This window comes from Leptotrichia sp. oral taxon 417, assembly GCF_013394865.1.
Classification (GTDB): Bacteria; Fusobacteriota; Fusobacteriia; order Fusobacteriales; family Leptotrichiaceae; genus Leptotrichia; species Leptotrichia wadei_A.
In genome coordinates this window covers 2,076,175-2,191,517 of the sequence record NZ_JABXYV010000001.1, presented here as the reverse complement: position 1 = coordinate 2,191,517, position 115,343 = coordinate 2,076,175, and the positions used below count along the sequence as shown (strand labels likewise).

Annotated in this window: 111 protein-coding genes, 8 tRNA genes and 2 pseudogenes (2 of these 121 only partly in view); 111 read left to right on the top strand and 10 right to left on the bottom strand. The window is 28.6% G+C overall.

What is annotated here, in order from left to right; translation table 11 throughout:
- The 4 genes from HW276_RS10095 to HW276_RS10080 form a co-directional block, all read right to left on the bottom strand.
- Nucleotides 1–639, bottom strand: the 5' portion of a protein-coding gene (locus HW276_RS10095) for a MarR family transcriptional regulator (RefSeq protein WP_147004314.1). The gene continues 24 nt to the left of window position 1, outside the view; the window shows 639 of its 663 coding nt (coding positions 1–639); the start codon lies at nucleotides 637–639; the stop codon falls past the left edge of the window.
- A gap of 40 nt (nucleotides 640–679) precedes the next feature.
- Complete coding sequence (rpe, locus tag HW276_RS10090; protein WP_147004313.1) at nucleotides 680–1,312, bottom strand: ribulose-phosphate 3-epimerase; 633 nt, start codon at nucleotides 1,310–1,312, stop codon at nucleotides 680–682.
- Nucleotides 1,313–1,359: 47 nt separating this feature from the next.
- The gene (gene rsgA, locus HW276_RS10085) at nucleotides 1,360–2,235 is read right to left on the bottom strand and encodes a ribosome small subunit-dependent GTPase A (protein WP_370464650.1); all 876 of its coding nucleotides are present in this window, start codon (nucleotides 2,233–2,235) and stop codon (nucleotides 1,360–1,362) included.
- Between the two features lie 221 nt (nucleotides 2,236–2,456).
- A complete protein-coding gene (locus tag HW276_RS10080) occupies nucleotides 2,457–3,425 on the bottom strand; it encodes a PASTA domain-containing protein (protein WP_178938341.1) in 969 nt (322 codons plus the stop codon).
- 202 nt (nucleotides 3,426–3,627) lie between these two features.
- Here HW276_RS10080 and HW276_RS10075 point away from each other — a divergent pair, with 202 nt between their 5' ends.
- The 5 genes from HW276_RS10075 to HW276_RS10055 all read left to right on the top strand — a co-directional run bounded on the left by HW276_RS10075 (nucleotide 3,628) and on the right by HW276_RS10055 (nucleotide 8,661).
- Nucleotides 3,628–4,764: an SIMPL domain-containing protein gene (locus HW276_RS10075; RefSeq protein ID WP_178938340.1), complete on the top strand. Its 1,137-nt coding sequence runs from the start codon at nucleotides 3,628–3,630 to the stop codon at nucleotides 4,762–4,764.
- Between the two features lie 108 nt (nucleotides 4,765–4,872).
- Nucleotides 4,873–5,928 carry an SIMPL domain-containing protein gene (locus HW276_RS10070; RefSeq protein WP_178938339.1) on the top strand — a complete coding sequence of 352 codons (1,056 nt, stop codon included), beginning with the start codon at nucleotides 4,873–4,875 and terminating at the stop codon, nucleotides 5,926–5,928.
- A gap of 381 nt (nucleotides 5,929–6,309) precedes the next feature.
- Nucleotides 6,310–6,474, top strand: a complete 165-nt coding sequence (locus HW276_RS10065) for a PTS transporter subunit EIIB (RefSeq protein ID WP_178938338.1) — start codon at nucleotides 6,310–6,312, stop codon at nucleotides 6,472–6,474.
- Nucleotides 6,475–6,488: 14 nt separating this feature from the next.
- The gene (locus HW276_RS10060) at nucleotides 6,489–6,929 is read left to right on the top strand and encodes a PTS transporter subunit EIIC (RefSeq protein ID WP_218975009.1); all 441 of its coding nucleotides are present in this window, start codon (nucleotides 6,489–6,491) and stop codon (nucleotides 6,927–6,929) included.
- Nucleotides 6,930–7,062: 133 nt separating this feature from the next.
- On the top strand, nucleotides 7,063–8,661 hold the full coding sequence (locus HW276_RS10055) for a prolyl oligopeptidase family serine peptidase (RefSeq protein ID WP_178938337.1): 1,599 nt from the start codon (nucleotides 7,063–7,065) through the stop codon (nucleotides 8,659–8,661).
- A 282-nt stretch (nucleotides 8,662–8,943) separates the two neighbouring features.
- Here HW276_RS10055 and HW276_RS10050 read toward each other — a convergent pair whose 3' ends face one another.
- The gene (locus HW276_RS10050; RefSeq protein WP_178938336.1) at nucleotides 8,944–10,284 is read right to left on the bottom strand and encodes a CCA tRNA nucleotidyltransferase; all 1,341 of its coding nucleotides are present in this window, start codon (nucleotides 10,282–10,284) and stop codon (nucleotides 8,944–8,946) included.
- 496 nt (nucleotides 10,285–10,780) lie between these two features.
- On the opposite strand from HW276_RS10050, the gene HW276_RS10045 reads away from it, so the two are divergent.
- Nucleotides 10,781–12,034 carry a Glu/Leu/Phe/Val dehydrogenase gene (locus HW276_RS10045; protein WP_178938335.1) on the top strand — a complete coding sequence of 418 codons (1,254 nt, stop codon included), beginning with the start codon at nucleotides 10,781–10,783 and terminating at the stop codon, nucleotides 12,032–12,034.
- Between the two features lie 237 nt (nucleotides 12,035–12,271).
- Here HW276_RS10045 and HW276_RS10040 read toward each other — a convergent pair whose 3' ends face one another.
- The gene (locus tag HW276_RS10040) at nucleotides 12,272–12,568 is read right to left on the bottom strand and encodes a YciI family protein (protein WP_147004304.1); all 297 of its coding nucleotides are present in this window, start codon (nucleotides 12,566–12,568) and stop codon (nucleotides 12,272–12,274) included.
- Between the two features lie 224 nt (nucleotides 12,569–12,792).
- On the opposite strand from HW276_RS10040, the gene HW276_RS10035 reads away from it, so the two are divergent.
- The 9 genes from HW276_RS10035 (at nucleotide 12,793) to HW276_RS09995 (ending at nucleotide 16,310) form a co-directional block, all read left to right on the top strand.
- Nucleotides 12,793–15,273 carry an AMP-binding protein gene (locus HW276_RS10035; RefSeq protein ID WP_178938334.1) on the top strand — a complete coding sequence of 827 codons (2,481 nt, stop codon included), beginning with the start codon at nucleotides 12,793–12,795 and terminating at the stop codon, nucleotides 15,271–15,273.
- 275 nt (nucleotides 15,274–15,548) lie between these two features.
- Nucleotides 15,549–15,636: transfer RNA gene (locus HW276_RS10030), tRNA-Leu, on the top strand.
- 12 nt (nucleotides 15,637–15,648) lie between these two features.
- Nucleotides 15,649–15,724, top strand: a tRNA-Gly gene (locus HW276_RS10025).
- Nucleotides 15,725–15,730: 6 nt separating this feature from the next.
- A tRNA-Lys gene (locus tag HW276_RS10020) sits at nucleotides 15,731–15,806 on the top strand.
- A 15-nt stretch (nucleotides 15,807–15,821) separates the two neighbouring features.
- Nucleotides 15,822–15,898, top strand: a tRNA-Arg gene (locus tag HW276_RS10015).
- Between the two features lie 3 nt (nucleotides 15,899–15,901).
- Nucleotides 15,902–15,978, top strand: a tRNA-Ile gene (locus HW276_RS10010).
- Between the two features lie 12 nt (nucleotides 15,979–15,990).
- A tRNA-Glu gene (locus HW276_RS10005) sits at nucleotides 15,991–16,065 on the top strand.
- A gap of 78 nt (nucleotides 16,066–16,143) precedes the next feature.
- Nucleotides 16,144–16,230 (top strand) — tRNA-Ser (locus tag HW276_RS10000).
- 4 nt (nucleotides 16,231–16,234) lie between these two features.
- A tRNA-Phe gene (locus HW276_RS09995) sits at nucleotides 16,235–16,310 on the top strand.
- Between the two features lie 171 nt (nucleotides 16,311–16,481).
- Here HW276_RS09995 and HW276_RS09990 read toward each other — a convergent pair.
- Genes HW276_RS09990 through HW276_RS09980 form a run of 3 tightly spaced genes read right to left on the bottom strand, consistent with a single transcriptional unit; the run spans nucleotide 16,482 to nucleotide 18,291 of the window.
- A complete protein-coding gene (locus HW276_RS09990; protein ID WP_021747062.1) occupies nucleotides 16,482–17,501 on the bottom strand; it encodes a site-specific integrase in 1,020 nt (339 codons plus the stop codon).
- A gap of 2 nt (nucleotides 17,502–17,503) precedes the next feature.
- On the bottom strand, nucleotides 17,504–17,878 hold the full coding sequence (locus HW276_RS09985; RefSeq protein ID WP_021747061.1) for a hypothetical protein: 375 nt from the start codon (nucleotides 17,876–17,878) through the stop codon (nucleotides 17,504–17,506).
- Between the two features lie 50 nt (nucleotides 17,879–17,928).
- Nucleotides 17,929–18,291 (bottom strand): helix-turn-helix domain-containing protein, encoded by a 363-nt coding sequence (locus tag HW276_RS09980; protein WP_021747060.1) that lies wholly within the window; start codon nucleotides 18,289–18,291, stop codon nucleotides 17,929–17,931.
- Nucleotides 18,292–18,533: 242 nt separating this feature from the next.
- On the opposite strand from HW276_RS09980, the gene HW276_RS09975 reads away from it, so the two are divergent.
- The 87 genes and pseudogenes from HW276_RS09975 to HW276_RS09555 all read left to right on the top strand — a co-directional run bounded on the left by HW276_RS09975 (nucleotide 18,534) and on the right by HW276_RS09555 (nucleotide 108,945).
- A complete protein-coding gene (locus HW276_RS09975) occupies nucleotides 18,534–18,746 on the top strand; it encodes a hypothetical protein (RefSeq protein WP_026749676.1) in 213 nt (70 codons plus the stop codon).
- 159 nt (nucleotides 18,747–18,905) lie between these two features.
- Entirely contained in the window at nucleotides 18,906–19,628 is a 723-nt protein-coding gene (locus HW276_RS09970) for a hypothetical protein (protein WP_155826002.1), read from the top strand.
- Nucleotides 19,618–20,328: an ATP-binding protein gene (locus tag HW276_RS09965; protein ID WP_021747057.1), complete on the top strand. Its 711-nt coding sequence runs from the start codon at nucleotides 19,618–19,620 to the stop codon at nucleotides 20,326–20,328. Before HW276_RS09970 ends, HW276_RS09965 begins: the two co-directional genes overlap by 11 nt.
- Nucleotides 20,325–20,564 carry a hypothetical protein gene (locus HW276_RS09960; RefSeq protein ID WP_021747056.1) on the top strand — a complete coding sequence of 80 codons (240 nt, stop codon included), beginning with the start codon at nucleotides 20,325–20,327 and terminating at the stop codon, nucleotides 20,562–20,564. The genes HW276_RS09965 and HW276_RS09960 overlap by 4 nt, the downstream gene beginning before the upstream one ends.
- A gap of 36 nt (nucleotides 20,565–20,600) precedes the next feature.
- Entirely contained in the window at nucleotides 20,601–21,389 is a 789-nt protein-coding gene (locus tag HW276_RS09955) for a ParA family protein (protein ID WP_021747055.1), read from the top strand.
- Between the two features lie 114 nt (nucleotides 21,390–21,503).
- Nucleotides 21,504–22,112 carry a hypothetical protein gene (locus HW276_RS09950; protein WP_036060405.1) on the top strand — a complete coding sequence of 203 codons (609 nt, stop codon included), beginning with the start codon at nucleotides 21,504–21,506 and terminating at the stop codon, nucleotides 22,110–22,112.
- A gap of 204 nt (nucleotides 22,113–22,316) precedes the next feature.
- Nucleotides 22,317–22,550 (top strand): hypothetical protein, encoded by a 234-nt coding sequence (locus HW276_RS09945; protein ID WP_178938333.1) that lies wholly within the window; start codon nucleotides 22,317–22,319, stop codon nucleotides 22,548–22,550.
- A 58-nt stretch (nucleotides 22,551–22,608) separates the two neighbouring features.
- The gene (locus HW276_RS09940) at nucleotides 22,609–23,127 is read left to right on the top strand and encodes a hypothetical protein (RefSeq protein WP_021747052.1); all 519 of its coding nucleotides are present in this window, start codon (nucleotides 22,609–22,611) and stop codon (nucleotides 23,125–23,127) included.
- 113 nt (nucleotides 23,128–23,240) lie between these two features.
- The gene (locus HW276_RS09935) at nucleotides 23,241–23,645 is read left to right on the top strand and encodes a hypothetical protein (protein WP_021747051.1); all 405 of its coding nucleotides are present in this window, start codon (nucleotides 23,241–23,243) and stop codon (nucleotides 23,643–23,645) included.
- Nucleotides 23,646–23,647: 2 nt separating this feature from the next.
- The gene (locus tag HW276_RS09930) at nucleotides 23,648–25,513 is read left to right on the top strand and encodes a MobA/MobL family protein (RefSeq protein WP_021747050.1); all 1,866 of its coding nucleotides are present in this window, start codon (nucleotides 23,648–23,650) and stop codon (nucleotides 25,511–25,513) included.
- 688 nt (nucleotides 25,514–26,201) lie between these two features.
- Entirely contained in the window at nucleotides 26,202–26,567 is a 366-nt protein-coding gene (locus HW276_RS09925; RefSeq protein WP_021747049.1) for a hypothetical protein, read from the top strand.
- 2 nt (nucleotides 26,568–26,569) lie between these two features.
- Nucleotides 26,570–27,277, top strand: a complete 708-nt coding sequence (locus HW276_RS09920) for a type IV secretion system protein (protein ID WP_021747048.1) — start codon at nucleotides 26,570–26,572, stop codon at nucleotides 27,275–27,277.
- Nucleotides 27,278–27,294: 17 nt separating this feature from the next.
- Nucleotides 27,295–28,119, top strand: coding sequence for a TrbG/VirB9 family P-type conjugative transfer protein (locus HW276_RS09915; protein WP_178938332.1), 825 nt, complete (start codon nucleotides 27,295–27,297; stop codon nucleotides 28,117–28,119).
- A gap of 17 nt (nucleotides 28,120–28,136) precedes the next feature.
- On the top strand, nucleotides 28,137–29,468 hold the full coding sequence (locus HW276_RS09910) for a TrbI/VirB10 family protein (protein WP_178938331.1): 1,332 nt from the start codon (nucleotides 28,137–28,139) through the stop codon (nucleotides 29,466–29,468).
- Between the two features lie 2 nt (nucleotides 29,469–29,470).
- Nucleotides 29,471–31,501 (top strand): type IV secretory system conjugative DNA transfer family protein, encoded by a 2,031-nt coding sequence (locus tag HW276_RS09905; protein ID WP_178938330.1) that lies wholly within the window; start codon nucleotides 29,471–29,473, stop codon nucleotides 31,499–31,501.
- A gap of 8 nt (nucleotides 31,502–31,509) precedes the next feature.
- Complete coding sequence (locus HW276_RS09900; RefSeq protein WP_021747044.1) at nucleotides 31,510–31,809, top strand: hypothetical protein; 300 nt, start codon at nucleotides 31,510–31,512, stop codon at nucleotides 31,807–31,809.
- The gene (locus HW276_RS09895; RefSeq protein ID WP_021747043.1) at nucleotides 31,806–32,795 is read left to right on the top strand and encodes an ATPase, T2SS/T4P/T4SS family; all 990 of its coding nucleotides are present in this window, start codon (nucleotides 31,806–31,808) and stop codon (nucleotides 32,793–32,795) included. The genes HW276_RS09900 and HW276_RS09895 overlap by 4 nt, the downstream gene beginning before the upstream one ends.
- Entirely contained in the window at nucleotides 32,795–33,034 is a 240-nt protein-coding gene (locus HW276_RS09890) for a VirB3 family type IV secretion system protein (protein WP_021747042.1), read from the top strand. The genes HW276_RS09895 and HW276_RS09890 overlap by 1 nt, the downstream gene beginning before the upstream one ends.
- A 19-nt stretch (nucleotides 33,035–33,053) precedes the next feature.
- The gene (locus HW276_RS09885) at nucleotides 33,054–35,537 is read left to right on the top strand and encodes a type IV secretion/conjugal transfer ATPase VirB4 family (RefSeq protein WP_021747041.1); all 2,484 of its coding nucleotides are present in this window, start codon (nucleotides 33,054–33,056) and stop codon (nucleotides 35,535–35,537) included.
- 1 nt (nucleotide 35,538) lies between these two features.
- Entirely contained in the window at nucleotides 35,539–36,270 is a 732-nt protein-coding gene (locus HW276_RS09880; RefSeq protein WP_021747040.1) for a hypothetical protein, read from the top strand.
- Nucleotides 36,271–36,283: 13 nt separating this feature from the next.
- Nucleotides 36,284–37,753 carry a type IV secretion system protein gene (locus HW276_RS09875; RefSeq protein ID WP_021747039.1) on the top strand — a complete coding sequence of 490 codons (1,470 nt, stop codon included), beginning with the start codon at nucleotides 36,284–36,286 and terminating at the stop codon, nucleotides 37,751–37,753.
- A 119-nt stretch (nucleotides 37,754–37,872) separates the two neighbouring features.
- Nucleotides 37,873–38,055, top strand: coding sequence for a hypothetical protein (locus HW276_RS09870; RefSeq protein WP_021747038.1), 183 nt, complete (start codon nucleotides 37,873–37,875; stop codon nucleotides 38,053–38,055).
- Nucleotides 38,048–38,623 (top strand): hypothetical protein, encoded by a 576-nt coding sequence (locus tag HW276_RS09865; RefSeq protein WP_021747037.1) that lies wholly within the window; start codon nucleotides 38,048–38,050, stop codon nucleotides 38,621–38,623. The genes HW276_RS09870 and HW276_RS09865 overlap by 8 nt, the downstream gene beginning before the upstream one ends.
- Before the next feature lie 143 nt (nucleotides 38,624–38,766).
- Nucleotides 38,767–39,090 (top strand): annotated as a pseudogene (locus HW276_RS09860) (Panacea domain-containing protein); the annotation flags it as partial.
- On the top strand, nucleotides 39,083–39,319 hold the full coding sequence (locus HW276_RS09855) for a hypothetical protein (protein WP_021747035.1): 237 nt from the start codon (nucleotides 39,083–39,085) through the stop codon (nucleotides 39,317–39,319). The pseudogene HW276_RS09860 and the gene HW276_RS09855, both read left to right, overlap by 8 nt.
- A 164-nt stretch (nucleotides 39,320–39,483) precedes the next feature.
- A complete protein-coding gene (locus HW276_RS09850; RefSeq protein WP_021747034.1) occupies nucleotides 39,484–40,389 on the top strand; it encodes a type IV secretion system protein in 906 nt (301 codons plus the stop codon).
- A gap of 16 nt (nucleotides 40,390–40,405) precedes the next feature.
- Nucleotides 40,406–40,897 carry a S26 family signal peptidase gene (locus HW276_RS09845; RefSeq protein ID WP_155825999.1) on the top strand — a complete coding sequence of 164 codons (492 nt, stop codon included), beginning with the start codon at nucleotides 40,406–40,408 and terminating at the stop codon, nucleotides 40,895–40,897.
- On the top strand, nucleotides 40,881–41,273 hold the full coding sequence (traD, locus tag HW276_RS09840; protein WP_021747032.1) for a conjugal transfer protein TraD: 393 nt from the start codon (nucleotides 40,881–40,883) through the stop codon (nucleotides 41,271–41,273). The genes HW276_RS09845 and traD overlap by 17 nt, the downstream gene beginning before the upstream one ends.
- A complete protein-coding gene (locus tag HW276_RS09835; RefSeq protein ID WP_021747031.1) occupies nucleotides 41,260–41,931 on the top strand; it encodes a hypothetical protein in 672 nt (223 codons plus the stop codon). The genes traD and HW276_RS09835 overlap by 14 nt, the downstream gene beginning before the upstream one ends.
- A gap of 42 nt (nucleotides 41,932–41,973) precedes the next feature.
- Complete coding sequence (locus tag HW276_RS09830) at nucleotides 41,974–43,029, top strand: DUF4116 domain-containing protein (RefSeq protein ID WP_021747030.1); 1,056 nt, start codon at nucleotides 41,974–41,976, stop codon at nucleotides 43,027–43,029.
- A gap of 19 nt (nucleotides 43,030–43,048) precedes the next feature.
- Entirely contained in the window at nucleotides 43,049–43,756 is a 708-nt protein-coding gene (locus HW276_RS09825) for a transglycosylase SLT domain-containing protein (protein ID WP_051297259.1), read from the top strand.
- Nucleotides 43,757–43,887: 131 nt separating this feature from the next.
- Nucleotides 43,888–44,421, top strand: coding sequence for a C40 family peptidase (locus HW276_RS09820; RefSeq protein WP_021747028.1), 534 nt, complete (start codon nucleotides 43,888–43,890; stop codon nucleotides 44,419–44,421).
- Between the two features lie 17 nt (nucleotides 44,422–44,438).
- Nucleotides 44,439–44,861: a hypothetical protein gene (locus HW276_RS09815; protein ID WP_036060396.1), complete on the top strand. Its 423-nt coding sequence runs from the start codon at nucleotides 44,439–44,441 to the stop codon at nucleotides 44,859–44,861.
- 18 nt (nucleotides 44,862–44,879) lie between these two features.
- On the top strand, nucleotides 44,880–46,952 hold the full coding sequence (locus HW276_RS09810; protein ID WP_021747026.1) for a DNA topoisomerase: 2,073 nt from the start codon (nucleotides 44,880–44,882) through the stop codon (nucleotides 46,950–46,952).
- Nucleotides 46,953–47,723: 771 nt separating this feature from the next.
- The gene (locus tag HW276_RS11980; protein WP_370464638.1) at nucleotides 47,724–48,203 is read left to right on the top strand and encodes a TnpV protein; all 480 of its coding nucleotides are present in this window, start codon (nucleotides 47,724–47,726) and stop codon (nucleotides 48,201–48,203) included.
- 158 nt (nucleotides 48,204–48,361) lie between these two features.
- A pseudogene (locus HW276_RS09805) lies at nucleotides 48,362–53,392 on the top strand (helicase-related protein); the annotation flags it as partial.
- Between the two features lie 284 nt (nucleotides 53,393–53,676).
- The gene (locus HW276_RS09800; RefSeq protein WP_021747024.1) at nucleotides 53,677–55,845 is read left to right on the top strand and encodes a hypothetical protein; all 2,169 of its coding nucleotides are present in this window, start codon (nucleotides 53,677–53,679) and stop codon (nucleotides 55,843–55,845) included.
- Nucleotides 55,846–56,042: 197 nt separating this feature from the next.
- On the top strand, nucleotides 56,043–56,483 hold the full coding sequence (locus tag HW276_RS09795; protein WP_021747023.1) for a hypothetical protein: 441 nt from the start codon (nucleotides 56,043–56,045) through the stop codon (nucleotides 56,481–56,483).
- 276 nt (nucleotides 56,484–56,759) lie between these two features.
- Nucleotides 56,760–57,542, top strand: a complete 783-nt coding sequence (locus HW276_RS09790; protein ID WP_178938328.1) for a hypothetical protein — start codon at nucleotides 56,760–56,762, stop codon at nucleotides 57,540–57,542.
- A 25-nt stretch (nucleotides 57,543–57,567) separates the two neighbouring features.
- Nucleotides 57,568–57,999 (top strand): DnaJ domain-containing protein, encoded by a 432-nt coding sequence (locus HW276_RS09785; protein ID WP_178938327.1) that lies wholly within the window; start codon nucleotides 57,568–57,570, stop codon nucleotides 57,997–57,999.
- Nucleotides 58,000–58,020: 21 nt separating this feature from the next.
- Nucleotides 58,021–58,836, top strand: a complete 816-nt coding sequence (locus HW276_RS09780) for an FHA domain-containing protein (RefSeq protein WP_178938326.1) — start codon at nucleotides 58,021–58,023, stop codon at nucleotides 58,834–58,836.
- 58 nt (nucleotides 58,837–58,894) lie between these two features.
- Complete coding sequence (locus HW276_RS09775) at nucleotides 58,895–60,169, top strand: hypothetical protein (protein ID WP_178938325.1); 1,275 nt, start codon at nucleotides 58,895–58,897, stop codon at nucleotides 60,167–60,169.
- A complete protein-coding gene (locus tag HW276_RS09770; RefSeq protein WP_178938324.1) occupies nucleotides 60,123–61,040 on the top strand; it encodes a hypothetical protein in 918 nt (305 codons plus the stop codon). The genes HW276_RS09775 and HW276_RS09770 overlap by 47 nt, the downstream gene beginning before the upstream one ends.
- A gap of 63 nt (nucleotides 61,041–61,103) precedes the next feature.
- Nucleotides 61,104–61,232, top strand: a complete 129-nt coding sequence (locus tag HW276_RS11885) for a hypothetical protein (protein WP_255460440.1) — start codon at nucleotides 61,104–61,106, stop codon at nucleotides 61,230–61,232.
- A gap of 178 nt (nucleotides 61,233–61,410) precedes the next feature.
- Entirely contained in the window at nucleotides 61,411–62,691 is a 1,281-nt protein-coding gene (locus HW276_RS09765; RefSeq protein ID WP_178938323.1) for a hypothetical protein, read from the top strand.
- Nucleotides 62,681–63,397, top strand: coding sequence for a hypothetical protein (locus HW276_RS09760; RefSeq protein WP_178938322.1), 717 nt, complete (start codon nucleotides 62,681–62,683; stop codon nucleotides 63,395–63,397). The genes HW276_RS09765 and HW276_RS09760 overlap by 11 nt, the downstream gene beginning before the upstream one ends.
- Nucleotides 63,398–63,404: 7 nt before the next feature.
- Entirely contained in the window at nucleotides 63,405–65,006 is a 1,602-nt protein-coding gene (locus HW276_RS09755; protein ID WP_178938321.1) for a hypothetical protein, read from the top strand.
- Nucleotides 64,990–65,805 (top strand): toxin-antitoxin system YwqK family antitoxin, encoded by an 816-nt coding sequence (locus tag HW276_RS09750; RefSeq protein WP_146995868.1) that lies wholly within the window; start codon nucleotides 64,990–64,992, stop codon nucleotides 65,803–65,805. The genes HW276_RS09755 and HW276_RS09750 overlap by 17 nt, the downstream gene beginning before the upstream one ends.
- 14 nt (nucleotides 65,806–65,819) lie before the next feature.
- Nucleotides 65,820–66,074 (top strand): hypothetical protein, encoded by a 255-nt coding sequence (locus HW276_RS09745; protein WP_178938320.1) that lies wholly within the window; start codon nucleotides 65,820–65,822, stop codon nucleotides 66,072–66,074.
- Nucleotides 66,067–66,867, top strand: coding sequence for a toxin-antitoxin system YwqK family antitoxin (locus HW276_RS09740; RefSeq protein ID WP_178938319.1), 801 nt, complete (start codon nucleotides 66,067–66,069; stop codon nucleotides 66,865–66,867). The genes HW276_RS09745 and HW276_RS09740 overlap by 8 nt, the downstream gene beginning before the upstream one ends.
- Before the next feature lie 13 nt (nucleotides 66,868–66,880).
- On the top strand, nucleotides 66,881–67,132 hold the full coding sequence (locus tag HW276_RS09735) for a hypothetical protein (protein WP_178938318.1): 252 nt from the start codon (nucleotides 66,881–66,883) through the stop codon (nucleotides 67,130–67,132).
- Complete coding sequence (locus HW276_RS09730) at nucleotides 67,113–67,931, top strand: hypothetical protein (RefSeq protein WP_146995872.1); 819 nt, start codon at nucleotides 67,113–67,115, stop codon at nucleotides 67,929–67,931. Before HW276_RS09735 ends, HW276_RS09730 begins: the two co-directional genes overlap by 20 nt.
- Nucleotides 67,932–67,946: 15 nt before the next feature.
- Nucleotides 67,947–68,918, top strand: a complete 972-nt coding sequence (locus HW276_RS09725) for a toxin-antitoxin system YwqK family antitoxin (RefSeq protein ID WP_178938317.1) — start codon at nucleotides 67,947–67,949, stop codon at nucleotides 68,916–68,918.
- 25 nt (nucleotides 68,919–68,943) lie between these two features.
- Complete coding sequence (locus HW276_RS09720) at nucleotides 68,944–70,710, top strand: hypothetical protein (RefSeq protein WP_178938316.1); 1,767 nt, start codon at nucleotides 68,944–68,946, stop codon at nucleotides 70,708–70,710.
- A gap of 130 nt (nucleotides 70,711–70,840) precedes the next feature.
- The gene (locus tag HW276_RS09715) at nucleotides 70,841–72,121 is read left to right on the top strand and encodes a hypothetical protein (RefSeq protein ID WP_178938315.1); all 1,281 of its coding nucleotides are present in this window, start codon (nucleotides 70,841–70,843) and stop codon (nucleotides 72,119–72,121) included.
- Entirely contained in the window at nucleotides 72,111–72,827 is a 717-nt protein-coding gene (locus tag HW276_RS09710) for a hypothetical protein (RefSeq protein ID WP_178938314.1), read from the top strand. Before HW276_RS09715 ends, HW276_RS09710 begins: the two co-directional genes overlap by 11 nt.
- A 14-nt stretch (nucleotides 72,828–72,841) precedes the next feature.
- Entirely contained in the window at nucleotides 72,842–74,281 is a 1,440-nt protein-coding gene (locus tag HW276_RS09705) for a hypothetical protein (RefSeq protein ID WP_178938313.1), read from the top strand.
- The gene (locus HW276_RS09700) at nucleotides 74,268–75,182 is read left to right on the top strand and encodes a hypothetical protein (RefSeq protein ID WP_178938312.1); all 915 of its coding nucleotides are present in this window, start codon (nucleotides 74,268–74,270) and stop codon (nucleotides 75,180–75,182) included. Before HW276_RS09705 ends, HW276_RS09700 begins: the two co-directional genes overlap by 14 nt.
- A gap of 121 nt (nucleotides 75,183–75,303) precedes the next feature.
- A complete protein-coding gene (locus tag HW276_RS09695; protein WP_178938311.1) occupies nucleotides 75,304–76,740 on the top strand; it encodes a hypothetical protein in 1,437 nt (478 codons plus the stop codon).
- Nucleotides 76,733–77,698 (top strand): toxin-antitoxin system YwqK family antitoxin, encoded by a 966-nt coding sequence (locus tag HW276_RS09690; protein WP_178938310.1) that lies wholly within the window; start codon nucleotides 76,733–76,735, stop codon nucleotides 77,696–77,698. Before HW276_RS09695 ends, HW276_RS09690 begins: the two co-directional genes overlap by 8 nt.
- A 15-nt stretch (nucleotides 77,699–77,713) precedes the next feature.
- Nucleotides 77,714–78,040: a hypothetical protein gene (locus HW276_RS09685; RefSeq protein ID WP_178938309.1), complete on the top strand. Its 327-nt coding sequence runs from the start codon at nucleotides 77,714–77,716 to the stop codon at nucleotides 78,038–78,040.
- A complete protein-coding gene (locus HW276_RS09680; protein ID WP_178938308.1) occupies nucleotides 78,030–78,983 on the top strand; it encodes a toxin-antitoxin system YwqK family antitoxin in 954 nt (317 codons plus the stop codon). Before HW276_RS09685 ends, HW276_RS09680 begins: the two co-directional genes overlap by 11 nt.
- 83 nt (nucleotides 78,984–79,066) lie before the next feature.
- The gene (locus HW276_RS09675; RefSeq protein ID WP_178938307.1) at nucleotides 79,067–81,247 is read left to right on the top strand and encodes a hypothetical protein; all 2,181 of its coding nucleotides are present in this window, start codon (nucleotides 79,067–79,069) and stop codon (nucleotides 81,245–81,247) included.
- Nucleotides 81,248–81,266: 19 nt separating this feature from the next.
- Complete coding sequence (locus HW276_RS09670; protein WP_021746683.1) at nucleotides 81,267–81,593, top strand: PAAR-like protein; 327 nt, start codon at nucleotides 81,267–81,269, stop codon at nucleotides 81,591–81,593.
- Between the two features lie 127 nt (nucleotides 81,594–81,720).
- A complete protein-coding gene (locus tag HW276_RS09665) occupies nucleotides 81,721–83,154 on the top strand; it encodes a hypothetical protein (RefSeq protein WP_178938306.1) in 1,434 nt (477 codons plus the stop codon).
- On the top strand, nucleotides 83,141–84,055 hold the full coding sequence (locus tag HW276_RS09660) for a hypothetical protein (RefSeq protein WP_178938305.1): 915 nt from the start codon (nucleotides 83,141–83,143) through the stop codon (nucleotides 84,053–84,055). Before HW276_RS09665 ends, HW276_RS09660 begins: the two co-directional genes overlap by 14 nt.
- A gap of 52 nt (nucleotides 84,056–84,107) precedes the next feature.
- Entirely contained in the window at nucleotides 84,108–85,607 is a 1,500-nt protein-coding gene (locus HW276_RS09655) for a hypothetical protein (protein ID WP_178938304.1), read from the top strand.
- Nucleotides 85,597–86,556, top strand: a complete 960-nt coding sequence (locus HW276_RS09650; RefSeq protein ID WP_178938303.1) for a toxin-antitoxin system YwqK family antitoxin — start codon at nucleotides 85,597–85,599, stop codon at nucleotides 86,554–86,556. The genes HW276_RS09655 and HW276_RS09650 overlap by 11 nt, the downstream gene beginning before the upstream one ends.
- A gap of 242 nt (nucleotides 86,557–86,798) precedes the next feature.
- Nucleotides 86,799–87,338, top strand: coding sequence for an FHA domain-containing protein (locus tag HW276_RS09645; RefSeq protein ID WP_021746695.1), 540 nt, complete (start codon nucleotides 86,799–86,801; stop codon nucleotides 87,336–87,338).
- Between the two features lie 74 nt (nucleotides 87,339–87,412).
- On the top strand, nucleotides 87,413–89,809 hold the full coding sequence (locus tag HW276_RS09640; RefSeq protein WP_021746694.1) for a PP2C family serine/threonine-protein phosphatase: 2,397 nt from the start codon (nucleotides 87,413–87,415) through the stop codon (nucleotides 89,807–89,809).
- Between the two features lie 71 nt (nucleotides 89,810–89,880).
- Nucleotides 89,881–91,134, top strand: a complete 1,254-nt coding sequence (locus HW276_RS09635) for a PP2C family serine/threonine-protein phosphatase (protein ID WP_036060182.1) — start codon at nucleotides 89,881–89,883, stop codon at nucleotides 91,132–91,134.
- A 12-nt stretch (nucleotides 91,135–91,146) separates the two neighbouring features.
- Nucleotides 91,147–91,974: a serine/threonine-protein kinase gene (locus tag HW276_RS09630; protein WP_021746692.1), complete on the top strand. Its 828-nt coding sequence runs from the start codon at nucleotides 91,147–91,149 to the stop codon at nucleotides 91,972–91,974.
- A gap of 129 nt (nucleotides 91,975–92,103) precedes the next feature.
- Nucleotides 92,104–94,719: a molecular chaperone gene (locus HW276_RS09625; protein WP_178938302.1), complete on the top strand. Its 2,616-nt coding sequence runs from the start codon at nucleotides 92,104–92,106 to the stop codon at nucleotides 94,717–94,719.
- Nucleotides 94,719–95,918, top strand: a complete 1,200-nt coding sequence (locus HW276_RS09620; protein WP_021746690.1) for an efflux RND transporter periplasmic adaptor subunit — start codon at nucleotides 94,719–94,721, stop codon at nucleotides 95,916–95,918. Before HW276_RS09625 ends, HW276_RS09620 begins: the two co-directional genes overlap by 1 nt.
- A 78-nt stretch (nucleotides 95,919–95,996) precedes the next feature.
- Nucleotides 95,997–96,812: a hypothetical protein gene (locus HW276_RS09615; protein WP_021746689.1), complete on the top strand. Its 816-nt coding sequence runs from the start codon at nucleotides 95,997–95,999 to the stop codon at nucleotides 96,810–96,812.
- Between the two features lie 407 nt (nucleotides 96,813–97,219).
- On the top strand, nucleotides 97,220–98,500 hold the full coding sequence (locus HW276_RS09610; RefSeq protein ID WP_178938301.1) for a hypothetical protein: 1,281 nt from the start codon (nucleotides 97,220–97,222) through the stop codon (nucleotides 98,498–98,500).
- A complete protein-coding gene (locus tag HW276_RS09605; protein ID WP_036060180.1) occupies nucleotides 98,490–99,206 on the top strand; it encodes a hypothetical protein in 717 nt (238 codons plus the stop codon). Before HW276_RS09610 ends, HW276_RS09605 begins: the two co-directional genes overlap by 11 nt.
- 41 nt (nucleotides 99,207–99,247) lie before the next feature.
- Nucleotides 99,248–101,104 (top strand): hypothetical protein, encoded by a 1,857-nt coding sequence (locus tag HW276_RS09600; protein WP_178938300.1) that lies wholly within the window; start codon nucleotides 99,248–99,250, stop codon nucleotides 101,102–101,104.
- 4 nt (nucleotides 101,105–101,108) lie between these two features.
- Complete coding sequence (locus tag HW276_RS09595; RefSeq protein ID WP_178938299.1) at nucleotides 101,109–102,641, top strand: hypothetical protein; 1,533 nt, start codon at nucleotides 101,109–101,111, stop codon at nucleotides 102,639–102,641.
- Nucleotides 102,628–103,506 (top strand): hypothetical protein, encoded by an 879-nt coding sequence (locus HW276_RS09590; RefSeq protein ID WP_178938298.1) that lies wholly within the window; start codon nucleotides 102,628–102,630, stop codon nucleotides 103,504–103,506. Before HW276_RS09595 ends, HW276_RS09590 begins: the two co-directional genes overlap by 14 nt.
- A gap of 54 nt (nucleotides 103,507–103,560) precedes the next feature.
- Nucleotides 103,561–103,878, top strand: coding sequence for a hypothetical protein (locus HW276_RS09585; protein WP_178938297.1), 318 nt, complete (start codon nucleotides 103,561–103,563; stop codon nucleotides 103,876–103,878).
- Entirely contained in the window at nucleotides 103,865–104,812 is a 948-nt protein-coding gene (locus HW276_RS09580; protein WP_178938296.1) for a toxin-antitoxin system YwqK family antitoxin, read from the top strand. The genes HW276_RS09585 and HW276_RS09580 overlap by 14 nt, the downstream gene beginning before the upstream one ends.
- A 55-nt stretch (nucleotides 104,813–104,867) precedes the next feature.
- Nucleotides 104,868–105,188: a hypothetical protein gene (locus HW276_RS09575; RefSeq protein ID WP_178938295.1), complete on the top strand. Its 321-nt coding sequence runs from the start codon at nucleotides 104,868–104,870 to the stop codon at nucleotides 105,186–105,188.
- On the top strand, nucleotides 105,169–106,131 hold the full coding sequence (locus HW276_RS09570) for a toxin-antitoxin system YwqK family antitoxin (RefSeq protein ID WP_178938294.1): 963 nt from the start codon (nucleotides 105,169–105,171) through the stop codon (nucleotides 106,129–106,131). Before HW276_RS09575 ends, HW276_RS09570 begins: the two co-directional genes overlap by 20 nt.
- Before the next feature lie 55 nt (nucleotides 106,132–106,186).
- Complete coding sequence (locus HW276_RS09565) at nucleotides 106,187–106,471, top strand: hypothetical protein (RefSeq protein WP_178938293.1); 285 nt, start codon at nucleotides 106,187–106,189, stop codon at nucleotides 106,469–106,471.
- Complete coding sequence (locus HW276_RS09560) at nucleotides 106,452–107,414, top strand: toxin-antitoxin system YwqK family antitoxin (RefSeq protein ID WP_178938292.1); 963 nt, start codon at nucleotides 106,452–106,454, stop codon at nucleotides 107,412–107,414. Before HW276_RS09565 ends, HW276_RS09560 begins: the two co-directional genes overlap by 20 nt.
- 64 nt (nucleotides 107,415–107,478) lie before the next feature.
- Complete coding sequence (locus HW276_RS09555; RefSeq protein ID WP_021747218.1) at nucleotides 107,479–108,945, top strand: SIR2 family protein; 1,467 nt, start codon at nucleotides 107,479–107,481, stop codon at nucleotides 108,943–108,945.
- Between the two features lie 244 nt (nucleotides 108,946–109,189).
- Here the strand turns inward: HW276_RS09555 and HW276_RS09550 are convergent, their stop codons facing one another.
- Nucleotides 109,190–109,693, bottom strand: coding sequence for a TIR domain-containing protein (locus HW276_RS09550; protein ID WP_021747219.1), 504 nt, complete (start codon nucleotides 109,691–109,693; stop codon nucleotides 109,190–109,192).
- 758 nt (nucleotides 109,694–110,451) lie between these two features.
- On the opposite strand from HW276_RS09550, the gene HW276_RS09545 reads away from it, so the two are divergent.
- The 9 genes from HW276_RS09545 to HW276_RS09505 all read left to right on the top strand — a co-directional run.
- Nucleotides 110,452–110,703, top strand: a complete 252-nt coding sequence (locus tag HW276_RS09545) for a hypothetical protein (protein ID WP_178938291.1) — start codon at nucleotides 110,452–110,454, stop codon at nucleotides 110,701–110,703.
- Complete coding sequence (locus HW276_RS09540; protein WP_178938290.1) at nucleotides 110,666–110,830, top strand: hypothetical protein; 165 nt, start codon at nucleotides 110,666–110,668, stop codon at nucleotides 110,828–110,830. The genes HW276_RS09545 and HW276_RS09540 overlap by 38 nt, the downstream gene beginning before the upstream one ends.
- 119 nt (nucleotides 110,831–110,949) lie before the next feature.
- Nucleotides 110,950–111,135: a hypothetical protein gene (locus HW276_RS09535; RefSeq protein ID WP_146964583.1), complete on the top strand. Its 186-nt coding sequence runs from the start codon at nucleotides 110,950–110,952 to the stop codon at nucleotides 111,133–111,135.
- Nucleotides 111,135–111,335, top strand: a complete 201-nt coding sequence (locus HW276_RS09530) for a hypothetical protein (RefSeq protein ID WP_060918586.1) — start codon at nucleotides 111,135–111,137, stop codon at nucleotides 111,333–111,335. The genes HW276_RS09535 and HW276_RS09530 overlap by 1 nt, the downstream gene beginning before the upstream one ends.
- A gap of 23 nt (nucleotides 111,336–111,358) precedes the next feature.
- Entirely contained in the window at nucleotides 111,359–111,805 is a 447-nt protein-coding gene (locus tag HW276_RS09525; protein ID WP_178938289.1) for a hypothetical protein, read from the top strand.
- A 206-nt stretch (nucleotides 111,806–112,011) separates the two neighbouring features.
- A complete protein-coding gene (locus HW276_RS09520; RefSeq protein WP_178938288.1) occupies nucleotides 112,012–113,667 on the top strand; it encodes an AAA family ATPase in 1,656 nt (551 codons plus the stop codon).
- A 90-nt stretch (nucleotides 113,668–113,757) separates the two neighbouring features.
- A complete protein-coding gene (locus HW276_RS09515; protein ID WP_218975008.1) occupies nucleotides 113,758–114,132 on the top strand; it encodes a hypothetical protein in 375 nt (124 codons plus the stop codon).
- Between the two features lie 68 nt (nucleotides 114,133–114,200).
- Nucleotides 114,201–114,983, top strand: coding sequence for a hypothetical protein (locus HW276_RS09510; protein WP_178938287.1), 783 nt, complete (start codon nucleotides 114,201–114,203; stop codon nucleotides 114,981–114,983).
- Between the two features lie 34 nt (nucleotides 114,984–115,017).
- Nucleotides 115,018–115,343: the beginning of a hypothetical protein gene (locus tag HW276_RS09505; protein WP_178938286.1), read on the top strand. It continues 568 nt past the right edge of the window; the window shows 326 of its 894 coding nt (coding positions 1–326); its start codon is at nucleotides 115,018–115,020; the stop codon falls past the right edge of the window.

The window sequence follows — 115,343 nt, the reverse complement described above, 5'->3', positions numbered from 1 at the left end:
GATATTTTCAGCATCCTCAACATTTAGTACCTTTTCATCTCCATCAACAATCATGTTTATTAAATATTTATCAATATTTAAAATTTTGATTAGCGATTTTATTACAACGCCTTTTTCGTTCAAATATTTTCTAATGGCTGTGCTTCCCTTGATTGAAGATACTTGAACTAAATCGCCCTTTTCAAAATTCAAGATTGATTCAGGCTGGATGTCCTTTTTGACTTTATTAAGATTTCTCATAATTGTTTCAAAAACTTCAACAAATGTATCTAATTTTTCCTTTGGAATATCCTCTGTTATTTTTTCTAAGATAGTCGAATGGAAATTACCATGATAATTTAAGGCAACCTCTCCCTTTTGAGTCAGTTTAACAAAAACTTTACGTCTGTCAGTATTCGACCGAGAACGTTCTAGAAATTGCTTTTCAGTTAATTTGTTTACAGCAACAGAAGCTGTTCCCATTGTAATGCCCAATTTATCAGAAAGTTCATTCATTGTAATTTCATTTTCTCCAATTGCTTCAATGATATGCAGTTCCGATGTTGTCAAGCACTTTATTACCTGATTTAAGTTAATTTCTTCAATTTTATAGTATGTTTTATAAAAGTTGTCTAATAGATTTTCAATTTTCTCATACATTTTGATTTTCCCCTTTCTTAATTTTTTGTGTTTTTTTTCTTTATTTTAAAGATTCAATTTTTTCCTTGTAATTTCCGCTAAAAATATATGAACCTGCAACTAAAATATTTGCTCCAGCTTCCTTCACAAGTTTTGCAGTTTCATTGTTTATTCCGCCATCCACTTCAATGTCAATATTTTTATCAATTTCTCGCAAGTCCTTTATTTTCTGAACCATTTCAGGAATAAATTTTTGACCGCCAAAGCCAGGATTTACAGTCATAATTAGCACCATGTCAATATTTTTTAATTCATATTTTAAAATATCTAGCGGAGTAGAAGGATTTAGTGCAACTCCTACTTTTTTCCCAAAAGATTTTATCAGCTGAATTGTTCTGTTCAGATGTTTTACAGCTTCAGCATGAACTGTGATAATATCAGAAAACTGTGCAAAATCTTTTATCAAATAATCAGGCTCATTTACCATTAAATGAACATCAAATACAAGATTGCTATGCTTTCTTAAAGATGAAATAACAGGAGCTCCATAACTGATATTCGGCACAAAGTTCCCATCCATAACATCCAAATGCAGATATTCTGCTCCAAATTTTTCCACTTCTGCGATTTCTTCCCTTAATTTACTGAAATCCGCAGCAAGCAGAGAAGGCGATATTATAACCTTTTTATCCATAAAAATCAACTCTTTTCTTTAGTAATATTTATTCAAATGAAAATTATTTAAGTATACTTTAAAAATTTTATATTTTCTAGCGAATACAGGTAAAAATCGTATCGTTCCCTTGAAATATTTCCATTTTCCACATTTTCCTTTATTGCGCAATTTGGCTCATTTACGTGAATACAGTCACGGAATTTACAGTTAGGAATAAATTCCAGAAATTCTGGAAATAATTTTTCCAATTCCTTTTTATTTTCCAGTTTTGGAAAGTCCAGTGTTGAAAATCCAGGCGTATCTATTAGATAAGAGTGGGGAGCTGTCATAAAAAATCGGCTCTCTATCGTTGTGTGCCGTCCTTTTCCAGTTTTTCCGCTGACATCATTTGTAGTTAATATTTCTTCTCCAATTAAAGTGTTAATAAGCGTTGATTTTCCAGCTCCAGATGGTCCTGAAACTACGACGGATTTTTCATTTATGTATTGCTTTAATTCTGAAAGTCCAGTTTTTGTTTCGGTAGAAATTGGAAAAATGGAAATTGCCTCTTTAAAAATTTTTTTGAATTTATTAAAAAAATCTTCCAGCTCTTCTTGTGAAGCCAAGTCAATTTTAGATAAGATTAGCACAACTGGAATATTTTGAGAATTTGCATTCAAAAGCATTTTCTGAAAATTTGTAAAATCAAAGTCTGGACTTTTTATTGCAAATAAAATACCAATAAAATCAATATTTGCAATAAGCGGGCGATATAAAAAGTTTTTCCTTTTCTCAATTTTTTCAATAACTTTTTCTTTTTCATCAAATTCTACCATATCACCGATTATACAATTCATTTTGTTATTTTTCACTTTTAGCGTTCCACGTAATTTACATTCATAAATATTTTCTTCACTTAAATTTTTGGAATTTTCATCTAGAACATAGTAAAATCCCTTTATTTTTCTAATAACTTTTCCTTTTATAAAAATATTTGGGAGAAATTTTAAAATCTGCAGTTTATAGAATAACTATATAGTAACAAGGGGCCTTGACCCCTTGATAATTAAATTACATAGTTATTGAACCAAGTTTAATAAAGCCTTAAAATAACTCCCGTCTCCTTTCTTTATTTTTCTATATTTAATTTATAACTTAGATAGCAAATCTAATTTTTATATTTCTACTCATCATCGTCTCCACCGCCAGTATTTGGTTCATTGGAATTTCCACCGCTATTTGAATTATTAGTCGGAGAAGCAGGTGTTGTATTACCATTACTTTGCTGCTTGTCATTTTGTTGAGGATTATTGTCTATTTGATTTATTGTATCATCAATAGTTTTTTCAATTTCTTTTTCATTTATATTATCTCGAGAACGATTAATAATTTCTTCATTTGATCTAGCACGTTTTTTTGCACTCGCTCCATTATTTATTACAACAGATACTTTCTGTCCACGCTGTATTTTCGTTCCAGCTGCAGGATTTGTAGAAATAATTGTATTTACCGGCAATGTTGGATCATTTGTTTGAGATATGGAGCTAATTTCAAGTCCAATTTGCTTTAACACTTCTCTTGCATCATTTAAATCAAGTCCTGTTATATTTGGCATAACTGATGGATCTATCATTTGCTGTGAAGAAACAAGTATTGATATTTTCTGGTTAATTTCCAGTTTTGTACCTGGTTTTGGATAAACTCCCAAAATAGTGTTGTATTTTTGGTTAGATGGATAATAATCAATTGTTTCAATTTGAATATTTAACCCTTTTAGCCGAGATCTTGCCTCAAGCAGTTCCAATCCAATAATATTAGGGACTTTTACATCTTCCCCATTATTAACCCAGATTCTTACAACTCTGTTTACTTTTACTTCCTTTCCAGATCGTGGATCCTGATTATACACCGTATCTAGCGGCACCTTTTCTGTTTTGGAATTAATAACCTTGACTTTTAATCCAGCTTCCTTCAAGTATTTTATCGCTTCTTTCTTGTCAAGCCCCGTAACATCAGGAATAACAGTAAGTCTAGTGTTAAAAAAATGACGTTCAAAAACATCTTTTCCAAATATTGCTAGTGTAACTAGACAAATCACTACAATAACAGTTTTAAAAGTTTTAGCATAGCTAAATTTATATTGTGTGGCCATTTTTCACCTCGTTATTTTTATTTATAATTCTTTATTTTATATAATACCATAAATATTGAAAAAATGATATATATTATTTTTTCTAAAAAATCTTAAAATAAAAATAAAATTTCTCATTTACTTTTAACTTTATCGTGTTATACTTAATTTAGAAAATAAAAATTTGGAAAATAAATAATCAAGTGAAATTATGGAGGGAAAAATGAAAAAAGTAGCAATTGCGCTATTTTCTCTGTTAAGTGTATTTTCATTTGGAGCGAATGAAAATCTTGTGAGAAAAATTAGTGTTACGGGAAATGCAGAAAGGGAAATTATGCCAGATTTAGCAAAAATTGATTTCAAAGTTGAAGTGAAGGGGAAAAACTTAAATCAGGCAACAAATGAGGTAAATAAAAAAGTTGAGAAATTTAAGAATGATTTGAAAGCTAGAAGAATATCACTGGAAAATCTGGAAACAACTGCATTTTATAATAGAAAAGGGACGGAATATGAAGATGATGAGGATATTTTGGATGTAAAGACAGTTCCAGGCAAGAATGTGAAAAAAGCTGAGAAAAAGCCGACTTCCTATGATGTGAAAATGGAGATGCTTGTGAAAAATACAGATTTTAACAAGATTTCAGCATTAATTGACTTGGAAGATGGAGATAATTTACAAAGTATTCAGAAAAATTTTGATGAAAATACGTTTGCATTTAATATAAATGAAAATGGAACAACAGTTGACCAGGCTTTAAATAAAGTATTTAACAAACTTAATACTTCCAGAAGAAAGCTAATTTCAGCTGGAATCCCTGAAAGTGATATTATTTTGAGTGATTATGCAATAAGAGAAAACTATACAGAAAATAAAGGCACAAAAAAAGATGTTTACTATGTTACAGATGAATTTGTGCTTACAACAAAAAATATAAAGGAACTTAATACAATAATTTCAATTGCCGATGACAACGGAATAAACATAAACGGCTCAATTAATTTTGACTTGTCAGATAAAGACAGAATTGAGTCAGAAATGTATAAAGATGCTTATAATCAGACAAAACAGAAAGCAGAAAGCATCTTACGTTCGAGCAAGATGAAACTGGGAGAACCTATTATTGTGAGTGAAGATGTGGAATTTCAGCAAAAGATGATTGACAGGATTGATCAGGATTGGAATGTGGCTTACGATGCAGCACCAACGGCAGAACTTGAATATTCAAATGCTAAAGTTATAACTCAGGCAGTGGAAGTGCCTGTACCTATAGCAATGAGAGCTGGTAAATCTAGAGTTGATTATACTCCAAAACCGTTAAAATTGACACAGAATATATCGGTTATGTATGAGATGAAATAATTTAAAGTAAAAATAAAAATGTACAGTTTTATATGTGAATAATTATAAAGCCAGTAAATATAATATTTTAATTTTTGTAAAGATTGAAATTGAGAAAGGAATTTTAAAATGAAAAGAATAATAGCATTACTTATGATAGTTTTTTCAGTATTATCATTTTCAGATAGTGAAATTACTGGAAAAAGAATACAGGTTAGAGGTGTTTCAAAAAAAGAAATCGCACCAAATTCAGCAAAAATTACTCTTACGATTCGGACAGAAAATGAAAGTTTAGATAAGGCGAGTGCTGAAAATTCGCAAATTTTGGAAAGATACAAAAGATTGCTTGCTCAGACTGGGACAAAGTACAGCAAGATTAATTCAACAGGATATTCCACTTATGAATCTTATAATTGGGATACTGTAATTGAAAATAAGGGGAAAAAAGAATATCAGACTAAACTTTCCGTAGAAATTGATAGAATCTCGCTTGATACATTGAAAAACTTTATGAATGTACTTGCAAATGAAAAAATTTATTCTCTAAATCGAAGTAAGAACGGTACATACATTTTTACCATTGAATCACAAAATGCAACAAATAAGCAGGCATATCAAAATGCAATGGCAAAATTTAACGATATTCAGCAAAAATTAGGAAGAGCTGGAATTCCTGCAAATACAGTAAAAATTTCAGGTTATGACAACAAGGAAATCAGCCTTGAAAAACGGACAAGCAAGAGAAAAGATATTCAAGTAGTTTCACACGACATTGAAGTTGAAACAAGAGATCTGAAAAACCTTGGGAATATAATAAGTGTGGCAAATGCTCTTGGTATTGGAACAAATGGAAGCATTGAATATGATATTGACAATAAACAGCAATTGGAAAATGAACTTTATGAAAATGCCTACAAGGAAGCCTTGAAGAAAGCACAAGTTATTTTGGGAAAAACAGACTTAAACTTAAAAAACCCAGTTACAATAACTGATAAATCAAATGGAGTAATTCATCCTTACAGGGATTATAACTATAGTTATAACATGAGTGCCGATTATGATGAAGAAGATTTAAAAAAGTCAGACAGAGAACTTTTAGATGAATCATCAAGAAGAAACATTGTAATTTCTCCAAAAAAATTAAATATTTCAAAAACTGTTTATATTGAATTTGAAATGAACTAAAAATTTAACTCTCTTTAAGAACTGCTTTATTTTATAATATTGCAGTTTTTTATTTACCAAAAAATTCTTAATAAATTTGGAAATAATATAACTTTTTGGTATAAAGAAGTTAATAGACCTGTTCGACAACCTAAATTTTTTATTTCCACAAGGGGTCAAAACCCCTTGTTTCAGAATATTCGTTTTATTAAATTTTAGAAGTTTCCGAACAAGTCTAATAGTTATATTATAAATATAAATATAAAATTAATATTTATTAATTTTAAAATTAAAGTTATAGTTTTTTCTAAAATAGTGTTGACTTTGTGTAAAAATAAGTTATAATAAATAACGTTATAAAAAAATATTTTATTATAATTTATATTATGGGAGGAATCTTTTGTGAGCAAGTATCATAATGATGCCGTTAAGTTGCTGGAACTTATCGGTGGAAAAGAAAATGTTGTGGCAGTTACTCACTGTGCAACTAGAATGAGATTTTCCCTTGCAGATGAAGGAAAAGCAAGTCCAAAAGAAATTGGGCAGCACTACATCACACATTTATAGCAGTTGATTTACAATTGGCGGCAGCTTCAGGCGGAACATTTATTTGGCCATTGATTGCTTTGTCAAATATGGCTCAGTCAGGTGCAGTTTTTGCAACATACTTTATTTATAAACAGGATAAAAAACAAGAATCAGTTTCATTATCTTCAACTGTATCAGCTTGTTTTGGAATTACAGAACCAGCATTATTCGGAGCAAACTTGAAATATATGTACCCATTCTATGCGGCAATAACAGCTTCAGCATTAGCAGCAGTTATTTCTACAGGATTTAATGTATTGGCAAATGGAATTGGAGTTGGAGGAATCGCATTAGCATTCTTATCAATTAAATTTGAAGGTGCTCATCAATTAGGATTCTGGCTGGCTTCTATAGTTGCTTTTGGATTGGCATTTGTATTAACATTTGTATTCTCAAAGAATCCAAAATTAAATAAAGGAAGTTTAACAAAATAAAAATATAGTTTAAGTTTTGCAGTATATCATTGATGTAGAACTTAGAAATAATAAATTTGGCGGGAGTTTTGGCTCCTGCTTTTTTTTAAAATTTTATTGTACAATAATTTATTAAAAGAAGGAGAATTTAATTATGAGAAAAAAATTAATGATTGCATTGTTTTCTGTATTAGCGATAGGGATAATTGGAAATAGTTCAACATGTGAAAGTAAGAGAAAAGTAAATATAAAGAAAGTTGATAATAGGAAGGTTAGTGAAAAGGCTGTGAAATTAGAAAATTATAACGGAATAAAAAAAATCAGTATTTTTGTAAAAGGTTTTGAGAGTGGGCCTACTGTGAGTAAAATTATTATGAAAATGGATGATTATCGAATTACAGGGTTTGATAAAAATGACTGGAAAGTTAAGACGAATGGAGTTGAGAGAAAGGTAACTAATGTGTATGTTTCGGATAATAAAGGAGAAAAAGCCTTTGATACTGGGATTGTTACGCTTGAATTGGAAAATGTATTTAATCAGAAAACTTTGAAATATGAAGGTTCTCCATTTTCTTATAACATGAAGAAATTTTTTAATGAATGGGCGAAAGAATATGTTGTAGAAATTGATGGAAAAGTTACTGTTGATGGGAAAAATTATGCAGTTAATAAAAAGGAGGATGTGATTAATAATCGAGTTTCGACTGATACGGAATTGTTTAATTATAGAAATTCTTTTAGTGGAAATTACAAAAATCCGATTACGAAAAAAGTGGAAAATTTGAAATTGGAAGTGGCGGCTTATGAGCCAGAAATTTTGAAAAAAGGAGATAAAAAACCGCTAATTATTTGGCTTCATGGACAAGGTGAAGGTGGAACAGATCCTGATATTGATATTTTGGGTACAGAAACTTCGGCACTTGCGAAAGAAAAAATTCAAAAATATTTTACTACGAAAGGAACTGATACAAAAGGAGCTTTTGTATTGGCTGTTCAATCGCCTACTTATTGGATGGACGAAGGCGATGGGACAAATGGTAACGGAAGCGGAATTTCACGATATACGCAAATTTTGATGGATACAATTAAAGAATATGTGAAGCATAATCCATCTGTTGATACAGAAAGAATTTATCTTGCTGGAGATTCAAATGGTGGATATATGACAGTAAACATGATAATCACTTATCCAGACTATTTTGCAGCAGCTGTACCAATTTGTGAGGCATATGCTTACCATGAATATGCTAGAAATGCAGATGGAACTTACAAAGCAAAAGATATTGAAGTTTCTGCAGGTGGAGAAAATAGTGCATCTTCAAAATTCGAGGAAACTAAAAAATTATGGGTAACAAAAGAAAAAATTCAAAAAATGAAAAAAACACCAGTTTGGTTTATTGCAGCGGCAGATGATGGAATTGTTACACCGCAGAAATTCTCGCTTCCAACATATAGAGATTTATTGAAGGCTGGAGCTGACAATGCTTGGTATTCATATTATGAAAATGTGACTGGAACAGATGAACCAAACTCTAGATTTCCAGGACATTTCTCATGGATATATTTTTTGAATAATCAAGTAGAAGGTGTACAAAATCGAGATAAAATAAAAAATTCTAAAGATGAGACAACTTTTGGGTTTGAACCGAGTAATGCTGGAAAAGGTGGAAGTGAAAAGGCTCAGTTGAAAGGGAAAACGTTCGAAAATGTGTTTGAGTGGATGAATTTTCAGAAGAAAGTTAAAAGAAAATAATTTGAATTGTATAAAATAAAAATAGGGAGTGTTTAAAAGTTTGTATAGTTATGTGGATAAATATGCCAATTTAAAGGACTATTACTATGATTATACAAAAAATTTACACTCTCAAATTTTTATTTCAAAGATAATAAAAGTGTGTACAGAATTTTATGTAAATGGATAGATGAAGCTAGTAAATTCAGTACTTTGCTATTTTATTTACGCAAAAATTTTTACACTTTAAATTTCTACACTTTCTAGAATGATAAAGAAATCCCTCGATATTTTTCTAAAAAACTAATTTTTAAGAATATATTCCTTAACTTTTTCAATCAATTCTTCTTTAGAATTTTCAATATTCCCTTCTAAAAGTTCATTTAATAAATATTTTTTCACTTTCTGAATTTCTTTATTATAAATTCCAAGTTTCATTAAGTCGTAACCGTTGATATTTAAAGAATTTATCGTAGGAACTTTCATGTTTTCCACAATATGATAAAAAGTTTTCCACAAATTATCATTTCTGTCATTTTCGTGACCTTTTCCACCATCATCAGAAATTGCTAAATCAATTAATCTTTTAGTATTTAATTCACCGTAGTTGCTAATCAATGTTTTTATTGTTTTTTCACTTTGGCTATTATGTAATTTCATATGATTTTTTACAATTGTGTAGACATCATCTCTTATGTTGTTTGATTGACCAAGTCTAGACATAATTCGTTTTGCAATGGAAGCGCCAATAATTTCATGCTTGTAAAAATGAAAATATCCAGTTTTTTCATCAACGGTTTTTGCTTCAGGTTTTCCAATATCGTGAAGAAGTGCACTCCAACGTGTTGTTAATTCAGGACTCACGCCATCAAGTACATTCATGCTATGTTCCCAAAGTGTAAATTTGTGATACGGATTATTCTGATCAAAATCATAAATCACTTTTAACTCAGGTAAAACATAATCGAGAACCTTTAATTCTTTCATTTTTTCAAAACTTTTAACAGCATATTTTCCAACAATTAATTTATTTAATTCATTTGTAATTCGTTCTTGAGAAATTTTTTCTAACACATGAATATTTTCTTTTATCGCAATTTCTGTATTTTTCTCGAAATCAAATCCCAATTGACTCATAAATCTAAAAGCTCTCATCAGTCGAAGTCCATCTTCTTGCAACCGTTTTTTCGGTTTCCCAACAAATCGAATAATCTTATTTTTAATATCTTCTTGTCCGTTAAAAATATCAATAAGTCCATCCTTTTCATTAAATGCCATCGCATTAAATGTAAAATCCCTTCGCAATAAATCATCTTCAATATCGTTCACAAACTCAACAGAATCTGGTCTTCTCCCATCACTCCCAATATCTGTTCTAAATTTTGCAATCTCAAAATTTTCATCTTCATAATGAATTATCAAAATTCCAAAAGCTTTTCCAACTTCCTTTGTCGGATAATCAGAAAATATTTTTTTAATATCATTATATCCCATATTTGTTGCAATGTCGATATCTTTTGGAGTTTTACCTAAAAGAATATCTCGTAAACAGCCTCCAACAAAATACCCTTTATTCCCATTCGAATTTAATTTTTCTAAAATTTTTGTTGCTTTCTCATCAAAAGTATAATTTTCTAATTTCATTTTTCACCTCAATTTTTAAAAACTTTTTTATATTATACTATTTTTTGTGAAAAAAATCATAAAATTTTCCAATGATAAAATTGTTTATTTGCAAATAAAAGATGAAATTGAAGAATTTTTTTATTACAATGACAGAGAAAATTGAAAATTAAATATCAATTTATCGAAAAAATCTAATAAAATATGATAATAGATAATTTGTTTGATGATAAGACTGTTAAGAAATTTATTAGTTTTTAGATATTTGAAAATGTGTTTGAGTGGATGAATTTTCAGAAAAAAAACAGAAAAAAATAAATTTTTTTTAAAGATTTAAATTGGTAAGAATATGCGATAAAAATTGAATTTTTGGGATTTTTCACATGTAAAAAATAAGAAATGTGAGTGAAAAAATGCTTGCAAATTTATGTGGAATTGTAGTATTATATACAAGTAGAGAAGATCTTCGGCGGGAAAGTTGAAAATCAAATAGACTAGAAAAAGAGAGGTAGAAAAGATGGCAAAAGAAACATTGAATCCATTTGAAATTGCGCAAAAGCAAATTAAATCAGCTTGTGATAAATTAAATGCAGATCCAGCTGTTTATGAAATTTTGAAAAATCCTATGAGAGTGTTGGAAGTGTCGTTCCCAGTAAAATTAGACAATGGAACAGTTAAGACATTTATAGGATATAGATCACAGCATAACAATGCGGTAGGACCCTTTAAAGGTGGACTTAGATTCCATCCAGGCGTAACAAGAGATGAAGTAAAAGCTCTATCAACTTGGATGACATTTAAATGTTCAGTTGCAGGAATCCCTTACGGTGGTGGAAAAGGTGGAATGGCAATTGATCCTAAAGAATATTCTAAAGATGAATTAGAAAGAATTTCTAAAGGATTTGCAAAAGCAATTTCTCCAATTATCGGAGAAAAAGTTGACATCCCAGCTCCAGATGTTAATACAAATGGACAAATTATGTCTTGGATGGTTGATGCTTATGAAGAAGTTGCGGGAAAATCAACAAAAGGTGTATTTACAGGAAAACCTTTAGAATTTGGAGGATCTCTTGCAAGAACAGAAGCAACTGGTTACGGAGTTAATTTGACAGCTAAAAAAGCTTTAGCAAAATTAAACATTGATGTAAAAGGTGCAACTTATGCTGTACAAGGATTTGGAAATGTTGGATTCTATACAGCTTATTATGCACACAAAGATGGTGCAAAAATTGTAGCTTTCTCAAATTCACATGTTGCAATTTATAATGAAAATGGAATTGACATGGAAGCTGTAATCAAAGATTTTGAAGCAAATGGACGTATTACAGAAAACAAAGGATATGGAAAAGATATTACAAATGCTGAATTATTAGAATTGGAAGTTGATGTTTTAGCGCCTTGTGCATTAGAAAATCAAATTACTTCTGAAAATGCTGACAGAGTTAAAGCAAAAGTAGTTGCAGAAGGAGCAAATGGACCAACAACTCCTGAAGCTGATGAAATTTTATTCAAAAAAGGAATCGTAGTTGTTCCTGATATCTTAGCAAATTCAGGTGGAGTTGTAGTTTCATACTTTGAATGGGTACAAAACTTGCAAAGTTACTATTGGCCATTTGATGAAGTTCAACAAAAAGAAGCTGCATTATTGTCAGGAGCATTTGAAGATGTATGGGCTTTAGCAGATGAATATAAAGTAGATTTAAGAAATGCCGCTTATATGAAGAGTATTGAAAGAATTTCAAAAGCAATGAAATTAAGAGGATGGTATTAATTTTTTAAGTTTTTGATAGTTTGATAGTAAGTTAAATATGAAATAAAGAACCTGTTTCTATTTTTGTTAATTATAGAGCAGGTTCTTTTTTATTGAATTAATATACTTGAAAATAATTTAAATTATGTTCTTGAACTATCTAAATTAATAATTATTTCACTTAGAATTTGTTTATTCAAATTATTTATATTAAGTCACCGGATTAAGTTAGATAATTCTAAAAATACTTTTTATTATTTATTTAGAATATTTTTCAAATTCCTTATCAAGCAATGCAGGTGTAAATTCAGTTATCACAGTTTCAATTAGATTATTTTTATAATAAGGGTCTTCCTTTAATATTTCTTCAAGTTCTTCCCTTGTTACGTTATATGCCAAGATAAGTCCTCCTGTTGGCGGATTTTGACGTCCTCCTGCGATAAATTTTCCAGCATCAATATTTTTTTGAATAAATGCAAAGTGATCTTGTCTAAATTTTCCCACTTCATCTAATGGCTTTGTATAAGTTGTAGCTACAATAAAAATTTGTTTCATAATCTTAATTTTCCTTTCTAAAATTGTCTTTTATATTTTACAATATATTTTAGAATAATCAATAAAAATATTTCGTTTGTTAGTAAAACTATAATGAATTTATTTATCATAATTAGTTTTATAAACAAATATTTAAATAATCAAAATAATCTAAAATTGAATTTTATCTGTGATTATGATATACTTAATTGAATTTTGAAAAATGTAAAAAAAGGAGGAAAATTATGTTTTTAGAAAGAACAGAAAGATTGGCGTTAGTTGATTTTGAGAATAAACATATTAATTATATTGACTTGATAAATAATATAAAATATTTTTCTGAATATATAGTTGATTTAGGAAGTGAAAAATTTGGGCTGATTGTTATGGAAAATCGTCCAGAATGGATTTACAGTTTTTTTTCCGTATGGGATAAAAGATCTGCTGGAATTGCCATTGATGCCAATAGTAATCCAAATGAAATTTTATATGTGCTGGAAGATTCACATCCAAATGTGGTTTTTTGTTCAGATGAAACAGAAAAAAATGTTTTGGAAGCAGTTGACAAATATAGCTTAAAAAGCAGCATAAAATTAGTAAATGTGGATAAAATTACTATTGAGCTGGAAAAAATGGATGTTATAAAAAATATGCAATTTGAGCTGGATAATCCGACTGGAGATGAAACAGCCGCTATGCTTTATACTTCAGGAACAACAGGGAATCCAAAAGGAGTAATGCTGTCGTTTAATAATTTAAATACTGAAATGGAAGGGCTTTATGAAAAGGGAATATTTGATTATAGAGATCAGATTTTAGCAATATTGCCGTTTCATCATGTTTTACCTTTAACTGCAAGCGTGCTTTTGATGATGAAATATCAGACATCAGTCGTATTTGCGAAAAAAATCGCTAGTAAGGAAATATTTGAAGCACTTGAAAAAAATAGGGTAACTGCCATAATTGGAGTGCCTAGAGTATTTAAACTGTTCTATGATGGGATAAAGCAGCAAATTGATGCAAAATTTATTACAAGATTTATTTATAAAATGATGAGCAATGTAAAATCATTGAAAATAAAAAGAAAAGTTTTTGCGAAAGTTCATAAAAAGTTTGGAGGTCACCTTGATTTTATCGTCGTTGGTGGAGCGAAAATGGATCCTGAAATTTCAAAATTTTACGAAACATTGGGATTTTATGCTTTGGAAGGTTATGGACTTACTGAAACTTCTCCAGTTATTGCTGTAAATTCAAAAAAAGAGAGAAAAATTGGAACTGTTGGGAAAAAGTTATATAATGTAGATATAAAAATTGTAGATGAAGAATTATGGGTTAAGGGACCAATTGTTATGAAGGGATATTACAATAAACCTGAAAAGACAGCAGAAGTGATTACTGAAGATGGATGGTTCAAAACAGGAGATTTAGCGACAATTGATGAAGAAGGATTTGTTACAATTCGTGGAAGAAAAAATACGATGATTGTCTTGTCAAATGGTAAGAATATTGATCCAGAAACGCTTGAAAATAGAGTAATTGCAAAAAGTAATGGCTTAATTAAGGAAATTGGAATTTTTAATCATCAGAATAAACTGGCTGCAATAATTGTTCCAGAATTGCTGGAATTTAGAAAACGTGGAATTACAAATACAAAGGCTTATATTAGAAATATTGTAGAAGATTATAATTTGAAGGCACATAATTATGAGAAGGTTCTTGATTATAAGTTATTTGAGGAAGAGTTGCCAAAAACTCGGGTTGGAAAAATACGTAGATTCATGTTGCCTGATTTATATGAAAAAAATGAAATTGTAAAAAAAGAAAAAACACCTGAGCCAACAGATGAAGCATATAAAATATTAAAGGAATATGTCAAGAAAAACAAAGGAATTGAGCCGCAGCCAGAAGAAAATCTGGAACTTGAAATTGGAATGGATTCCCTTGATATTGTAGAATTTTTTGCATTTATTGAAAATAGTTTTGGAATTCAGCTGGATGAAGAAAAATTTGCTGAAATGCCGAATTTAAAATTATTATCTGAATATATTAACCAAAAAGCTACAAAATTTGAAGATAATGATGTAGACTGGAAGCAAATTATCAGTGAAACGAAGCCTATACAAGACAATAAAAAGCGTTGGGTGACAAGATTCTTAAAAGCATTACAGCCAGTCGTTGACTTGTATTTTAGAGTGAGAAAAATTGACAAGAAAAAATTAACAAATGATCCACAAATTTTTGTATCAAATCACCAAAGTTTTGTAGATCCATTAATTTTAGGTTCATTATTTCCTGGAAAAATTGTTTTTAATACATTATTTTTAGCAATTGACTGGTATTTTAAAAAAGGTATAATGAAACTGCTTGTTTCAAATGGAAATGTTGTATTAATTGATATTAATAAAAATGTCAGAAAAAGTGTGGAAGAAATTGTAGGATATTTAAAAAGCGGAAAAAGTATTGTAATTTTTCCAGAAGGTGCGAGAACAAAAGATGGAAAAGTTGCCCAATTTAAAAAAGTATTTGCTATTATAGCAAAGGAATTAAATATTGATATTCAATGTATTGGTATAAAAGGAGCATTTGAGGCATATTCGAGATATATGAAATTTCCAAAGCCTAAAAAGATTGAGGTAGCAGTGCTGGAAAAATTTAAGCCAGAAGGAACTTATGATGAAATAGCTCAAAAGGCAGAAAAAATTATAAGGGAATATGTTGAAAAATAAAGGAAAAAGCTAAATATTTATAGTGACTTTTTTAAATTTATGTTATTATTATTTTACATAGTAAGAATGATCCTTTCTAATTTTGTAAGAGATTTTAGTATATCATTTTTACTATGTTTTTTTAATATATTTTTTTGTTGCATTTGATTATACAATACACTTTTAAAAAAATGTAAAAAAATCGAAAAAAAGTGTTGACAATATAATTTAGATATGATATACTAATTGAGTAGTTGTGAGTAAGTAAAAGAAATGCTAAAAATAAGGTTACCAATGCCTTGGTGGCGAAATCGGTAGACGCACAGGACTTAAAATCCTGTGGGAATTTATCCCGTGCCGGTTCAAGTCCGGCCCGAGGCACCACAATCATATTATGCGGGAGTAGCTCAGTTGGTAGAGCGTCAGCCTTCCAAGCTGAATGTCGCGAGTTCGACCCTCGTCTCCCGCTCCAAAATATGAGCCATTAGCTCAGTCGGTAGAGCACTTGACTTTTAATCAAGGTGTCACTGGTTCGATCCCAGTATGGCTCACCATCTAAATAACCATATGTGCCTGTAGCTCAGTTGGATAGAGCAACGGCCTTCTAAGCCGTGGGCCAGGAGTTCGAATCTCTTCAGGCACGCCATATGGATCCATAGCTCAGCTGGTTAGAGCACTCGGCTCATAACCGAGCGGTCGCTGGTTCAAGTCCAGCTGGATCCACCATTTGAGTTTTATGCGGCCTTCGTCTAGTGGTTAGGACTCCAGGTTTTCATCCTGGCAACAGGGGTTCGATCCCCCTAGGCCGTACCATTTATTCTTTTAGGACCATAATTTAAAATTGTGGTATTTTTTTTGGAAAGTATAATGTTAATATTTTAATAGAGTTGTGGGTGGATGTCCGAACGGCTAAGGGACCGGTCTTGAAAACCGGCGAAATCGCAAGATGTCTGGGTTCGAATCCCAGTTCACCCGCCATTATGCCCAGATAGCTCAGTCGGTAGAGCAAGGGACTGAAAATCCCTGTGTCCGTGGTTCGATTCCGCGTCTGGGCACCATTAGAATAGTTAAAAATGTGATATATAGTGCAAATCAGTGTTTATGCTGAATTGCACTTTTTTCTTTTATTTATAGTACTTTGCAGTTTTATCCTGTCTTAATCTGTTTCTATTTATTTCAATACATTAAAAATTTATTGGCAACTTACTGGCAACTTATTGGCAACTATTTTAATAGACTAATTTATTTATAACATCTCTTAATTCTTTGATAGTCCAATGAGTGTATACACCATCTGTAATGTCTTTTTCCTTATGTCCAACAATTTTTTTTATTTTTGAAGCTGATTCATTTTTTAAACGTCGCATTTTAGTTATGAATGTATGTCTAATTGAATGTAAATTACCTGAAGTATTGTATTCTGAAAGAATTTTATCAAATTGATACTTTAAAGAATCATATTGTTCTTTAAACAAATACTTGTCGTCATTCATAAATTTTTTTATAATAGGAAAAATTAAATGATGAATAGGAATTTGCCTATTCATTCCGGCTTCGGTTTTTGATCCTGTTACAAAGTATCGCTCTTTTAAGTTAATATTTTTATTTTCTATTCTAAGTAGATCTGCACTTCTCATTCCAGAATAGAATAACATCAAAATCATAGCACTATACCTATCTTTAGTATTTTCATATCTTTTCCATAAAAGTCTTACAAAATTATCTTCAAACACTACTCTTTCAACAGTTTTGGTAATTTGTGATGAAGATTCTAAATATAGTGGGATATTTTCTGATACAATTTTATTCTTTATTGCATCTACATATATTGATTTTAAAACTGTAAGAGCTGCTTTTCCTTTATTTTTAGCATACTTATCAAGTCTTGTCTGATAATCTTTATAATCAAGAAATATAAATTTACATTCTAGTATATCTTCAAATATACTTTTGAAATCAGTAGAATATCTGTAAAATGTTTCTTCTGTTTTTATATTTTTAACGTGATTTGATTCAGTCCAGTGATTAAATAAATCAATTAATTTTAAATCGGCATAATCAACATTTAAATTTCTTGAATTAAATTCAAAAAGTATTTTTTTGGCTTCTTTTAAGGTTTCAGCACTTCCTATAATAGGTCTTTTATATTTCCCTTCTTCTGTTAAATAAGCAGCTGCTCGTACAATATATGGCTTTCTTGATTTCCCTTTCTTCTTAAAAATACTTCCTGTTCCGTTAGGATTTCTCATTGTTAAACACCTGCCTTGCTTGAAAGTGCTTTTACTAATAAAGAAATACTTTTAGATTTAAATTTTTTATTTTCAATGATGTTCCACACTTGAAGATGATAAATTAAATTATTTTTGTTTAATTTAAATTCAAAGAAAGTATTTTTTCCGTAACTTTGATTACCATAAATTAGAATATAAAAATTGAGCCATTTCAATTCTTCAAAATTTAAATTTTGATACAGAATAACATAAATTTTTTGATCGTGAAAAATAATTCTAGCTTCTCTTTTTTCATTTGTATTGAAATCATTTATAATTTCAACTTTATCATGCATAACTTTAAACACCTCTTTTCTGCCAGTGTTTTCAGTTACTTTTTTAAAATTTCTTTCCATAAGAAATCCTCCTTGTATAATATATTTATACAGAGTAGAATTTCTTAAAATTATTCAATATTTTTTATGATAAATTTATAGTATTTTTTTAAAAATTTTTTTATTTCTTCACTATCTATTGATAGGGACTCTAATAATTGTTTATTTACAAGCATTATTGCATTAATATCTTCAATGTTATGTATATTTTCATTATGAGATTTTATATTTTTATCATTATCTAAAAGAAAATAATTGGGATCTTTTTTATAAATTTTAGATAATAGTAGTATTTTGTCTGAAGGAATATTCTTTATCTTTCCTGTTTCATAGTCGTGTAAAGTAATTCTATGTAAACCAGTTAATTCAGATAGTTCATTCAAGGTATATCCCTGTTTCTCTCTTTCGAATTTTAATTTTTCATGTAGTTTCATTTGTCCTCCCGACTAAAAATTATATTAGATTAGTATATTTTTATATAGAAGCTAATAAATACAAATAAATTATAACATATTTATCAGTAATAACAAAAAAGAAATAGTATTTTATTTCAAAAAAAAATTTAAAACTTATTTTATTAAATAAATATGTTGAAAACTTACGAAAATGTGATATAATTGAATTAAGTAAAAATAAATTGTAATAAATTTAAATTAATCAAGAAAGGATGATAAAAATGAAAAAAAAAGGGAAATCTTTATATACTGTAACAGGGATTTCTAAACAAATAAATTTAAGTTACTGGAAATTTGTAGCATTAGCAAGAAGAGGAGATTTAGATTTTGTTAAAGCGGAAAAAATAAATGGTATTTGGAAATATTATTTTGATCCATTAAAAACAGCTAAATATCTTAATGAATACAAAGAAGTAACTAAAGGAAGAGTATAATAAATTTTGATATGTTTCAATTTATTGAGAAATAAAATTGAAAATTATTTAAAGAATTAAAGGAATTTAAAAGAGGAAGGTGGATAAGTGGCTGTATTTAAGGTAAATAAAAATAATAATTATACGGTAATTTCAAACACTCACTTGAAAGAAAGAAAGATGACATTAAAAGCAAAAGGATTATTGACACTAATGTTAAGTTTACCTCCTGATTGGGATTATTCTATAGAAGGTTTAATTTCTATTTGTGTTGAAGGAGAGCGAGCTATAAATAGCACTTTAAATGAATTAAAAGAATTTGGATATTTAAGAATAGAAAAATTACCACCTCGAAAAGGAAAAAATCAATTTGAGTATATTTATAATATTTATGAAAAACCTTTGAAAAAAGAAGAACGCCAATTAAAAAATGTAGAGGTACAAAATGTAGGTCTACAAAATGTAAAACTACAAAGTGAAGCCGTACAAAATCAAGGACAATTAAATACTAATACATTAAGTACTAAAGAATTAAATACTAAGTTATTAAATACTTATTCTCTCTTTATGGAAAAATGGAATGAATTAGCAAAAGAATGTGAATTAAGTTTAATTAAATCTTTTACAGAGAACAGAAGGAAAAAATTATTTGAACTACTTGAGAAATTTACTCAGGAGGAAATCTTAGAAACTATGTTTAAAATAAAAAATATAAATTTTTTACTTGGAAGAACTGATAAATCAAACTGGAAAATATCATTTGATGATTTTCTGAATGAGGAAAAGTTTATAAAAATATTGGAAGGAGCTTATTATGATGAAGTTAAGTCAACTGGCAGAAAACAAGATAAAAAAATTGCAAAACCAAAATCAGCAGGAACCAAAAAAGAGTATGGATTCTGATGATAGGTTAAAGGAGGCGATACAAGCAGGTAGACAACTTAGGCAACAGGAATTACGGAAAAAAATTGAATATTTTCTTAATATTTCAAGTTTGCCGGTTCGATGGAAAGAATACGTTTTTGAAAATTCTGAAATATTATCTGAAAAAGAAAAAATAATTAAACAGAAACTTGAATATTATTGTGAGCATTTTAAAGAAGCTCAAAAGAATGGGTTAGGATTGTATTTATGTGGAGAGATAGGTACAGGAAAAAGTTTTTACAGCCTGTGTGTGTTTAATGAAATGCTAAAAAATGATTATAAAGTCTATAGAACTACTTTAAATGGAATTTATCAGAGAATCCAGTCAACTTTTAGTAATTTTAATAATTTAACTGAAGAACAGGTTTTTAAGGATTTACTTCAAGCAGATTTGATAATACTAGATGACTTGGGAAAGGAAAATATATCAGAAACTTGGGGAAAGTCAAAGTTATATACAATATTTAATTTTTTCTATGAAAAAGAAAAATGTATTATTGTATCAACAAATTTAGGAAAAGAAGAAATTGCTGATTTTATGGATACACAAGGAAATGATGCACTACTGGACAGATTTCGTGAGAGACTGGATACTTTGGAGTTTGTATGGGAAAGCAGAAGGAAGGAAATAGGAAAGAAATTATTTGAAGAATTTTGGAAAGTGAGGAAAGTAAAATGAGTGCAAATGTTGATTTAGAAAAAGTTGCGGCTTTAATAGGGGAATCAATAGATTTTGTAAGGGTAAATTTACAAGAAGGAACACTTTTAATTGATGGTGAGCCAATAGGTTATGCGGTTAAAAAAAAGGAAACTCAGAAAAATTTCTTTTATATAGTTGATCCAATTAGATTTGTTAAATATATAAAAGAATTAAGAAAATCACTTGTAGAATTAGAAGAAATGGAAATAAAATGAATTTATAATAATAAAAAAAATTCAGGAGGAAATAAAATGAAAATAATTAGTGTGATTAATCCAAAAGGTGGAGCTGGGAAAACAGTAACAGGGATAAATATTGCTTATGCTTTAAAAAATAAAGGGAAAACAGTTTTATTAATTGATACAGATCCAAGAGGGGCGATAGCTTCATATCTTGATGTAAGAAATGATAATACAATTTTTGAAGCATTAAAGGAGTGCTATGATAGTTTAGGAATGGTAAACAAGGAGAAGTATATAAACGAAAAAAATGGAGCGGATATAATAATTAGTAATATTTATTTCAATCAGATTGATGAATTTTTCAAAAGAGAAGGAGATGAAAGTGGGCAGGAGCAACTGAAAATATTTAAGGATTTTTTTGAAAACTTTAGTGAATATGATTTTATAGTAATTGATACAGAAGGTACTGTGAATAACACAATAAGAGGTATTTTAAATGTAACAGACTATGTTTTTGCGCCTTCAAAAGCTTCATTTATAGATACGAATGGACTTAGGGATTTACTTGAAATGATGGAAATTGCAAAAATGGATAATCCCAAAATTAAACTTTATAAAATATTTTTTGTGCAAGTGAAGGAAAATACAAAAGTGTTTAAAAAAGCACATATGGCAATGAAAAAGATTTTAAAAGAAAAGTATTCGGATATTTATGTGAGAGAAGATGCAAATATCTCAAATTCGATGGAAGAACATAGGGATATATTTAGTTTTAAGAAGAGTAGCAATGCAGCAATAGATTATAAAAATTTAGTAAATGAATTTTTGTATAATGAAGTTTGTATAAATAAAAAATAGGAAGGATTTTCTCGCATTTGGGGAAACCAATAGAACAATAATAATTTAATAACTGTGTAAAAATTGAATCACAGTTATTTGAATTGTTTATAATTTTTTTTGGCAGGAGATATTATGGATAGACAGGAACTGTTAAATATTAATAAAAATCGAAAAATAGAAGTTGAAAGTTATCATAGTAGTTTTGATTTTGATAAATATGAGATAACTGATGAAAATGTTATAAAGGAAGTAACTCAGACTGAGGAAGATATACAGCAGATTGGAAAGTTTATGGCAAAAAAAGCTCTTGAGATGGGAAGAAAACTGAAAAGAATTCAGCAAATTTTATCAAGTCATGGAACAGGAACATTTGTAGCCTGGTTTAATTCGTTAGGGCTTGATAAGAATATGGTTTATCGTGAAATTAACAGATGGGAACAGTTTGAAAAATACAGAAATCCTGCAATTGCAGAAGCAAGTGTTAGGACATTGGAATATATAAAGAAAAACAATGATAAACTCGAAGAAGCGGAGATTGTGGAAATTCTTGAAGATCCACTTGAAGCAGCTAAAAAGATTAAGGAAATAGAAAAAAAAGGCAAGGAAGAAATAGAAATTAATTTTGATGAAAAAATACAGAAATTAAGTAAAAAAATTGAGAAAGCATATAAAAATATTGAAAAATGGGAGATGGAAATAAAAAAATTGAAAAGTAGGAATGATGATTTTGAAGAAGATTGATAAAAATAAGATAAATTCAATAAAAATTAAGGATAAAAGTATGGTTGTTAATTACTAGGGATGTTATTTTGATGAATATAAATTAATTTGAAATGGTTTTTCTCATGTGTGAGAAAATCAAAATTATTTTAAGAAAGGAAACGAGATAGGAAATTGAAATATTTTGTTAAAGTATTAATGATTTTAGGGATATTCATAATTGTTATGAGTATAATAAAATTTCAGGAAAATAATTTAAAAAATAAAGCAAAAGAGAATAAAGATATTCAAGAGAAACAACAACAGGAAATTTTAGATATTTGTAGAATAAATAAAGTTATGAAGATATATAGTCAAAATGACGGCGAAAGTTTTTATGTTGTTCTTGAGAATAAAAATATTTATAAAGTTGATGAAGATATGCTGGGAAATTATACAATTGGAGAATATTGTAAATAAATTAATAATTTTTCTCACGTGTGAAAAAATTTAAAATTACATATAAGGATGATGATATATGAACATAATAAATAATACATTAAATAATAAAACTCAAATTGAAGTTGATGATAGAATAATAGATGTAAATGATATTGAAAAAATTGAAAGAAATCCGTTTTCGTTTAAAATATTTAAGTTAAATATAAAATTAATTACAGGAGAAGTCATTCAGGAAAAATATAAATCACTTAGTGAAATGCACAAAAGTTATGAGAAATTGATAATGGAAGCTGGATTTGACTTTTCTGGGAAATTAAGAGAAGAAAGAGTAAAATATACAAACGGAAATATATATTTAAGAAATTTGATAATTACTTCTAGCGAGTTAATAGGGATAAGGCGAATTGAAGAGTTAAGGAAAGGATTAAAATCAATGATGTATCGAGGAGCAAAAGGAATGTATGATACTAAAATAGAACTATTTTTGAAAGGTGGGAATGTTATTACTTTAGAAGCGGAAAATGAAAAGTACGGTGAATATGATTTTGAGCAATTAAAAAAAATTGTTGAATCAAAAAAATGTATAGCAGAATAAAATAAGAACTAAACTAATCGTAATATATATTATGGTTAGTTTTTGTAATTATGAGAAGATTAAAATACTAAAAAGAAAGTTTAAATATTTAAAAAATAATTTGGGAGGGATATATGAAAATATATGATATAAGATTATTAAGAACAACGACGGGAAAGGAGCATATATGTTTTTTTTACAAGACTTTACCTAAAAAAAGGATAAATGAAACAATAGATATTTTTAAGAGAAATGTAGGATTAATAGTAAACAATCAAATAAATGATATAAAAATAAAGGAATATATAAGCGAGGAAACATTTGTAAAAATTATGAAAATGATAAAAGTAAGTGATAATAAAATGGGAAAATACAATATGAAGTTGTATAGAAATGATAAAATATGGATGTATAAAATTGAAAATATTTCAGATGTTGATATAAACTTTAAAGATTGTGATATTTTATTAGACAGAAGTTTTTTCATAAATAATAAATATATAAAATATGTGATTATAAAAAATAATACGGGGGTATAATTGTGGCGATATTTCATCTTAGAATGAAGAAAAGCAAAAGAGGAAGTAAATATATTCCGCCTACTGTACATTCGGATTACATAAACAGAGAGAAAAAATATGATAAAAAAAAGGATTTACTTTTTAAAGAAGTAAGGAATCTTCCTGAAGAGTTTAATGACATCAAAGACTTTTGGGAATGTGCAGAAACTTATGAGAGAAAAAATTCTAATCTGTACAGGGAACTTGAAATTTCATTGCCGAGAGAGTTTACTCCCAAAGAAAATAAAAAGATAGTGGATAATTTTTGTGAAAATCTTTTTGGAAAAGAATATGTGTATAACTATGCAATGCACAATCCAAAAAGTTTTGATGGGGATATGCAACCACATGTGCATATAATGTTTTTTGAAAGGAAAATTGATGATATTAAAAGAGATAAGAATAAGTATTTTAAGAGATATAATTCTAAAAATGTAGAAAAAGGCGGTTGGAGAAAAGATGAAAAATGGAATGAGAGAAGTACGTTAAAAAATATAAGGAAAGAATGGGAAACGTTTTTAAATTTTGAACTTGAAAAAAAAGGAATAGAGAAAGTAAGTGCAAAATCGTTAAAGGATCAGAAAAGGGATGCAGAAAATAATAATGACTATAAGAAAGTTTATGAGTTAAACCGTGAACCAGTAAATATTGATGGCAAGATTTTGTATAGAAAAGAAAGTGAGTTAAGTGATAAGGAAAAAGTTAAGAAGAGAATATTTAATAAAAGCAGAATTTTAAAAGCTGGAACAGATTTAATGAAAAAATTACTTGAAAAATTGAAAAAATTGGAAAGGGAATATGAAAGTTTAAAAAGAGATAAAATAGAAGATTTAGAAAATTTGGAAAAATTGAGAAGGTTAGAAAAAAGTGTCAGGGATATAAAAAAGAAGATGTCAAAAGATAAAATTGAAAATACTGTATATAACTTGATGACAGATAAAAAGTACTATAAATTTCTGAATGAGAACAAAAAAATTGACAAGGAACTAAAAAACACAAAAGAGAAAAACAGGATAAAATATTTAAAAATTATAAAAGAAAAGAATTTAAAAAATTTAGAAAGTTTAAGAAATGAAATTCAAAATGACTGGAAAAAGAAGTATATTTTTGATAAACGAGTTGAAAATATTAGGGAAAAATATTTAAGAAAAATTGCAAATTTTGAAAATGAAAAGGACATGATATATGAAAATTTAAAAGAGAAAAACATTAAATACAATGATGAAAAAAATGGATTGTATAATATAAATCATTTGCAATTTATTTATGAAAAAGATGGACTGAAAGAGATAAATAAAATTGAAAAAGAACTAAAAAAATTAGTGAAAGAGTTAGATAATAATGAAGAAATAGTCAGTCAGGAAACTTTGATAAAAGATAAATATTCAAGTTATGAATTTTCAAAATTGGAGAAAAATATTGCGGAGAGTAAAATTAAAATAGAAGGATTGCAAAAAGAACTTAACAAAAATTTGGATGTAAGTGAGCAAAAATATTACTTGGGCTGGTTAAAAAGAGAAGTAAAAATAAAGGAGGATTGTGAGGCAAGAAAAGAAAATATTGAAATAAAAATCCAAAAAAAATTACAGGATGAACTTCTAAAAAATGGCAATTTCAAAGTTCAGGAAAGGGAAAAAGTTAAAAAAATTATCAAGAATATAGAAGCCATAAAAGTGTTGGATAAGAAAAAAAGATTGTCTGAAAAACGACAAGTAAGTATAAAAAAATGGAACAGGAAAAAGAAAAGTAAAAGTTTAAATGGTGCAAATTATGATAAAAATTTAGGAGGTATAAGTGGTGATTTTAGGATAGAAGATATGGAAGTTTTGGATGAGTTGGAAAGGTAAAAAGTTTTAATGAGAGTAAATATAAATAAATTTAAGGGCAGTAAAAAGCTGTCCTTTTTTGTAAAAATAAGTTTTTGAAGGTATAAATATTATTAATTTCTTAGAAATTAAACACGAACGAAGTGAGTTTTTGAGTGTAAACGAAAGCCATTTTTTCACAATTTTTTGTGGGGAAAAAATCACGGTAAGTTTCTAAAAATTTTTAAATTTGAGAAACTTGTAAGCGTGCTTTCCAAAATTTAGAAAAATTTGGGAAAGTTTATGTGGAAAAAAATTTTTAAAAGGGCTTGACTTTTTGAAAAAATTGAGGTAACATTAATGCAAGAATAAAATAGCGTAAAAAATGAGAGCCCAGTTTTAGGAGGTGCATAGGCAGGATACAGAACTTTTCCTTAAACTCATTTTAAAAGAAGAATAAAACAAAGTAGCGTAAAATTAAATATAGAGAGCCTAAATGCAGAATTATTGGAAAAAACATTTCTGAGATTTTGTACAGGCTCTTTTTTTGTTCAAAAGCGAGGTGAAAATATGAAATTAGATTTAAATATTAGGAGTCCTTAACCAGAATATTGTGATAAAAAACAAATATATAAAATTAAATATAGGAGCCTGAGTGCAGAATTATCGGAAAAAATATTTCTGAAATTTTGTACAGGCTCTTTTTTTGTATAAAAGGGGATGATAAATAATGAAAAAAATAAAAGTTAAGAATGTATTGTTAAATAAAAAATTTCAATTACTGTGTCTAATAATTTTGTTTTTGGTAACAACTGTGATAAGTCAGGCAACTACAAGTGGAAATGCGGGGATATTTGCAACGCTTGTAACTTTTCTGACAAATATGAATAATGGACTGAAAATAGTCTTTTCACTTGGGGCTATTGGGTGCATAGGATTTGGAGTATTCAAAATGTTGACTGATCCAAACATGACAGCAATAATAACTCTGTTAATAGGGGTGGCTTTGGCACTTGCACTTATTTTTGGTTCAGAAGATATAGTAAAAGGACTTGGTGGAACTATGATTGATACAGCTCTTTTGGAAGGAGTATAGACTTGGATTTGAAAAGAATAAGCAGGAAAAGGGATATTTTTAAATTAAGGACTGATGTCAAAAGAGAAAAGACAAGTTTTGAAAAAAGGGCTGAAACTTTGTTTGAACTTGCGGAAACAAATGCAAAGTTAAAAAAGGGATTAGGAACAAGCATAGTTGTTATTCTTGTCTTATGTTTAGTACTGGCATATTTCGCTATAAGAACAAATATAAAGGTATTTCTTGTTCAGGTTGACAAAACAACAGGAGCTCCAATGGAAGTGAATGTATTGACAAAATCCAATGTGAAAGTTGGGGAGAAGGAAACAAAATATTTTATATCAAAATTCATTTTGGATGTAAGAACTCTTCCAAAAGACACAGCATATTATGATAATAAGTTAAAGGAAAATGCTTTTTTCTTAACACAAAATTCGCAAAAAAAATTGGATGCGATGATTCAGGAAACAGGAACAATACAAATGCTTGCAGATAAAATTACAACGAATGTAAATATAGTTTCAGCTAACAAACTTACAAATACTTCAAATACTTATCAAGTCAGATGGAAGGAAAAACAGTTTTCTGAAACAGGGATGGAAATACAGGATGCGAGCTATCTTGGAGTATTTACTGTGGAATATGTGAATGAAAAAAATGAGGAACTGGTGGCTAAAAATCCATTGGGAATAATAATAAAGGATTTTACAATTTCGAGGGAAAATAATTAGAAAAATGAGGGAGATGTATGATAAAGAACAAGTTAAAAAAATTTAATAGAAAAATATTATCAGTGCTGTTTTTGATAATAATGTCGGTTAATATTTTTGCAAATGATGGAAATGTAAAAGAGAATATTACGGTAGATGTGGTAAAAAATAGTCAGAAAATATTTGATGATGATGGAATATTAAGTGGAAAAAAGGATGCAATAAAAAAGACAGCCGTTATATTTAATTATGCGGAAAACAGCATATATGAAGTTTATTCCAAGCCAGACTATTTAACGACTTTAAGGCTTGCTCCAAATGAAAAAGTGGTATTTAAGGCTGGCGGAGATACAGAACGTTGGATGATTGAAGAGGCGACAGGTGGGAAAGAGAACAGAACATATATATACATAAAGCCGCTTGAAGAAGATATAAAGACTAACATAAATATAGTTACAGACAAGCACAGTTACTTTATTAATATTGAATCCACAAATGGAGAATACAATCCTTTAGTTGAATGGCAATATCCAAATGAGAGAAAAATATTAATGGACGAATATGAGGCTCATACGGAAAGTATTGGCACAACAGACTTAATGAAACTGAATTACAGATATTCGTGGAACAAGAACTCAAAACTTTCTCCAGTTCAAGTATTTGACAACGGAGAAAAGACATTCATAGTATTAAAGTCAAATTTGCAGGAAATGCCAGCTTTTTATGTAAAAGGGTTGGATAATCAACTATCTTTAGTTAATACAAAAATTGAAGGACGTAATGTTATGATTGACAATGTTGTAAAAGAAATATATATGACACTTGGAAAAAATACATTGAAGATATATAACCAGAAAAAATAGAAAAGGGGGTGTCTTGATTGGTAAATAAGAATGACTATTTTGAAACTTCTGAAGATGATTTTGCAGAACATAAGGAAGAAGAAATATCTCTTGAGGATGAGGAGATAGGAACGATAAAAAATTCAAAGATAAAAATAGAAGAATTTTTTGATAAGAAAAAAGTTGCTATCCTAGTCTGCATAATTTCGGCTTTAATTTTTGCAAGCATATATTTTGCAAATCAGGCTAAAAAAAATGAAAAGCCAAAGGAACAGGGGAAAAAGGAGTCAATGTCAACTGGAACGGGACTGGATATAAAGGATGCGGTGAATGCTCAGAATCAAAATACTCAAACTCCTGAAGGTGTAACGCAGGATGGAGTGGCAAATATAAATACGACGACTGATGGAACTGGAACGCCTAACCTATCACAGTATGATTCTCAGTTAGGTTCAGAATACAATAATGACAATCTTGATTCAAATTATGGTTCAAGTTCATCATCGTTTTCAGATATTTCAGAAGATAAAAATTCTAATAATTCGACAGTTTCAGAAGAAAAAAGCAAGGAATGGAGAAAGTCTGCAATAGGATTTGATAAAGGAGTTTCAACACAAACTCCGCAAACGCCAGAACAGTATCAGGAACAGCAGCAAGTTCCTCAGAATGTGCAACAACAAAATGAAAATGATACAGATCAGAATAAACAAAAGTCAAAGTCCTTATTCCTGAAACAAAAACAGGACAACTTCTATTCGACTAATTTAAAAAATCCTGCAATAGGGAAATATGAGTTAAAGACAGGGAGTTTTATTCCAGCTGTTCTTGTAACGGCAATCAACTCTGATTTGCCGGGAGATGTGATTGCTCAGGTTAGAGAAAATGTCTATGACTACCGTACTGGAAAGTATATTTTAATCCCTATGGGTACAAAAATAGTTGGAAAATATGATAGCAGTATAACGTATGGACAGAACAGAGTTTTATTGATATGGCAAAGACTGGTTTTTCCAAATGGCTCAACACTTGTGCTTGATAATATGCAGGGAGTGGATTTGCTGGGGAATGCTGGCTTAAAAGGAAAAACCAACAACCATTTTTGGAAACTTATGAGAAGTGTGTTGTTGTCTTCTGCCATAAATATGGCTTCAGGCTCGCTTGAAAGTTTTAATGTAAATATTGAAGCTAGAAGCAGGTCAAGAGTGAATATTGGTACAGGTGCTTCAGATGCGGCACAGAATATTAGAAGCATTGGGGAAAGAATGGTTGAAAAGGATTTGAATAGACAGCCTACAATTGAGATAAAAAGAGGTAAAAAATTTAATATCTTTGTAAGCAAGGATATAATTTTATCTCCATATAGGAAATAATTATGGACAAGAAATATAAGCCGCTTAGAAATACGAAGCCTATAAAATGGATTTTTGCAATAATAATGTTTATTTCAGTAAATATAACAGGTTTAATGATAGTATCAACAAACTATATGGAAGAACTGGAAAAAGTTAATAATTATACTACTTTTGCCAAAATACGAAGATTAATAAAACCTGTAATTATTGGGAAAAAGAATCAGTATATATACTTTCCGTCTGAAAACTGGGAAATAGTAATGGAAAAAACTCCTAGATTAACTTCGCAGTTTCAATTAGGTATGTGCTTTATATTTGCTGGATCGTTAATTATTTTAACAATGCCGTACTGGAAAAAAAGGAAACTGAAATCACACGGAGATGCTGAATTTGGAACGTATGATGATTTGAAGAAAAATAAGAAAAAGCCTTCGGATGTGAACTTTCTAAGCGGAGATGAAAACGGTTTTGTTATAGGGTATGTAAGGACACTGACTGGGAAGTTAAAACTGCTTTATGATACATCAATGATACATATTGCCCTGTTCTTGCCAACAAGAGGAGGAAAAGGTGTGGGATATATTATTCCAAGCCTTATAGCAGGACTAAAAAGAATATCAACCTTTATTTCTGATATAAAGAAGGAAAATTACGAACTTACAAGCTGGTACAGAGCAAAAATATTGAAGCATAAAATATTAAAATTTGAGCCAATGAGTGAACTTTCAAACAGCTATAACTTTTTATCAGAAGTAAGATATGGAACAAATTATGAAATTGAAGATTGCAGAATAATTGGAACAATGATTGTTGGGGAAGATGAGAGCAAGGATCCGTTTTGGGGAGATAGTGCAAAAGATACAATTTCCACTTTAACTGGCTATGTTCATTACAGGGAAGTAAGCAGCCGTTCTGAAAAAGATCCCGATATAACAGATGTTAGAGTTTCATTAAATGATGTAATATCAATGATTACTAACACTGAAAATTCTTTATATAGAATGTTTGCAAAATATCTTGGAAAGCCTATGGAAGAAGGGGAAGATGATACTCCAAAGGATTTTATTTTGAAGAAAAAAACAATTGAAAGGCTTAGAAAAATATATACTGATGAGGAATCAATTAAAGCATTAAACAAAGGATTGCACCCCTTTATTGCAAAACAGTTTGGATATTTATTGCAAAATACAGGAGAAAATACATTTAAGTCTATAACTTCAACAGCAAAGACTAAATTACAGGTATTTGAGATTCCTTCGGTTGTAAAAAATATAGGAAAATCTGATTTTAGGGCATTAGACTTGGTTAATGGCGATAATCCTGTGGATTTATATTTTGTAATAAAACCGAAAGATATAGACTTGCTAGCTCCGTTAGTACGGATAATGTATATTCAACTGACAAATTTATTAATGGAAAGTTTAAGCAAGAAAAATTTTAACATAACGTTTGTAATGGATGAACTAAATGCTTATGGTAAGATGAAGGCTCTTGTAAAAGGGCTTGGGTACTATGCAGGATTTGGAATAAAGATGATTGGGATATTTCAGGGACTTGATCAGTTAAATTCGACATATGATAAACAGGGGAAAGAGGTGCTAAATGGATGCCAGATTCAGATATTTGGTAGACCGAACGATGAGGCTGCACCTGACTATATTTCAAAGACGCTTGGCAAGGAAACAATTAGGGTAAAAAGTAGAAATATTGGGCTAAAAGGGGGAGGGAACGTTTCAGAGCAGGGAAAGGATTTATTAAGTCCTTCAGAAACAAGACTGCTGCCTGACAGAAAGGCAGTTGTAATTACGGGATACAAAAAACCTTTATTATTAGATAAACTCTATTACTACGAATATCCTGATCTGTTAAAAAGAACACAGCACCAGCCAGTATTCTTTAAGGATGGATATGTAATATTTGAAGGAATGAAGGGAATGTATGAATACAAACATACATTTAAAATGAAAGAGGAAGATTTTTATGATGATATAAAATATGAAAAAATTATTGAAAAGGCAAGAAAAAAGTATAAATCAGAAAAAATAGGATAGGGGGATATATGGAAAATATTGAAGAAACAATTAATGGTTCAGATGAAATAATAAAGAAAAAGAGAAAAACTAGAGAAAAAAATTATACTGAAAGAATAAAAAGAAATAAAGAAAAAGTTGCCAAACTGGAGAAAATAAGGGATGATTCCCAAAAGGAAATTGAAAAGGTTGAACAGGAAAATGCAGATATTTTAAGAGAGATTTTAGAAAAATCTGGTGTAGAAAATAAACTTTTAAAAATCATAATTGAAAGTCCAAGCAATGATGAAATTACTAAAAAAATGAAGGAACTGGCAGAAGTATTATGACGGAAAGTGAAAAATATGAACTTCAGAAGCAGTCACAAATAGACTTTGTAAATGAAAGGCTGTCAGCACTGAAGGAATATATGGAAGATGATGATATTACTGAAATAATGTTAAATCCTGATGGATATGTATGGGTGGAATCATATGAAAAGGGAATGTACAAGACAAGTACATATCTGAATGAGATGGAAGGATACAAAATTATTCAGGTGCTTGCTTCATATAACTCAAAGATAATTTCTGAAAAAAATCCAAGACTTTCTGGAAATTTGCCAAATTCTGACAGATTTCAGGGAGCCGCAAAAGGAATTACTAAAGGTATTCCAGTATTTACAATAAGAAAAAGGCCTAAGAAAATATTTACACTTGATGACTATTTAGCAATGGGTTCAATTACAGAATTTCAGAAAAATTTTCTTACAGAAGCTATTTTGAACAAAAAGAATATAGTTGTATCAGGTGGAACTGGTACAGGAAAGACAACATTTACTAATGCTCTTGTTGATTATTTAAAGCAAGTTGACATAATTAGAAATACGGTTGAAAGGATATATATTATTGAGGAAGTTGAGGAAATTATCTGCGACAAGGAAAATGTGTTAAGAGTGTTTGTAACTGAAGATGTTTCTGCACTGGAATTATCAAAGGACGCACTTAGACATAGGCCAGATAGAATTATTCAGGGAGAGCTTAGATATGGAGAAGAAGCTGAGGAGATACTTAAAAACTGGAATACTGGGCATAGTGGAGGATTTACAACAGTCCATTCAGATGGTGCAGAAGAAACTTTGGAAAGACTGGAAGAGCTGCTAATGGAAGTTGACAGGAATCCAAGGCAGCCACTTATAGGGCGTTCTGTAGATGTAATTGTAAATATCATAAGAACGACTGAAAATGGTAAAACTGTAAGAAAAGTGAACAAGATAATTAAAGTAAACGGCTTTAACAAAAAGACAAAGGAATATGAAATTGAGGAGGTAGGATAATGAAATTAAAAGTGTATAAATCTTTATTGGACATAAAGATGATAATGGGACTGCCATATAAGGTTTTTATATCATTGGTATTATTTACAGGAATTATATTTTTAATATTCAGGCACTGGGTAATTTTTATACCAGCAGGAGCAATATATATTTTATGTGCAGTTATGTCAGTAAAGGATCCGATGACGCTGGAACTGATAATAGAGCATTACAAAACTGAAAGATATTTAAATCCGTAGAAAATGGAAAGGGGAAAAAATGGGAAAAACGCTTGATAACTACAAGAATTCATTTATTTATTATATCCCTTGGGATTTCCTTCTCAATGACTTTATTCTTGTTAATAAAAATATGGGGTTTCAGGTAACTTTGAAAGTTAGAAATCACGACTTGGATTTTTTTACTGAGGAAGAAGTGAACTTAAAAATATTGCAGTATAACAATGCAATAAAGAAACTGCCTGACAATTTTATTGTTCATTATGAAGTTCAGAGAAAGAAGTCAAGAGGATATATTGAAACAGAGATTAACGATAACTTTATTCCGACAGTTCTTATGGAAAAAGAAAGAAAAGATTTATTTTCAAAAGGAGAATATTTTAAATGTGATTACTATATAACATTGACATATTTAATAACAGAAGATGCTGAAAATAAGATAAATTCATTGCTGGCAAGTAAAAAGGAAGATGACTCAGAAGAAAAGATGGCGGAGGAAGCGGAAAGGGAATTAAAAATATTTAGGCAAAAAGTAGTTTCATTTATTGCATTATTAAAATATGCCACAACGAGCATTGAAGTTTTGCAGGGAGATGAACTTATGGCATATATGTATTCCACAGTGAATGCTGAATTTCCTGAAAAGAAGAAAATGCCTACATCTCCTCTATATCCAATTGATCAATATTTGTCAAACTCAAGTTTTGAAAATGGAAAAGACACGAAAATACAAAGACTGACAAAGGCAAAGCATTTAAGGACAATCTCAGTTAATCTGTTTCCTGATGAGATAGAGTCAAGAGTTCTGAAAAAACTTGAAAGCCTGGACTTTGAATTTAGAATGTCGGCAAGATACATTATACTTTCGCAAAATGAATCAAAAAAGATGTTAAAAAACTTCTTTATTTTTCATCAGGGAAAGCAGAAGAACTTTGGGCAGTATATAACGGAGGCTATAACTAAAAAGCCTTCATTTAACATTGATGAGCTGGAACTGGCAAAAACAGAAGAGGCAAAAATGGCTTTAAATGAATTTAAAGAAGGCGGGATGAGTTATGGCTATTACACATTTACCGTAGTACTTGCTGATGAAGATATAAAAAGGCTTGAGGACAATGCACTTAAAATAGTAACAATATTTGATGAACAGGACTTTACTTGTTCGATTGACAAGTACAATATTTTTCCTTCGTATTTAGGGGCTATTCCAGGAAATGTGAAGGCGAATATAAGAAAATATCCAATAAATTCAATGCTTTTAAGCTGTCTTTTCCCTACTTCATCACTATATCGTGGTGAGGAAGTAAATGAATTTTTTAGGGATAAGAAAAATATTACAGGTGTTCCGCTTATGATGGCTAAAACAGATTTGAACGATATATTTTACTTTAACCTTCATATAAAGGATGCGGCACATACGCTTATAGCAGGTCCAACAAGGTCAGGAAAATCAGTATTATTGGGAATGCTGGTAGCTGAACTTAAAAAATATCCTAATGCACAGGTATTCTTTTTTGATAAAGGTGGCTCAATACGTGTTTTAACTGCCTGTATGGGTGGAAAATTTTATGACTTGGGAAAAGGTGGAGATAATGATTTGGCATTTCAACCACTTGCGAATATTCATATCGAAACAGAAAGAGCATTTGCAAGCAACTGGATAATTTCTCTTCTTCAGCAGGAAAATGTAATTGTAACGCCTGATATGAAAAGCACAATCTGGGAAACGCTTACTACTCTTTCAAATGATCCGCCTAACAGGAGAACAATGACAAATTTTGCATTTACAGTTATGAACAAGGAAATTCAGCAAGCGCTTGAGCCATACACAAATATAGGTTCATATGGAAAATATTTCGATAATAATGAGGATAATTTTTCAGACTCAAACTGGCAGGTATTTGAAATGGGAAGAATAATAGAAGATCCAAAAGCGACAGCTCCCATATTAAGCTATCTGTTTCATAGAATAGAAGTGGAAAAATTAACCAAAGATTATCTGACTGCAATCGTAGTTGATGAGGCTTGGTTTGCAATGGAAAACGAAAGTTTCAGGCTTAAATTCAATGACTGGCTTAGAACCCTTGCAAAACTGAATGCCTTTATAATCTTTGCAACACAGTCGCTTAATGAAATTGCAAAATCTGAAATAACACCTGCAATAGTTGATGGATGCAAGACAAAAATACTTCTTCCCTCTCCGCAGGCAAAGAATTACTGGAAAGAACTTTATTCAAAATTTGGCTTAAATACAATAGAAATTGAAAAAGTTGCACGAGGGGAAATGCAGAAACAATATTTTTATAAAAGTGATCTCGGATCAAGGGAATTTGAAATGGATTTAGGGAAAATTGAACTGGCTTATGTAGGTTCTGCAAGTTCAACTGATCAGATAAAAATACAGGAAATATGTGCAGAAACAAATGATTTAAAGGAAATTAACTTAAAATGGCTAGAATACAAATTAGGTAAAAATAGTCAGGAATTTAGAAGATGCAAGGAAATTATACAGGGAGGTAACTAAAATGAAAAAAATAATATTCTTTTTAATGGTAACAATAGTTATATCAGTAAATTCGTTTTCAGGAATACTTGGAGGTGGCGGTGGGGTTTCTGATTACTGGCAAATGAAGACATATTTTGAAAGTGTGGCAATCAATGCACAGACACTAAAAAGTCTGAATGCACAGTTAAAGGAGATCGAAAGACAGATTGAACTTTCAAAGAAACTGCCTGAAGCCTATCTAAAAAAATATATAAGCCAATATGATGACACGATAAAGACATTAGTTAGAATAACAAATACCACAAAATCAACATTAAGAGATGCAAAAAAAGCCGAATTATGGTTTAAAGATGTCTATGCTGATGCTAATAACAGACAATATATGGCTCTTCTTGACAGATTTACAAACACGCTTGACAGTCTTTCAAGGGACGCAATGAAGTCAGGCTCTATGAATGAAGTGGCCATGAAAAAAACATCGGATAATGCAAAGATGCTTATAAGAAAAACTCACGAAGCCAAAAATCCACAACAAGTATTGGAAGTGCTATCACAATGGAGTGCCAACCTGTCAGTACAGATGAATGCAATAGCCGATATGATTTCAACTACAAATAGACTTGACGCATTAAAGGCGGCTGAAGAAGTGCAGGCAAGAAGGGAAGCTCAAAAAAGAAGTGAATATACAAAAAACAGTTTAAACAATCATATAAAGGCAATGGAAAATGAAGTGAAGAAACATAAGAAATAAGGAGGAGAAATAATTGGCGGCGGCAAATTTTCAATTTGATACGGCACTGATTGAACCAATAATCAGTATGCTTGATACAGGAATGACAACTTTAATGGTTGTAATATTGACACTTGCCTCATCATTTGCTGTGCTGGACTTATCATTTACAGCCTTCTTTAACTGGTCGGAGAACATAGGCAATACACTTGTCGAAACTATAAAAAAACTTGTAAGATATGCACTTACTTTTGGGCTTATAAAAATGTACAAGGAACTGCTGGATATGGCATATAAACTATTTTCCGATATAGGAAATTTATTTGGAGAAGGGCTGGGAAGTCCGTTAAAAGTGCAGAGTATTTGGGATAAGTTATGGGAGGAATTAAGCAAGTTTTTAAGTATAGGCTTAAAGTTTCAAGATTTTTGGGCTATCTTATACTTTGTTTTATTTATTATTGGATTCGTATTTTTAGTGTTTATAATATCAACAATAACAATAGCGATAATACAGTTCCATGTAGTTGGAAAATTGGCAATAATATATCTTGCTTGTCTACCGCTTGACGCTTTGAGCGATATAGGTAGAAAAACTTTAGGAGCAATAGTTGGTTCAGGTACTCAGCTGATGGTTGCGGTTGCACTTTCATCTATGGGAATAAAAATATTAAAATCTTATCCTATTCCTGAAAACATAGGGGCAGAAAATAACGAGCCTCATACGATAATTATGTGGCTCGCAGTATTCATAGCAATTTCATTTTTAATAAAGAACTATCAGAGCATAGCTTCCCTAATTTTATATGGACAAGGCGGATTAAATGGCTCACAGTTTGGTAATTTTACTGGAAATGTTGTTAGTGCAGGAGGCTCGGCTGTAGGAGGAGTTACATCTTTACTTGGAAGTGCGGCAGTTGGTGGACTAGGTGCTGCAGTTGGTGCAGTTGTTGGCGGAGTGTCTACTGGAGGAGCAGGAGCAATAGCAGGTATGAAGACAGGAGCAAAGATAGGCTCTAAAATAGGAAAATATCCTGGAAATCTGACTGCTTCGGCTGCTGAAAATGCAGGAAAAGCAATAAAAGTAATGACAATGGACTTTGATCCGATTGCTTCAGGCAGAAAAGTAAAAAATATGGCCAGCGATGGAATTAAAAAATTTATGGGCAATAAAAAAGATGATAAGAAAGATACCGAAGAAAATAAATCACAAGAAACAGAAAATACAAACAGTAAAAATCAAAATTCTCAAAATGTAAATAAAGGAAATGAAGAAAATAAATCAGGAAATGCGGATAGAACAGCTGATACAAAAGAGGCTGAAGAAAAAATAAGAAGTGATAACAGCAAGAATGCCTCAAATAAGGATTCTCAAAAACAGACAAACGAAGGAAATAAAGACACGCAAAAACATTCAGAAAATACAAAAACAAAAGAAACTAAGAATAGTAATAATGAGACTTTTGCAGAATCTGAAATGAGGAGAGAAAAGAACAGCAAGGAATAAAATATGTAAGGACAATGACAATAGAATATTAATCTAGTCTTAAAAAATTCAGATTGAAAAAACTATTAAATGTGATATAATATTATTGTAAAAATAGAAATTTAAAAGAGGTGATAAGAATGGCAACTTCAAGTTTTTTCAAGAATTTAGAATTAAGTAAAGAAGCAGCTGAAGAATTAATAAAAATGACAGAAGAGGGTTTTACTGTAAATAAAGTACCTAATTTAGAAATTAATATAATTAGTAATCCTGAAGAAATTAAAAAGTTTTTTGAAGAAGGAGATAATAAAAATAATGAATAAAAATTTAGTTTCCTTGAGAAATTTGATGAATAATTTATCCAAAGAAAAATTAAACAAAATATTGGAGAAATTTAAAAGTATAAAAGAAAATGATATAGAAAATTTTTTACATAATAAATCTTCTCATTTTGAAAAATCAACAATATCAAGTACATATTTAATATTTGGTGAAAACAAGGAAATTTTAGGATATTTTACAATAGCAAACAGAAGTTTAGTTATCTCAAAAGAAAATTTTGGTATTTTATCTAAAACGCAACAAAAAAAATTAGGAAATAGTGCTGCAATATTAAAAAATGGTGATTTGATGACAAGTAGTTTTTTGTTAGGTCAACTAGGTAAAAATTATTCAGACGATATAGAAAACTTAATAACAGGCAGAGAACTTCTTACATTTGCATATGATCTTTTTTTGAAAATAAAAGAATTGATAAATGTAAAATATATATGGCTTGAATGCCAAAATGAACCAAAACTTATTTCATTTTATCAAAATTTTGGATTTAAAATGCTAGAAAGTTTAACTTCTGAAGAAGGCTTAAAAGTTATGATAATGGAATTAAAATAAATTGATACTATAGTATAAATGAGGTGAAAAAAATGTATGATGTAAAAGATATTGCCAACTGGTTTTTAATTTATAATTCGTATATGGAAACTAATCAAGGTGCGGATGGAATGAGTAATTTAAAATTTTAAAAATTACTCTATTATGCTCAATCAGCGTATCTTGCATTAAAAAATGCTCCATTATTTTCAAATAATATTGTAGCGTGGAATCATGGGTCAGTAGTTGAGGAAATATATCAAAAGTATAAAAAGTGTAGTTCAGATGATATAAAAGAATTTGATAAAGTGGATATTGATAAGGAAACAGAGAAAATATTGACGGAAGTATATAATGTATTTGGAGAATATTCTGCGTGTGGATTGAGAAATTTAACTCACACAGAAAAACCGTATGTAGAAACTAAAATAAATAATGTTATCCCACAGGATTTAATGAAAGAGAGCTTTAAAGAAAATTATGTCTAAAAAAATTAAAAAGTTAAAGAATAATAACTTTAAAAATATTTCAGAGGTAAAATTATTATCTTATCCTGTTTTTTGTTTCAAATATTTGACTAAAAACAAAAACTATAATTTTAACAGGTTTAAAAATTCTAAAGAATCAAACGAAGCCAAAGGAATAGTTTTGGATAAGTTAATGGATATTCAGTTAAAAAGTTGGTTGGATTTACATCAGCAAATGTTTTTCATATAATAGGATTTGATTTTGACTTTACTGCATATAATCACGGGAAATAATAATAAATGTAAAAATTAGATAAAAAATTAAATAAGTTACCTTAATTCTAAGGTATGAAAGACTAGATTAAAATTCTAGTCTTTTTTTGTGCTTTTTTAGAAAGGAGAATTAAAAGAAATATGAAAAAAATTGTAATTATCTTTTTTTTTGTTTTTAGTTTTATAACAATTTCTGCTGGAAACAATGTTTCATCCACAAAATCATCATTATTAGTAGATTGGGACAATATTCAAAATGAATTTGTACAAATGATAAATAGTGGGATAGAAAAGATGATACCTGGATTATTAGTTCTGTTAAGTGTACTCACAGTTCTTGAAATAATGTGGGTTTTATATGGCTATGTAGTAAAAAATGTGTTGGAAAATTTATGGATGTCCTTGTTAAGAATAATGATAAGATTTTCAATACTGGCATACGTTATACCTAATGCAATTTCTTTAATTGATATGGGATATGGAATATTTTCTGGAATTGGCTCATATTTTATGGGAAACAGCGGAGGAACTGTAACTTTAAACAGTATATGGGCAATAGCTGGAAGGGAAACAGGAAAAATTTTAAAAATTATTAATGAATCAAACTTTAATTTTTTTAATATTATTACTGATTCGAAGCTATTTTTTGAAGAACTTGGGAAAATGCTGCTGTTAATAGGGGTTATTATTCTTGTGTATTATTTTGTAGTAAGAATAATATTTGAAATGATGATGGCAGTATTGCAGTTTAGAATGGCTTTGGGCTTATCTTGGGTATTTTTGCCTTTTGATGTAAATTCGATTACAAAAAGAGATTTAGGAAATAAAGCATTGACAACGCTATTTCTCACAGGAAGTAAAATAGTTGTAATAATGGCACTGGGAGGAATAGTATTTAAAAACTTGGATATGGCAGGATTTGGGGAAGTCACTTTTAAGGAATTGAAATATGAAACTATATTTTTATTTATCACAGTAGGAATGGTAATGGCTTTTGTAATGAATGAGGCAGACAAGATAACAACGACACTTGCCAGAGGAAATTAAAAAGTGGGAGGAAATTGTGGATATACGAACTAGAAGATTTAATTTGATAATGCTTTCTACATCAATATTTCTTGCCATAATATTTACAGGACTGCATATATTGTCGAAAATTTATGTAATAAATGTAACACCATCAATTCCTTTGGGAATATATAAACTGGAAAAATTTGATGGAGTATTGAAAAAGGGAGATTTAGTTGTTTATGAGGTAGATGATAAATATAAAAATTTGACAAGTATAAAAAGGACAATGTTTAAATCGGTAAAGCCTGTTGCTGCATTTTATGAGGATAAAGTTGAAATAAAAGATAATCGGATATATGTAAATGGTGAAGATTACGGAGAAATATTTTCCAAAGTATCATCTAATTTCAATGGAAAAATGAAGGAAGATGAAGTTTTAACATTATCTAAAGTCAGGGGGACATTTGATGGAAGATATTATGGTGCAATAAAGAAGTCAAAAATAGAGAAAAAAGCAAGGTTGATATATGAGCTTAGAATATGAAGATAAGATGATTAAACTAAAATCTAATGAAAAAAAGAAAATTGAAATACATAAGAAAATAGTCAAGACAGATGAAAGAATAAGGGAAATCAGAAGAGAAATAGCAAATGATACAAGAAGGCTAAATACATCGGAAAAAAATGAGAAATGGAAGCAAAGGACAAGAAAACTGATTGAAATGGGAGTTCTTCTTGAAATTGCAGATATTTTAAATGAAGATAAGGCAACATTACTGGGATATTTTATGAAGTTTCAGTTTTTAAGCAGGGATGAAATTAAGGATTGTAAAATTATGGGCGGTGAAGAGTTTCAGATGAGAGAAGAAAAGAAGCAAATGTTAAAACGAAGATTGGAGAAAAAAGATGAGTTTAGATAATTTGAAAGAAATGATGAAAAATGAAGGGTTTTCTCCTATAGAAAATGAAGATTTTGAAGAAATAAAGCAAAAAGAAACTAACAAAGTAATGGAACTTCAAGGCGATGAATTAAAAGAAAGGGTGAAATTAGAAAAATTAGAAATAAAAGCTGAACTTGCTGAGGAACTTGAACAGTTCATACACGATGAGAAAAGAAAATATAATCAGGAAAAAAGAAGAATTGAGAGTGAGTATGATGAAAAAATTTACCAGTTAGAACAACAGCAAAAAAAAAATTATCGAGATAGGAGAGAAAAACTATATGAAACAGAAGACTTTTTAAAAATCAGAGAAAATGAAATTGAAGCGGAAATGCAGAAATTGGATGAAAAGATAACTGAAGGGAAAAATGAATTAAAAAAGTTGAATGAAGAAATAGATAAAAAATTGGGATTTAAAGAATATCTAAGTGAAAACGACTTTATATACAGAAATAAGTTGGAAGCTGTATTGATACTGAGAAAATTGAAAAATAAAAGAATAAAGATACTGGGCAAAATAGAATATGACACTGTTTTTAAAAATATTATTGGAGGAGTGAATGAACTGATAAAAATGAATAATTTGATAATAGATTACAAAAAATTTGTAAAAGGGCAGGAAACAAAAAAGAAATAAAATTTTAATTAATAAGGAAGGGCTAGAATAATGTTGCTGAATATGTTTCAAAAAAATGAGAAAAAAGATTATTTAAAAAGGATAGGAGTAAAATTTTCTAAAGATGAAAAACAGGAAATAAAGAAAATGATAAAATCAAATTTGACTCTTGAACAGTTTAAATTATGTATAACACCTGTACTTAATGAGGAGGTATTACAAAAAAGAGCTGAAAATAACTTGGATGATAGTAAATGGGAAAAACTTATGATGAAAAAGCTGGACGTAAATCAGATGAAGGAAATTAGGAAAGGATTTGAAAGAGGATTATCTGAAGAGGATGTTGAGCTGTATGTAAAAAGTGGATATGACAGCAAAACAATGGAAAAAATTAGAAATATGCTTGAAAAAGATAAAGATAATGAGTATCTTCGAGAATATTTGATGTTAAAGGATAAAAAGGAAATAAGATCCATTACTAATGAAAAATTGGAAAAATATATTGAGGAAAGTAAAATGAATGAGCTTAGAAATAAGGCTGATAAAATGGAAAAATGGTATGAAGCTTCAATATATGCAGGTAAAAATACATTTAAATATTACTCTTCAGAAAAAATAAGAGATGATGAAAAATATGTTACGAAAAAAGTCAAAGAAAATGCAAAAAATCTTGAATATGCAAGTGAAAGGCTTAAAAATAACAGGGATTTAGTTTTAGAAGCAGTAAAACAGGATGGACGGGCTTTACAATTTGCAAGCGAGGAATTAAAAAATGATAAGGAAGTTGTGATAGAATCTGTAAAAAATTACCCTAATTCCTATCAATATGCAAGTTCTGAAATGCAAAAGGATGGAGATGTCGTAACGGAAGTTTTAAAGAGAAATGAAGATGCTTTAAGTTATGGAGATGAAAATATTAAGCAAGAAATAGAGGAGATTAAGGAAAAATACAAGGACAGTGATTTTGATGGGCTGACAGATAGAGAAGAAAAATTTGTGTATGAGACAAAGCCTTATTCAAAAGATACTGATTTAGATAAAAAGAATGATTATGAAGAAATAAAGATAAATTATACAAATCCGAAAATAAAAAGTAAGGATATCGAATTTGAAAGATAGTAAAGGAGATGATCAATAAATGAAAAAGTGCATATTGTTTCTTATGATAATTTCAAGAATTTCCTTTTCTGGCGGAGAAATAAGTTTTCAGAAACAGAAGGAAAAAGTTGAACAGGAAAGAATTGAAAAATTGAAAATTCAAACAGATAGTGGTATTGATAAAAGTAAAGAATTAAAGGATTTGCCTAAAGAAGATACAAGCAATATTCAGTCACAAAGCAACAGATTATTTTATGATGATAAATCTGTAAAAAAAGTTAATAATGTTTCTCATGCTCAAAAAAATATTGGAAACAGAAAACTTGTTGAATATATTAAAACACAGAATAGTAGACTAAATGAAAATGAAATACAAAATATACTTGGCTATGTTTTCAAGTACAGCAAAGAGTATAACTTTAATCCATATTTAGTTTTAGCAGTTATGAATACTGAAAGCCATTTTAATCATTCAACGGTATCAAGTGCTGGAGCAAGAGGGCTTATGCAGTTGATGCCTTTTAACTTTAGGGAATTTGGAGTGGATAACAGCATATCGGGAAATATAAAGGGTGGTTTGCTGCATTTAAAAAGGGATTATGAAAAAACTAAAAGTGTTTCAAAAATGCTGGTCTGTTATAACGCAGGGTGTGGAAGATTAGCAAATAACGCTTGGAAAGGGATAAAGGAAACAAGGGAATATATTCCAAAAGTAATTCAGAAATACAATAAAATAATAAACTTGTAATTATATTTTCTCACACGTGAGAAAATTAAAATTAGGTCAGTGGATTTTTTTCATTACCAAAGTTTTGATAAAAAACACTGAGCAGTAAAAAAGAATATGAATTATGAAACAAGATTTAGAGGAGTGAAAAAATGTTTAATAATACTACAAAGATTTTAATAGGAATATCAGTTATTTCTTCGCTATCTTTTTCAAAGGGAGAAATTAATTTTCAAAAACAATTAATAAATGAAGATAGTAAAAAGATAGAAATAATTGAAAATAGCATAACTAAGAGTAATAAGGATAGAGAAGAAAAAATAAGATATAGGATTGTGGAATTTGCAAAAACTCAGATTGGAAAGCCTTATGTGTATGGTGCAACTGGAAGTAGCAGTTTTGACTGTTCCAGCTTTGTACAGTATGTGTTCAAAAAAACATTGGGAATTATAATTCCTCGTGTTTCGGCAGAACAGTCAGTATTTAAGCCAAAATTGCATAATAATATTAAGAAGGGGGACTTGCTATTTTTTGAAACTTTAGAAAAAGGCAGAATTTCACATGTGGGAATGTATATTGGGAATAGACAGTTTATACACGCTAGTTCAAAAAGTAAAAGAGTAATTGTTTCAGACTTTACTGGATTTTATCAGGATAAGTTTAGATGGGCAGTGTCGGTTATATAAATGTAGGAGGAAATAGTATGGAAAGTAAGGTAATTCAACAATTTTTAGGAAAGATTGATGGTGTAAAATTTGATAAGGAAAATGTATATTATTCATCAGAACATATTTTATCAAAAGTAGAAGAAAAATTTGGAAATGTATATAACAAAGAATTTGTAAAAGAATTGAGAGATACAATTAATACTTTAAATTTAAAATATGACGAGTTTAGTTTTGATACTTTGGAACATGATTTTAGTGATTGTATAGAGGAAGCTGATGAATTTAAAAATATAGAATTTATGTATTATGGAGATGATTGGAAAATTGAAATATTAAATGAAGGGATAAAGAATAATGAGTATTTAAAAACTGAAAAAGATAAAAATGTAAGTGAAAACCAAAAGCAAAGTTTTTCTAAAAGTTTTTGGAATGCTGATATCAAAGATTTAGAGAGATAAAAATAAAAGGGAGAAAATATGAAAAAATTAATAATAGCAGAAAAGCCAAGTCTTGCACGTAATATTGCAAGTGCATTGAATGTCAGGGTTAATAAAGAAGGGTATATGGAAAATGAAAAGTATATTGTTTCTTGGGCTTTTGGGCATTTGTTTAAATTAAGGGATATTGATGGATATGTTGGAGAAAAGAGGAAATGGAGTGAAGTTAAACTTCCATTTTTTCCTGAAAAGTTTGAATTTGATTTGAAAAATGATTTGGGAATAAAGAAACAGTATAAGATATTAAAAAACCTTATTAACAGCAAGGAAGTTGATGAGATAGTAAATGCAGGAGATGCAGACAGGGAAGGGCAAATTATAGTGGATATTATTATCAATGCTATAAAAACTGATAAGAAGATAAAAAGATTGTGGCTTCCCGAACAAACTGAAGAAACGATAAGAAAAGCTATAAATAATCTTAAAGATAATTTCAGATATAAAAATTTATATAATGAAGGGCTTGCAAGGACATATATGGACTGGCTTATGGGAATCAATCTTACAAGATATATTTCGTTAAAGGCAAACATTCTTTTTCCAGTTGGACGAGTTCTTATCCCGGTTATAAAATATATTTATGATAGAGATTTGACAATTAAAAATTTTATTCCTGAAAAATATTTTACTGTTGAGAGCGAAACTATGTGTAATGGAACTTTATTAAAACTTGTCTGCGATAAAAAATATAGCCTTTTAGAACTTGAAAAAGCTAAAAGTTATTCGTATGAGTTAAATAGAAATAAAGGGATTGTGAAGGATATAACTGAAAAGGAAATTATTCTTAATCCTCCAAAACTTTTTTCACTTTCAAAATTACAAAGCAAATTGTCGAAAGAAAATAAAATAAGTTTTGCAAAATCTCTTGAAATTATACAAAAGCTCTATGAAAAGGGATTTATTACATATCCTAGAACAAATACAGAATATCTTGCTGAAGAGGAAAAAGACAAGGTGAAAGAACTTATAAAACTATATAGTGATTATGAACTGGAGTTTAAGGACAACAAAAAAATATTTGACAGCAGTAAGATTGAGAGCCATAGTGCAGTAATGCCAACTTTGAAAATTCCTGATATGAATAGTTTGAATTTGGAAGAAAAAATAATTTTTGAAACAATAAGAAATAGATTTATTTCTAACTTTTTGAAGGAGCAAACTATAGTTAATCAAACTGAAATAGAGATTGCTGTGAGAAATGAAATATTTAATTTAAAAGGAAAATCAGTAAAACAGAAAGGATTTTTAAAACATGAAAATCAGAAGATTGATAATAAGTTGCCGTATTTTGAAATTAGCCAGGAAATTGATATTGATTTTAAAGTTGTTGATAAATTAACAGTTTCTCCTAAAAAAGTTACTGAGGAAAATTTAAGTAATTATTTAAAAAATCCTTTTAGAAAAGAGAAAAAACAAGAAGATGAGGATGATACACAGGAATATAGAGAAATAATGAAAGGAGTAGAGATTGGTACGGAGGCAACTAGAACAGGGATAATTGAAAATGCTAAGAAATATGGATATATTACTTCTGAGAAGCAGAATTTTAGTATAACTGAAAAGGGGATAAGATTAATTGAGCTATTAGATTTACTACATATTAATCTTTATGCGGAAAAAACTGTTGAATTTTCTATGCTTCAGAAAGATATTTGCAATAACAGAAAAAATATAAGTGATATTATTGAGAAAACTAAAAGTGAGTTGCAAAATATAATAAATCAAGATGTAGAAGTTGAAAAATTTGAAAAAGAAATGGAAGTTATTGGAAAATGTCCTAAGTGTAACAGCAATATTTATGAGAACAGTAAAAGTTACTATTGCAGTAATTATAAGAATGGATGTAAGACATCTCTTTGGAAAGAAGCAAGTTATTTTGGACAGAAAATAAAGGTAAATAAGGATAATGCAAAAAAATTATTAAGTGGAGAACAGGTTGTGTTTAAGATAAAAAGTAAAAGTGGAAAGGAGTATAATGCACATTTTGGAATAGAGATAAATGGGGATTATTTGAACTTGCAAAGAAAGGATTTTATAAAAATAGAAAAATGATAATTAAAATTTGAAATTGCAAAATTTTATATTAGGGGGAAAAAATGGGATATAAAATTCAAAATGTATTGGAAAGTGCACATAAAAAAGTAAATGAAAATTTTAGTGAATATATTAACTATCTTCACGTTATGGGAAACAACTATAAATATTCTGCAATGGAACAATTAAATATATTTTTTATTCGTCCTGAAGCTGTGGCTTGTGCAGAATATGACTTTTGGAAAGAAAACTTTAACAGAGTTGTAGAAAGAAATCAGAAGGGAATACCTGTATATAGTATAAGGAATGGAAAAAAGAATGTCAGGTATATTTTTGATGTTACACAGACAGTATCTTTAGATAAGAAAAACGATGAAAAACCTAAATTATGGGAATTTAATAATAGAACTCATAAAGATGTCTTTGAAAGAATGACAGGAAAATCAGATTTTGAAGAAGCACAAATGGAGCTTATAAACCAGACAATGCTTGAAAACAGCAAATTAGACACTTTTAACTACAAAGATGCAGAAGTTCTTGAAAGTTTTATCAAAAAATCTGTTTTAATAGCACTTGATCAGAGAATGGGAATTAATAAAAAGGATATATTTAATGAAAAGGAAAAAGAGATTTATTCCTTGTTTTCAGATTTTAGAACTATGGAATTAATATCTTCAGAAATATCCAAGATAGCCAAAAAAGTTTTAATTAAAGTAAGTAAAGAAATTCAAAAAATAAATGATGAAACAGTTTTAGAGCAAAATAGCAAAATTGGATATGAGATAGAAAATGAAAAAAATGAGGAGGAATTGGAACATGCTGAAAAAGATGATAAACGGGAAAGAATATCTGATAGAGAATGGGATATATACTCCAGTGGTGAAGGAAACGTCTTACGAACAGGCGGGAGGGAATTACAAAATGATACTGATGGACAAGAAGTTTCAAGTGTTAATTCCGAATTTAGAGGAAGAGAAAATAGACTTGAGCAGACTCAATTCTTGGGGACGGGCGAGAATGAAATATCTGGAACAAGAGAAAGCGGAATTTTTGAAAAATCTTCTAATGAAAGGCGAAGTTATGAAGCATCTATTTTCAATTCAGACAGAAGTGGAGAAATTTTGGGAGATAGAAAAACCCAAAATGATGAAAGTTATGGGATTAACCGAAGAATTAAAAGAAAAAGATCAAATAGAATGGGTAGGACTTATGAACAGCCTACTCTCTTCTCTCAGGGAAATAACTTACAATCAGATAATTTACAAATAGAAAATAATAATATAATTACTCAAAAGAATATTGACGATGTATTAAAATCATATAGTGGAGTGGAATCTATCTATAATTTTTTTCAAGATAACAGTTCAAAGGAAGATAGAATAAAATATTTGAAACAGGAATATGGAATAGGCGGCTTCTCAATACCTGACCGTGGAGATTTTATTGATGATGCCTTTTATACTTCTAAAAATATGAAGCTATATAAAAACCATTTTAGTGCTAATGAAGTTAAGGTAGTTCTGTCTTGGAATAAGATAGAAAAAAGGATACAGGAACTTATAGATGAAAATCAATATTTTATTCCTGAAAAGGAAACAGAAAATATTATTGAAAATGATGAAATAATACATCCTTATGCAGATGAAGAAAATAGTAAAGATAATATTTCTAAAAATTTTAAAATTACTGAAGAAATCCAATCTGAAAAACTATTGCCGTCAGAACGTCTAAACAATAATATTGAAGCTATAAAAATTTTAAAAAATTTAAGTGAAAGAGAAGCTACAAATGATGAAAAGACAACACTTTCTAGATATGTTGGATGGGGAGGACTGGCTGATGTATTTGATGAAAACAAAGGTGGACAATGGGAAGAAGCAAGAAATTTTTTAAAAGAAAATTTAACTCAGGAAGAATATGATAATGCTAAGGCAAGTACATTGACAGCCTTTTATACTCCTAAAATAGTAATTGATTCCATTTATAAAGGAATACAGCAACTTGGATTTGAAGATGGAAATATTTTAGAGCCAAGTTGTGGTGTGGGAAACTTTATAGGTAATTTGCCTGATGAATTAGAAAACTCCAAGATATATGGTGTGGAACTAGACAGTATCAGCGGAAATATTGCTAAAAAACTTTATCCTGAAAGTAATATTCAAGTAAAAGGATTTGAAAAAACAGAATTTTCCAACAATTCATTTGATGTTGTAATAGGAAATGTTCCGTTTGGAGATTTTAAGGTAATGGACAGAGAATATGAAAAGCAGAACTTTATGATACACGACTACTTTATTGCAAAATCATTAGATAAGGTAAAAAAAGGCGGAATTATGGCTTTCATAACTTCTTCTGGGACATTTGATAAAAAGGATGACAGTGTGAGAAGATACATTGGAGAAAGAGCGGAATTATTAGGAGCAATAAGGCTTCCAAATGATACATTTAAAGGCGTTGCTGGAACTGAAGTGACATCGGATATTATATTTTTAAAGAAAAGGGAAAATATAAATAAAGATGAGCAGGACTGGTATACGGTTAAATCTGATTCTGAAGGATTTGTATATAATCAGTATTTTGTGGATAATCCTGATATGGTTTTAGGAAAAATGGAGGAAGTTAGTGGACGTTTTGGGAAAACATTGACTTGTGTGCCGAAAGAAAATAGTAATTTAAAGGATGAATTAGAAAAAGTGGTTGGGAATATAAAAGGAAGTTATGACAAAACTCTTGCTGAAGAAAAAGAAACTGTAATTGTAGTTGAAAATGAAAATTATGAAGTAAGAAATTTTTCATTTTTTAAAAAAGATAATGAGATTTACTTTAAAGAAAATAGCGAAATGATATTACAAGATTTATCAGATAGAGACAAAGATAAAATATCAAAATACATAGAACTGACATCTTCACTAAGAAAAGTTATTCAAATTCAAAAAGACGGGGAAACAGATGATAGACTAAAAATCGAACAGGAAAAACTAAATAGAATATATGATGGATTTATTAATAAGTATGGACACTTAAATTCAAGAGCAAATTCAAGATTATTTAATGAAGATTCCAATTATTCCTTGTTATCTTCAATAGAAATATTCGATGAACGTGGAAACTTTAAGAAAAAAGGGGATATTTTTTCCAAAAGAACTATAAAGCAATCAAAAGTTATAGATAGAGTAGACACTCCACAAGAAGCATTAATCCTTTCAATTTCTCAAAAGGCAAAAGTGGATTTTGAATATATGACAAATCTTACTGGTATGAAAAAAGATGAGTTAATTAACAGTTTAAAAGGGGAAATATTTCTTGATATAAATCAAGATTTTCCACGGGAATTTCAATATGTGACACAGGATGAATATTTAAGTGGAAATATAAGAGAAAAAATAGAATATATTGACAAATTTAATTCTCTTTCTGATGAAGAAAAAAATGGAATAAGCCCTGAAATACTAAATTTTCAAAAAGAAAAATTGCAGGAAGTAATGCCTAAGCCACTTGAAGCAAGCGAAATAAATGTCAGAATTGGAGCAACTTGGGTTCCTAAAAAATATATAAAGGATTTTATTGTGGAAACATTAAAGACGCCAGCATATAAAAGTTCATACATTAAAGTTCATTATTCTCAATATACTTCTGAATGGAGAATAGAAAATAAGAATATGGATAATGATAATCCACTTGCTGTTATGACTTTTGGAACTGAAAGGGTAAATGCATACAAGCTTATAGAAGATTCTTTAAACTTGAGGGATACAAAAATTTTTGATTATGAAACAGATTCGGAAGGTAAAAAAATAGCAATTTTAAATAAGAAGGAAACTATGCTTGCGGGACAAAAACAGGATATTATTAAACAGGCTTTTAAAGACTGGATTTTTAAGGATTTGGAAAGAAGGAATGAATTAACGAAGATATATAACGAAAAATTTAATTCAATTCGGCTAAGGGAATATGATGGAAGTCATCTTACCTTTAATGGCATAAATCCTGAAATAAAATTAAGGCCACATCAATTAAATGCAGTTGCAAGAACATTGTACGGTGGAAATACACTGCTTGCACACGTTGTGGGAGCGGGAAAAACTTTTGAAATGGTTGCTTCTGCTATGGAGTCAAAAAGACTTGGACTTGCAACAAAATCAATGTTTGTAGTTCCTAATCATTTGACAGAACAACTGGGAAGGGAATTTCTGGAACTTTATCAAGGATCAAATATTCTTGTAGCAACTAAAAAAGATTTTGAACCTAAAAATAGAAAGAGATTTATTGGAAGAATTGCAACTGGGGAATATGACGCTGTAATAGTCGGGCATTCCCAGTTTGAAAAAATACCAATGAGCAAGGAATATCAGCAAAAACATATACAAAATGAAATTGATGAAATTATAGAAAATATTCAAAAATTAAAGCAGGAAAATAACCAGAATTTCACTGTAAAGCAACTTGAAGGGACAAAAAAGAAACTGGAAGTAAGGCTAAAAAAATTAAATGATGATTTTAAAAAGGATAATGTTGTTACATTTGAAGAATTAGGAGTAGATAAGCTGTATGTGGACGAAGCACATTCATTTAAAAACTTGTTTTTATACACTAAAATGCGAAATGTAGCTGGAATAGGACAAACTGAAGCATTAAAATCGTCGGATATGTTTATGAAATGTAGATATATGGATGAGATAACAAATGGAAAAGGAGTTGTATTTGCGACAGGTACACCAGTTTCCAACACTATGTCGGAACTTTATACAATGCAAAGATATTTACAATATGATGAACTCAAAAAACAAGGACATCAAAATTTTGATTCTTGGGCAAGCACATTTGGGGAAACAGTTACAGCTATCGAATTATCTCCTGAAGGAAACGGCTACAGAACTAAAACAAGATTTGCAAAATTCTATAATCTTCCTGAACTTATGAACAATGTTAAACAGTTTGCAGACATACAAACTGCCGATATGCTAAATTTACCGACACCCGAAGTAGAATATAAAAAAGTATTGACTAAACCGACAGAGGAACAGAAATTAATATTAGAAAGTCTTTCAGAAAGAGCAGAAGAAGTAAGAAACAGAAATGTAGAACCAACAGAAGACAATATGTTAAAAATTACAAATGATGGTAAAAAACTTGCACTAGATCAGAGGCTTGTAAATGAAATGCTTCCTGATGATGAAAATAGCAAAGTAAATGCCTGCGTAGAAAATATTTACAATATATGGAAAGAAAGCATTGAAAAAAAATCCGCACAGCTTGTATTTTCTGATATGTCTACTCCCAAAAATGATGGAAGTTTCAATATTTATGAAGATTTAAAGGAAAAGTTGATTAATAAAGGTATTCCTGAAGAAGAAATAGCATTTATTCATAATGCAAATTCTGAAAAGCAAAAGGACGAACTTTTTGCAAAAGTAAGAACAGGAGATGTAAGAATATTGCTAGGTTCAACACAAAAAATGGGAGCAGGAACAAATGTACAGACAAAATTAATCGCACTTCATGACTTAGATGTGCCGTGGCGTCCTTCGGATTTGGAGCAACGTGCAGGAAGGATAGTCAGACAAGGGAATGAAAATAAGAAAGTGGAAATTTATAGATATGTTACCGAGAATACATTTGATGCTTACTTATGGCAAACTATTGAGAATAAACAAAAGTTTATAAGCCAAATTATGACTTCTAAGACTCCAGTCAGAGTAGCAGAAGACGTTGATGAAAGCTCCTTAAACTATGCTGAAATAAAGGCACTTGCAACAGGAAATCCTTTAATTAAGGAAAAAATGGATTTGGATATGGAAGTAAACAAGTTAAGAATGCTTGAAGCCAATTACAAGTCAAACTTATATCGTCTTGAGGATAAAATAACAAAGGAATATCCTACAAAAATTAGTAAAATGGAAAAATATATTGAAAATATGAAAGAAGATATTTCTAAAATAGAGCCAAAATCAGATAATGAGGATAAATTTACCTTTATTGAAATTAATGGAACAAAAATTTATGATAAAAAAGAAGCTGGAGAAGGACTTTTAAAGGCTATAAAAGGTACTGGAATATCTGATGAGCCACAAATTATTGGAAATTATAGAGGATTTAAACTGTCTTCAAATTTTGACTTCTATGAGAAGAAATATAAATGTGTACTGGAAAACAAAGAAAAATATTATACTGATTTTGGTAAAGATTCAATTGGAAATATAATGAGAATGGATAACTTGTTAGATAAAATTCCTGAAAATCTGGAAAAAGAAAAGGCAAGGCTTGAAAATTACAGGGAAGAATTTTCCAATGCGAAAGAAGAAGTTAATAAGCCTTTTGAAAAAGCAGATTTATTATTAGAAAAAATTGAAAGATTAAGTGAGGTTAATAAACTGATAGAGGAAGGAATGAAAGAGAAAGAAAATATTAAAGGGAAAGAGGATATTCAAGATTTGGATAATGATGATTTTGAGCGATAGAATCTATATAAATAATTATATAATTTTTAAATATTTTTATAAATAAAATTAGGATATTATGAGATTATAAAGTGATATTATAAAAATTAAAAAAACATATTTGAAAAAAAGGTATTTTTGAATTACAACTTGGCTGATTTATCCCTAATAAAAAATTAATTATTGACAAATATTTGAAAAAAAGATATATTAATAGTAATAGAATAAAAATAGATGTAATATTTAATAAAATTTTAGAGAGGAGTAGAATTAATAAATTATTTATTAATTCGCAATAAGATATCATGAGTGATAAAAATTTTATAAATCGAACAAATCGGACAATTTTGTTTGAAGAAATTAATCCAGAAAAAATGGATATTTTAACACTTATTAATGATTCTAAAAATATGGATTCATTAGACGATGAAAATATTATAGAAATTAATCGTCATTTATTAGTTAGTAGTTTTGATGAATTTTTGGAGAAATTTGATCCTAAAGTGTACAGTTATTTTGATGCTGAAAGTCAAAGTATTAGATATATTTTGAAAAAACCTGAAGGAATTTCAGAAGATTTAATAACAGAAATAAAGATTAATAATGGTAATACGTTTTTTAAAATGCTTAATACTTTAATAGAAGCTAGAAAATCACAAGGGAATCGTAGTGTAGATTTTAAATTTGAAAATATTTTAGAATTAATTTCTCCTCGAAAAGTTATTGAGGATATAAAGCAAACTAGAAAAGAAATTGCATATATTTATGGTAAATATGAGGAACTAGATGATGAAAACCCTAAAAAATTGGAATATGGAGATAAGTTAAATGAGAAATTTGAAGAAGCTTCACAAAATTATTCTAATGTTCTTGGAATGTTACCGCTAGCAATTGAAGATATTAAAACACGGCTTTTAGTTGGACATAATGAAAATAATTCAAAATCAGAAAAAATTAAACTTGGTATGCTTAAAGTAGGAAAAAATGGTGAACTGGAAGTTATAGAATATAAACAGGAAGAGAATAAATCATTGGCTTTAATTGAAGAAAAAAATACGACTGCATTAGTAGAAGCGTTTAAAGATGATTATGAAAATGTATCCGAAGAACCTAATCAGTATATTAGTGATTTGGTTATAAGAACATTTGTACCACTTGCAAAAAATATTGTTAGTATAAACCCAGAGCAAGAAGTTGAGAATTATAATAATTATCTATCTTTTTATAAATCAGCACAGGAAGACTTTATAAAAATAGCTAAACCTTTAATTGAAAAATTACTTGGTGTAAAAATGTTTTTTGAACAATATGATACAAAAGTGCCATTAATGCGTCCAACATTATTAGTTACAAATGTAAAATCTGAGATGATAAGTAAAGCAGGAAATAAGGAAAGATTAAAAGCGTTTTTGAATACAGTAAATGCAAAAAATGATTTTGAAAATACAATTTGGTTTGGAATTTATCCAAATGTCGATTTAGATATTAAAAAAACAGAAAAAAAAGTACGTGAAAGATTTCGTGGAACAAAAAATGAAGAAAAAGTAGATAAAAACACTATTGAAGTATTAACAAATTTGATGACTATATTGGGAGAATATAAAATACAAGTATTCTTTAATTTTGAAGGAAATTCAGAAACTTCATTTGATAATCTTGCAACAACAGGTGTAGATAAATATATTGAAAAAACTCAAGTTTTAGAAAATCAGAGTTACTCTGAGTATTTAATCCCAGTACTTCCGAATTTTACAATAATTCCAAAAGATAAATCAGGAGTAATTTTGGATTATAAAATGAAATTTGAAAATGAAAATGGAGTTTCACTTTCAAAAGAACAAGAAGACTTGTTAAAATTTTGGATAGAGGGAGTATATATTGATGGTTCGTATGTTGCTGCCGGAATTATTGCAGCTTCTCAGTGTCCTAATTTTTTGAGAGATAGATTTAATCAAGTTTCCCCAGTATATCCGGGTGTTAGATTTGATATTGAAGCTGAAGATAATTCTTATAAAGTGCGAACTACTATGTCTAAAGAAATTTCAGGATTTACAAATTCAATAAAAGATAGAATTAATCAATTTAATTATGGATTTATTTTTTCATCTGATAATGCTCATTTACAAAAAGAAAAAATTAGAAATATTGTAGTTTATAAAGCAAGAACATTATTAAGAAACTCTGAAGGTGGATACGAATCATTATATAAAACTTTAACAACAACTTTTATAGAAAGAACTTTGCGATTTGTTACTACAGATTTTAAAGAAGATAAGATAAATATGTTCTTTAGTACAAATCCAGAAAGTCAAAAATCAATATGGGTAAAAGATCAAAAATTTGTAAATGGAATTATGCAAAAAGGAGATGACATTACTCATATTATTGATGAAGAAAATGGAATTTGTCAATTAAATATTACATTTGCAGGTAATGTTAAGAATTTGCAAGTTGAAATTAATAAGCAAAATTAACAACAATGATATATAAATAATTTATATATAAAATAACTATTTTTATAAATATAAATTCAATTGTTGTAATTTTATGATGGATATTGAATTACTCTTTGTTCAATTTTAAATAATTTATATGTTAATAATAATGAAATTGGATTTATTGAATTTTAAATTTTTAAGATAGTTAAAAAATAAAAATTAGGAGGAATTTTATGGGATTTAGACTAATCGTAAAAGGGCAAAATGATGAGATTTTGTTGAACAAAGAAAGTATTTTGGATGTGAAATACATTTCTGAAACACCAGATGACTCGAATGCGAGAGCAACAGACTTGGGAGTTATTTTAGAAATTCGTGGAAAAATATTAGCCGCTTCAACTGGAGATGCAGAAGACGATACTAGAAAAGTCGCTCAATGGTCATTAGTTCCAGCGGAAGCAGCAGATGCTTATAGACAAGCAAGTCTTGAAATTATTTCAGCAGGACAAATGGTGAGAAAAATTGATATGACAAATGTTTTTGTCGTAGATTATATTGAAGAATACGGAAATCAAGCTGGAACTGGGACATTTTCATTGAAAATTAAACAGAAAAAAGAAAAAGTAAAAGAAGTTGCTATTGAAGGCGGATACCAAGCAACAGAAGAGGTTTAATTGGGAATTGGGGGTAGAACTTTTAAGTTCTATCCTTTTATTATTTATATAAAAAATAAATTTTGTGTTGTATAAAATTACTTTAAAATTGAACTTAAAAATTATGATTATTTTACTCAAATTGCAAAAATATTTAATTTTAATAGTTTGATGTTAAAGAAGTTAGAGTATAATTAATGATTCCTTCAAAGTTTTATTTAAAAAGCTAAGGCTTGAAGTATGATAAAAATTAGAGTAATAAAAATATATAGAATAAAGAAAAGTGAGGAAAAGAATATGTTTTTAAATAAATATCCAATATTTAAAAAAGGACATAATGTAGATAAAGAAGTATTTGAAATATTAAGAGATAACCCTCTTGAGATATTGAGTTTAACTTATTCAAAATATCAAGATGGGATTATTTCAGGATTTGAATTGACTACAAATATTGAAGAGAAAATTGTGATTGTAAATAAAGGTATTATAAAATGTAATGGCGAAATATATTGGATGGCTGAAGATTATAAATTTGATATGCCAATGGAAGAAGATAGATACACTTTAAAATTAAAATTGAATTCTAATATAAAACAAGAAAAATATTTTGTTAGAGAAGGCGAATTTATTTTGGAAAAAGGTTATGATAATGTTTCTGACGACGAAATAGAAATAACTAGATTTATAACAAGAGTTGGTGCGGAATTGAGAAATGATTACAATAATTTTGCAGATTTGCGAAGAGATTTTAACTTGCTAGAAATAATAAATACTAAATATTCATCAAATCATATAAATGGTACATTGCATCCAACAATATTAAAATTATGGGGAATGGAAGCTGCAAAAAAAGAAGAACTGGACATTTATGATGTTAATTTTTATGTGAACTGCTTGCAAGGAGATGTTGAAAGAGAAGTAATAATTGCTTATATAAATAGAAAATTGGATTTAAGTAATATAGACTACACAAATGAAGAATTATACGAAAATCTTTTAAGGATATTACAAATACTAGGTAGAGAACGTAGAATAATAGAAAAGAAAAGAATTATTCCACAAAAAATAACAATTGAATAAATATATACAGGAGATTTGGTTTATTATGAACTATTATGAAATTTTAGATGTTTCAAGAGTAGCAACTTATGAAGAAATTAAGGCAAAATATAGAAAGTTGGCTTTAAAATACCATCCAGATAGAAATCCTGATAACAAGAAAGCGGAAGAAATGTTTAAAAAAATTTCTGAAGCATACGAAATATTAGGAGATAAGGAAAAAAGAAAAAAATATGATGAAAAAATAAATAATAATACAAAATATACAAAAGATAAAGAAAATGTAAGAAAAAATGAATACAATTATTCATCTGCTTCCTCAAGTTTTTCTTTTAATCCGAATGATATTAAAAATATGTTTGAAAATATGTTTAGTACTGATAATTTAGGAAAAAATAATAAAGATAAGGCAAGGGAGCATAAAGTTAATATGCAAAATAGTTTTGAAAATTTTTTTAATCCTAAAAAAAAGAAATAAAAAAGAAAGAGGATTTTATAAATGATGTGGAGATTGAGAAGTACAGTTAATAGAATAAGAGGAATATTTAGGCAGCCAGTTGGACGGGGAAGTCTTTATCGAGTTGAAAGTTTAAGACGTTCTGCAGGTTCACTGGCAAATTCTGATTCAAAAGAAAAAAATAGTTTATCTGTTGATAAGGGAATAAAAATTTATGAAAAAAGGCAATTAGAAACAAGAGGTGGCAGAAAAAGTAATTTTTTCACATTAAGAAATACAGTTATTTTAATAGTTTTATTTTTAACATTTGTTTATATACATTTATCGGGCTATTCAGTAAAAAGTTTTTATGTATCAATATTTATTTATATTGTTTTAACATTGTATTTGTTGATTATTGAAAGATTTAGAGAAAAAGTTGAAATAGAGGAAGAAATAAAAGAAATCAAAACAGAAAGAGAACGTGAACACGGAGTATTTTTGGATAAGGTTAAAGAAATTGATCAACTTGAAAAAAATCAGCTGGAAGATATAATTTTAAAAAATTCAGAAGATTATGATATAAAAGTTTGGAAAGTGGGACGTGCAACATCGCTTTTAATAGGGAAGAGAACTCCTAGAAATAAAGTAGACATTGATATAAGTGAAGGAATCTATTCTAACCTTGTAAGTCGAACACACGGTGTTTTGAATAAGGTAAATGGAGTTTGGTATTATGAAGATTTAGGATCACAAAATGGAAGTGGAATTGAAAAAAAATCGGATAGACGTAAGGTAAAACTAAAAAGAAATACGCCAATAAAGGTTGAGTCAGGTGATATTATATATTTAGCGACTACAAAAATATTGTTAAAGTAAGTAAATTAATTATAATTTTATGAAAAAGAAAAAATGATAAAGTAAGGAAGGTGAAAGAATGAAAGCGTTAATAATACTTTCTCCTATTAGTAAAAGAGAAGTTATTTTAAAAAAAGTTGATAAATATGTTGAAAATTTTAATGAGAATCCAGTAAATGAATGTAAAAAAAAGTATAATGAAATATCATCAACTGTAAGTGAAATAGTGTTACTGCCGACATATGTAGATACAGTTGAATTTGTAAAAGATGAACTGGATATGAGTCCTTTATCAATGTTAAAGCCAAATATGAGGATAGGGGATGAAGGATATGAATATTTGAAATTTACAAACAGTACAAAAATAAAAATAGGTGGAAGAATTGTAAGTTTTAATTTGGATGAGGGTAAAAATAAGAAAAAAAGTCAAGAAGAAGGAACAAAAAATAATTCAGCAAGTGGAACAGCAGCAAATATTCAAATGTCAGCAATGGCTACAGCAAGTAGTGTATTAGATGATGAAGAAACAGCAATTTCTTCAAATGAACCTGCATTTAAAAGAAAAGGATTAATAGATGTAGTGCAAAATTATTCTAAAATGGGTTCAAATGAAAAAAAGAGAATTAGGCAAGTAGCAGGGAAGAAATTGATAGAATATCTGTCAAATTTAGCCGCAATAAATCAAATAACAAAATGGGCTGTGCAAGATGATAAGGTGCCTGACAGAAATCCTTCAGAACCAATACGGGCATATAGGAACTTGACAAAAAGTTTGCTGATACTGTATTTCAAAGATGACAAGGTATCTGAAAAGAAAGAAATAGAAAGCGAAAAAGATGCTCAAGAAAGATATGAGTATGCCGAAATAAAAACAAGGTTAGATACATTAAACGGTGAAATAAAAGATTATAATGATAAGATACTGGGATTATTAAAAACAGGTAAAGATGATGAACTTACTTTAACAAATATTCAGAAATATAGGGAAAAGCAAAAAATTTTATTGGAGGAAAAAGAACGAATTAAAAAAGAAAAATTAAATGGGCAGGCAAATTATGAGGCATATAGAAAGCAGGAAGATATAAAGCAATGGACAGAAAGCCTGCTAGGAATAGAACTGGGAGTGCCATTTAGATTTATGTACGTACCAGAAGTGGAAATTTTGAAATATTTGGAAACATATGAATTGACAGAAAAATCAGAAGGGAGATTTGAAATACTATTAAAGCAGTCCCTCGCCAGAGAGCAGTATGTAGAAGTCGGAAGTGCAATAACTTTAGCAAAAAAAGGAGCAATGAAAGTGTGGGATGGGATTAGTAGTATATTCAGTGGAAATAAAAATGAAAATCCGTAATAAATTAATAGATTGGTTATTATTTTTTATATTCTGTTCCAATTTAAGTGCTATAAAAATATCTGAAGTAGAAGGAACAAAAAGACTAAGTAATTATAATGAAATTAAAGATATTGAAGTAGAAAGAATAATTGATTATGATAATTATAAAAGGGATGAGGAAAAAAATTTAGTTTTTGTAACAGGTGAAACAACCCCATTTACTGGTATGGTTGTAAGAAAAAAAGGCAGTATAATAGATGCATTAGGTTTTTATGAAAATGGAAAGCGAGAAGGAACTAATTATCTTTATGATATAAATGGAAAGGTAATAGCAAGAAATACAAGCCATAATGATGTACTGATAAAGACTGAATTTAAACACAAAAATGGCTCTGGTATGTACAGTATTTATGAACAAGTAAGAGATAATTATGGAATAAAAATAAATTATTATCCTAATAATAAAATAGCTGCCAAAATGAATGTTAGAGTGGAATATAGAGGACGAATGATTCACTACATAAATGAAGGGGAGTCAATAGCCTATGAAAAAAATGGAGAAATAAAAGGAATTCTTAATTTCAAAAATGACAGTGCTTATGGATTGCCACAAAAATTGTTTAAAAATGGTAAGTTAAAGTATGAATTTATCTCAGCGGCAGAAGTTGGAGAGAAATTGGAAACTATGACTTATTTTAAAGAGTATTTTGATAAATCTGATAAATTAAAACTTGACTGTGATGAGGTATCAAGTGGAGAGTGGCATTGTAAGGAATACAAGAAGGATGGGACACTGAAAAATGAATTTACATCTCCAACTTATAAGCCGAAAAAGGATAACAGTTTTTGGATAAATGCGTTTTTGGGAATATGGAATATGCTGTTTTAGTGAAATTATTTAATTTATATTTTTGTTGAATAAAATAAAGAAGTGAAAGGAGTGAGGCAAAGAATGAAAAGAATATTGAAATGTATGCTTTTAATAGTATTGTTATTCTCGTTGTTTAGCTGTTATTGCAGAAGAATTTATAACGATGGACGAGTTATGACATGTTACAATGAAGCAGAAAAATTAGGGTAAATAAAATATCTTTTTAAAAAGGGGTGGGATTAATTGAGATTATTGTAAAAAATGAAGGATGCAATGATATTGGAAAGATGTAGAAAGGTATATAGTATGATAAGATGGACACAAAGATTGGAATTTTAGTGTTAATACTTTATTAGGGATTTATTATATTAAAAAAGGGATGTAATTTATGGAAAATATAACAGATATTTTAAAAAGAGAAATTTTAGATTTTGAAAGTGAAATATTGCAAAAATTTTTTAAAGATAATATTTTAGAAAATTTTGAGGAAATTGAAAAATATTTAGAGCGAAGAGTTAATAGTGTTCAAAATAGAGTTTTTGAAACTTTGGTAACAGAAGAAAGAAAGCCATATATTTGTATGACTGTTATGAATGAAGAAGAGTATAGATTGAATGATAATATTTTTTCTCCAGTCGATGTTAACACTTTTTCAAAGAAAATAAATAATAATAAAAATATGAGAAATATTATTGTGAATGAGGATATGGTAATTGATACTATTTTTATGGAACTTTCCGAAGATGAGGAAAATGTTATACAGGATAGAGTTTTTGATGGATTTATTGAAAAAGATGGAGATGAGATACCAATAAGAATAAAACTTCAAAAAAATGAAAAGTATAATAAAATAATAGAAGATCTATATTATTTATTTCAAAATAATAGTATGGAATGGAAAACAGTAAATTCATATTATAACAATAATTTTTATAATGTGATATTAGAAACTTTTGAAAAAAGTTATTTAAATTTAGAAAATGTACAAAATATAGAGTATGATTTAGAAGAATTTGAAGAAAAAACTAAAAAAGATGTATTTTTGGTTTGGAATATTAATGAAACTACTGCCCAGTCAGAAGATTTTGTTCAACCAAATGAAACAAGGCTGGTTTATAGATACAGGTTAAATTACAATAAAGATAAAATTGCTTTAATTAAATCCAAAAATGGTATACCATTTTTTTTAATATACAGAGATATTGCAGGAAATGTTAATGTGCTGTCAGACAAGAAGCAGGATTTAATTTGGGATATTTTTGAAATAACAGATTTTACAAATATAAAATATGAAAATGAATTAAATTTTAAAATTTATTCTAATGTACAAAAAGAAAATCAAGTATTAAAATTAAATAATAAAATAAGGACAAAATCTGAAATAGTAAGGTTTTTAAATTCTTATGAAATATTCAATGGTATGAAAGTGGAAGAAGTATCGGCTTCGATACCAAAAAGTACAAAATTTTTAGAATTGGAAAGATTAAATAAATTTATTAAATTTGATTTTGATTTAGATGACAAACTCAAACAAAGTGTATTATTAAAAATAAAAAATAATGGGATCTTAAAAGAAGAATTTGTAAAATTAATGTCTTTTTTAGTAAGTGAATTAGAATATTGTTTTCCTCAATATATTTTTAAAGTAGTTGATACATATGTTAAATAAGTCTGAAAATTATAAGTATATTTGGAGCGTAATACAAGATTATTTAAACAATGATAAATCAGAAAAAAATATAAGATTTATTATTCCTGAAAATAGTATTTCAGCATATTTAGAAGTAAATAATGATGTATTGTCAAATAATGCAGCAGCAGGAAATGAAATTTTTGTAAATCCATTTTTGAGATTTAATGATTACATATTGGAATATTCAGAAAGTGATACAGATAGTGAGAAAGCAACAAAAGAAGCATTAAATAACTTGATTTTACATTTATTTGGAAATATTGATTTGCTTGAAGGAATGAATGCATACGACATTATTTTATCAATTATTGCAAAAAATGTTGAAAATGGTGAATTTGGAGAAAATGCTAAAATATATTTTGAATATCTAAGTAAAGATGAAAAGAGAATTGTAGCAAAATATTTAAAAAAATATTACGATGAGGAAAGCAGTATGAACATATTTTTACGAGTTTTTAAAGAAATATTTTTAGATTCTATAGTTTATTTAGATAGATTAAAAAAAAGAAATATAGTTTTGTATGTAAATTATAAAAAAACAAAGGAAAATAGAATGAAAATAAAATTGCTGACAGAATTATTTATTCCGTTAGATTATAAAGTACGAACAATGTGGGAAAATCATGTTGGAGTAATTGGTGTTGAAGAAACATTGAAAATTGGAGAAATGATAGTATTTTAAAAAAGGAGTGATTAAAATAAAAGCATTTGTATTATTGTTACCTGTGGAACAAAGTGAAATTATATTAAAAAATGAACAGTATAAAGATCTTAAACAATACAAGGATTTATTAAAAACAATATTTGATGTAAAAAAGGTAAAGACTGTAGAAGAAATGGTAAAAAAATTAAAAGTTGAAGCAGGCTTTATCGAAGATGTTATGGACAGTAAGATACTTATACTGCCAAGCTATGTTGACAATGTAGAATTTTTAAAGGGAAGTGATGAAGCTTCCTCCTTAATTTTGAGAAATAAAGAAATAGAGGAGACAGAAACAGTAGAAGAAATAGAAACAGAAGATAAAGATGGTAAAAAGAAAAAAAGAGTAATAAGTAAAGCGATAAAAAATTGGATGAATGACAAATTCAAATATTTACAATTCATAGAAGGAACTTACACAAAAATAACAGGAAAGATTGTAACAATAGATTTTGGGATAGAAGAAGGGGATACAGATTTAGATGGAATATTAAATTATGACAAGTTAGGAAGTGAAGCAAAAAAGGCATACAGAAGAAAGATGGGGAAAAATATAATAGAATATTTATCAAACTTGCTGGTTGTAAATCAGTTGAGTAACTGGGCCGCTGTAAAAGAAGTTCCAGAAAAAAATCCATATAAGGAACAGAAAAAAACGTCAGCTGCCGAAAAAGATGGAGGAAATAAAGCACCAGCTGCTCCGCAATTTACAAACAAACAGGCAATAAATGTATCAAAGCAAACAGGAAAATACAGCGAGTCACCTAGATTAATGGATAAAAACATAGGAGCTACATACGAAAAGATAACAAAGAGCCTGTGGGTGATATACTTTAATGAAAATGAGCCATTTAAAAAAGAAGAAAGCTCAGATGACTGGGACGACATAAGTGATGCAGACAGGGAATACAGGTTTCAGCTTGTGAATCAAAAATTAGAATCAATAGACAGTAAAATAAAAGAGTTGGATGAAAAAATAAAAACAGAAATAAAAGCTGTAAAAGAAAGAGAGTTAAAAAAAGAAATGTTGTTAAAACAATATGGAAGCGAGACAGAAATGAGAGATAGATTAGGAAAAGTAACAAGTTCATTAGCAGTATCAGGAATTTCTGAAGAAAATAAAAAAGCATTAGAAAAAGAAAGGGATGATATAAACGATGTATTAGGAAGTTCTACATCAGATGCAGCCTCACTAAATAACATACGAACGTACAGAGCAGAACAGAACAAACTAATATCAGAAAGAAAAGAAGTGGAAAGAAGCCAGATAAAAAGCAAAAAGGAATATGAAGCGGAAAAAGAGCAAAGAGACATAAAGGAATGGATGGAAGAACTGATAGGAATAGAATTTGGAATACCAGTAAGATACATCCACATACCAGAAGTAAACTTATTAAGCTACTCAGAAACCCTGAGTTTAAGCGAAAAGTCGGAAGGGAAATTTGAAATAATACTGGAGCAGGTAACAGACAACGCCAAATTTGTAGAAGCGGGGGATCCAATATCATTTTTTAAGAATAGAGTGACAGATTTGTGGGATAGTGCTGAGGAGATTATTGGAGGGGGGAAAATTAATGATAAAAATTTTTAAAATCTTTTTATTTACACTTTGTTCTTTTCCTTTATTAGCAGTTAGTTTATCTCAGGCAGAAGGTATAAAAAGATTAAGTAACTATAATGAATTAAAAAATATAGAAACTCCACGAATAGTAAAAGGAGATTCCAGTAAGGGAGAAAGAAAAAATGGAATAGTTTATTTAAAGGGGGAAAATAAACCATTTTCGGGGACACAAATAGTTTATCAGGAAGATGGAAGAAATATTGAAGGAATTTATTTTTATGAAAACGGAAAAATAGGAAGAGAAGGTTACACATATTATAAAAATGGGAAATTACATAGAAAAGTTTTTTATGATAATCAGATCAAAGTTAAAGTAATTACATATTACGAAACTGGGGTTAAATCTGGTGAATTAAATCTATTAAATGATCCAGTAATAGATAATAGAACAACTATTTTAGATGGTAAATCTTTGTTATATGATAAAAAAGGAAATTTATTTGCAGAAATGCAGTTTAAAAATGACAGTACAGTCGGGCAGAAACAGAAATTTTATGAAAACAATAGATTAAAATATGAGTTTATTGCTGGTGGAGAGTGGAATGAACCAGCAAAACCCTCACAATATTATATTGAATATTATGACAACAGCGATAAGGTTGCAATGCACTGTGAAGAGAAACCAAATGGAAGCTGGACTTGTAAGGAATACAAGAAGGATGGGACATTCAAAAGAGAGAAGGAGTATCCGACAGTTATTTATAAGCAGAGAGGAACGAAGGACTGGATTAACTATTTACTGCCTGTGTTGAAGGTTTTTGGGCTGTAGTGAAAGGAGAATTTATGCTAGATAGAGAAATCCCGATAAGATGCATCCACATACCAGAAGTAAACTTATTAAGCTACTCAGAAACTCTGAGTTTAAGTGAAAAATCAGAAGGGAAATTTGAAATAATACTGGAGCAGGTAACAGACAACGCCAAATTTGTAGAAGCGGGGGATCCAATATCATTTTTTAAGGATAGAGTGGCGGATTTGTGGGATAGTGCTGAGGAGATTATTTCAGGAACAGAAAGCAGAGGTAATAAATATGATTAAAAACACTATTTTAATATTTTTTTTGTTTAACTTTTCACTATTTTCAATAAATTTATCAGAAATAAAAGGTATGGAAAAATTGAGCAATTATAATGAATTAAAAAATAAAAAAATTGAGAGGTTTTATGAAGATAGTAGACTAGTCCAAAGAAAAAATGGATTATTATATTATAAAGATGAAAAAACTCCATTTACAGGTGTTCAAATATATCGTGAAAATGGAAATATTCAACAAATGTATTTTTTTTATAATGGAAGAATACAGGGAGAAGGTTTTGATTATTATGAAAATGGAAATTTAGCATTAAGAATGTTTTTTAAAGACGATATTAAATTAAATGCGATAGGATATTATAGAAATGGAATAAAATCAAGTGAACTTAAATATTTAGAAAACATTTCAGCAAAAAATAAAAATATTCTTGATGGAAAGTCTTTGTTGTATGATAAAAAAGGGAATTTATTTGCAGAAATGCAATTTAAAAACAACAGTACAGTTGGACAAAAACAGAAATTTTATGAGAATAACAAATTAAAATACGAGTTTATAGCAGGTAGTGAACTTAATGAACCAGCCAAACCATCAGAATATTATATCGAATATTATGATAATAGTGATAAAGTAGCAATGCACTGTGAGGAGAAACCAAATGGAAGCTGGACTTGTAAGGAATACAAGAAGGATGGGACATTCAAAAGAGAGAAGGAGTATCCTACAGTTATTTATAAGCAGAGAGGAACGAAGGACTGGATTAACTATTTGTTGCCTGTGTTGAAAGTTTTTGGTTTGTAATGAAAGGAGAATTATGTTAAATAAAAAAATACCAGTAAGATACATCCACATACCAGAAGTAAACTTATTAAGCTACTCAGAAACCCTGAGTTTAAGCGAAAAGTCGGAAGGAAAATTTGAAATAATACTGGAGCAGGTAACAGACAACGCCAAATTTGTAGAAGCGGGGGATCCAATATCATTTTTTAAGAATAGAGTGGCGGATTTATGGGATAGTGCTGAGGAGATTATTGGAGGATTAAAAAATGAAGATGGAACTAATTAAAAGAATTGTTATATTATTTTTGTTTTTCAATTCCTTTATAATGTCAAAAACTTTACTAGAAGTACAAGATATAAATAAATTAAGCAATTATAATGAAATAAAAAAAAGAAATACGAATCAAATATATGAAGATAGTAGTGAAGTCAAAAGAAGAAATGATGGATTATTATATTTAAAAAATGAAAATCAACCATTTACAGGAGTACAGATTTATCGAAAAGATGGGATTAATATCTATGCACTTTATTTTTATAAAAATGGTAGAGTAAATGGAGAAAGTTATGTATATTATAAAAGTGGAAGATTACAAAAAAGATTATTTTTTTATGACGATATTAAAACTAATTTGATAGGATACTATGAAAATGGAATAAAATCTGCTGAAGTAGAACTTTTAAAAGATCCTAATGTAAGAAATCAAAACATTTTTGATGGAAAATCTTTGTTATATGATAAAAAAGGAAATTTATTTGCAGAAATGCAGTTTAAAAATGACAGTACAGTTGGACAGAAACAGAAATTTTATGAAAATAACCGATTAAAATATGAGTTTATTGCTGGTGGAGAGTGGAATGAACCAGCAAAACCCTCACAATATTATATTGAATATTATGACAACAGCGATAAGGTTGCAATGCACTGTGAGGAGAAACCAAATGGAAGCTGGACTTGTAAGGAATACAAGAAGGATGGGACATTCAAAAGAGAGAAGGAGTATCCGACAGTTATTTATAAGCAGAGAGGAACGAAGGACTGGATTAACTATTTGTTGCCTGTGTTGAAGGTTTTTGGGCTGTAGTGAAAGGATAGAGAAATGAAAAAATTAATAATGGTAATTTTATTAGGAATTTCTTCTGTTTTAAATGCAATAAAATTATCGGAAATAAATGGTTTGAAAAGATTAAATATGTATGATCAAATAAAAAATTTTGAAACTGATAGAATAATATCTAAAGAAGAAAGTAAAAAAGTTAATGGCATAATATATGCTAAAGGAGAAGATTCGCCTTTTAATGGCGTAATTGTAACCGGAGATAAAAAAGGAAATATTATTGACTTATCTATTATAAAAAATGGAAAACTTGATTTTCTTAGTTTTAAATTTTATGAAAATGGCAAGGTGAGGTTAATTTTAGGAGTTAAAAATGGTATACTGGAAGGTTGGACTCAAGAGTATTACGAAAGTGGCGAGGGAAAATCTCAAAAATTTTATAAAAATGGGAAATTAAGAAATATTACTGAATGGTATGATAAAAGCAGCTTTAAAAGAACACTTGAAATAGGAGAAAATATGGAAGCAGATTTATATTTCTATTATCCAAATGGGCCTGAAGAAATCCATATAGAAGCTATTGCTGTAGATAAAGAAAATGGAGTAGGTTATAAATATAAAACTGTAAAATTGAATGATGAACTTGGAAGGAAATTAAAAGTAAAAATTGAGTATCCTGAAGACAGTAAAGACAATGGATTAGTTAATGGATTGAATTATTTTTATGATAAAAACGGAAAATTAAAATATGAGATAGCCTTTAAAGATGCTAATCCAGAAAATTTTAAAATAAAAAATATTATAGTTTACGGAGATTATGAAGCCAGTAAAATTCAATGTGAACAAAATTTAAAAACTGGTGTTGGATGGATTTGTAAGAAAGAAAATAGTCTTTTTGAAACAAATGATGTAAAAGAAGTACTGTCTAATGATGAAATAAAGGAAATAAAAGAAATATTAAAATATGCTATAAATAAAATAAATATTAAAGAAGATGAAAATATAAAATTATAAAAAATAAAATAAGGAAGGTGAAAAAATGACAATTTCTCCAATAGAAATAAACCAAAGAATAAGTAAAAGTATTGATAAAAATCAAACTGAATTACTTGGAAATTTACAAATTTATTTGATAAGTACAAGTGGAAATGATAATCAAGATGAAACTTCTAAAACTAAAAATAGTAATGTAAATATAAAAAAAGTTACTAGTACTGTTAGAGCAAATGAAAAAACATATTTATTATTAAAAAGTATAGAGTTAGAAATAACAAATAGTATGTTAGATCATTCAAAATTAACTATGAGTTTTACTAATCTAAAAAGTGATAGATATACAGAAGATATAGTAAAAAAAATGTTAGAACTATCGCCAAATTTAACTCGAAATAGAGTGTATATAGGCATTAATACTGTAGATGGGAAAACATTATTTTATGGAGTTGTAAATAGTTTTCAGAAAGATGAAAGCATAAGAAAATATAAATTAGAAGCATTTTCAATTTCAAAATTGATAGACAGATTTCCCCAATATATTGATTTTAAAACAGGATATTCAATAGAATTTTTCTTAAAAAAATTTCAAAGTAAAGTAAAAAAGTATTTATTAAATGAAGCTGATAATATAAAAGAAAAATCAGAATTTTCAACAATTTCTTTTGATATAAAAAATGAAAGATTTCCATTTTTGAATATAAAAAAATATAATCCTATTCTTATGTTAAATACAACATATTGGGAATTTTTAAAAAAAATTATGTATTTTGAAAGTTTTAAAATACCAGTTTATGTAAAAGGGAAAAGTATTGTAATTGGATTTTCTAAAAAATCAGAAGAAGAAGAAAATATTATAGAGAAAATTAAATTAAATTTTGAAACAAAGAACCAAATTAGAGAAATTAGGGAAATTGGAGATTACTATGCTGGATATTGTATTTATAAAAGTAAAATAGTGATAAAAGATACAACTGGAACAGAATATTATTATGCAAGTGCAACTTTAGATGAAATAGTAAATGAATTAAAAGTAACACAACAGGAAGTTGATGCAATACAATTAGTTGGAAAAGTTGAAAGTGTTGAAAATATGGAAAAGGTTGATGAAATTATTGAAGAAAAAAAACAGTTTCTAATTAATTTTGATAAGGAATTAGAAAAAAGGAAATTAGAGTTGAAACAAGAAGAACATGATTTATTATCAAAAGAACAGAACATAAATATAAGTTCTTCAAAGGTTCCTCAAAAAGAAATAGAAGAAAAGAGAAAACAATTAAGTAAAAGATTAGAAAATATAGAAAAAATGATTGAAACAAATAAAAAAACTATTGAATCAAAAGTTGAAAAAACTAAATATATTGGTGTAAGAGTTAATTTTGATGATTTTTTAAAAAATTTGGGGGTTAAATTTACTAATAAGGAGTACAGGCAAGATATAGAGGGTGCAGAAAATGGTGTTTATACAGCTGAAATGGCAGGAGAAAAATCTTCAAAAACAGTAGAAGTTAATGATACTGACAAAGTAAATGAAACAGTTAAAGTTGAAAATGAATATTTTTATGGATTTGAAATATTATCTAATAGTGGATATTCCAAAGGAAATTCTCTTACGATAAAACCACAAATTGGTGAGGAAGTAGTAGTTAATATTACAAAAACTTTATCATATGTAAATGGGACTTTAGAAAATGCTAATAAAGATAATATAATGAATGAAATAATTAAATTTAATGCTACTAAGATGAATATTCAGATGGATGAAGAGATGGAAGCAAAAGCAGCAAATATAGTATATGAAATAGAAGAATAGAGGAATTTTATGTTTATGAAAAACAAAGTGGTCAAAAATTCAATGGTTTAAATTTAAAATATAAATTTTGATATTAGGAGAGGAGTATATAGTATTTAATAAATTAATATTAATATTTATATAAAAAAATATGAAAGATACAACAGATATTATAAAACGTCAAATCTTGGAATTTGAAAGTGAAGCTTTGCAAAAATTTTTCAAGGAAAATATTTTAGAAAGTTTTGAAGAAATTGAAAAGTATTTAGAACAAAGAATAAATATAATTGAAAAAAAAGTGGAAGAAACATTGAATACAGAAAAAAAGAAACTTGATATATGTATGACTGTAATGAGCGAAGAAGAATATAGATTAAATGATGGAGTTTTTTCTCCTGTAGATATGGTTGACTTTTCAGATAAAACTAAAAAAGGAATAAATATAAGAAATATCATTACAAAAAAAAATATGGTTGTGCAAACTGTATATATGGAACTTTCTGATGAAGAAATTAAAAATTTAGAAAATAGAAAATTTAACAGTTATATTGAAAAAAATGGTGAAAAATTTCCTGTCAAAATAAGAATTGAAAAAAATAAAAAATATAATGAAAAAATTCAAGAATTATATTATCTTTTTCAAAAAAATGGAAGAGAATGGAAAACTATAAATTCGTTTTATAATGATAATTTTTATGATATTATTTTAGATGAATTTGAAAAAGAATATATTGATTTGCAAGATATTCAAAATTTTGAATATGATTTGGAAGAAATGGAAATTAAGGCAAAAAAGAATGTATTTTTAGTTTGGAATATTAATAGAATAAGTGTTCAGTCCGAAGATTTTGTTCAACCTGATGAAGAAAGAATAGTTTATAAATATAGACTGGATTATAATCAAAATAGAAATATTTTAATAAATTCAAGTAACAATAAACCATTTTTTTTAGTATATAGAGATGAAGCAGAAAATATAAATGTTTTATCGAATGAAAAACAGGATCTAATATGGGAAGTATGGGAATTTATGGATTTTTCAAATATAAAATACGAAAAAGAATTGGATTTTAAAATTTATTCAAATGCACAAATTAATGAAAGAATAGTAAATTTAAATAATAAAATACGGACAAAAGTGGAATTAAACAGATTCTTAAATTCTTACAGAATATTTGAAGGCTTAAAAGTAGATAAAATTTATCCTGAAATATTTAATGGAACCAAGTATTTAAAATTGAAAAAGTTGAATGAGTTTATAAAATTTGATTTTGATTTGGACGAGAGATTAAAGCAGGGAGTAACTCTGAAAATAAAAAATAATAATATTCCCAAAGAAGAGTTTGTAAAACTAATGTCATTTTTTGTAAGCGAACTAGAATATTCTTATCCACAATATAATTTTAAAGTAGTTGATGAATATGTTGAATAAAAAAGAAAATTATAAATATATATGGAGCATATTGCAAGACTATTTTGAAGATGATGAAAAAAGGAAACAGATAAACTTTTTTGTTCCAGAAAGCAGGATAGGGGCATATTTTGAAGTTAATAATGATGTTATTTCAAACAATAAAACTGTGGATAATAAAGTTCCTGTTAATCCATATTTGAGATTTGAAGGGTTAATTATTGAAAAATCAGAAAATGATAAAAACAAGGAAATAATATTAAAAGAAAGTTTGAATAATTTATATTTTCATCTATTTGGAAATGTAGATTTGATGGAAGGGCTGAATGCTTATGATATTATCTTAAACTTTATTATAAATGATGTTCAAAATGGTAAATTTGGTGAAGAAGTTCAAAATTATTTTAAATATTTGAATAAAAAGGAAAAAAGGATTATAGCTAAATATATAAAAAAATATTATGAGGAGGATAGCAGTTTTAATATTTTTTTGCGAGCATTTAAGGAAATATTTAGCGATTCTATTGTTTATAGGGATAAAACTAAATTAAGAAATTTTCTTTTATATATAAATTCAGAAAAAACAAAAAATAATCGAATGAAAGTAAAAGTATTATCAAGTTTCTTTATTCCTTTTGAATACAAAGTTAGAGTAATGTGGAAATATCACGTAGGAGTAATTGGAGTAGAAGAAACATTGCAAATAGAGGAGATGTTAATAATATAGAGAGGAGAAATCATATGAAGGCATTAGTGTTCTTTAGTCCAGTAACTGACAGGATGAATTCAGAAACTTTTATGAAAGAGTTGAAAAAATTTAGAGATGATGCTTTTGGAGAGTTAGAAAAAGCACTGAAATCAAATGAGAAAGCATCACATAGTAAAATACTTCTTTTGCCTGTATATATAACAGGGATACAATTTTTAAAAGGAAGTACAGAAATTACATCCATAATGTTAATGGATAAGGAAAATGCAAGTTGGAGAGAAAACAGGTTCGCATATTTCCAATTTAAAGACGGGGAGTATATAAAAGTATTAGGAGATATTGTTTCACTGGATATAGATAAGAAACCGGGGGAAGATGGAGTGGCAGAAAGCATAACAAAATATGGTGAAATGGGGGCAAGCGAGAAAAAAAGGTTCAGGCAGAAAGCAGGAAAGAAATTAATCCAGTACCTGTCTAATCTGACAGTTATCAATCAGATGAATAACTGGGCAAGTGTAAATGACGCGGCAGAAGGGAAAGAAAATGTAGGAAACAGAGAGCCGTCAACTCCAATAAATGTATATTCAAAAGTAACCAAAAATATGTGGATAGTATATTTTAATGAAATGGATCCCCTTTTAGATGAAAAAAATGCCAAAAACTGGGATGAAATAAGCGACGCAGACAGGGAGTACAGATACCAAGAAACAAATAAGAGGCTGGAAGCATTGGACACACAGATAAATGCCTTGGATGACAATATAAAAAAGGAACTGGACGATATTGAAACAAGAAGAGTAACTAAGCAAAAGATGTTAGCAGTATATGGGGATGAAAATTCTATGAAGTTAAGGCTGAACAGCATTAAGGAAGAAAAGGAAAAGATAGCAACAACAAAGACAAGGGAAGAAGCCAAAAAGACAGCGTTACCATCAAGTGCAACTGATTTGGAAAAGAAAATGATAGACTTGGAAATAGACAGGCTGAATTCGCAGAATGCAATGCTGGCAGCTGAGGATGAGGAAATAAGAGATGCGTTAGAAAACGATGTTTTGGACAAAACTTCACTGGAGAAGATGAAAAGGTGGAAGGAAGAGCAGAAAAAGCTGATAGAATCAAGAAAGGAAGTAAAAAAAAGCCAAGTAAAAAGCAAGTCAGAATACGAAGCAGAGCTTGAAATGGAAAAAAGAAAGCACTGGGCAGAAAGCCTGATAGGGATAAAGGAAGGAATCCCGCTAAGATATATGTATGTACCTGAAGTGGAAATAGTGTCGTATTCAGAAGTAGCGGAACTAGGAGAAAAAGCGGGAGGAAAGTTTGAAATAATAGTAAAGCAGGTAATAAGGGATGGGAAATATGCGACAGTAGGAGATCCAATATCGTTGGGGTTAAGAGGTATAGGAAGAATAAAAGATGAGATTGGTAAAATTATTGGTGTGGGAGGGGTGAGTCATGCAGATGATAAAAATTAAAATGACACTTGTATTTTTTGTAAATTTTTTTATAATAAATAATTTAATTTTTGGAATGAAATTATCAGAAATTTCTGGAATAGAAAAATTAGTTGATTACAATAAAATAAAAAATATTGAAGTTGAAAGAGTAATAGAAAAAAAAGCAGGTACTTCAGGTCCACTAAGTAGAAAAGAAAATATTTTGTACGTAAATGGAGAAAAAGATAAATTTACTGGTGCAGTGATTTCTAGAGAAAATAATTATATAACTGCAATATACACATATATAAATGGTAAAAATAATGGAATAGGAATACAGTATTATAAAAATGGAAAAATAGACTCCACAAAAATTTATAAAAATGATATTCCAATAGAAATAACAGATTATTATGAAAATGGAAATATTAGACAAAGCTATAAACAAATGGAAGAAATGAAAAGAGGAGTTAAAATTACTTATTACAAAGATAAGAATAAAATATCTTCTAAACAAGAAGTAATATTAGATGACAGTAAAGTAAAAGTAGTAGACTACATAAAAAATGGAAAAACAACAGTATATGAAAAAAATGGAAACATACTAGGAGAACTTAACTTTAATAATGGAAGTTTACTGGGAGAAAGACAGAAGCTGTATAAAAATGGGAAAGTGAAATATGACTTTATAGGAGGAGCAAAAGACATAAAGGATTTAAAGGCAATACGAAGCTATATAGAGTATTTTGATAACAGCGATACTATGAAATATAGCTGTAATGAAGTGTCAACAGGAAATTGGAAATGTAAAGAATATAGCAAGGATGGAAGTTTCAAGCAGGAAGTAGATGGAAGAAAATACGTGTCTGTGAATAATAATCATCACGGAAACATTTGGATAAACATGTTTTTAGGTGCCTGGAACATATTGAATCCTTAGTATTTTAAAAGGGAATAATAAAATCAATAAAAAATGGAGGAGGACAAACTAGATGAAAGCTGCAATATTACTAAGTCCAGTCAATAAGGATGGAGTAAATATAGGATTTTTCAATAAAGTGATGAGGAATTTCATAAAAAATCCGGTTTCATTGGGAGAAGTTATGAATGGCAATGCAGGAGTGAGCGAGATATTGCTGCTTCCTGTATATGTAGATACAGTTGAGTATTCAAAGTATGATTCACAAAATGGAGCAAATGGGCCAACGCAATTAATGATGGCAAAGAAGGCGGGAAGTATTTTTGAAGGGCAGTACGACTATTTAAAGTTTCCAGAAAATTCAGTAGTAAAGATAGGCGGAAGAATAGTATTCTTGAGCCTTGACAAGAAAGCAAAAGCGGCAGAAGGAGCAACAGGAAACACGGTAGAGGAGAAGGACTTGACTAATGGAATAAAAGAGTATTCAAAGATGGGTAAGGAGGAGCAGAAGAGATTCAGGCAGAAAACAGGCAAGAAACTGATAGAGTACGTATCAAACCTGACGGCAATAAATCAGTTATCGGAATGGGCAATATCAAATGATACACCGCCGACAGAAGCGGAGCAGAAGAAGGGGCAGAACCCTGAGAAAAGGGATCCCTCACAGCCAGCGGATGCATACAGGGGGATAACGAAAAGCCTGACGATAGTGTACTTTAAGGACGACAAGCCAATGGAGAAAAAAGACAGTGCAAGCAAGTGGGACAGTGAAAAGGATGCTGAAAAGGAATATGAGTATGCTGAAATACAGAAGCGGCTAGATGCGATAGAAAAAGAAATAAGCAGTCTTGATGCAAAGATAAAGAATGAACTATATGCAAAAGAGGACAGGGACTTAAAGAAAAGAGCGTTGATAAGCAAATATGGAAATGAAAATGATATGAAGTCAAGGCTTAACACATTGAAAACAGAAATGGATGCGGCAGGTAAAAACAAGGATTTGCTGAACAATGAAAAAACTCGGTTAACAGCGGCAAATGCCAAAGAATCAGATTTAGAGAATGTGGAACTAAAGATAAAAGAGGCAGAAGAGCAGGAAGAATTGCTGAAAACAGAAAAACAGGACATTGAGGGAGTGCTAAAAAATGATATGGAAGATGAAAAGACATTAGCGGAGCTGAAAAAATATAGAGCTCAGCAAAACAAGCTGATAGAAGAAAAAGAAGGAATAAAGAAGGACAAACTCAAGGGACAGGCAAACTATGAGGCATACAAGGAACAGGAAGACTTAAAGAACTGGACAGAAAGCCTGCTGGGAGTGGAACTGGAAGTACCATTAAGATACATGTATATTCCAGAAGTGGAACTGGTATCCTACAGCGAGGAGATGAACTTATCAGAATCAGAAGGAAGGTTTGAAGTGCTATTGAAGCAGTCGTTCAAGCGAGAACAGTATGTGGAGGTAGGAGATCCGCTGAGCTTAGGAAAGAAGGGGTTAGGCAAGCTGATAGGAGGCATTAGTAAGATTTTTGGAGGAAGTAATAGCGAAAGAGGAGATAAAGGGGGAAATAATGGTTAAAAAAATCTGTTATTTTATTATTTTAGTAATTATTAATGTATTGTCATACTCAGTTTCATTATCAACAGTAAATAGAATTGATAAATTAAGTAATTATGATGAAATTAAAAATATCAATGTAAGCAGAATATATGAAAAAATAGGAACGAATCCTGTATTTGATAAAGAAAAAGGAATTACTTATATAAAAGGAGAAACAAAACCCTTCGATGGAATAATGATAGCAAGAACAAATGGACAAAATATAACAGGGATTTATCAATATTCCAATGGAAAGAATGAGGGAATAACTTATGATTATTATGAAAATGGACAATTGTATATAAAAGCTCACAGTAAAAATGATAAAGGAGAAGGAGAAGGCTTTGAATATTATCCAAATGGAAAGTTGAAAGATAAGAGATTTTATAAAAATGACATTATAATTGAAGCTACAGATTATTATCAAAATGGAAAATTAAGTAGAATATTCAAGGCAACTGAAGGATTAAGAGGAATTATTACAGGTTACTATGAAGATGGAATACATAAAAGCTCTGAAATGAGTGTAATACAGGATTATAGCACAAAAGGTAAAATAAAGTATATTATGGATGGAGAATCCACAGCATATGACAAAAAAGGACAAATTATGGGAATATTGAACTATAAGGACGGCAAGTTGACAGGATTGGAACAGAAAGTGTTTAAAAATGGGAAACTTAAATATGACTATATTTCAGCCTCAGAAAAGCCGGAAGAAAATGTCAAGGCAAAGGATTTTTTTATAGAGTATTTTGATAACAGTGAGCAGAAAAAACTGGACTGCAAGGAACTGGCAAGCAATAACTGGCGATGTAAGGAATACAGTAAAAATGGTAAATTTAAAAGGGAATTTGATTCACCGACATTTGAGAAGCCAAGGGACTGGAGCTTTGGGATAAATGCATTACTAGGGATACTTAATATATTGTTTTAGAGAAAAGAGAGGGATTTGAAAGGAGTTGTAATAAATTGGTTAAAAAAAATAATAAAGAACTGGACAGAAAGTCTATTGGGAGTGGAACTAGAAGTCCCATTGAGATATATGTATATTCCCGAAGTGGAACTGGTATCATATAGTGAAGAGATGAACTTAGCAGAATCGGAAGGAAGATTTGAAGTTTTATTAAAGCAGTCATTCAAGAGGGAACAGTATGTGGAAGTAGGAGATCCGTTGAGCTTAGGTAAGAAGGGACTAGGTAAGCTGATAGGAGGTATTAGTAAGATTTTTGGGGATGGAGCTAATAAAGCGAAAGGGGAAGAAGGAAGTGAAATTTAAGAGAATAATTACTGTATTATTGTTATTATTACATTTCTCAATATTTGGAATAAAACTTTCAAAAGTAGAAGAGTTAAAAAGATTAAGCAACTATGAGGAGTTAAAAAATATTGAAGTGTTGACAATATTAAAAAGTAATAAAGATGGTGAAAGAAAAAATGGAATTGTATATGAAAATGGCAAAGAAGAACCTTTTACTGGTATGTTAATTACAAGAAAAAATGGAATAAATATTACAGGAATATACTTTTATGAAAAAGGAAAACTTCAAGGAGACTATAATAATTATTATGAAAACGGACAGTTAAAATTAAAAGTGAAGAAGATTAATGATAAAACAGAAGGAAAAGGCGTTGTTTATCATGAAGATGGTAAATTGGAAGAAGAAAGAGTTTATAAAAATGGAGTTGTAATAGAATCGACAAGTTATCGCAAAAATGGTAAATTATGGAGGACATTAAAATCTACAGGAGGATTAAGAGCAATCATAACAGGATATTATGAAGATGGGATACATAAGAATTCTGAAATGAGTGTAATACAAGACTACAGTAAAAAAGGGGAAATAAATTATATAATGGATGGGGAATCCATAGCCTATGATAAAAAAGGACAAGTCTTGGGGATAATAAACTACAAGGATAACAAGACAACAGGATTAAAACAGCAAGCATTTAAAAATGGCAAGTTGAAATATGAGTATATTTCGGCTTCAGATAAGCTTGAGGATTTAAAGATGCAGGATTATTATATAGAATACTTTGACAATAGCGAACAGATAAAACTGAATTGTAATGAGCTATCAAAGGGAAACTGGCGATGTAAGGAATACAGCAAGAATGGAAATTTTAAAAGAGAATTTGACTCACCTACGTTTAGAAGTCCAAATGACTGGAGCTTTGGGATAAATGCGTTGTTAGGGATAATTAATATATTGTTTTAGAAAAAAGTAACAAATAACTGAATAGAAGACTTTATAAAAATATAGAAAAGGATTTCAGGAAATTAAATAAAGGAAGTGATAAAATGGAAGAATTAAAACGAGAGGTAAGTGCTGTAACGATAAACAGAAGAATAAAAAAAGGTAATAACGAGTTACTAGGGAAAGTTCAGGTGTATGTAGTTAATAAAAAAAATAATAGAACATACCTTCTATTTAAAAATTTTGAAATAATAGTGAAAAATTCTATGTTTAATCATTCTATACTTGAAATGACATTTCAAGTTGCGATAAAAGATGAATTTACAGTAAAAAAAATGGAAAATATTAAATCAGCTTCTGAGGGAAATAATTTGTTATATCAAGATAAACAATACATAGGTGTTGATTTGAATTCAGGAAAAACATTATTTTATGGTATTATTGAAAAAATTGATTATAATGAAAAAAGTAGAATTTACAAATTAAAAGCAAGTTCAATTTCAAAACTGCTTGATAGAATACCTCAGTTTGTTGATTTTAAGACAGGATATTCATTAGATTTCTTTTTAAAAAAAATGCAGGCAAAAATACATAGATATTTATCAAATGATGCTACAAATCAAAGAGAAGAAATTGCACTTTCCAGGATTGATTTTGACATAAAAGATGAAGAATTGGAATTTAATAGCATAATGAAATATGGTTATATTATTATGTATAATGAAACATATTGGGAATTTTTAAAAAGAATTTTATTTACAGAGACAGTGAAAATACCAATATATATGAAAGGTAAAAGAGTTACTATAGGATTTGCAATAGATAAAAACGAAAATAAGGATAAAAACAAAAAAACGAAATTAAGTGGGATAAAAAATGAAGTTTATGAGTATCTTGAAATAGGAGATTATAATAACGGATTTTGCTTATATGAGAGTGAGATAAGAATAAGCAATCTTTATGGGACGGAATATTATTATAAAAGTGAAACTCCTGAAGAGATAAAAAAATTTACAGTTAATATAAAAGAAATTTATCCTTTTGTTTTGGAAGGAAAAGTTATAAGAACCGTAGATATTGAAAAAATGGACTATTGGCAAAAAGAGCAAATAGAATATGCAAAAAATGAAAATAAGAAATTGGATAAAAAAAGAAAAGACTTAATTGATGAAAAAAATAAACTGGAAGAACATAGAACAGAGGTGGATAAAAAATTAGAAGAATTGTTGGAGAAAGAAAGGTTAACAGAAGCTCAAAAAAGTGAAAAAAAAGCATTGGAAGAGAAACTAAAAAATTTGGATAAAAGATTAGGAACAAGCAAGATAACTTATCATTCCTCTGAAATTGAAACCTGGGAAGGAGATTATAAAGAAATAGTTGAAGAAGGAGAAATGATTAAAGAAATAGATAAAATTGATACCCAAATTAAAAAAAATGATATAGTTTTAGGTCAAGAAATAGAACAATCAAAAAGAGGAACATTATTGGGAACAGGTAGAATATTCTATCATCCTTCTGAAATTGAAACTTTGGAAGGAGATTTTGAGGAAGTGATAGATGGGGAGATACCAAAAAGAATAGAAAATATTGATATAATAATTAATAAAAACGATGAAATTATAAATAAAACAATAGAGGAAAGTAAGAATATAGGTGTGGAAGTTGATTTTGATGAAGATTTAAAAAAACAAGGACAAATGAAACGGGATATGTATCCTGAATTTATTGAAACTGTTGAAGGTATTGAGAACGGAGTATATTCTGCTGAAATGATGGGAGAAAATGGTGTAAAAATAAGTTCAACTGATACTAGTCAAACAACTTCAGATGAAAATATTGAGAAAAAAAATGATGAAACAAAAGAAGAAGTCATGGATAATAATCAAATAAGTTCAGAAAAGACAAATGATAGTAGTGATGAAAAAAGCTCAGATGATGCTGATAAACAAAATACAGAAAATAATGATAATTCATCTGAAAAAGAAATGACAGTAAAAAATGAATATTTTTATGCTTATGAGATACTTAGCAATTCGGGATATTCTAAAGGTAATTCAACAACACTACTTCCAAAACCAGGAGAAAAAATTTTAATTGCATTTTTTTCTAACCGAAATTTCTCTTTTGGAACGTTGTCCAATGAAAATAAAGAAAATATAAAAAATGAAATTATTAAGTTTAATACAAATCAAATGAAAATGCAAGCGGATAAAAATATTGATGTGAATGCAAAAGAAAAAGTTTCATTTGAATCGTCATTAATAGATTATAAAACAGAGAATTAAGTGTAAGGAGTGTTACGATATGAAACAAAGTGATATGTTAAAAAATGGTGATAATTTAATATGTAATGCTGGAAGTCAACCAAGTAAATTTCAAATAACAAGAAAAAAGTTTACAGTCAATGGAGAAATTGTAGCAACGGTAGAAGACAATGTTGCAGGTGTAAATGTTCAAAGTTTTGGTTCATGTAAATTTGCAGAAACTTGTAAATTAAATTCAGAATTATATGGTTCGAAATTAACATGGACAAATTATGTTGAAAAAATAAGAATACTTGGTGAATATAAAATAAATGACAATTCTATTTGTCAATGTCCACTTGGTGGAATGATAAAAAAAATGAAATAAAAGAGGCAGAAGAGTAGGAAGAACTACTTAGTCTAATCAATTAAGAAAAGTATAAATATGGGGTAATTGGAGTAGAAGAAACATTGAAAATTGAGGAGATGTTAATAATATAGAGAGGAGAAATCATATGAAGGCATTAGTGTTCTTTAGTCCAGTAACTGACAGGATGAATTCAGAAACTTTTATGAAAGAGTTGAAAAAATTTAGAGATGATGCTTTTGGAGAGTTAGAAAAAGCACTGAAATCAAATGAGAAAGCATCACATAGTAAAATACTTCTTTTGCCTGTATATATAACAGGGATACAATTTTTAAAAGGAAGTACAGAAATTACATCCATAATGTTAATGGATAAGGAAAATGCAAGTTGGAGAGAAAACAGGTTCGCATATTTCCAATTTAAAGACGGGGAGTATATAAAAGTATTAGGAGATATTGTTTCACTGGATATAGATAAGAAACCGGGGGAAGATGGAGTGGCAGAAAGCATAACAAAATATGGTGAAATGGGGGCAAGCGAGAAAAAAAGGTTCAGGCAGAAAGCAGGAAAGAAATTAATCCAGTACCTGTCTAATCTGACAGTTATCAATCAGATGAATAACTGGGCAAGTGTAAATGACGCGGCAGAAGGGAAAGAAAATGTAGGAAACAGAGAGCCGTCAACTCCAATAAATGTATATTCAAAAGTAACCAAAAATATGTGGATAGTATATTTTAATGAAATGGATCCCCTTTTAGATGAAAAAAATGCCAAAAACTGGGATGAAATAAGCGACGCAGACAGGGAGTACAGATACCAAGAAACAAATAAGAGGCTGGAAGCATTGGACACACAGATAAATGCCTTGGATGACAATATAAAAAAGGAACTGGACGATATTGAAACAAGAAGAGTAACTAAGCAAAAGATGTTAGCAGTATATGGGGATGAAAATTCTATGAAGTTAAGGCTGAACAGCATTAAGGAAGAAAAGGAAAAGATAGCAACAACAAAGGCAAGGGAAGAAGCCAAAAAGACAGCGTTACCATCAAGTGCAACTGATTTGGAAAAGAAAATGATAGACTTGGAAATAGACAGGCTGAATTCGCAGAATGCAATGCTGGCAGCTGAGGATGAGGAAATAAGAGATGCGTTAGAAAACGATGTTTTGGACAAAACTTCACTGGAGAAGATGAAAAGGTGGAAGGAAGAGCAGAAAAAGCTGATAGAATCAAGAAAGGAAGTAAAAAAAAGCCAAGTAAAAAGCAAGTCAGAATACGAAGCAGAGCTTGAAATGGAAAAAAGAAAGCACTGGGCAGAAAGCCTGATAGGGATAAAGGAAGGAATCCCATTAAGATACATGTATGTACCTGAAGTAGAAATAGTATCATATTCAGAAGTAGCAGAATTAAGTGAGAAAGCGGGAGGAAAATTTGAAATAATAGTAAAGCAGGTAATAAGGGATGGGAAATATGCAACGGTAGGAGATCCAGTATCATTAGGAATGAGGGGGATAGGAAGAATAGCGGATAAGATTGGTGAGATTGTTAAGGGATTAGGTGGAAAACATGGTAGGAGATAAATTAAAAAATTATATATTATTATTTTTATTATTCAGTAATTTGATATTTTCTATGACATTGTCTGATGTAAAAGGTGCAGAAAATTTAAAAAATTATGATTTAATTAAAAATATAAGAATTGAAAGGATAGCAGAAGCAGAATATTATGGTTCAAATTCACAAATAAAAAGGCGAGGAGGGATAGCGTATTTTAAAGGAGAAACCAAGCCTTATAAAGGAGTCTTAATTTCTAAAGATAATGGAAAAATATTAGCTATTTATTTTTATGAAAATGGAAAGGTAGAAGGTAATGGATTTGAATATTATAGTAATGGGAAATTACGTTGTAATTCAAAAATAAAAAATGATATGGATATTTTTAATGAATGCTATAATGAAAATGGAAGTAAAAAGTATACATTTAAAGGAAATGGTGGAAAAGAAGGTATAGTGATAGTATATTATGAAAAATCAAATAATAAATCACATATATCAGAAGTTATCCAAGAATATGATTTTGAAAAGGGTGAATTTGATTATATACGAAATGGAAAAACAACAGTATATGAAAGAAATGGAAGCATACTAGGAGAACTTAACTTTAATAATGGAAGTTTGCTGGGAGAAAGACAGAAGTTATATAAAAATGGGAAAGTGAAGTATGATTTCATAGGAGGGACAAAAGATATAAAAGGATTGAAGGCTATGCGAAGCTACATTGAATATTATGACAACAGTGATATTATGAAATACAGCTGCGATGAAGTGTCAAAAGACAACTGGAAATGCAAGGAATACAGTAAGGATGGAAGTTTCAAGCAGGAAGTAGATGGAAGAAAATACGTGTCTGTGAATAATAATCATCACGGAAATATTTGGGTAAACATATTTTTAGGTGCCTGGAACATATTGAATCCTTAGTATTTTAAAAGGGAATAATAAAATCAATAAAAAATGGAGGAGGACAAACTAGATGAAAGCTGCAATATTACTAAGTCCAGTCAATAAGGATGGAGTAAATATAGGATTTTTCAATAAAGTGATGAGGAATTTCATAAAAAATCCGGTTCCATTGGGAGAAGTTATGAAGGGCAATGCAGGAGTGAGCGAGATATTGCTGCTTCCTGTATATGTAGATACAGTTGAGTATTCAAAGTATGATTCACAAAATGGAGCAAATGGGCCAACGCAATTAATGATGGCAAAGAAGGCGGGAAGTATTTTTGAAGGGCAGTACGACTATTTAAAGTTTCCAGAAAATTCAGTAGTAAAGATAGGCGGAAAAATAGTATTCTTGAGCCTTGACAAGAAAGCAAAAGCGGCAGAAGGAGCAACAGGAAACACGGTAGAGGAGAAGGACTTGACTAATGGAATAAAAGAGTATTCAAAGATGGGTAAGGAGGAGCAGAAGAGATTCAGGCAGAAAACAGGCAAGAAACTGATAGAGTACGTATCAAACCTGACGGCAATAAATCAGTTATCGGAATGGGCAATATCAAATGATACACCGCCGACAGAAGCGGAGCAGAAGAAGGGGCAGAACCCTGAGAAAAGGGATCCCTCACAGCCAGCGGATGCATACAGGGGGATAACGAAAAGCCTGACGATAGTGTACTTTAAGGACGACAAGCCAATGGAGAAAAAAGACAGTGCAAGCAAGTGGGACAGTGAAAAGGATGCTGAAAAGGAATATGAGTATGCTGAAATACAGAAGTGGCTAGATGCGATAGAAAAAGAAATAAGCAGTCTTGATGCAAAGATAAAGAATGAACTATATGCAAAAGAGGACAGGGACTTAAAGAAAAGAGCGTTGATAAGCAAATATGGAAATGAAAATGATATGAAGTCAAGGCTTAACACATTGAAAACAGAAATGGATGCGGCAGGTAAAAACAAGGATTTGCTGAACAATGAAAAAACTCGGTTAACAGCGGCAAATGCCAAAGAATCAGATTTAGAGAATGTGGAACTAAAGATAAAAGAGGCAGAAGAGCAGGAAGAATTACTAAAAACAGAAAAGCAGGACATTGAGGGAGTGCTAAAAAATGATATGGAAGATGAAAAGACATTAGCGGAGCTGAAAAAATACAGAGCTCAGCAGAACAAGCTGATAGAGGAAAAGGAAGGGATAAAGAAGGACAAACTCAAGGGACAGGCAAACTATGAGGCATACAAGGAACAGGAAGACTTAAAGAACTGGACAGAAAGCCTGCTGGGAGTGGAACTGGAAGTACCATTAAGATATATGTATATTCCAGAAGTGGAGCTGGTATCCTACAGCGAGGAGATGAACTTATCAGAATCAGAAGGAAGGTTTGAAGTGCTATTGAAGCAGTCGTTCAAGCGAGAACAGTATGTGGAGGTAGGAGATCCGCTGAGCTTAGGAAAGAAGGGGTTAGGCAAGCTGATAGGAGGTATTAGTAAGATTTTTGGTAAGAAAGATTCTATTAGTGGAGGTAAAGATGGAAAGTAAAAAATATATATTTATACCTCTTATTTTGTTTTTTGGTATTGTTTTAAATGGGATGAAGTTATCAGAAATAGAAGGATTAAAAAGTTTAAGCAATTATGATGAGATTAAAGATATTAATGTAGAAAGAATAGTAGATTATGATAATTATGAAAGAAACAAAGAAAAAGATAGAGTTTATGTAAATGGAGAAGATAAACCTTTTACTGGAGCAGCAATTAGAAAAAAAAATGGTAGAATAATAGGAATATACACTTATATAAATGGTAAATCAGAAGGAAAACATTACAAATATTTTGATAACGGACAGTTATCTTTAGAAACACAAGAAAAAAATGATAAAGCTCAAGGAGAAGGATTTGAATACTATCCAAATGGCAAATTGAAAGAAAAAAAATTTTATAAGGATAATATTGTATCAGAATTTATAGGTTATCTTCAAAATGGTAAACTGGATAGAACGTTTAAGGCAACGGAAGGCTTGAGAGGGATTATAACAGGATATTATGAAGATGGAGTACATAAAAATTCTGAAATGAGCGTAATACAAGACTACAGTAAGAAAGGGGAAATTAGTTATATTATGGATGGAGAATCCACAGCATATGACAAAAAAGGACAAATTATGGGAATATTGAACTATAAGGATGGTAAGTTGACAGGATTGGAACAGAAAGTGTTTAAAAATGGGAAACTTAAATATGACTATATTTCAGCCTCGGAAAAGCCGGAAGAAAATGTCAAGGCAAAGGATTTTTTTATAGAGTATTTTGATAACAGTGAGCAGAAAAAGCTAGATTGCAAGGAACTGGCAAGCAATAACTGGCGATGTAAGGAATACAGTAAAAATGGTAAATTTAAAAGAGAGTTTGATTCACCGACATTTGAGAAACCAAGAGACTGGAGTTTTGGGATAAATGCGTTATTAGGGATACTTAATATATTGTTTTAGAAGAAAAAATTAATTTAAAATTAACAAAAAATCAAAAAATATTAAAAATTATTTTTTAGATTGAATTATCACTTAATATGTGTAATAATATCTTTATATAAATTTAGATGTATTAGATAACTTTAAAAAATAAATCAAAAATAAAATTAATATTTTTTGATAATTATTAAGAAAAGTTATAATTTAAGAGTATTAAAGGATATAAATTTTATTAAATTTGTAAATTATTATGGAGGTCTATAATGGCAGAATTAAAAAGATGTAAAAATGGACATATATACGATACTTCAAAATATTCTTCATGTCCATATTGTAAAGCAGAGGGATTAGAAACGGAAGTAAAAGAAGATAAGATTAATTTAGTTGAAGAAATGAATGATGATGATAAAACAATGGCATACTGGGCAAAGGATTCAAGAATTGATCCTGTGGTTGGATGGCTTGTTTGTATAGAAGGTGCAGATAAAGGAAAAGATTTTAGAATTGTAAGTGAAAGAAATTTTATTGGTCGTGGTGATGAGATGGATATACAAATAAAAGGCGATATGACAATTTCGAGAAAGAATCACTGTTCAATTAGTTACAATCCTAAAGGGCGTATTTTTGTAATTACACCAGGAGATGCTAACGGTCTAATTTATATAAATAATGAAGCATTATACAATACAAAAGAATTAGGAAGTTTTGATATGATTGAAATGGGAGAAAGTAAATTTGTATTTGTAAATTTATGTGGGAAAAATTTTGATTGGAATAAAGAAAAATCTCAAGTTGAGAAATAAAGAATTATTACATATATAAATGAGCTAGAATAGTTTGTTTTAGGTTATATTTTAACATTTAGAAGGAGATTTTAATGAGAAAGGACGAAGCTAAGTTCGTAACTAATTTTTTCAGTGAAGCAGGAACAAGATCTCAAAATAACGATTACTTTGGCTACGTACAGTTAGATAACTATGCTATTTGGGTAATTTCTGATGGATACGATTCAGAAGAAGGGGCAGCCATTGCTGCAAAATTAGCAGTTGAATCAGCAGTTGAGTATTTTATGTTACGTCCAAGATTTAATGTGGCTGTTATTAAGGAAATGATGGATTATGCCAATTTAAAAGTTAAAGAAAGACAAGAAGAAACAGAAAGATACTCGTTAATGCACACTTCTCTTTTAATAGTAATTAGTAATTATAATGCAATATTGTATGGAAATGTAGGAAATACACGTCTTTATCATATGAGAGGTGGATATATTATTTCTCAGAGTAGAGATGACAGTATTGCACAATTATTAGTGGATGAGGGGGCATTAGATACTAGAGATATAAAATTTCATCGTCAAAGAAATGATTTATTACAAGCAATTGGAGATTTTGGGAAAATAAAACCTAATATAATAAGAACTCCAATTACATTACAGGAAAATGATATTCTCTGTTTAACTACGATAGGGTTTTGGGAAAATGTTGATGAAAGAGAACTTGAAGTGGAGTTATCTCGACAGCCAGATCAGAAAAGTTGGATGGATTCTTTGGAAAAAAGTGTAATTGCAACATTACGGGATGAAGTAGAAAATTATACAATGGCTGCAGTAAAGGTAGAAAAGGTTGCTTCTCCAGAGCCAATTGAAAAAGATCAAAAAAGTTTTTGGATAAAGATAGGACTTATAAGTTTGGGAATATTGCTAATTATTTTAGTTTTAACTTTTTGGAATATAAACAAAAGGAACAACATAATGAAAAGGGCTTCAAACTATGAACAACAGGCAGATGATGAATTAGTTAAGAAAAATTTTAATAATTCAGTAGATGATTTAAAACTTGTTATTGGGGAATATGAAAAATTAAAGCCAAAAAGTAAAGGAATATTTGGTTTTTTTGTTAATGCTAATGCAAGACGGGAAAAAATTCAAGATATGATTAATAATGTAAAAAATAGAATTGTACAAACAGAAAAATTGGCAATGGCATTCCAAAATATAAATCAAGGAAATGAATTATTTAATAATGGCAGGTATGATGATGCTACTCAAAGTTATCAATCAGCAAAATTTGCTTTATCTGAAAACTCATACAAAAGAGATGAATTAAATACAAATGAAATCTTAACAACACTAGATTCAAGAATACAATCCGCTTCAAAATTAAAAGAAGCACAGGCAATAGAAACTGCTGGAAATCAAGCCTTTTCTGCAGGAAATTTTAATTTAGCAAAAGAAAATTACAAAACAGCATCAGAAATATATTTAACAAATGGTAGGGCAGATTATGTATCAAGTATTGAAAGAAAAATTGATGAAATTAATGAAAAAGAAAAAACAGCATATAATGGAGCAATGTTAACAGAAAATAGAGGTGATCTGTTATCAGCATCAGATGCTAATAAATCAAGAGAAGCCTATTATCAGGCAAGACAGATGTATCAAGCTTTGGGAGATACTGTGAAAACACAGGAAATAGATAATAAGATACAGGAATTAAATTCAAAGCAGATGTCTAATATTCAAACGGCAAATAATTTAGTTCAAGAAGGACTTAATCATATAACTGATAATAAACCAGCTGAAGCAATAACGTTGCTAAGTAAAGCAAAAACAATTTATCAGGAATTGGGAGATGCTAATAATGTAGCAAATGTAAATAAATTTATAGCACAAGCACAGGACTATATAAAACTTGAAAGTCAAAAAGATAAACAATTAAAGGATGTCGAGAAAAGATTATCAGATCAATTAAAAGAACAACAAATAAAATCGGCACAACAATTACAAAAGGAAAAAGTACAGTCAGATCAAAGAATTAGAGCAAAAGAAGCAGAAATTGAAGCTCAGAGAGTTGCGATTGAACAAGAAAAACAAAGAAGAGAAAAAATTGCAGAAAATATTCAAAATGCTACAAATTTAGAAATACAAGCAGAGCAGCTGTTTAATTTAAAAAGATACACGGAAAGTATAGCAAAATATACTGAATCAAAACAAATTTTTGAAACATTAAAATCTTCAGGAGATTTTGATGATCAAACAAATAAGATTGAATATTTATCACAAAAAATATCTAAAGTAGAAGGATATTTATATGAACAACAAGGAGATGAAGAGTATAAGAAAAAAAATTGGCAAGAAAGTATGAAAAAATATCAAATGTCATTAGATGATATGAAATTAGTAGGAGAATCTAATGAAATTCAAAAAAGATTAGAGAAAAAATTGAAAAAAGCAACTTCAAAAGCTAATAAAAAATGGTGGCAATTCTGGAAATAACAAAATATACAAATTTTAACTACAATTATTAGTTTAAAATGTTTATCTTACATTTGAAAGGAGGGATTAATTTGGACGAAAAAAAAAGTAAATATATCACATATTTTTTTAAAAATTATGCAGGAATTGCAGAGAAAAATACTTATTCAACATACATTCCAGAAAGAGAAAGAGGATTTTGGTGTTTAATCGTAGATAACGATATGAATGAAAATTTTGCAAAAATAGGAGTTGAAGAAGCTGTCAGATATTTTTTTGAAAATAATGAATTTTCACAAGAAAATGCGACAAATATTTTAAATGCTGCATATAAAAAAATCATAGAAAGAAAGCTGAAAAAAAATAGAGAAAATGGTGAAATTTCTATTTTAGTTGTTCTTATAAATGAAAATAAAATGATGATTAGTAATATCGGAAATACAAGATTAAAACTATTCCGTGAGAATATGATTGTTGAAGATATAATTCGTGATGAAAATAAAACAATTCAGTTGTTAAAAGATGATTATGCTTTGTTGGGGACACCAAAGTTTTGGAAAGTTATAAATGACAATAATATATCAGATGCTTTAATTCGTTGGAATAGTAAAATTGAAATTGAAAAGAATATTAGTGAAAAAATAGAGGAAATTGAAAAATTAGAAAGAATGACAATACCATTTATGTCTATTTTTGCTGAAAGAATAGTTGAAAAAGAGGAAATCATTATTGTAGAAAGACAAGAACAAAAAAATCCTTTAAAATATCTTCTTTTAATGCTTATATTTTCTTTTACATTTATAGCTATCAACAAAACATTAGTTTTAAAAAAATATGAAAATGAAGCACAAAAACATTTTGATATAGCAGACAAATATTATAAAGAAGAAGATTATAGTAATTCTGTTAAAGAAATTAATATGGCACTTGATTTTTATTCTAAAATTAAACCTCAAAATAAAAAAATTACTAAAAAAATTGAAGAATTAATATATAAAAAGAAATTAGCAAATATTAATGAACAAAAACTATTTGAAAAAATTGAACAACCAAAGATAATTGAACAACCTGAACCAGTTATAAAAACTGCAGATATTGTTATAACTCCTGAAGAAAAAGTAACACCAAGTTTGGAAATAAATGAACAAGATAAAGAGGTTTATAAACCTAAAACCATAAGAAAAAGAGTAAAAACCCAAAAAAAATTACATAAGAAAACAAAAAGTACTATACATAAGAAAAGAAAAAAATATAAAAAAACTTTAGTAACAAATGATGATTTAAATCAGGAAATTAAAAGAAATTGGAAAATACTTGGAAGAGATGATAATGGAAATAAAGTTTAGAGGGAGAATAAAATGGATTTTTTACCATTAGAATATAAATTAAATAGAAAATATAAAATTGAGAGTTACGTTTCTAAGACGGATTTTTCTAATGTGTACTTATCTTCTTATGGAAATAAACAATACATCGTAAAGGAATGTTTTCCTTCAAAATTTGTTATTAGAGATAATAATGTTGTTTTTACTGACAGGTATCAAAAAAATTTTAAAATGCTTAGAGAAAGTTTTAATAGAGAAGCTGATGTATTGAAAAGATTTAATAATGACAGTATTATTAAATTAAATGAATACTTTGAAGAAAATGGAACGATATATTTAATAATGGAATATTTTAAAGGGAGAACTTTGAAAAAATATATATTAGAAAATGATGTTTTAGAAGAAGACATTGTAAAAATATTTCTTAATATTTTAAAAACAGTAAAAGAAATACATAATAAAAATGTCGTACATCGTGATATAAAGCCATCAAATATTTTAATTAATGGGAAACATAAAATTAAAATTATTGATTTTGGTTCAAGCATTATAGATAATGAAAAGAATGGAACGTATATAAAAGTAACAGATTGCTACTCTCCTCTTGAAATGTATTCTTTAAAAGCAGAAAATGATGTAAGGACAGACATATATAGTTTATGTGCATTACTTTATTTTATGTTAAATAAACAAAAACCAATGGATGTATTAAAAAGATTTTATTATCCTGAATTACTTTATGAAAAAGAAATAGACGAACTGCTAAAACAAATAATTTCCAAAGGACTATCTATTGATAAAAATGAGCGGTATTCTAGTTGTGAAGAATTGCTTGAAGAATTAGAAAAAGTAAAAATATAAGTTTATAATAAAATCATTTTAAAATTAAAAATTTTGATTTTATTATTTAATGTTAGATTTGTCTAATTTTTATTAAAATTTATTTTGGTGAATTTGAAAGTATTGTAGACTTTAAAGAAAGGAAATTTAATGAAACTATTTTACGAAGAAGAATTAAGAAGAAAATCATATTATGAGATGTATCAAATTGCTATTGAAGAAAAATTGGTAGAAGCAAGAGTTGATACGCCTACTAGAGAAGAGTTGATAAAGATTATACTAAAATATCGTGGAGCTAAACCAGATTACTGTATCAATAAGTATAATGAAAATGGATTGGTAAATGTTCAGGAATTATTTGATGAAGAATTAAGAAATAAAATTCATCATGAAAACAGCATTAGGGTACCACATAAAATTATTTTTTATAAGGAATTAAATTTAACTAGAGAAGATAATTATAAAATAGTATTGCCCGATCATATAAGTCATGCAAATGCCTTTTTAATAAATGCAAATAATTATTTGTGTGGAATTTTTCAATTGGAAAAAGATTTGAGTTCAAAAGATGCTTATTATTTAACAAGCAAAAAGGAATTTTTTAGAGTAGATGATTTAACCAATAATAAATTTTCATTGTTATTTTTTGAAGAAAACGATTTGAAATTTATTTATAAATTTTATAACCATAAAGATAGTGATATATATCCAGTATATCCATATAAACTTGATTATTACAAGGTTGAACTTGAAAATTTTGAAGTAAGGGAACTTGAATACACAAATGCAACTTTATGTATTGATTTTGGAACAGTAAATACAGCAGTTGGAGCATATTTAGATAGAAATTATGTAAAAAGTTTACCAACTAATGACATTTTAAATGGAAATATTAAGATTAATGAAATTAATTATGTTAAATTTAATGATGGCGAAAGAAATTATCGAGAAATATTTCCAACCTTAGCTTATGTTGAAGATTGTAATGATAGAAGCAATATTGAGTACTCTTTTGGATACGATGTATTAAGAAAATTGGAAATGAATGATTATGTTGTAACTGGTTCATTATTTTATGGATTGAAAAAATGGGTTCATGATCATCAGGTGGAAGAAAAAATTAATGATGAATTTGGAAATATAACTTATGTAAAAAGAAAAGAAGTTATAAAAGCCTATTTAAAATATGTTGTTGATAGAGCTGAATATACCTTTAAATGTAAATTTAAAAAAATACATGCTTCAAGTCCAGTAAAATTAAAGGAACAATTTTTAAGTATGTTTCAGGAAATTTTTACAAATGAAAAAGATGGAGTAAAAGAATACGAATATGAAATTATTCGTGAAAATGCAATGGATGAAGCGATTGCTGTGTTATACAACACGATTGAGATACAAATCCGTAATGGAAATTATAGGGAAAAAGAGAAATATAATGCACTAGTTATTGATTGTGGTGGTGGAACAACAGACTTAGCTGCTTGTAGGTATGTAATTGAAAATGGAAGAGTATCTTATTATTTGGATATTAAAACAAGTTTTGAAAATGGTGATGAAAACTTTGGTGGAAATAATTTAACATATAGAATTATGCAATTTTTAAAAATAGTATTAGGAGCAAGTTATTCAAACAATAAAATTTTATCTATAAATGATTTAATAGAATATGATAATGATATGATTTATAAGGTAATTGATGAATTTGGTGTAGAAAAGATTTTTGAAAAAATGCAACAAGAGTATGATAAGTATGAAAAAATAATTCCCACTAAATTTTCAAAATTTGAAAACAAGATGAGTGATGAATATAGAAAAATTAGAAATAATTTTTATATGTTATGGGAAGCTGCTGAAAATCTGAAGAAGGAATTTTTTACTACTGATGGTAGAATCAGAACTCGCTTTGATGTAACAGATAAGTATGAAACAGGAAATGATATACATATTACAAAATTAAAAGCATGGAAATTACATATTTATGAAAATGATATTTTTAAAACAATTATTGAATACCCAGAAATAATTTTTACAATTAAAGAAATTGAAAAAATTGTGAAAGCTGATATTTATGGAATGCTTAGAAAATTTTTGAATACATATTATAAAGAAGGGGTATTATTTGAATATTCATTAATCAAATTAAGTGGGCAATCAACTAAAATTAGCACTTTTCAGGAAGTGTTAAAAGAATTTGTGCCAGGAAAAATGATAGAATACAAAGAACTTAGCCATCGTGATGATTATGAATTAAAATTGAACTGTCTTGATGGTGCAATAAAATATTTAGACTATAAACGTTTTGGGCATATGGATGTAAAAATAGAAAATGAGGTTCCACTTGTTCCTTATTCTGTTTGGGTTGAAAAATATAATGGTGAGTTAATTGAAATGTTAAGAACTTCTAGAAAAGCTAAAATATTAAGAGGGGATATTGATAAATCAGTTACTGCTGAAGAGCTAAAAATTTACGTTCATAATGCTGAAGGTGAATTGAAAAAAGAGTTAATTTACAAAAATGAGGAAGATTATGTCGAAAAAGATGCAGAGGTTATTTTACCAGAATTTGAAGGAATAATTACACAAGATGACACAGATACAATTAAAAATAATACTGTAAGATTTTTTATATACACTGATTTAAATAATTGGGGATTTTTTGTGTTTCCAATACAACGTAAAAATGATCAATTATACTTAGGGCGTAAACAATATTTCCCATACGAAGATAATTTAAATGAAATTTCATATTTTGATGGAGAACATTAATGAAAAAAAATGATAATGTTATATGGCTATTACCAACAATATTAATATTTGTAGTTCTTTTGATGATAAAGTTTTGTACTCCAAGACTTAATGACAAGTTTATTGTTGAACCAATTAAACGAGAAAATTTAGAGCTCTTTATTGACACACAAGGTAAAACTGAAGCAAAAGACTTTGTTACAATAGGATTAAACATACAATTAGGAGTTGACAAAGTTTATTTTAAAGAAGGGGATAAAGTTAGTAAAGGTGATGTAATAATTCGCTTTAGTGAATATAAAGAAAAAGAGTTAGATAATAAATTAAATGACAGACGTGAAGCTCTAGCTGTAAAACAATCTCAATTAAGATATTTAATAGAACAAGAAAAACAAAAAGTAGATGTAAGTCAACAAATGCAGCAACTTAGAGGAGAAGTAGAAGCATTACAAATTGAAGCAGCAAAACTTCTTCAGGAAAAACAATTAGTTCAAAGGGTAGTTTTTAGTCCAATTGATGGATATATTGTAAAAATAAATGTATTAGAAGGTGGTGTAACAGACACATCTGCTCCTGTTTTGATATTGGCTAAAAGTTATGATTTAAAAATTACAAGTGATCCTGTTAAGTCAGAAAAGTTAAAATACATTACTATTGGAAATGAAGCAAAAATGCAGTCAACAAGTTTAAAAAATTCAAAAGATAATCGAGATGGAAATTCTAACACATTCAATGCTACACTATATAAAATTAATGATATTGGTGTGGATAACTTAAAAACTTTAGAATTTTTAACAAATTCATTTCAGAATCTTGTTTTAAATGAAAAACTAAATATTCGTCTTTACTATCAAAAAAGAGAAAATGTTTTAACAGTTCCTTTAACGGCAATTGTAAAGAAAAACTCTAAAGCTGGAATAAAATGTTATGTTTATTTTATTGATAAAGACAATAAAGTAACGGAACAAGAAGTTCAAATAGGTATTAATAATGGTGAAAAAATAGAAATTTATGGTAATGGAATAAAAGAAGGGCAGGAAATCATTGTTAATCCAAATGAAAAATTACAAAATAATATAATCGTTCAACGTCGTAGCCTAGCAGATGAAAAGCGGGAAAGAGAAAAAAGATTATCAAAATTAGAAAAAGATGATAAGAAAAAAAAGGAAGAAATAGAAGAAATTGAACGAGAGATTATTAGACTGAAAAAAGAAAAATAAGAGCTAGGATAAGATTTTTAAGAATTTAAACAAATAGCATTAATTAAAAAATATTCTAAAATAATAGTGGAGGTTTAAATGTCTGAAAATACAAATAAAGACAAAATTGAAAATTTAGATTCATTAATGGTAGAAAGAAGTAACTTTAATATAATTAATGTCATTATACACAAAGAAATGAAATTATTTATTCAAATATTATTATTTCTATTATTTCTATTATTTCTAACAATTCCTATTCTAAGAAATATTAAATTTTTGAGATATATTACAATAAATAATTATACAGCAATTCTAATATCAATACTTTTTTTGCTAGGCTATTTTATAAATTTAAGGATAATAGATTTGAAAATGGATAAAATTTTGAAAGAAGCTAAAGTAAAAATAGAAGGAGAGTTAGAAATAAACTGGTTGTTTTGGATTTTTTTAAATCCTTTTAAAGAAAGCTATAAATTGAATAAAAAAATAAATATGGCTTTTGAAAAAAAAATAAAAAAGGATTATAATATTACTTTTGACAAAAAAGAAGCCGAAGAAGAATTGAAAAAAAGAATAAAAAAAACTTTATCAAGAAAAACGATAACATTTGCATTGTCATTAAAAAATGGTGGAATTTTATTAATAGCAACAAGTTTTTTAGGATTAATAAACAACTACTATTCAAATATAATGACATTAACTGTTAATAGTAAAGGTAATTATGATGAAGCATATGGAGCTGTTATTAGAAAATTAACAGAAATATTTTTAGAAAATTCCCAAATTTATCTAATAATAGCAATGTTAATATTTTTATTTGTAATTTGTCATAGAATTTTTACGAATAATATACTGTATTCTGATGAATTAGCAAAATTATATGATGTTGAAGATTTTTTGAATACTTTATAAAATTAAATATATAAATTTTTTTAATTGATGCTATTTGTATAAATTTTATAGTTGTATTCTTTTTTATTATATTTTATATAAAATATATTGATATAAAAAGTATTTTTAGATTATAAATTTAGAATTTGCTTAAAAATTATTAAAATAACCAGTAATATATTTATTAAAAGTTTTTAGTTTTTTGACAATTTAATAACTATACGCTAGGCTGTCTTGTAAGTACGAGATAGTCTTTTTTTATATTATTTCCCTTTGAATAGTGGATTTATTATGAATTTTAAATTGCATAACTATTTATCAAAGGGGGACTGTAGAAATTAATAAAAAATATAAATTGGATAAATTAAAAAAAAGTTGTATAATATAAACATTTAAAAGTTTATAAAAGACAGAGAAAAGAGGTAAAAATGAAAGACTTTGATAAAGTGATGAAAAAAGAGATGTTGGATTTTAAAAATGATATGTTAAGACATTTTTTTAGAGATAATTTTTATGATAACTTTAATGACTTGAAAGAATATATTGAAAATAGAATTAATGAAATAGAAAATAGGGAAAGAGAAACTTCAAATGAAATTAAAAATAATCATTTTATCTGTATGACGGTTATGAATGAAAAGGAATATAAACTTAATGATAATTTATTTACAGTAATTTTTAGTGAGGATTTTATAGAAAAAGATATAAAAAATTTAAATATGAAGGATATAATGCTAAAAAGAAATAGAATTTTTCAAACGATATATATGGAATTGACAGAAAATGAAGAAAAGGAACTAAAAGATAGAAAATTTCAAGGATATATTGATGACTATAATAAAAAAATACCAATTACTTTTAGATTAGAAAAGTCTTCTAAATATGATAAAATTATTGAAAATCTATACTATATTTTTCAAAAAAATGGATTAGAATGGAAAACAGTTAATTCATATTATAATGATAATTTTTATAATTTAATAATTGATGAATACAACAGGGAATTTTTGAATATGGATGAAATATATGATATGAATTATGATTTGGAAGAATTTGAAGAAAAAGCTAAAAAAGATTGTTTTTTAGTATGGAATATAAATAGAAAAAAAGTAAATTCTTGGGACTATGTATTACCATATGAAAATAATATTGTATATAGATATAAGCTGGATTATAAGGGAAATAATAATATTTTAGTAAATCATAAAAGAGGCGGGGAATATTTTTCTATATACAGAGGAAATGATGAAAATATAAATGTTCTTTCTGATGAATCTCTTGATGATGATTGGGAAATATGGGAATTTTTGGATATAAATGGTATTAAGAGAAAAGAAAGTGAATTAAAATTTAAAATCCATTCTAATATACAAAAAAACAATGAAATAACAATTTTAAAAAGAATTAGGACAAGAGCAGAAATTAATAGATTATTTTCATCATATGAAACACTAGATAATATAGTGCTTAAAGATATAGGTATTGAAACATTGAAAAACAGAAAATATTTAAAACTGAAAAAATTAAACCATTTTATAAAATACGATTTTGACTTGGATAAAAATTTAAAGCAGGAAATTATACTAAAAATAGAAAAAGATAATATTGATAAAAGAGAAATGATAAAAAAAATGGAATATTTAGTAAGTGAACTTGAATACATATATCCAGAATATATATTTAAGGTGGTTGATGATTATGATGAATAGAAAAGAAGAGTATAAATATATTTGGAAAGTGATACAAGATATACGAAATAACTCTCAAAAAACAGAAAATATAAAATTTTTGATACCAAAAGAAAAAATATCTTCCTATATGGAATTAAATGATGGTAAATTAAACGCAATAGAGATTGATAAAAATGAAATTGAAGTAAATCCGTATGTGAGATTTAATAGCATTTTTAATAGTTTAAACGACTATTTAATAGAAGAAGAGGAAATATTGGAAAAAGCGATAAACAATATTATGTTTCATCTGTTGGCAGAGGTTGATTTGCAAGAGGGAATAAACTATAAATATATTATTTTAAAAAAGTATATAGAATTAATGGAAAATGGATATTTTGGTGAGTTTGTAAAAAATAATATAAAGTATTTTTCTAAAACGGAAAAAATGAAAATTGCTAGATATTTAAAAGTTTCTTATGAAACAGATGATTCATTATATGTTTTTTGCAAAATTCTTAAAATAATATTTAAAGACAGTATATTTTATAGGTATAGATATGAAAAGAAAAAATATTTGTTTTATATAAATGCAAAAAAGAATAAAGCTAATAAAAGAAAAGTAAAAGTTCTTGCAGAGTTGTTTTTACCAATGGAGTATTTTCCAAAAGTAATGTGGGAATATCATATTGGGGTAATTGGTGTAGAAGAAACATTGAAAATTGGAGAAATGTTAATAATGTAATTTTAAAATTAATAAAAATAAAATTAGAAGGAGGAAACTAAATGCCAGAAATTGAAAATAATGAAACAAATGTTGTAACTGAAAATGCAGGTATGGGAACAAATGGAGATTTTGGAGATAATGCAGGTGGTGATTCTACTTCTGTTAATTCTAATAGTAGTGGGATAAAACCGATTACAATTGAAAATAAAGTAAGTGCAGGAGATACTAAGTATATGTCAGTTGCAAATAGAGTTCAGATATTTATTGGGAGCAAAAAAGAAGAAAGAGGGTATGTCCAATTACAAAATTTTAAGATAAAAATAACAAATAAAATGATGGAACATTCAATAATGGAAGCGGAAATGAAAATTGATAAATTTGATAAATTTACGAGAGAAAAAATTGATGAACTTCTCATTCCTGAAAATAAAGACTTTATGTTTAATACTAAATATTTTATTGGTGTTGATTTGGGAAATGAGAAAAATGAAGTTGAAAAAACATATTTTTATGGATTAATTACAAAAGTTGAAGGTACAATATGGGATACAATAACAATAACTGCTGTATCAATAACTAAACTAATGGATAGAGTTCCAATGTTCATAGATTATAAAACTGACTTTACAATAAAAGATTTTTTAGATTCCTTTAAAGAAAAAATCCATAATTATTATGGAAATGAAGCAAATGTTTCAACTGAGTTAAGAGGGTATCTAAATTTTAAATGGAATATTATAGAGAATAATGAGCCATTTTTAAATTATAAGAAAAAAAGATTTGTACTGCAGTATAATGAAACATTTTGGCAATTTTTGATAAGATTTTTATACTATGAACTTAAAATCCCGGTATATATACAGGGAAGAAATTTGGTAATAGGCTTTGAAGCGCAGAAAGAAAGTTCTAATAAGAAAGAAGAGCCTATTAGATTAAATAAAAATATGCCAATTTCAGAATATTTGGAATTAGGAACATATTATAAAGGATATTGTATAAGTGAAAGCGAAATTGTTATAAATAGTTTGACAAAAACACAGTATTTTTATGAGAGTAAGACTATCTCAGAGATTAAAACAATTTCTGAAAAAATAAAAGTGGAATTTCCAAATAGTCTGGAAGGGAAAGTTAAAGATGCTGTAAATATAGTAGTGTCAGATGAAAAAATACAGGAAGAATACTTACAAAATCAAGAAAAACTGAAGGAGATTGAAAATGCGGAAACGAATTTAAAAAATGATATTATAAATTTACAGGATAGTATAGAAAATGAAACGGAAACAGAAGAAAAAGTAAAGAGAAAGCGAGAAGAACTTTTAAAATTAGAAAAGAGCAAAGAGAAGTATTCTAATAGAGGAAATGGGGAACTTGATGAAAATGAAAATAAATTTATATCAGAGAAACGGCAAGAATTGAAAAAAAAGCAAAAAGAAGTTGCAATGTTAGAAGCTGATAAAAAATTCCATCAGGAAAGAACTGAAAAAATAATTGAAAAAGGGGAAAGGATAGGAGTATACGTTGATTTTTCACAAATATTGATAGATGAAGGGAAGGAGGCTTTAAACTATCGTGAAGAGGTTGAAGGGAAGGAAAATGGAACAGTAATTATGAAGAATAATCAAACTGAAATAAACAGCTACTATCCATTTCCCATATTAATAAATACAGGATATTTAAGTGGGACATCAACAGTTGTAATACCAAGTGAAAAGGAAAATGTAGTAGTGGAGTTTAGAAATATACGTGATGGCTATGTAATTGGAGCATTGGCAAATGATACTAGAAAAGATATAGAAAAAAGAAAAGTAGTGCTTCAAGTGGCAAAAGTGGAAATGAATGCTCCACAAGTAAATGTGGAGGCAACAAAAGTAGAAATGAATGCAAATGATATAGATTATAATTTGAAGGGAGAATAAGTATATGAGAGCATATGTAATGTTTAGTGAATTTAAAGGAGAACAAACTAATAATGTAAATTACGATATGGACAACATAGGTGAAACATTAAAAGAAATTGGAAAAGGATTGATAACAACCAATCCGCTTCATAGCAGGATAGAAATATTTCCAGTATTTGTAAATGAAGTAGAATTTTCAAAGGCAGAAGCAGCATCTAACTTACCATTGATGGTTTTAATGAGTGGAAAAAACACAATGTTTGAAAATAGATTTAATGACTTGCAGTTCATAGACGGGACAGTAATAAGAATCAAAGGGAAAATAACTTCACTTGACTTAGACAAGGAAAAAAATGGAATAGAATTACCAAAGGAAGAAAAAAAGGGATTGGTTGAAGATTTACTAAGTTACGATAAATTAGGTTCAAATGGTAAAAAAAGATTTAGACAGCTAGCGGGAAAAAAGATAATAGAATATATGTCAAATTTACAAGTGATAAATAAGCTGAACAAATGGGCAACAGGTGAAATCCCAAAAGAACCAACAAAATCAATGCCTAAAGCACTGCCTTTAGCTGCAAATTCCCAAACTCAGTCAAGCATACCAAAACCTGCATTGTCAAAAATAAGAAAAAATATGTTAATAGTATATTTTAATGAAACAAAACCAGTAAAAAAGGAACTTTCAGATAAAGTAGATGAATGGAAGGATGAAGGACAAGCGGCAGAAGGACTAAAAAGACAGGAAATAAATGCAAAAATAACAGATATAAATGCAAAACTTCAGGAACTAAACAAAAATATGGCAGCAGAATTCAAAAATGCAACAGACAGATCATCAGAAAGAAAACTGGCACTCTCAAAATATAAGGATGAAGCGGGAATAAGAGTGGAAATGGAGAAACTGAAAGAGGAATATAGAAAAAAATACATAGAATTAGCACCATTAGATCTTGAAATACAAGGTTTAGCAAATGAGTTAAATGGGCTCACTCCTTTAACAACACCATTGACAGAAAAAGAAAAAGAAAAAAAGGCAAAGGAAATACAAGATAAAACAGCATTAAAAAATAAATTGACAAACGAAACGGATAGTATAGATAGTCAAATAAAGAATTATGAAACAATACTAAACTATGAAGCAGAAAATGAGAAAACCCTAAAAGAAATAGAAGAATACAAAAGAAAACAAAAGGAACTAATAAAAGAAAAAGAAGGCTTAAAAGAGGAAGTAGACAAAATAAATCGTGAAAACAAGGCCAAAGACAACCTAGAAAGTCCAAAAGAGTTTGCAGAAAGCGTATTTGGAGTAAGTTTTGGAATCCCAGTAAGATACGTGCGAATCCCCGAAGTAGAAGTAGTAAGCTACAATGAGAAACTAATATTAAGCGAATCATCAGAAGGAGAGTTCGAGCTAGTAGTTAAGCAAAGCCCAAATTCAGTAAATAGAGTAGAAGTAGGAGATCCAATATACTTCTTAGGAAAGCAGTTTAAGAATGTGCTTTCGGATAGTGTTCCAAGTGGAGGGGGGAGCGATAAAAATGTTGGTAAATAAAAAATTAATATTGTGCTATATTGTTGCAGTAAGCATTTTTCTAAATGCAATGAAACTATCAGAAATCCCTCAACTAAATAAATTAGAGAATTATAATGAAATAAAAAATGTCGAAGTAGAACGAGTAGTAGATTATGATAATTATGACAGAAATGGTAAATATGTATATGTACATGGTGAAACAATTCCATTTTCAGGTGTAGCAATAAAAAGGAATAAAAGCAATATAATAGGATTGTACTTTTATGAAAACGGTAAAGCTGAAGGTCCAGCATACGTGTATTATCCAAATGGTAAATTTAATTTTGATAGATTTTATAAAGATGATATAACACAAACAAGCGTTGAATATAGACAAAATGGAACAAAATTCAGAACATATAAAGCAGTAGATGGTTTAAATGGAATAAGAACAGTATATTATGAAAATGGAAAAGATATAAAAACAGTTCTTGAGGTAACGCAAGATTACAGCCAACAAGGAATGATAAACTATATCTTAAATGGTAAATTAAAAGTATACAATAAGCAAGGGCAACTACAAGGTATTTTTAATTTTAAAAATAATTCAATGGCAGGACTTTCTCAGGAGATTTATTATCCAAATGGAAAGGTAAAATATTATGCGATAGCCAAAGACAATAATCAGAAAAATCCAACATTTACCCAAAAAGCCATTTCATACTATGATAATGGACAGGAAAAGGAAAACTGTGATGAAGTTGATAGTGGAATGTGGATGTGTAAGAAATATGATAAGAATGGAAAATTTAAAGGGGAAGTGCAGAAAGGTGGGCAACCTATAGAAACAAGTAATTTTTGGGCTAATTTCTTTATGGGGGTATTGAATATATTATTTCAGTAGGGCTTTTTGGCTCTGCTGAATGTTGAGGTTTTGAGTGAAAGGAGTGGAAGAAGAATGATATTAGAAAACAAGGTAAAAGACAACCTAGAAAGTCCAAAAGAGTTTGCAGAAAGCGTATTTGGAGTAAGTTTTGGAATACCAGTAAGATACGTGCGAATCCCCGAAGTAGAAGTAGTAAGCTATAATGAGAAACTAATATTGAGTGAATCATCAGAAGGAGAGTTCGAGCTAGTAGTTAAACAAAGTCCAAATTCAGTGAACAGAGTGGAAGTAGGAGATCCGATATATTTCTTAGAGAAACAGTTTAAGAATGTGCTTTCAGATAGTGTTCCTTTGCAGACTGGAGGGCAAAAAAGTAATGAAATTAAATAAAAAAATAATAATATTTTTTATTTTGGTTAGCAACTATTTAAGTGCTGTAAAATTATCAGAAATCCCTCAATTAAATAAATTAGAGAATTATAATGAATTAAAAAATATTGAAGTGGAACAGACAGTAGATTATGATAATTATGATAGAAATGGTAAATATGTGTATGTGCATGGTGAAACAATTCCATTTTCGGGCGTAGCAATAAAAAGGAATAAAAACAGTATAACAGGATTATATTTTTATAAAAAAGGAAAGGCAGAAGGTATTATATATGAATATCATGATAATGGGAAACTTCGATTGATACAAAAATATGTAGACGATAGTGCTGAAGGAAAAGCAATAGAGTATTATTATAGTGGAAAAATACAATCAGATAGATTTTATAAAGACAATGTATTGCAAATAAGTACAGAATATAAACAAAATGGGACAATATTCAGAACATATAAAGTAATAGATGGATTAAATGGAATAAGAACAGTATATTATGAAAATGGTAAGGATATAAGTTCAATTGCAGAAGTAACACAAGATTACAGTCAGAAAAAAATGATAAACTATCGATTAAACGGGAAGCTAAAAGCATATGACAAACAAGGCCATTTAAAAGCCATCTTAAATTTCAAGAATGACTCAATAGCGGGACTTCCTCAAGAAATGTACTATCCAAATGGTAAATTAAAATACTATGCAATAGCAAAGGACAATAATCAAAAAAATCCAACGTTTACAGAAAAAGCAATTTCATATTATGATAACGGACAGGAAAAAGAAAATTGTGATGAAGTTGACAGAGGAGTGTGGATGTGTAAAAAGTATGATAAAAATGGTAAATTTAAGGGAGAAGTACAGAAAGGGGGACAGCCAATAGAAACAAGTAATTTTTGGGCTAATTTCTTTATGGGGGTATTGAATATATTATTGCAGTAGGGCTTTTTGGCTCTGCTGATTGTTGAGGTTCTGAGTGAAAGGAGTGGAAAGAAGAATGATATTAGAAAACAAGGCCAAAGACAACCTAGAAAGTCCAAAAGAGTTTGCAGAAAGCGTATTTGGAGTAAGTTTTGGAATCCCAGTAAGATACGTGCGAATCCCCGAAGTAGAAGTAGTAAGCTACAATGAGAAACTAATATTGAGTGAATCATCAGAAGGAGAATTTGAGCTAGTAGTTAAACAAAGTCCAAATTCAGTGAACAGAGTAGAAGTAGGAGATCCAATATATTTCTTAGAGAAACAGTTTAAGAATGTGCTTTCGGATAGTGTTCCAAGTGGGAAAGGAGGGGAAGGAGTTGTTCCAAATAAAGAATAGTGTAGGAATTTTGGTTATTTTATTATCAAGTTTTCTTGAATCAGCATATTTAAATGAAATAAATGGTATAAAAAAATTGAGTAATTATGATGAATTGAAAACTATTGAAGTTGAAAAAATAGTGGATAGAAGTAAAATAAAAAGAAATAAAATTGAAGATAAAGTATATGTAATAGGAGAGAACAAACCATTTACTGGTGTTGCAATTATGGGATTAGATAGTAACAAAAATATAGAAGGAATATTTTTTTATAAAGATGGACACACTGAAAAAATGGCATATGAATATTATCCAAATAGTCAATTAAAATTAAAAGTTCCTCAGGAAGATGACAAGAATGAGGGAAAAGGATATTATTATTATTCTAATGGAAGATTACAATCAGAAAAATTTTTTAAAAATGATGTAATGCAAATAAGCACAGAATACAGACAAAATGGAACAACATTCAGAACATATAAAGCAGTGGATGGCTCAAATGGAATAAGAACAGTGTATTATGAAAATGGAAAAGATATAAAGACAGTCCTTGAGGTAATACAGGATTACAGCCAAAAAGGAATGGTAAACTATATCTTGAATGGTAAATTAAAATCATACGATAAACAGGGAAGATTACAAGCTATTTTTAATTTCAAAAATGACTCAATGGCAGGACTTCCTCAAGAATTATACTATCCAAATGGAAAGGTAAAATATTATGCGATAGCCAAAGACAATAATCAGAAAAATCCAACATTTACCCAAAAAGCTATTTCATACTATGATAATGGGCAGGAAAAGGAAAACTGTGATGAAGTTGATAGTGGAATGTGGATGTGTAAAAAGTATGATAAGAATGGGAAGTTTAAAGGAGAAGTTCAGAAGGGAGGACAGCCAATAGAAACAAGTAATTTTTGGGCTAATTTCTTTATGGGGGTATTGAATATATTGTTGCAGTAGGGCTATTGCCCTGCTGTTTGGTAAAAAATTTTAGAAAAAGGAGTGAGGAAAAACTATGGTTAAATTAGAATTTGCAGAAAGCGTATTTGGAGTAAGTTTTGGAATCCCAGTAAGATACGTGCGAATCCCCGAAGTAGAAGTAGTAAGCTACAATGAGAAACTAATATTAAGCGAATCATCAGAAGGAGAATTTGAATTAGTGGTTAAGCAAAGTCCAAATTCAGTGAACAGAGTTGAAGTAGGAGATCCAATATATTTCTTAGAGAAACAGTTTAAGAATGTGCTTTCGGATAGTATTCCAAGTGGAGGGGGGACTGGAAATGCTTCAATTAAAAAATAAAACTTTATTATTATTTCTTTTATCATCGAGTTTTCTTAAATCAGCATATTTAGGCGAAATAAATGAAATTAAAAAATTAAGTAATTATGAGGAATTAAAAAATATTGAGGTAGAAAGAGTTGTAGATTGGGATAACATTGAAAGAAATAAATCTAAAGATAAAGTATATGTGTTAGGAGAAACTGAGCCATTTACAGGTTCTGCAATTAAAGGTTTGAAAAACAAAAAAAATGTAGAAGGAATTTTATTTTATAGAAATGGACATTCAGAAAAAGAAGTATATGAATATTACCCAAATAATCAATTGAAAATAAAAATTTCTCAAAAAAATGACAAAAATGAAGGTAAGGGGTTAGAATATTATTCTAACGGAAAATTGCAATCAGATAGATTTTATAAAGATGACATAATGATATTATGTAATGAATATAGGCAAAATGGAACTTTGTCTTCAACTTATAAGGTAACAAATGGATTAAATGGAATAAAAACAGTATACTATGAAAATGGAAAAGATGTGAAGACAGTGATAGAGATAACTCAAGATTATAGTCAGAAAGGAAGGATAAATGATATATTAAATGGTAAACTAAAAAGATACGATAAGCAAGGACGATTACAAGGCGTGTTTACTTTTAAAAATAATTCACTAGCAGGACTTCCACAGGAACTATATTATCCAAACGGAAAAGTAAGATATTACAGCATAGCAAAGAATAACGATGTGAACCACCTGCAATTTACACAGAAAGCAATCGAATATTATGATAATGGACAAGAAAAGCAGGATTGCGATGAGGTTGATAGTGGAATATGGATGTGCAAGAAATACGACAAAAATGGTAAATTTAAAGGAGAGGTACAAAAGGGAGGACAGCCAATAGAAACAAGTAATTTTTGGGCTAATTTCTTTATGGGGGTATTGAATATATTGTTGCAGTAGGGTTGTTTTTGTATTAAAAATATAAAATTGATAGTTATAAAATTTATTATAAGAAAGGGAAAAAATGGGAAATATTTTAAAGAAAAAAGAATTAATAAAAGTTATTGAACAAGCATTAGAGAGCGGTGAATTAGCAATTTTTGCTGGAGCAGGGCTTTCAATTGATGCGGGGTATTGTTCTTGGCAAGATTTACTATCTGAAGCAGCTAAAGAGATTGACTTGGATATAGAAAGAGAAAGTCATGATTTAATTTCGTTAGCTCAGTTTTATTGTAATGTTAAAAAAAGAAATGCAATTGATGAGTTGTTAACAACTAAATTTCCAACAAATGTGAAACCAACGGAAAATCATAAATTATTGTCACAACTTCCAATCTCAACTTATTGGACGACAAATTACGATACTTTAATTGAAGATGCTTTAAAAAATAATAATAAAAAAGTATCTGTTAGAAAAAGTGATAAGGATTTACAATTGTCATTTAAGAATTATGATTCTATAGTGTATAAAATGCATGGAGATATTCATAGTCCTGCTAAAGCTGTAATAACAAAAGATGACTACGAAGAATACGGAATTAATAGCAGGAAATTATTTAGGGATGTTTTAGAAGGTAATTTGTTAACAAAAACATTTTTATTTTTAGGATTTAGTTTTAGTGATCCAAATTTTAATTTTGTGATAAGTAAAATGCGAGTATTATTAGGAGATAGTAGTAGAGCACATTATTGTATATTAAAAAAAATTTCTAAGCCAAATAGAGATGACTATAGTGAACAAGAAAAATATAAAATTGCTATTAGAGATTACGAGTACTCTTTGATAAAGCAAGATTTACAAATAAATGATTTAAATAGATATGGTATAAAAGTATATTTAATTGATAATTATAGTGAGATAACAGATATATTAAGAACATTGTTAAATAAATATAGGAGAAAAACAGTTTTTATTTCAGGTAGTGCAGAAAAATACATTCCAATGGATGAAAAAAAAGCTCAAGATTTCATTCGAAAATTATCATTTGAATTGGTAAAAAATGGATATAAAATTGTTAATGGATATGGTTTAGGAGTAGGAACTTATGTCATAAATGGAATTACTGAGTATTGTTATGATCACAGAGAAATAAATATTGAAAATCGTTTAAAATTAATGCCATTTCCATTAAGTGCAATTGATAATAAAAATTTAAAAGATACTTGGGAAAAATATAGGAAAGAAATGATTTCTCAATGTGGAATTGCAATTTATATATTTGGAAATAAGAAAAAAAATGGAAAAATTTTAAATGCAGATGGTGTAGAAAAAGAATACGCTATTGCGGAATCTTATGAAATAGTGAATATACCTTTAGCATTTACAGGTTATATGGCTGAAGAATTATATTTTAAAAATAGTGATAAGATTAATAGTGTAATAGGTAAAGAAAAAACGAAATATATTACTGAATTTTTTGATGGAGATACTAATGTTGAGGAAATAATAAAAATAATAAATAAACTTAATAATAAGGAGGAGATTAACTAATCCACAGTATCATAATAATAGTATATTACAAGATTCTTGAAGAGGGATGTAAAAAACTACAAATATATTATATGAGGAGTATGATGTTACTATTAAAATTAAGAGGAAGAAGAGAATAATTAAATTTTTAGATTAGTTGAGAAAGCAAATAGATAAATAGAATAAAAAGGAAATAAAAAATTTTGATTATACAATAATTAGACAGTAAGGAAAAGAGAATTTCTCTCTTCCTCTTTCATCAATTTTACCAAGTTGAAGGTTTATTCTTAATGCAATCTTCAATTAAATTTTCAATGTTATTTTTTATATCATTGTATACATCTTTACTAAAAGGATAAATTGAATCAAAACATTTGACGTATTTAGAAAGTTTTTCATCATTTTTATTTAATGGAATATAATCAAAAGGATTATTTCCTTTTTTATCTTGTATACCTGAAGAGTTTTCTAGTTTATGAATATAAATACCAACAATTCCTTTGTTCAATTCATAAGCTCTTTTAATTTCGTAATTTATCCATTTTCTGTTTGCGGTTTTTTGTCCTATTAAAACAACTAAACAAGAACGTAGATTTAGTTGTTTGTCAATCCATTCTTTAATTTTATTGTCCGTTTTTTCTTTTACTTCCTCCCAATCATTATCTGAAAAAGTAGAACTTCTATCTACTTTTCCCATATTACGAATTTGTCCTGCTCTCCAATTATCATTAGTGTAATGAAAACTAAAAAAAACTTGTCTTTTTGACATAAAAATCCTCCTTAATTTGATAATTATAAAATTTTATATTTTCTTAATTATAGCATATTTATAAATTTTTTTCATTTAAATAATAGAATCTACAGGACAAACGCAAGAAATAATTATAAAATTTTAAATACATTGTATTGATTTTTATTCAAAAAAATAATTTTATTATATCTATTTTTATGCTTTTATAATTATTTATATTTATTATTAATTTGTAATATTTATCACATATTTTTATATATTTTTAAAATTTTCATAAGTTTGTTGTTTAGAAATCTGTAATTAGTCTTTTACTAAAATATTTGAAATTACGTTGTAATTTAGAATAATTTTATTTTTATTTTGAAATAAAATATAACTTAAAATTTTAAAATAGATTTACTATAAAAAATTTAAATTATAGTAAGAATTTGAAGTTTTTATGAAAAAAAATTTTAAAAAAGTAACTGAATATTACTGGCAACTTACTGACAACTTTTATCTTTCAAATATCCATTTTTAGCGGAATAACTATGCGTGGGCACCATTAGAATAGTTAAAAATGTGATATATAGTGCAAATCAGTGTTTATGCTGAATTGCACTTTTTTCTTTTATTTATAGTACTTTGCAGTTTTATCCTGTCTTAATCTGTTTCTATTTATTTCAATACATTAAAAATTTATTGGCAATTTACTGGCAACTATTTTAATGGAAATGTTGTTAGTGCAGGAGGCTCAGCCGTAGGAGGGATTACATCTTTATTGGGAAGTACGGCAGTTGGCGGACTGGGTGCCGAAGCTGGGGGTGTCTACTGGAGGAGCAGGAGCAATAGCAGGTATGAAGACAGGTGCAAAAATAGGCTCTAAAATAGGGAAATATCCTGGAAATCTGACTAGTTCGGCTGCTGAAAATGCAGGAAAAGTAATAAAAGTAATGACAATGGACTTTGATCCGATTGCTTCAGGCAGAAAAGTAAAAAATATAGCCAGCGATGGAATTAAAAAATTTATGGGCAATAAAAAAAAATGATACGAAAGATACCGAAGAAAATAAATCACAAGAAACAGAAAATACAAAAATACAAGAAACTAAGAATAGTAACAGTGAAACTTTTTCAGAATCTGAAATGAGGAGAGAAAAGGACAGCAAGGAATAAAATATGTAAGGACAATGACAATAGAATATTAATCTAGTCTTAAAAAATTCAGATTGAAAAAACTATTAGATGTGATATAATATTATTGTAAAAATAGAAATTTAAAAGAGATGATAAGAATGGCAACTTCAAGTTTTACAACAGAATTAAAATTTGATACAGAGGAAAAAGTTTCATCATTTTTAGAAGCTATTGAAAATGCAAAAAATAATAAACCGCTAGATATAGATGTAGAATATGAATTTATTAAGGGGAATGATATTAAAAAATTTTTTGAAGAAACTTCTGAAAAGAAAGGAGAATAATGAAATTTACTACGTTTTCTTTAAAAATTGCGTATGAGTTATTGTTAGAAATTAGACAGAAAATTAGAGTAAAATTTATTTGGATTGAATGTCAAAATAATGAAAAAATCTTGAATTTTTACCAAAATTTTGGATTTTCTAAAATAGATAATTTTATTTCTGAAAGTGGCTATAATGTAATGATAATGGAATTAAAATAGTTATCATAAAGAATAGGAGAATAATGAAATTATATGAAAGAATAATACTAAAAAATTCTTCAACAAGTTATATATCTGGATGGGAAGCATTGAATATTCCTGATGAAAATAGAAATACTGCTGACTGGCATCCAAGGACTTATTTATTTTCTTATGATAAAGGCAAGGCAATAAATCTGTATAACACGACAAATGTTTTAGGAAATTCTGGAATAAAGAAAAGAATAATAGATTATCCAAGCAAAAGGGAAGTGTATATTGCTAATTTTCCAAGAGCAATTGCAGATTTGGTATTAACAATGAAAGATTACCAGTTATCTTCGCTTCATAACTGTTGCAATGATTTTTTAAATGAGGATGAAACAGAACATCTTTATCAATATCTTAGAAGTATAAAGAATAATCCAAGAGTGGATGAGTTTCTTAAATATGAATTTACTGTAAGATATTTTAATGATAAAAAATTATAATTGAATATTGTAAAAATAAAAATTTATAAAGAGATGAAATGTCGCAATTAATATTGCAATTTATGATATTTTAGAATGTAACTTATTTAGATTAAATAATTTTTAAGTGTTGTCCTTTTCTTTTTTTGTTGTATATTATAGTATGTTTTATTGTTTCTTTTTTTTGGATTTAATCGTTTTTTGTTTACTAAGAAAGGAAAAAATTTATGAATAAAAAGGCAGTTCCAGTAGGGGTAGAAAACTTTGAAAGAATAATAAAAGATGGATATTATTATGTGGATAAATCATTATTAATAGAAAAAATGCTTGAAAATAGAACTCCTGTAACACTTTTTACAAGACCAAGAAGATTTGGAAAAACGCTTAATATGTCAATGATTAAATATTTTTTTGATTTCAAAAATAAAGATGAGAATAAAACACTTTTTGAAAATTTAAAAATATCTGATAGTAAATATATGAGTGAACAAGGAAAATATCCTGTAATATTTATTTCGTTAAAGGATTTGAAAGCGGATACCTGGGAAATGTGTCGTTTAGAAATAAAAAAAGTAATTTCAAAACTTTATCGTGAATTTCAATATATTACAGACAAGATGGATGAAGATGATAAAGAGATATATAATTCCATTAAAAATAGAAAAAATGATATTGATCTCAATACTTCACTGGAACTTTTGTCTGATTTTCTTTGTGAATATTATGGGAAAAAAGTAATAGTTTTGATAGATGAGTATGATTCTCCAATAATAAATGCTTTTGATAAAGGTTATTACAATGAAGCGATAGAATTTTTTCAAGTATTTTATAGTTCTGCATTAAAGACAAATGATTCATTGAAATATGGCATTCTTACGGGAATAACAAGGATTATAAAGGAAGGAATTTTTTCAGGCTTAAACAATCTTTATGTGAATACTGTACTTAGCAAAAATTATGCAGAATACTTTGGGCTTTTGGAAAGCGAAGTAATTGAAATGCTTGATTACTTTAATATGAAATATAAAATTGAAGAAGTAAGAAGCTGGTACAATGGATATCTTTTTGGAAATGAGCAAATATACAATCCATGGTCTATTGTCAATTATTTAAGAGAAAAAGAAATAAAATCATACTGGGCAAATGTTTCTGGAAATATGCTTTTGGGAAATATGCTTGATAATGTTGGAGAAAGTGTTTATACTGATTTAAAGAAATTTACTGACGGAGAAAGCATTGAAAAATATATTTCGGATGGGACTACAATAAAAAGTCTTTTGAGTAATGATGATGAGATTTGGCAGTTATTTTTATATAGTGGATATTTGACAAAAGCTGAAAAACAGGCAGAAAGAATAGAATCCAAAAATACTTATAATTTAAAAATACCGAACAGAGAAATAAGAAGTTATTTTGGAGATTTATTTTTGAATAGATTTTTTGGAACAGAAGTAAAGACAAATACTTTAATAAAAGCTCTTGAAAATGGAGATATTAGAAAATTTGAGAAAACATTGAGTGAAATAATGATAAACATGTTAAGCCATTTTGATTTGGACAGTGAAATGGAAAAAATTTATCAGGTATTTATGATAGGGCTTGTAGGATTTCTTATGGGAAGATATGAAATTATCTCAAATAATGAGAGCGGATATGGAAGATATGATTTAGCGATGATACCAATAAAAAGCAATGAGAAGGCATATCTTATGGAATTTAAAATTTCAAAGACTGAAAAAGGAATGAGAGCAAAGGCAGAAGAGGCTTTGAAGCAGATAGATAAGAAAAAGTATGATACAAGGTTGAAGGCTAGAGGGATAAAGAATATTTTGAAGATTGGGATAGCGTTTTATGGTAAAAGTGTGAAGGTTGTTAGTAAATAAAAGTTAGAAATTAAAATCAAATTTCAAAAATTTGCAATTTAGAACGTAAAAGGACAAGGAGAAGAAATTTTATTAGAAAAGGAAAACATCTTGGATGTTAAATTTCTTTCAGAATCACCTTATGATTCAAATGCAAGGACAACTGATTTAGGAATTATTCTTGAAATCAAAGGGGAAATTTTGGCAGTTACAAATGGAGATGCTGAAGACGATACAAGAAAAGTTGCTCAATGGTCATTAGTACCTGCTGAGTCAAGCGATGCATACAGAACTGTATCATTAGAGGTAATATCCGCAGGACAAATGGTGAGAAAAATTGATATGACAAATGCGTTTGTTGTCGATTACGAAGAGGTCTATGGAAATCAGGCAGGAACTGGAACATTCTCATTGAAAATCAAACAGAAAAAAGAGAAAGTTAAAGAAGTTGCAATTGAAGGTGGATATGCTGCTCAGGAAGCATAATGTAACACAAGGAGGTAGACAATCCCGTCTATCTCCTTTTATTTTTATAGGAAGAAATTACAAAAATAATGTTTATAAATAAATATCCAGTTTTTAAAAAAGGAAATGTGCTGGAAAAAGAAAATTTGGATTTATTAAGGGATAACCCGCTTGAAGTGTTAAGCTTGATGTATTCTGATAAAAGTAATGGAATAATAAAAGGATTTGACTTAATACCTAATTATAGTGAAAGAATAGTTATAATTACAAAGGGAATGGCAAAATGCAATGGGGAACTTTTTTGGATGAAGGAAGATTATATATTTGATATGCCAAAACAAGAGGAACGGTATATATTAAAACTTAAATTAGTGTCAGATATAGAAGAAAGAAAATATTATGTAAGGGAAGGACGTTTTGTGCTGGAGCTTGGTGAAAATGTTAATGAAGATGAAATTGAGATAACAAGATTTATTACAAGAGAAGGGGCTGAATTGAGAAATGATTATCAAAATTTCAGGGATTTGAGAAGAGATTTTAACTTGATGGAGATTATAAATACAAAATATTCCTCAGCACATAAATGGGGAACTTTTCATCCACATGTATTAAAACTATGGGGAAAGGAAGTTTCAAAAAAGGAAAATCTTGATATTTTTGATATAAATTTCTATGTAACTTGTTTACAGCAAGAGGTTATAGAACGTGATGTTATAACTTCATATATAAATGCAAAACTTAATTTGACAGATGAAAATTATACAAATGAACAAATGTTCAGACATTTATTGACAATATTAGATAATTTAGGAACAGAAAGAAAAAAAGTTGAGAAAAAACGAATAATACCTAGAAAAATAATAGTAGAATAAAAATTTAAATAAAAAATAAAGAGGAGGAAAAATTGTGAAATTTAGAGTAAGTATAGCTGGAGGAAATAACAATACATCAAATAATCCGTTTGGAGGTTTAGGTAACGTTTCAGTTCCAAGTGTTGCAATGAACTTTGTATCAAATGGAGAAAATAAAAATCCAATTTCAAGTGCAATGGGAGGACTGACACAGCAAGGTGGGGTAATTCTTTCAAGTGATGAAATACTAGAAGTGTCTTACAGCACAAATCCAATATATGGTGAAACAATGAGTGCTTCTCAAAGTCAAGTAACATTAAGAATTGTAGGAAGATTACTTCCCACAGCTTCAGAAAACAATAGTCCTGAAGATGAAGGTGA

Bases quoted from the DNA above. Each gene is read 5' to 3' on its own strand.
- rpe (WP_147004313.1), bottom strand. From the start codon at position 1,312: ATGGATAAAAAGGTTATAATATCGCCTTCTCTGCTTGCTGCGGATTTC.
- HW276_RS10080 (WP_178938341.1), bottom strand. From the start codon at position 3,425: ATGGCCACACAATATAAATTTAGCTATGCTAAAACTTTTAAAACTGTT.
- HW276_RS10075 (WP_178938340.1), top strand. From the start codon at position 3,628: ATGAAAAAAGTAGCAATTGCGCTATTTTCTCTGTTAAGTGTATTTTCA.
- HW276_RS10070 (WP_178938339.1), top strand. From the start codon at position 4,873: ATGAAAAGAATAATAGCATTACTTATGATAGTTTTTTCAGTATTATCA.
- HW276_RS10055 (WP_178938337.1), top strand. From the start codon at position 7,063: ATGAGAAAAAAATTAATGATTGCATTGTTTTCTGTATTAGCGATAGGG.
- HW276_RS10050 (WP_178938336.1), bottom strand. From the start codon at position 10,284: ATGAAATTAGAAAATTATACTTTTGATGAGAAAGCAACAAAAATTTTA.
- HW276_RS10045 (WP_178938335.1), top strand. From the start codon at position 10,781: ATGGCAAAAGAAACATTGAATCCATTTGAAATTGCGCAAAAGCAAATT.
- HW276_RS10040 (WP_147004304.1), bottom strand. From the start codon at position 12,568: ATGAAACAAATTTTTATTGTAGCTACAACTTATACAAAGCCATTAGAT.
- HW276_RS10035 (WP_178938334.1), top strand. From the start codon at position 12,793: ATGTTTTTAGAAAGAACAGAAAGATTGGCGTTAGTTGATTTTGAGAAT.
- HW276_RS09990 (WP_021747062.1), bottom strand. From the start codon at position 17,501: ATGAGAAATCCTAACGGAACAGGAAGTATTTTTAAGAAGAAAGGGAAA.
- HW276_RS09985 (WP_021747061.1), bottom strand. From the start codon at position 17,878: ATGGAAAGAAATTTTAAAAAAGTAACTGAAAACACTGGCAGAAAAGAG.
- HW276_RS09980 (WP_021747060.1), bottom strand. From the start codon at position 18,291: ATGAAACTACATGAAAAATTAAAATTCGAAAGAGAGAAACAGGGATAT.
- HW276_RS09975 (WP_026749676.1), top strand. From the start codon at position 18,534: ATGAAAAAAAAAGGGAAATCTTTATATACTGTAACAGGGATTTCTAAA.
- HW276_RS09970 (WP_155826002.1), top strand. From the start codon at position 18,906: ATGACATTAAAAGCAAAAGGATTATTGACACTAATGTTAAGTTTACCT.
- HW276_RS09965 (WP_021747057.1), top strand. From the start codon at position 19,618: ATGGATTCTGATGATAGGTTAAAGGAGGCGATACAAGCAGGTAGACAA.
- HW276_RS09960 (WP_021747056.1), top strand. From the start codon at position 20,325: ATGAGTGCAAATGTTGATTTAGAAAAAGTTGCGGCTTTAATAGGGGAA.
- HW276_RS09955 (WP_021747055.1), top strand. From the start codon at position 20,601: ATGAAAATAATTAGTGTGATTAATCCAAAAGGTGGAGCTGGGAAAACA.
- HW276_RS09950 (WP_036060405.1), top strand. From the start codon at position 21,504: ATGGATAGACAGGAACTGTTAAATATTAATAAAAATCGAAAAATAGAA.
- HW276_RS09945 (WP_178938333.1), top strand. From the start codon at position 22,317: ATGAGTATAATAAAATTTCAGGAAAATAATTTAAAAAATAAAGCAAAA.
- HW276_RS09940 (WP_021747052.1), top strand. From the start codon at position 22,609: ATGAACATAATAAATAATACATTAAATAATAAAACTCAAATTGAAGTT.
- HW276_RS09935 (WP_021747051.1), top strand. From the start codon at position 23,241: ATGAAAATATATGATATAAGATTATTAAGAACAACGACGGGAAAGGAG.
- HW276_RS09925 (WP_021747049.1), top strand. From the start codon at position 26,202: ATGAAAAAAATAAAAGTTAAGAATGTATTGTTAAATAAAAAATTTCAA.
- HW276_RS09915 (WP_178938332.1), top strand. From the start codon at position 27,295: ATGATAAAGAACAAGTTAAAAAAATTTAATAGAAAAATATTATCAGTG.
- HW276_RS09905 (WP_178938330.1), top strand. From the start codon at position 29,471: ATGGACAAGAAATATAAGCCGCTTAGAAATACGAAGCCTATAAAATGG.
- HW276_RS09900 (WP_021747044.1), top strand. From the start codon at position 31,510: ATGGAAAATATTGAAGAAACAATTAATGGTTCAGATGAAATAATAAAG.
- HW276_RS09895 (WP_021747043.1), top strand. From the start codon at position 31,806: ATGACGGAAAGTGAAAAATATGAACTTCAGAAGCAGTCACAAATAGAC.
- HW276_RS09890 (WP_021747042.1), top strand. From the start codon at position 32,795: ATGAAATTAAAAGTGTATAAATCTTTATTGGACATAAAGATGATAATG.
- HW276_RS09885 (WP_021747041.1), top strand. From the start codon at position 33,054: ATGGGAAAAACGCTTGATAACTACAAGAATTCATTTATTTATTATATC.
- HW276_RS09880 (WP_021747040.1), top strand. From the start codon at position 35,539: ATGAAAAAAATAATATTCTTTTTAATGGTAACAATAGTTATATCAGTA.
- HW276_RS09870 (WP_021747038.1), top strand. From the start codon at position 37,873: ATGGCAACTTCAAGTTTTTTCAAGAATTTAGAATTAAGTAAAGAAGCA.
- HW276_RS09865 (WP_021747037.1), top strand. From the start codon at position 38,048: ATGAATAAAAATTTAGTTTCCTTGAGAAATTTGATGAATAATTTATCC.
- HW276_RS09855 (WP_021747035.1), top strand. From the start codon at position 39,083: ATGTCTAAAAAAATTAAAAAGTTAAAGAATAATAACTTTAAAAATATT.
- HW276_RS09850 (WP_021747034.1), top strand. From the start codon at position 39,484: ATGAAAAAAATTGTAATTATCTTTTTTTTTGTTTTTAGTTTTATAACA.
- traD (WP_021747032.1), top strand. From the start codon at position 40,881: ATGAGCTTAGAATATGAAGATAAGATGATTAAACTAAAATCTAATGAA.
- HW276_RS09835 (WP_021747031.1), top strand. From the start codon at position 41,260: ATGAGTTTAGATAATTTGAAAGAAATGATGAAAAATGAAGGGTTTTCT.
- HW276_RS09830 (WP_021747030.1), top strand. From the start codon at position 41,974: ATGTTTCAAAAAAATGAGAAAAAAGATTATTTAAAAAGGATAGGAGTA.
- HW276_RS09825 (WP_051297259.1), top strand. From the start codon at position 43,049: ATGAAAAAGTGCATATTGTTTCTTATGATAATTTCAAGAATTTCCTTT.
- HW276_RS09820 (WP_021747028.1), top strand. From the start codon at position 43,888: ATGTTTAATAATACTACAAAGATTTTAATAGGAATATCAGTTATTTCT.
- HW276_RS09815 (WP_036060396.1), top strand. From the start codon at position 44,439: ATGGAAAGTAAGGTAATTCAACAATTTTTAGGAAAGATTGATGGTGTA.
- HW276_RS09810 (WP_021747026.1), top strand. From the start codon at position 44,880: ATGAAAAAATTAATAATAGCAGAAAAGCCAAGTCTTGCACGTAATATT.
- HW276_RS11980 (WP_370464638.1), top strand. From the start codon at position 47,724: ATGAAAAAAATGAGGAGGAATTGGAACATGCTGAAAAAGATGATAAAC.
- HW276_RS09800 (WP_021747024.1), top strand. From the start codon at position 53,677: ATGAGTGATAAAAATTTTATAAATCGAACAAATCGGACAATTTTGTTT.
- HW276_RS09795 (WP_021747023.1), top strand. From the start codon at position 56,043: ATGGGATTTAGACTAATCGTAAAAGGGCAAAATGATGAGATTTTGTTG.
- HW276_RS09790 (WP_178938328.1), top strand. From the start codon at position 56,760: ATGTTTTTAAATAAATATCCAATATTTAAAAAAGGACATAATGTAGAT.
- HW276_RS09785 (WP_178938327.1), top strand. From the start codon at position 57,568: ATGAACTATTATGAAATTTTAGATGTTTCAAGAGTAGCAACTTATGAA.
- HW276_RS09780 (WP_178938326.1), top strand. From the start codon at position 58,021: ATGATGTGGAGATTGAGAAGTACAGTTAATAGAATAAGAGGAATATTT.
- HW276_RS09775 (WP_178938325.1), top strand. From the start codon at position 58,895: ATGAAAGCGTTAATAATACTTTCTCCTATTAGTAAAAGAGAAGTTATT.
- HW276_RS09770 (WP_178938324.1), top strand. From the start codon at position 60,123: ATGGGATTAGTAGTATATTCAGTGGAAATAAAAATGAAAATCCGTAAT.
- HW276_RS11885 (WP_255460440.1), top strand. From the start codon at position 61,104: ATGAAAAGAATATTGAAATGTATGCTTTTAATAGTATTGTTATTCTCG.
- HW276_RS09765 (WP_178938323.1), top strand. From the start codon at position 61,411: ATGGAAAATATAACAGATATTTTAAAAAGAGAAATTTTAGATTTTGAA.
- HW276_RS09760 (WP_178938322.1), top strand. From the start codon at position 62,681: ATGTTAAATAAGTCTGAAAATTATAAGTATATTTGGAGCGTAATACAA.
- HW276_RS09750 (WP_146995868.1), top strand. From the start codon at position 64,990: ATGATAAAAATTTTTAAAATCTTTTTATTTACACTTTGTTCTTTTCCT.
- HW276_RS09745 (WP_178938320.1), top strand. From the start codon at position 65,820: ATGCTAGATAGAGAAATCCCGATAAGATGCATCCACATACCAGAAGTA.
- HW276_RS09740 (WP_178938319.1), top strand. From the start codon at position 66,067: ATGATTAAAAACACTATTTTAATATTTTTTTTGTTTAACTTTTCACTA.
- HW276_RS09735 (WP_178938318.1), top strand. From the start codon at position 66,881: ATGTTAAATAAAAAAATACCAGTAAGATACATCCACATACCAGAAGTA.
- HW276_RS09730 (WP_146995872.1), top strand. From the start codon at position 67,113: ATGAAGATGGAACTAATTAAAAGAATTGTTATATTATTTTTGTTTTTC.
- HW276_RS09725 (WP_178938317.1), top strand. From the start codon at position 67,947: ATGAAAAAATTAATAATGGTAATTTTATTAGGAATTTCTTCTGTTTTA.
- HW276_RS09720 (WP_178938316.1), top strand. From the start codon at position 68,944: ATGACAATTTCTCCAATAGAAATAAACCAAAGAATAAGTAAAAGTATT.
- HW276_RS09715 (WP_178938315.1), top strand. From the start codon at position 70,841: ATGAAAGATACAACAGATATTATAAAACGTCAAATCTTGGAATTTGAA.
- HW276_RS09710 (WP_178938314.1), top strand. From the start codon at position 72,111: ATGTTGAATAAAAAAGAAAATTATAAATATATATGGAGCATATTGCAA.
- HW276_RS09705 (WP_178938313.1), top strand. From the start codon at position 72,842: ATGAAGGCATTAGTGTTCTTTAGTCCAGTAACTGACAGGATGAATTCA.
- HW276_RS09700 (WP_178938312.1), top strand. From the start codon at position 74,268: ATGATAAAAATTAAAATGACACTTGTATTTTTTGTAAATTTTTTTATA.
- HW276_RS09695 (WP_178938311.1), top strand. From the start codon at position 75,304: ATGAGGAATTTCATAAAAAATCCGGTTTCATTGGGAGAAGTTATGAAT.
- HW276_RS09690 (WP_178938310.1), top strand. From the start codon at position 76,733: ATGGTTAAAAAAATCTGTTATTTTATTATTTTAGTAATTATTAATGTA.
- HW276_RS09675 (WP_178938307.1), top strand. From the start codon at position 79,067: ATGGAAGAATTAAAACGAGAGGTAAGTGCTGTAACGATAAACAGAAGA.
- HW276_RS09670 (WP_021746683.1), top strand. From the start codon at position 81,267: ATGAAACAAAGTGATATGTTAAAAAATGGTGATAATTTAATATGTAAT.
- HW276_RS09665 (WP_178938306.1), top strand. From the start codon at position 81,721: ATGAAGGCATTAGTGTTCTTTAGTCCAGTAACTGACAGGATGAATTCA.
- HW276_RS09660 (WP_178938305.1), top strand. From the start codon at position 83,141: ATGGTAGGAGATAAATTAAAAAATTATATATTATTATTTTTATTATTC.
- HW276_RS09655 (WP_178938304.1), top strand. From the start codon at position 84,108: ATGAAAGCTGCAATATTACTAAGTCCAGTCAATAAGGATGGAGTAAAT.
- HW276_RS09650 (WP_178938303.1), top strand. From the start codon at position 85,597: ATGGAAAGTAAAAAATATATATTTATACCTCTTATTTTGTTTTTTGGT.
- HW276_RS09645 (WP_021746695.1), top strand. From the start codon at position 86,799: ATGGCAGAATTAAAAAGATGTAAAAATGGACATATATACGATACTTCA.
- HW276_RS09640 (WP_021746694.1), top strand. From the start codon at position 87,413: ATGAGAAAGGACGAAGCTAAGTTCGTAACTAATTTTTTCAGTGAAGCA.
- HW276_RS09630 (WP_021746692.1), top strand. From the start codon at position 91,147: ATGGATTTTTTACCATTAGAATATAAATTAAATAGAAAATATAAAATT.
- HW276_RS09625 (WP_178938302.1), top strand. From the start codon at position 92,104: ATGAAACTATTTTACGAAGAAGAATTAAGAAGAAAATCATATTATGAG.
- HW276_RS09620 (WP_021746690.1), top strand. From the start codon at position 94,719: ATGAAAAAAAATGATAATGTTATATGGCTATTACCAACAATATTAATA.
- HW276_RS09615 (WP_021746689.1), top strand. From the start codon at position 95,997: ATGTCTGAAAATACAAATAAAGACAAAATTGAAAATTTAGATTCATTA.
- HW276_RS09610 (WP_178938301.1), top strand. From the start codon at position 97,220: ATGAAAGACTTTGATAAAGTGATGAAAAAAGAGATGTTGGATTTTAAA.
- HW276_RS09605 (WP_036060180.1), top strand. From the start codon at position 98,490: ATGATGAATAGAAAAGAAGAGTATAAATATATTTGGAAAGTGATACAA.
- HW276_RS09600 (WP_178938300.1), top strand. From the start codon at position 99,248: ATGCCAGAAATTGAAAATAATGAAACAAATGTTGTAACTGAAAATGCA.
- HW276_RS09595 (WP_178938299.1), top strand. From the start codon at position 101,109: ATGAGAGCATATGTAATGTTTAGTGAATTTAAAGGAGAACAAACTAAT.
- HW276_RS09590 (WP_178938298.1), top strand. From the start codon at position 102,628: ATGTTGGTAAATAAAAAATTAATATTGTGCTATATTGTTGCAGTAAGC.
- HW276_RS09585 (WP_178938297.1), top strand. From the start codon at position 103,561: ATGATATTAGAAAACAAGGTAAAAGACAACCTAGAAAGTCCAAAAGAG.
- HW276_RS09580 (WP_178938296.1), top strand. From the start codon at position 103,865: ATGAAATTAAATAAAAAAATAATAATATTTTTTATTTTGGTTAGCAAC.
- HW276_RS09575 (WP_178938295.1), top strand. From the start codon at position 104,868: ATGATATTAGAAAACAAGGCCAAAGACAACCTAGAAAGTCCAAAAGAG.
- HW276_RS09565 (WP_178938293.1), top strand. From the start codon at position 106,187: ATGGTTAAATTAGAATTTGCAGAAAGCGTATTTGGAGTAAGTTTTGGA.
- HW276_RS09560 (WP_178938292.1), top strand. From the start codon at position 106,452: ATGCTTCAATTAAAAAATAAAACTTTATTATTATTTCTTTTATCATCG.
- HW276_RS09555 (WP_021747218.1), top strand. From the start codon at position 107,479: ATGGGAAATATTTTAAAGAAAAAAGAATTAATAAAAGTTATTGAACAA.
- HW276_RS09550 (WP_021747219.1), bottom strand. From the start codon at position 109,693: ATGTCAAAAAGACAAGTTTTTTTTAGTTTTCATTACACTAATGATAAT.
- HW276_RS09540 (WP_178938290.1), top strand. From the start codon at position 110,666: ATGGAATTAAAAAATTTATGGGCAATAAAAAAAAATGATACGAAAGAT.
- HW276_RS09535 (WP_146964583.1), top strand. From the start codon at position 110,950: ATGGCAACTTCAAGTTTTACAACAGAATTAAAATTTGATACAGAGGAA.
- HW276_RS09530 (WP_060918586.1), top strand. From the start codon at position 111,135: ATGAAATTTACTACGTTTTCTTTAAAAATTGCGTATGAGTTATTGTTA.
- HW276_RS09525 (WP_178938289.1), top strand. From the start codon at position 111,359: ATGAAATTATATGAAAGAATAATACTAAAAAATTCTTCAACAAGTTAT.
- HW276_RS09520 (WP_178938288.1), top strand. From the start codon at position 112,012: ATGAATAAAAAGGCAGTTCCAGTAGGGGTAGAAAACTTTGAAAGAATA.
- HW276_RS09510 (WP_178938287.1), top strand. From the start codon at position 114,201: ATGTTTATAAATAAATATCCAGTTTTTAAAAAAGGAAATGTGCTGGAA.